The following is a 115343-nucleotide window of genomic DNA, read 5'->3' on the forward strand; positions in this document are numbered from 1 at the left end:
TTAAAAAATTTAAAGGCTTCTTCTAATCTTTTAGATTGAACAAGATAATAAATTGCGTCCATTCCGCTGAATTTATGATAAATTGAATCCCCGACATTTATTGCAAAAAGAAGCGATTGTTTTTTGATATTGTAAGATTTAACTAAATCTTTAGCCGCCCATAAATGCTCTTTAAATCCATCGTCAAAACTTAAGCAAAAATATTTATTTGGATTTTCTATACATTCTTTAATATTTCCAAATTCAAATCCTTTTCCCAAATAAAATTCTATAATACTTTTTAACTTTTCATAAGTTATAATCATATTTCTATCAAAATATAAAGGATTTATTTTTTGTTCCTCATTATATAAAATTCTATGTATCATTAAAATATTAGTATTTTCTTCTTCTCGAATTCTTTTATTTGAACGCAAAACCTCTTCTAAAAATTCGGGTTTATATCCGTTTTTTGTAGAATGCTTAACAATTCCAGACAAATCTTTAGGCAAACATTTACCGCCAAAACATAAATTATCGTCTTTATTATATATAGCCGTATGAGTTTTAGTAATTCTTGGGTCTTTAAGCCAAAGTTCTCTAACGGAATTATAATCCGCTCCAAAAGTTTCGCATATTTTATAAAACTCGTTACAAAATATTATTTTAGTAGCGAAAAAAGAATTTTCCATATATTTGCATATTTCGGCATTTAAACTTGTCGTTTGTATATATTCCTTTACCGGTCCCGCAATTTTAGAAAATATATCGACAATTTCGGCGGTATCTTTTATATCGCCTCCAAAAATAAAATACGGAGTTTTAATAACTTCTTTATTGAAATCGTAAGGATATGGCAAATCATAAGTCGATTCGCCGATATATTCTGGACTAAACACAATTCGTAAATGAAGATATTTTTTTGATAAAATATTTGTAGTGTTTGGCGGAATAGTGGATTTTATTAACACGAGAGTTTGTTTTCTAATATTTGCCAATACATTTTCTACAAAACTAATATCTACGCTTCCATCGTCTTTACTTGGAGTTGGCACGCAAACCACAACCAAATCCGCGCTATTTAAAATATTGCAATCTCTTTTTACAAAATCATATCGCTCTTGAATCTCTTTAGAATTGTCATATACGAATACTTGATAATGTTCGTAAGTTTTAAAAAATTCATAAAACGCCTTTCCTACATATCCATAACCAGCTATACAAATTTTCATTTTTACTACTCCTTAGAATAGAATATTATTTATTTTTTACCAAATCGAATATCATAAAATCCGAATTTATTATTTTATAATGATTGGCTTTAAAATCTCCGCTTTGAATTATATTTTTTATTTTCAAATTATATCTTTTAAATAAATCTTCATAAAATCCCAAAGGTCTATGAATATCCTCTCTTTTTCTACCGCTACTAAATATTTGTTTATTAAACGAACGAGCGGAACTATAATAAAATTTTTTATCGTCTATTAAACGATTTTGTATATTTGAAACGGAGTTATTAAATAACGGATTGCATATAACTATCAGTATATGTTCTTTACTCAAACCGCATAAATCTTGCATAATTCCGTCTATTATTTTTAATCTTTCTTTTTCATTTTTAGCCAAAGGATGACATAACACAAGAGAACAAAGAACGGAATCGAACTTTTTATTTTCATTTATTAACTTTTCTATATCCTTATGATTACTGCTACAATATTCTATCTTGTTATAATTTTCTTTATATTTTTTAACGATATTGTCGTCAATATCATAAGCATAAACTTTTCTTTTCAATATTTTTTGTATATTGGCGGATATTTTTCCCGCTCCGCTTCCATAGTCAAATATAGTTTTAATATCTTTTCGATTTTTATAAAATTCTATTATTAGATTTCTTTGAACGACAAATTTTCCAATATTATTCTTAAAAGAACGGAATTCTTCTTTAAGCGAACGGACATTTAAAAAATTCTCTAACGGTTCAAAATTTTCCTTATCTTTTAGAGGAGTTAAATATTCTCTAGTATCGGCTATTTCATTCAAATGATATTGTAATTTATATATGGCGAATATTTTTCTACACATGCTCTCAAAATTTTCATCAGTAAATGGCATCATACTAGAACCTATATCGCATATAAACAATTTGCCATCGCTATTGCATAATAAATTTTTAGGATGCATATTCGTATGAACTACTCCAGCAAAATAATATTGAGTAAGCAATTCTTGATAATCTTCTTTTGTAAAATTATATATTTTCACGGCATCTACAAAATCTATGCTACGGTCATATTTATAATGTAAAATTAAATCTTCATTTTCATAAATTACATCAAAAGGATACGGAATATAAGGCATATCTTTTAATCTTTCGGATACATATTTACAGATAAAAAATAATTTTATCTTAATTTTTTTGATGAAAATTTTATAAACTCTTTTATAATCCGTAAATACAAATCCTTCGTTTCCTCTACCTAAAAACCTTAAAGAATTTTTATTTATACCGCAATACGAAGAAATTTTTTCTAAAGCGTCATTTTGAGACATAACATTTGAAATTCCTTTAAATTTATTTTTATCGTAATACGCTATTTTTGATTCTAAAATATTTAACGCTTCTTTAACCGAATTCGCTTTATATATTTTATCCTCTCTTCTATCGTCAAGCGAAGTATTAGCTAATTTTCCTCCCCATCCAAAATCTCCCAAAGCTATTATAAGTTTATTCATTTGCCAAGCGAGAGAAATTTCATTTAGAGTCCCAGCTCCTCCGCCTATTACTATCACGGCATCCGATACGCTAATTAAAGATATATTTCTTCCGACATCAAAACCTATCGGCAAAGCTATATCTATATAATCATTTGCTATGTTTTTATCATAATTTGGAATGATGCCTATTATAGAACATTCTTTATAATTAGCGGAATCTCTAGCGCCTTTTGAAACGGCTTCCATTATTCCGCCAAGTCCTCCGTTGGCGAGAATATAACCAGAATCGATTATGGATTTTCCCAATTTGTAAGCGAGGTTATATGTTTCTTTCGGCGCTTTATCCGAATTTGCATATCCTACGACTGATATTATATACATAATTCCATATTTCTATTGTGGTTTTGGAGGCTTTGTGTGTCTTGCGGATTTTGTGGCATTTTTGTTCCTTTTTATAATTTTTTTGGCTTTGCGATACGCCTAAATCACAAAATCTATCTACTCTATTTTTTAAATAGCGATTCTATCGCGTCTTTGCCGACTTTTTGAGGCTCTTCTTCGTTTGGATTTTGCTCATTTTGCGTATTTTGCGTATTTTGGGATTCGTTATTTTCGGGGGTGGATTGTGCTTTGGGGGTAGATTGTGTAGATTTTGCCTCGTTAGATTCTGCGTCTTGTGTTTGTGTCGATTCTTGCGGGGCGTTTTGTGAGGCTTCTTTGGTGATTTCTTCTAGCTCTATGTCATAGCCTGTTAGCATACACGCTAGGCGGATATTTATCCCGCTTTTGCCGATAGCTTTGCTTTTTTGGTCTGTGGCGATTAGGACTTTTGCTTTTGGGCGTTTTTCTTTATTTTCTTGCGTAGGGGCTTCATCGCTAGGTTCTTGCTTTGCCTCGCTTGGCGATATTTTCACGCCCAAAATCTGCGCAGGCGACAACGCCCTAGCGATAAACATTTCAGGCACTTCGCTATACTCTATGCAGTCGATATTTTCGCCATTTAGCTCCCTGCTTACAGCGTTTATACGCACGCCTTTTGTGCCGACAGTCGCACCTATGGGGTCGATTCTAGGGTTTGTGGTAAAAAGGGCTACTTTCGCCCTATCGCCCGGGATTCTAGCACTTTTGTGGATTAGCACTTCGCCATCTTTGATTTCTGGGACTTCGTTTTCTAGCAATGCTTCTAGCATCTTGGGCGTGGTGCGCGAAATCTCTAGCGCAACGCCGTCTTTTTGAAACTTCACACTTCGCAAAATCCCGCTTACCGTGTCATTTACATTAAATTTCTCGCCTTTTATGCGATTTTTTAGAGGCAAAATAGCGCGCACTTCGCTAGCGGATTCTCTTATCTCGATATGCGTATTTTGAGCATCATCTATGGCGATGACTTGCCCGCGCACGATTTTGCCCTGCATAGCCTTTAGCGTGGTGTAGAGTTGGTTATCAATCGTTTTTTGGATATTAAACCCCAAATCCGCAAAAAGCGCATTTACCGCATTTCTGCTCATATTTTCTAGGCTTATTTCATAGTGGATTTCATCATTTAGAGATATATCTGGTGCGCTTTGTCTAGCTTTTGATATGGTGATAAAATTTTGAGAATCTTTATCTGCCCTCTCATCATCATCATCGCACACCACCACTGCGTGGATTAGCTTAAAATCGCGCTCTTTTTCGTCCTCTTCGATTATGTAGTTTAGCTCCTCGCCAAATTGCTTTTTTGCAGTTTTTATAATCGTGTCTTTTACGACTTGAGAGACGCTCGCAGGCTCAAGCCCCCGCTCGTGCGCAATAAGCTCGATAATGTCTAAAATCTTTTCCATTTTTGCTTCCTTTGATGTGTCTTTTTGATTTTCTTAAAGATTCTAAGAAGTTGTAGCCAAATCTTATAAAGATTTATAAGTCTGTGAAGTAAGTCCTGTTAGGAAATTTTGTGATTATAACAAAAATTTAAGGCAAATTCGTTACAATAGCGCAAAAATTCCACCACAAAAGGAGCTACAAATGGAGCTAAAACTTGCAGCAATGGACTTAGAATCAAAAGAGGGCAAACCCCTAACACAAATCAAAAATGAGATAAAAAGCGAAGTCAAAAACCAAAAAATCATCGTAGAGGATTTGATAAAAGAGCTAGAATCAACAGAGGGAATGCGGGTTTTGTATTTTGATAAAAGTTGCAAAGACAAGGACTTAAAAAAGGCAAAATCCCTCATAGAAGCCAAAGGAAAATCCGTCTATATGGGCGAAGTGCGATATGGGCTAGATAGCGCGGATATGATTTATGAGTTTCGCATAGTGTGAGATTTTATCCTTAGCGCGTTTGCATTGCTACTTGCACGCTAGAAATGCAAAATCTACTTTGAAGCACAAAAATATCGCAAAACCACCAAAGAACACAACCAAAGAACACAAATGAAACTTTTTATCCAAACGCTTGGCTGTGCGATGAATGAGCGCGATAGCGAGCATATCATAGCCGAGCTAGAATCAAAAGAGGGCTACACACTCACAAATGAGCCAAAAGAAGCGGATTTGATTTTGATAAATACCTGCTCTGTGCGCGAAAAGCCAGAACGCAGGCTTTTTTCTGAAATCGGGCAATACACCCAAATAAAGAAAAAAAACGCCAAAATAGGAATCTGTGGTTGCACGGCAAGCCATTTAGGGGAGCAAATCATCAAAAAAGCCCCGAGTGTGAATTTTGTGCTAGGGGCGCGAAATATCTCTAAAATCACGCAGGTTATCCACCAAGACAAAGCCGTAGAAGTCGCGCTTGATTATGATGATAGTTTGTATGCGTTTGAGAGTGTGAGAAAAAGTCGCATAAAAGCCTTGCTAAATATTTCTATCGGCTGTGATAAATCCTGCGCATATTGCATAGTCCCACACACGCGGGGTAAAGAGATTTCTATCCCGCCAGATTTGCTGCTAAAAGAGGCACAAAAGCTAGCCCAAAATGGCGTAAAAGAGATTTTATTACTGGGGCAAAATGTCAATAATTATGGCGTTAGATTTTCTAGCGAGCTAAAATCCGCATACAAAGATATAAATTTCCCCAAACTTTTGCGACTGCTTAGCGAGGTAGATGGGATAGAGCGTATTAGATTTACTTCGCCTCACCCGTTGCATTTTGATGATGAGTTTATAGATGAGTTTGCAAACAACAAAAAAATCTGCAAATCTATCCATATCCCCCTGCAAAGTGGCTCTAGCGCGGTGCTAAAAAAAATGCGGCGAGGCTACACAAAAGAATGGTATCTAAAACGCACCCTAAAAATGCGCGCCCTTTTGCCAGAGCTAACCATTAGCACGGATATTATCGTGGGATTTCCAAGTGAGAGTGAGGAGGATTTCGCTAGCACACTAGAGGTGCTAGAACAAGTGCGATTTGATACGATGTATAGCTTTATCTACTCGCCTCGCCCGCATACGCTAGCGCATTCGTGGGGGGCAAAAGATGCCGTGCCAAAAGAGGTGGCGCAAAATCGTTTAAGCAGGTTGCAAAATCGCCATAGAGAGATTTTGCACGAAATCGCCCAAAATGAAGTAGGCAAAATCTATGAAGTGCTAGTCGAAAACACTTATGCCGATGAAAAGCAGGTATTTAGCGAGGGTAGAAGCGATAATAATCGGCTTTTGCATTTGCAAGGTGCGAAGCTAAATATCGGGGATTTTGTGCGCGTGCGTGTCTGCAAAAATGAGGGCGGAAGCCTATATGGAGAGGTTTTGGGATAGATTTTGTGTGGATTTTGCGTTTGTGTGGGTTTTGCGTTGGGTAGATTTTATAAAAACTACATTGTATTTTTATGTATTTTTTATGATTTTGCGCGACATAAAATCCATTTTCATTATGTCGCTACCTTGACTTATTAGCTACGAAGTTTTCTTAAACAAAATCATATAAATTTATGTTAAAATTGCCACTTTGTTTGCTTGCGTAAGATTTTACAAATCTAATCAAAATCCAAAATCTAAAAAAAGGAGTGTGCTATGAGCACGGTTTTTGTTGTTATTGAGATTATTTTATCTATCGTGATTGTGGGCGTAGTCCTACTTCAAAAATCCTCAAATCTCGGACTTGGCGTATATAGCGGGAGCAATGAATCATTATTTGGCGCAAAAGGTCCTGCGGGATTTTTGGCAAAATTTACAATGTTTTTGGGGTTGTTATTTCTAGCAAATACGATATTTTTGGGCTATCAGTTTAACGCCCAGCAAGAAAAATCCGTCTTTGACAAAGAAAAAGAATCCACTGCCAAAACCACCACACCTCTAAATGCTCCACTTAATGCACCTCTAAATTCCCCGCTAAACTCGCCTCTTAGCCCATCTCTAAACGCACCACTAGAATCTAGCACTCCAAATAAATCTACAAATAATCCCTCAAATAATTCCACAAATAATTCTCCACAAAATAACGCGCAAGGAGGCAAGTAATGACACAGGAGATTTTAGCCCACACACGCGAATATATGGAAAAATCGCTAGAATCTTTGCGACGAGATTTTGCCACGCTTCGTAGCGGTAGGGTATCTGTAAATATTTTGGATAATATTCGCATAGATTATTATGACACGCCAACCCCGCTAAATCAAGTAGGCTCTGTCATCGCCCAAGACGCCACCACAATCGTAATAACCCCGTGGGAAAAAACACTGCTAAAAGACATAGAAAAAGCTATCCAAGAGGCAAATATCGGTGTAAATCCAAATAGTGATAGCGATAGTGTGAAGCTATTTTTCCCGCCGATGACGCAAGAGCAGAGAAAAGCCATCGCCAAAGAGGCAAAAGCTATGGGCGAAAAAGCAAAAGTCGCAGTGCGAAATATCCGCCAAGATAGCAACAACCACATAAAAAAACTAGAAAAAGACAAGCAAATCACCGAAGATGAAAGCAAAAAAGCGCAAGATAGTATCCAAAAAATCACCGATGAAATGACAAAAAAAATCGATGAAATGGTATCTCACAAAGAAGAAGAGGTAATGAAAGTATAAAATCTTACGCCACTTTTTTGACTACTCAAACATAAATCACGCCCAAATCAGCGATAAATAAAGCGCGAAACGGAAAAAAACAAAAAAAACTAAGGATAAATCTATGTCGCTAAATATCCCACAAATCTACAAAGACGCAAAAGCATTATTGCAAGGGCATTTTTTGCTTAGCAGTGGCAACCACTCCACGCACTACCTCCAATCCGCCCGTGTGCTAGAAAATCCACAAAACGCACAGATTTTGGCAAACGCCCTAGCCACGCAAATCAAAGAAGCAAATATCATAGTCGATAGTGTCTGCTCTCCTGCGTTGGGTGGGATTTTAGCAGGATATGAGCTAGCGCGTGCGCTTGGTGTGCGGTTTATTTTTACCGAGCGTGTAGATGGGGAGATGCAGCTCCGCAGGGGGTTTGAAGTGGCAAAGGGAGAGAGATTTATTATTTGTGAAGATATTATTACCACAGGGGGTTCTGCGCTAGAATCTGCTAGGTGCATAGAATTTCTAGGCGGTAAAATCCTAGCGTATGCAGGGCTAGCAAATCGCGGATATTGCGTCCGTGTGGGCTCTAGCTTGCACAAAAAGCCAGAGTGTCGCTTGCCAGATAATATCCCGCTTTTTGCGCTAGAGGATTTTGTGTTTGATATGTATGAGCCAAAATCTTGCCCAATGTGTGCGCAAAATCTAGGCAAGGCAATCAAACCGGGTTCGCGTGGCAACTAGCAAAATCCACATACAAAATCTAACACAAAAATCTATATGCCAGCCCATAAAACCTCCAAATCCACGCAAGCCACGCAAAAAAAGCTTGCTAAAAATCGCGCTTCAAGCCCGCTATCTAGGCTTATCTCCACACCAAATCAAACCTCTAATCAAAATTTAACCACAAAATCAAATATGGATTCTAGTAAAGATAGTAGCAAAGATAGTAGCCAAAATCCTAGCCCTGCTTTGATAAAATCAAAGCTAGATTTTCTCTCTTTGCTTGCCAAAAATCTTTTTATTACGCGCAGGCTAAAAGCATTTATCACGGATATGTTTATGCTTTATACGCCGATTTTATACATTGCCACTTATGCTGTGCTAGGCAGTGCGGAGGCGTTTCGCGCTAGTCAGTTTAGCATTTTTGTGTGTTTTATGATTTATGCGATGATTTATGCGATATTTATCGCTATTTGCGGGCAAACCCCCGGACTAAAATACGCCAATCTAAAACTAATCTACTTGCCAACAAATAATCAAAAATCTACAAAATCTAAAAATCTAGATTCTAAAAATTTGTTAGATTCTACTAAGTCAAATCCTACTCCAAATTTTATTACGCGCTTTTTTATTGCATTTGTGCGCGTGGTGTTATGGGCTTTGGGAGTGGCATTTGTGTTTGGGATTTTATCCCCACTTTTTACGCGCTCGCGCGATTTTTTTTATGATTCACTCACTTCCACGCAAATCATTAGCATAAACCCGCACCATATCAAAATCTAAAATCCGCCCTAGATTTTAAAAAATCAAAACCTAACGCTAAAATCTAGCGATAAAAATGGATATTTTATCGTTGCTTAACGATTTTCTAAGTTTGATTATCGTATCATTCTTGCTTTATTTTGGCTTAAAAATACAAATTTTACACACCACTTTTCGTAACCCATAGGCATTGTATCTCACAAAATCATAACCAAGCTAAAACTAGCTTAGAAAAAAGGAGTATAAATGGAGCATTTTGAGGACAAAATCCAAAAAACAAAAGAGATTTTAAACAAGCTAAATGCGGAGGATTTGAGCCTAAAACAAAGCCTAGAGCTATACAAAATAGGAATGCAAGAAATAAAACAAGCCCAAGAAATGCTAGAAAAAGCACAAATGCAATATGAAGAGATAAAAAACGCCCTAGAATCTAAGCAAGAACAAAGCTAGACAAAATCTAATCACGCAAGACTTTGCAACGCTAGCAAGACACAAAGATTTTAGCACAAAAGGAGTTTTATGAAAGTAACGATTTTCCAGCAAGATACGCTAGGGCTAAATGACGCACGATTTGCGCTATTTTGCTACAAACTAGAAAAAGACACGCTCGTGCTTTTGCCCGAATACACGCTAAATCCGTTTTTTTTGGAACTAAAATCGATGAAAATAAAGCAAGTCATCGCCCAGACAAACGCCCAAGTGCGATTCCTCTCTGCCCTCTCTATGCGATATAATATCCACTTTGTAGCCCCTATCGTGCGGTGCGTAAATCGCAAATTTTACAAAGAGATTATCTACATTAGCCCGCAAAATGCAAAAATTTTTCACAATTCCCTGCAAGAAAAACTAGGCATAAAAGCACCAACTAGCATAAACATAGCAGAATCAAACACGCTAGAATCTAATGCAACCATAAATATCGATGCTTGCTTAAAAATATACCCCATATATCGCCAACAACGGCTTATTGATTATAGGCATTGGAATGAAGCGAAATTTTTTCGCAACCACAACACCAAAATGCTAAAAAAGCCCTTTATTTTTGAATACAAGGGGTTTAATATCGCCGTGCTGTTTGGCTTTGAAGTGCATTTTGATGAAATGTGGCTAAGTATGAAAAAAAGCGGCGTAGATATGGTGCTACTACCTTGCGCAAATACTTTTGATTCTATCGCTAGGTGGCGCGAGCTATGCAAAGTGCGGGCTTTTCTAAATGGCTGTGTAGTCATTCGGGCAAATCGCGTGGGCAAAGCTGTGGCAAATGACAATGAATGGATATTTTATGGCGATAGTTTTATCGCTATGCCAAATGGCGAAATAATCGATAATTTGCGCGACAAAGAAGCAATGCTATCCCTAGAAATCCAAAAAAGCAAGATTTTAGAAATGGCTCGCGAATGGGGATTTAGAAAGAATTTTTAATGTAGTTTTTAGGCAAAAATTTTAAGCAAATATGCAAACTTGCTTTTGCTAGTTATCTATTGCTTTGCCTCTTTTCTATTGCAATTCTATTGCAATGTAGCAAATCCCAAAATCTTTTTAGATACTTAAATCTTATCCCTAAGTCTTACGATAAGTCATTATCACAGGCTTTATTACAGGCTAGAGGCAAGCAAGGCAATAAAAACATAGCACAAAATATACATTCCAACAAAGATTTTCCACAGATTCTCGCAGATTGCCACAAATTATCACAGATTACACAGATTCTCGCGCAAAATCTTTTGCGAACACTCTTTTTACTCGCAATGATGGCAACTTTTTCCGTCATTGCGAGCGTTGCAACGCAACGCGTGGCAATCTATAATTCCACCACTTCCGTCATTGCCAAGAATCTGCAACTTTGTCAAAAAGCCTAGATTCGTGGCAATCCGATAAAAAATCCATCGTCATTGCAAGCAAAAAGAGCGTAAGCGAATTTTTGCGTGGCAATCTATATCACCAAAATCACAAAATATGTTTTTTTGAATTTGTAAAGTGTAGATTGCCACGCAAGTCTTGCAACTTGCTCGCAATGACGATTTGCTTAAGCAGTGGAGTTGTGCCACGCAAGTCTTGTGTTTTGCTCGCAATGACGGAAGCAAAATCCTTGTCCGCAATGTCGGCGATGGAATCTAAAGACACCCATCCCCTAGCCCCCTCCGCAAAGGGAGGGGGTTTTAGATTGCCGCGCAAAATGTTACTTTTTACAAAATCGCATTTGCTCGCAATACTCGCAATGACGGATACAAAAACTTTGCTTGTAATATAAAATCTTTGCTTGCAATGAAAGATAAAAATATGCTAAAAATATTATTTCTTTTTAATGTGTAAAAAGGCATTGCTAATCAAGCCAAAACCTTTGTCATTTTTGTCTTTAATGGTTTTTGCGGTGCTGTCTTCATCGTCATTTTGTGCGTGTGAATGGTGCGAATCGCGTGTGAAATTTTTATGGTGCGCATTTTGATTAGCGTGATTTGGGTTGGATTCGCGTGGTGTGGGGTGTGGATTTTGCGAATTATTGCTTTGTAAAAAATCTTGCTTTTTGCTTACTTTGCGTAAATCATTTATGCGCGAATCTAACTCAAAATCCGTTTTTGCCAAAAGATTTTTATATGCCTCTATGCACTCGCGCTGTAAAGATTCGCTAATACCATTTAGTTTGATTTGCGTATCGCCGTAGCCGTAGAATTTCGCCCCGCCAAATTTGTAATATTTGCCTTTGTCGCTATCAAGCGCACTCAAGCAGAGCAAGACTAAGCCTAGTTCTGCTTTGGTTAGATTAAAATAGCGCAATTTGCCGACAAACTCCGTGCCTGCGCCTAGTGGGGAGATAATAGAGCTATGTTCATCTTTGTTTTTTACATTTTCCTTGCTAATATTTTTCAAGGGCGTGTAAAATTTAAAACCATTTTCCTTGCAAAATTCAGGCAAAGGTTTATTCTCTTTCCTTGCTTCTTTTACAGGGTCTAATATTTTGTAGATAGGATTACCATAAAGTGCTTTGCGTGGATTTGTAGTGATAAAATGCGAAAAACTAATGCGCGATTTTAGCGCGAAATGCTTGTCCTTATTTGCGATAATATGTCCAAAGATTCGTTCTGTCATATCTAATCTAGTTTCTTTGCCTTTGTCAAAATTATGTCTAGTATGCTTTGTAACTTTGCCATTTTTATCTATATATTTTTCTGGCGTTTCTGTTTGAAATTTGCCAAAGCTAAGCACTTGTGAAATAGTGCGAATCACGCCACGCACGCTAGAACCGCTTAGGGCGTATTTATCGCCGATTTTAAAAAACGCTTTTGGGGTTTTGTTGTCGGCATTTTTGCCCTCAAATCCACCTGTGAAAATATCGCTTTTTGCGATGATTGCAACCTCTAAAATCCCGCTTTGAGAATCGCTAAATGGCTTTTCAAAGCTGATTTTATCATCTGCGACTTCGCCAAAATCTTGGGGATAAAAAACTTTATCATTGGGCGGGATAAAATCATAAGGCGGTGGATTTTTGCGCCCTTTTGGCTTTGCGTTTTGTTTGCTTTGATTGCCGTAATTTCCATAATTTCTACCCATTTTCGCCCCCTTTTGTAGAATCTATATTTTTCTCAAATCCCGCAAATACGCTAAATTTGTGTGTCAAAACAGGCAGATTTTCACACACTTCATCGCACACTTCCTCCCAAATCTGCGCAATTCTTGCTGCCTTGCCATTTATGGCTATGAAATTTTCAAAATCTATGTGCGGATAGTCATTTAGGCAAAATCGCTTAAATAAAAAGCCGTTGTTTATGTGGCGAATGCAAATGCACTCATTTGTCCCCGCGCAAAATAGCCCAGCTTCTACGATAAAATTTCGCTCATTGTGAAGCAAATCAAAGCTAGGCAAGATTTGGGGCGAATCTATCAAACACTCTTTAATCTCTTTGTCGCTCATTAAAATATAGCCCTCAAATTTGTTGTTTTCACTTTGCAACGCGCTAAATTGCGCTTTTAGTTCATCAAAATTTTTCATATTTTTTCTCCATTTTGTGCGTTTAAACACACGCCATTTTTTTCTAAGTCTCCGCTAAAAAATCCGTGTCCTTTGCTACTTGCCGCACCAAGTGGCAAAAGGCTAGTGCAAATGTCTTTTAGGGCGCATTCAAATGATTGTATCGCTTTGTCAAAAAAATCCTTTTGATTTGAAACTTGAAAATCCGCGCTATGATTTGGCGTATTTGCCACAAAAATATCTAATTTAAACGCGGGGCTTGTGTTTGCCCTCTCTTGAAACAACGCCCCATCAATCGTCCCACCTGTAAATCTATCTATGCTATTGTGTGCAAAAAGGTGCGAATCTTTGTTTTCATCAAAATCCAAATACATATCACTTATTAGGATTTTGCCCTTTGTGGCTTGGGATTTGGTGGATTTATCGCTAGATTCTGCACTGCCAAAAAGTGTAGCGTGGATTTGTGTGGCTTTGTTGTTTAGTTCGCTATTTTGGTTAGATTCTGCGGCTATAAAATTCCCTAAATCTTTGTTGATATAAAAGCGCGTTCTTTGGGACAGCGCACCTTTTATGCTACTAGCGGGGATTAGTAGTTTGCGCTCACTTAAATCGCCCTTGTCATAATCGATGATTTTTTCGCTCACACCGATACTATCAGCTTCTTTGTCGCCAAATCCAGCACCAAACAAAAATACGCTTTCAGCTCTTAGATTTAGCGTGTAATGCGTGAAATTTTTTGTAGATAACGCACTAGAATCGGGCGTGAAAGTTTTGGATAGAGTTTCATTTAGCGAAGCGGATTTGCTAAATGGCGTTTGCAAAAACTCATAAGTGATTTTGTGCGCTTTGATTTTGCCAAAGCCCTTTGTGCTACCTGCTCCAAAGCGGATATTTGGCGAATAAAAAAGGCTTAAAATCTTAAAAAACGCTTCTTTGTCGCTATTGTTTTGGCTGCCCTCACTTTGACAATCCATAGAAACAGCGCATTTAAAGCGTGTGCCTTTAAAAATGACTTCTTCATCAAACTTTGCGCCATCCTTGCAAGAACCATTATAATCTATTGCGTTGTGTTGCCTTTGTGGGAGATTAAGAAAATGCGATAAAAATTTGGATTTTGTAAGTTTGCTAAATGGGATTAGATTTTCACTCACGCACATTTTTTCGTCCAAAAGCAAAGCATTTGAAAAGATAAGTCGTGAATTTTGATTATCATCTTTCTTTGCACAGCCAAAGAGCGAATCCAACTCATTTTTATTAAAAATCCCTTTTGCATTTGCTTTAATCACGCCACAAATGCTAGTGCCCAAAATAATAGGCAATCCATTAAAGTCTCGCTGAATAGGGCTATCATAAAGCATATCAAAATCCCCACTGCCAAAGTGAAGCGCAGAATCTGCCTCCAAAATGATATGTGCTAAAATTGTCTTTTTACTCATTTTTCACCCCCTTTATTTTTGTGTTGATTCTGCATTTTGTGCTTTATTGTTTGCTTTTGGCATACGCGTAGCAAGCAAAGCAAAGGCATCTTTGTCGTGCTTACTTACAAAATTTTCTAACACCTCTCGCCCATCGCTCCATTTTTCTTTTAATCGCTCTTCATTTATGTATTCTTTGATATGTTCTGCTAATTTATCCTCATCTACCATTTGCGTAAATGCTCGAATGCTTCCCCATTGTGCGTTTGTAACCTTAATAAATTTATCTTTGTTATCTGCAATAAAATTATCTACGGCGTTTGCGTTCTCAACTTCGTGTGTTTGCAAGTCGCGCAAATCGCTTAAATACGCGATTAAATCGCTATCTTTTTGCAAATCTTGTGCGATAAAATCTTGCGTAGCAAAATCACTAACAAAATCGATTTTGCCATCTTGCAACGCAAATGATTTTGCACCCTGCCCGTGCATTAAAAAGTTAGGATTTATTAGCATTTCGCCATAACCCTCGCTTAAAAATCCACCTGCGAAAAATCTACCATTTTTTAGCTTTGCTTTATCGCTCTCACTTAGATTTGTAAGCGTGATAACGCTACCTTGCGAAATGCTTAGCCTTGCGCTATCTTTTGCTTTGCGTTTTTGATTGTAGGGCGTGTGGATTTGGGTTTGCAAATGTGTTTTGTGCCATAAGATTTGTGCGGATTCTAGCCCTAAATTCTGCGCATTTAGGCTAAAAGTAGGCATTGCAGTATCATTATCAAAAAGTGCCAAAGGGGAAGCGACATAGAGAAAAACTTCGTTTGAATCGCTATGTGAATCTGTATTTAGAACGCTATGCGAATCTGCGGGAATCTCGCTAAAATCCTCCATAACTTCGATTTTTACCTCGCCGTATTCAGCATTTTTAGATTTGCCGATAAAGTGCAATCCTTGCAAAATCTGTGTGATTTTATCGATTGTATCTTTTTCTACGCTACTATCAAATCTCACGCAAAAGCCAAACTCCGCGCCTTTTGTGATGGATTCATAGCCAAACATTGAATTATTTCCGTCATTATCCTTTGCGTGGAGATTGACTTTTTGTGTGTAGTTTGTCGCTAAATTAGCTATTTGCAAATCCGCATTTATGTAGCTAACGCGAATCTGTTTTAGCTGCTTTTTTTGCAACGCTTCACTGCCTAAATCACAAAATAGCGCGTTATAAACTTCGCTAGAATTTTTTTGCGTAGTTTTTTGCATTGCTTCTTTTGGGCGAAAAAAGCAAAGTGGGGTTTTGTATGCGATTTTGCCATTGATAAATGGCTTTGCCTCACCAAATCGCACTGCACCGCTATGAAAAATATCAAAAGGCTTTGCAAAATCATCATAATGCTTTGCTACGATGCCCAAAAACACCGCACCACTGATACAATCTCTACTTTGATTTTTGCCCTGCGTGTTTGCACTTTTTTGTAAAACAATGTCGCTTAAAAGTGTGAGTTTAAAAAATCTCATTTTTATCCCCCTTTAATGCGTAGAATCCGCGCTAGGATTTGCGCTTACAATCTCTAGCCGTCCTAATCCCCTATTGCGATTTAGCCCCATTGATTTTAGGGATTTGAGTAGATTTTGCATAGATTCTACATAGTTTGATGGGACATTGTGGATTGTTCCATAAAGGCTTATAGGTTTTACTACTTCGATTTCACGCAGTGAGCCCTCTTTTGCACTGCCGTAACGCTCATCAATCGCAGTGGAGGCGATTTTGGCATATAAAAAATGCGTTAGATTTTGTGCTTTTAGCTCTTTTTTGGTGGATTGGCTTAAAATCGCATTGCTAAAATGACAAGCCCCAGCATTTGGTGCGCGATTTTTTTGCACTTCCTCACCAAAGCAAGATTCTACAAAATCGCTTAAAAAATGCTCTTTGTTTGCAACTGCAACCTCCCTCAAAACGCCTTTTAGGCTTTTAGCAGGGACAAAGGGGAATCCATCACTATCTTTTATCGCGCTATTGTCAAATCGCACCCCACCGCTTAGACCACTGCTTAAATGCCAAAAATCTAAAAATGTGATTTTGTAGTGGATAACTTCACTATTTTTGCTCATTTTGCTCCCCCTTGTGTGCTTTGCGTGTTTGAAATAATGCTGATAATGTCAAAAATTGGCGTTTTTTCTATGCCGTCTTTTTGCACTATAAGATTTTTTAGGCACAAATCTTTATGCAGGGCTTGAAATTTTGCTAGATTTTGCTCGCTAAAATCCGCGTAGATTTTAGCGATTTGTTGCAGTTCGTTGTTAGCTAAATTGCGATTAGATTCTAATATGCTTAGCCATTGCCTAAGTCGCGTAGTAGGCGCGTCTTTTTTAGATTCTTGGGAGCGAAAAATCTCTACTAAATTTAGCAGATTTTCTATTGTTGGAGTAGAGTCGTTGATTTGTCGCAAAAAATACGCACCAAAATCTAAACGCACAGGCTTAGAATCCATTTGATTTGCACCCAAAGTTAGCTCATTTTTGACAAACGCACTAAAACTTCGCACCGCAGAGCTTTGGATATTGTGAAACATTATCGAAGAGGGCGGATTTTTGACATTTATGGTTTTTGAATCGCTTTTAGCACGGGCGCACAAATCTTTGGCAAGTTTTAGGGCGTAGTGGATAGGATATTTGTGGTTAAAAAATGCGATTCCTGCGCAAGCGGTTAGATTTTTGCCCTCATAAATATCTTGCGTGGCGTTTTCAAAATGCGCTAAAAAGTTTTTGGCAAAATCTAGCGCAATATCCGCATTGCAAACCACTACCAAATCATCGCCACCGCAAATCACTTCGCGGATTTTGAAGCTATCGTTGTTGGCTAGATTTTGTTTTATGGATTCACAGGCTTTTTTAAGCGCGTCTTTTGTGGCAGAATCTAGCTTATATGAAAAATCTTTCATTTCATCTTTGCCTAAATTTCGCACGATTGCGCCTAGTGCGTTGCCATCGGCATAAAGCAGAGCGATTTTGTTTTTGGCATTTTTTAGTTGGGCTAGTTCGTTTATAGAATTTGGGTGTTCTTTGTTAAATGTTTCAAAACTTTGTAGTTTTTGTAGCGTGGATTTATCGCTATCACTGCTTACAAGTGGCAAAGCGGTTTTTGGATTGTGCTTTAAAATGCAGTGCGAAAAATCAAGCGGAAATGTGATTTTATTTCGTGCGATTTTTAGGCGCGATTCTAGAGTGGCATTTGCGCTTTTATAATCGCTGTCATATTTTACTACCGCTTGTGCGATTTGAAGTCCATAGGATTGTTTTGTGATTAGTTTTGGCAAATATTTGATGACATTTTGCAAATCTGCTTCATTATCAAAAATAGAGCGAAAATTCCCCGCATTTGATAAAATCACTTCGGGGTTTTTGGATAGATTTACGCCATTTTCTTGCAAAAAATTCTGTAAATTCTGTCCTAAACTATCAATTTTCTTTATCAGCTCACTTGCTCCGATAATCTCACGCAATGCGTTTGTGCGAAAGATAAAATCCTGCAACCCAATCGCGCTAAATCCATAAAGATACGCCACTTTTTCACTCCTTTAAGTTTTTGTTTTAAGCAAGACACGATATTACAAAAAAAAAAAAATCAATAGCCAACAAGCGTTTTTGCGCTTCTAATACGAAATCAAAGCAAAGTCTATTTAATCGTTTCGATTCTAAGTCGCTTTGCGTAAAAAAATCCACGCCATTTGTCATTTTTTCTTATCGATTCTTGCCCTTTTTTCTTTTTGAGCTTTTAGCATTTGTTTAAACTCGCTTATGTCTTCTTGCGTAGCGATAAAATCCCCTTTAAAATCAATAATCTCGCTAGATTTTTTCTCTTTTAGCCCTGTTTGGTTGTTTGCTTTATTGTTAGATTCTTTATTGCCATCAAAAAGCGTTTCGATTTTGGCTTTTTTTGTCGCTTCTTTTGGCTCGTTTGCGCTCATTCCCTCTAGCACTAGCTCGGCATAAAAATCGCGCAATTCAATACTTAATCGTTTGTTTTCTAGCTCTAGCTCGGTAAGCTGCATTTTTAAGATATGGTTTTCTTTTAGCTCTACGCGATATTTTTTGTATATGTCTTCGCCAAATAGTTTTTGGGCTGGTTTTGCTTTTGCCACAGAGCCGTCTTTTAGGTAGATTTGCACGCTTTTTAGGGCGGCGGGGAGTAGCTTTTGGCGTGAGTTTAGGACTTCTTTTTGCTCGGCTTTGACTTCGCTTTTTGCTTGCTCGACTTTTAGCTCTTGGGTTAGCTGTTTTATGTCCTCTTCTAATCGTTGTTTTTTAGATTCTAAATCCTCTATGGTATGTTTGCCATCTGCTAGCTCTTTTCGCAAATCTTTTAACTCATCTTGATAAGTCAAAATCTCTTGTTTATAGCTTTTGATTTCCTCTGCTAGCTCATCTTTTTTGCGCCCGATAAAGCCACGCATATCCCAGCTGTCTTTTATATCTTGTAGATTTTCATTTTCCGCACGCCTTAGGACTTCTTTTATGATTTCTTTTTCTAGCTCCATTTATGCTCCTTTAAGTTTTTTGATTTTCTAGCATATTTAGTCGTATGAGCATTATATCACGGCCTTTTATGATTTCTACTTGCGTGCTAGAGCAGTGATGGCACTTGCTGTATTGCATCTGTTTTGCGCTTGTTTGTTTGCCACATTTGGCACATTCTAGGACTACTTCTTGCCTCTCTATGATGAGTTTTGCACCGCTACATATTATGCTTTCCATCGCAAATGTATCAAACGCGTTTTTTAATAGCGTCATTTCTACGCCACTTCGTTCCCCCACGCTGATAGTGATTTCATCGATTTTGTAGGCTCTATTTTGGATAGCGATTTCTTCGCATTGCTCTATGAGCGCGGATATGATGGAGTATTCGTGCATTTGTCCTCTTTTTTAATTTTTGGTAGTTGGCTTTTTAAGCAAAAATAAAATCTGCTTAAAAAAATGCTAGATTTTAGCACATTTTCGCATAATTTCACATTTATAGATTTTGGCTACAATGCAAGGTTTATTTTAACCAAGTTTGATTTTAGCAAGTTTGATTTTCGTAGAATTATTTGCAAAATCTAAAAAAGGAAACACCAATGCCAACAAAATCTAAAACAACCTCTAGCACAAAAAATAGCCTAGCAAAAAATCCTGCCACCACTTCTGCCACTACTTCTAGCACCTTGCCTGCTCGCTATCCCACAAAGCAGATTTTTGTGGGGAAAGTAGCCATAGGAGGAGGCGCGCCAATCTCTGTGCAAAGTATGACTTTCTCAAAAACCAAAGACATAAAATCCACCAAAGAGCAGCTTGATAGACTAGCCCTAGCGGGTGCGGACATCGTGCGCGTAGCGGTGCACGACCTAAAAGACGCAAACGCCCTAAAAGAGCTAAAATCTATCTCGCCACTGCCACTTATCGCTGATATTCATTTCCGCTATGAATACGCGCTTATCGCCGCTCAAAGCGTGGATTGCATACGCATAAATCCGGGAAATATCGGTAGCAAAGAAAAAATACAAGCCGTAGCCAAAGCCTGCAATGAAGCGCAAATCCCCATAAGAATCGGCGTAAATGGCGGGAGCTTGGAGAAAGAATTTGACATAAAATACGGCGCGACCCCCAAAGGAATGGTAGAATCCGCGCTTTATAATATTAAATTGCTAGAGGATTTTGGGTTTAGCAATATCAAAATCTCTCTAAAAGCAAGCGATGTGGAGCGCACGATGAGCGCGTATAGAATGCTCCGTCCGCTTGTGGAGTATCCCTTTCATTTGGGCGTTACCGAAGCTGGGACGATGTTTCACTCCACGATAAAATCCTCTATGGCATTAGGGGGGCTACTTATGGAGGGCATAGGCGATACGATGCGCTGCTCTATCACAGGCGAGCTAGAAAACGAAATCGCCCTAGCGCGCGCTATCTTGCGATATAGCGGGCGACAAAAGCAAGGAATCACTATCATTTCTTGCCCGACTTGTGGGCGGATAGAAGCAAATCTAGTGGATATGATAAAAGCCGTAGAATCTCGCATAAGCCATATCAAAACCCCTATGCAAGTAAGCGTGATGGGCTGTGCGGTAAATGCGCTAGGGGAGGCAAAGCACGCTGATATTGCCATAGCGTTTGGCAACAAAAGCGGAATGATAATCAAAAAAGGGGAGATTCTAAAAAAACTCCCCGAATCGCAGTTGCTAGAGGAATTTGTAGCAGAAGTGGAGAATCTAGCACAAGAAATGCAGTCGCAAGAAGTCTAAATTGTAAGGAAGTCTAAATTGTAAGAAGTCTAAAATTTGATTGCCAAAATCTACGAAAACAAAATCTAAAATAAGCGCAAAAAAGCACTTTTGCAAAAAACCTTAAATTTTGCATAATTTAAGCATTACTTAAGCAAAAAAAGCTATAATTCTGCCTTTGTAACTTTTGAAGTCATAAAGGACATTGCAATGGCAAATAAAACCAACAAAACAGACAAAATGACAAAATCGCTAAAATCAAGCGAAGTAAAAGCAGAGTGGCATTTGCTTGACGCAAAAGACAAGACTTTTGGGCGACTTATCACACAAATCGCCACACTTTTGCGTGGCAAGCACAAGCCATCATTTACGCCAAATGTGGATTGTGGGGATTTCGTAGTAGTGGTAAATGCCACAAAAGTCGCATTTTCTGGGCTAAAACTCCAAGATAAAGAGTATTTTACGCATTCTGGTTATTTTGGTAGCACTAAGTCTAAAACCTTGCAAGAAATGCTAGAAAAAAGCCCACAAAAGCTATACTACCTAGCCGTGCGAGGTATGCTCCCTAAGACAAAATTAGGACGAGCAATGATAAAAAAACTAAAAGTCTATGCGGGGGAAGACCACCCACACACAGCCCAAATCGCTAGCACAAAAAGCGCAAATAAAAGCAAGTAGAAAGGAAAAAAATGGCAACAAAAAAAATCTATGCAACAGGCAAAAGAAAAACCGCAATCGCTAAAGTATGGCTAAAATCTGGTAGTGGCAAGCTAAAAGTCAATGGAATAACGCTAGATATGTGGCTAGGCGGACACGAAGCGATAAAGAAAAAAGTCCTCCAACCCCTAGTGCTAACCAAGCAAGAAAAATCAGTAGATATTGAGGCAAATACCTTTGGTGGTGGCTACTCTGCGCAAGCAGAAGCCCTAAGGCACGGGATTTCTAAGGCGTTAAATTCCTATGATATTGCATTTAGAGCGGTTTTGAAGCCAAAAGGCTTGCTTACACGCGATTCACGCGTAGTCGAGCGCAAAAAATACGGCAAACGCAAAGCACGCAGAAGCCCACAATTCTCTAAGAGATAATATTTTTTGGAGGGGGTTTTAGTTTTTGGTGCTTTATTTGGTTTTTTAAATAATGTTTTGAGAGGGGGATTTAGAAATACGCTAAAAAGCTGATTTGGTCGCTAAAAAGCTGATTTAAGGGGTTAAAATTTAAGGGCTAATTCTAAGGGAGTATAAATGTCGATTTTAGACAAATCGTTTTTAGACAAGATTCAAAGATCTAAATCATTGCAAGAGTTAGAAAAACTACGCGTAGAGATTCTTGGCAAAAAAGGTATTTTGACAGCGCAATTTGCGCTATTGCGTGAGCTAAGCCAAGAGGAAAAAAAACAAAAAGCAAAAGAGCTAAACGAGCTAAAAGACACATTTGAATCGCTATATCTAGCAAAAAAATCCACCCTAGAATCCGCCAAACTACACTCTGCGCTAGAAAAAGAAAAAATCGATGTAAGCCTTTTTAACGCGACTAAACACAGAAGTGTAGGACACCCCATAAACTACACAAAAGACAAAATTATCCATTATTTCGTAAGTATGGGATATGAGCTATGCGAGGGACCATTAGTAGAAGATGATTTTCATAATTTTACCGCGCTAAACTTGCCAAAATACCACCCCGCAAGGGAAATGCAAGATACTTTTTATTTCAACGATTCTAAGCTACTTCGCACACATACTTCTCCCGTGCAAGTCCGCACTATGCTAGCCCAAAAGCCACCTATCAAAATGATTTGTCCGGGCGCGACTTTTAGGCGGGATTATGATTTGACACATTCGCCTATGTTTCATCAAGTAGAGGGGCTTTTAGTCGATGAGGTAGGCAAAGTGAGTTTTGCGCATCTTAAATATGTGCTAGAAAACTTTTTGAAATTTATGTTTGGCGAAGTGAGAGTGCGATTTCGCTCATCATTTTTTCCATTTACAGAGCCTAGCGCAGAAGTGGATATTTCGTGTGTGTTTTGCGGTGGGGAGGGCTGTCGCGTATGCTCGCATAGTGGCTGGCTAGAAGTGCTTGGTTGCGGGCTTGTAAATGACAATGTATTCAAAGCCGTAGGATATGAAAATGTGAGTGGATATGCCTTTGGTATGGGGATTGAGAGGCTTTGTATGCTAAGTCTTGGGATTAGCGATATGCGAAGTTTGTATGAAAATGATTTGGCATTGTTAGAGCAGTTTTAGGGGTTTGTAATGATTATTTCTACCTATCTTTTATCGCAATTTATCGATTTAGAGGGGCGTGATATTGAGCAAATTGCTAAGATTTTAAATGACATTGGAATCGAAGTAGAAAAAATATGGCGTTTGCAAGTATCAAAGCGCGTAGTCGTAGGCAAAGTAGTCGCCAAATCCCCTCACCCAAACGCCGATAAACTAAGCGTATGTCAAGTCGATATAGGTAACCAAACTCTCCAAATCGTATGTGGTGCGAAAAATGTAGAGCAAAATCAGTTTGTAGCCCTTGCCTTAGAGGGCGCAAAACTCCCTCCAAAAGATGAAAAAAGCGCGTTTTTTGAAATCAAACAAAGCAATCTTAGAGGCGTAACTAGCTATGGTATGATTTGCTCATCTAGCGAGCTTGGACTATGCAAGGTAAATGATGGGATTATGGTGCTAGATTCTAGCGTGGGCGAGCTAGAATTAGGCAGGGAGCTAAGCGATTATCCGTTTTTTAATCAATATTTTTTAGAAATCTCTCTAACCCCAAATCGTGGCGATTGCTTGTCCGTGCTAGGTGTGGCAAGAGAGCTAGCAAGCGTATTTGATAGCTATGTATCATTGCCAAAAGAGAGGGAAAACGCCATAGCACTAGGGCTAGGCAGGGTGCTAAACACCACTGCAAAATGCAATATCGATTCTATCTTGCTTTACAAAGTCGCCAAAATCGAGCATATTTACCCCTCCATCATCGAAGAAATCGCCCTAGCTTATAATGGCTTACTTACCAAAAATACCCTAGAAAATCACAAACTTTTCACTACCTTTATGACAGGCGTGCTACTTGATATTTATGCGATTCCTTGCGATAGCGCATTGCCCGCGATGCTAAAGGTGCAAAAAGATGAAAAAGGCTTTGAGTGCGTATATGACAGAGATGACAACAAACTCTTCGTCATAGGCGTAAAAAGCTATGCCAAAACAGATGATTTTAAAAAAATACAATCCCAAGAGTCAAATAAAGAATCAAACAAACAATCTAATGAAAAATCTACCCAAAATCCTAACGACCTCAACCAATCTACCCAAAACCTACCCACACAATCTACCCCAAACGCTAGCCAAGATATTAGCCAAGAAGCTAGCAAGATTGCAAACCAAGATTTTGCTAGCAAAAAATATCAGCGCGAGGAATATGAGATAGATTCTAGCGATGAGGGGGAATTTTTTGAAGACGATTTAGAATCTAGTCAAAAAGAAGCTGATGATTCACTGCTTGTGGTGATACAGGCTAGTTTTTTATCCCCCCATATCATTTCCCAAAATCTTTTCTCACACAAAATCGCCCAAGACAAAGCCACCACCTATCGCTCCACGCGTGGGGCAAATCCACAGCTATTTGTCGGTATGAATTTCTTTTGTGAGATTTTGCATACCCGCGCAGATTGTCTCATCTACTCGGGCTACCAAGAGCTAGAAATGCAAGAGGTAAAAGATAGGATTGTCATTAGCGCGTCATTTGAAGCCATCAGCCAAGCCATAGGCAAATCTGTCTCAAAAGAGCAAATCGCACAGATTCTAAAACAGCTAGATTTTCGGCTTGAGGCAAATGGTGAGGCGGATATTTTTCGTATCATTCCTCCAGCTTATCGCCACGATATTCACACCCAGCAAGACATCACAGAGGAATTTTTGCGCGTCTATGGTATCAAAAACATCGAGCCAAAACCCTACACAGGTATCCAGCCAAAAGCCTACACGCCAACGCTCCATTGCTATCTAAACAAGCGCGATTTGGCTAAAAGAGCTTTAGCAAATGGATTTTATGAATGTATCCATTTTTTGTTCGCCCAAAAAAGTGTCTTGCAAGAGTGGGGCTATGAAGTGCTAGATTCTGCCCTAGAGCTTAGCAATCCCATAACCACCGAGCTAGACACGCTTAGAAGTAGCCTTATCCCATCGCTTTTTGAGAGCATCAAGCGCAACCAAAATCTAGGCTACAAAAATATGAGATTGTTTGAAATCGGCGCAGTTTATGACGCAAAAAGGGAGCAAAAAGAGCATTTTGGGATTGTGGCAAGTGGGCTAGAGCGGGGAGAATCCTACCCCAACCCCAAAGGAAAAAAATGGGATTTTTATAGTTTTTGTGAAGTGTTATCCCATATTTTAGGGGATTTTAGGCTAGAAAAGCCAAGTGAGATTCCGCCTCAAGCACACCCGCATATTTGCGCAGAGATTTTTATCCCAACGCAAAATGTTAGTGGGCAAGATTTTGATACGCAAGATTCTAGCGATATTGCAAACTCCCAAAATCAAGCCCAACAAAAATGGCAAAAAATCGGCATAGTCGCAAAGCTAAACCCAGCACTTCAAGCAAGACTAGAAATCGCTGATAGCTTTTTTGCCGAAATCTATGAAATCCCATATCTAAATCCAGCCAAAGCCATTCCCACTTCGCGCTTGCACGAAAATGAGCGCGACATAACGGTGCTAATCAACAAAGACATTCCTTTTAGCAAAATCCAAAATGCGATTTTAAGCGCGGGCATAGAGCATCTTAGCAGGGCTTATCCGCTAGATATTTACGAAAAAGATGGCTTTGCGCTTACTATTCGCCTAGTTTTCACGCCCACAGATTCTAGCCTTAGCGAAGATGAGCTAGGCAAAAGGGTGCAAGCGGTGCTAGAAGTGCTAGATTCTAGCTTTGGTGCGAAGCTAAAACAATAGCTACAAAATCTAAAATCACAAATTATGATACGCATTTCCCCTCAAAAATCATCATTTTGTTTGGAGCTAGATTCTATCGCGCCAGATAAATCCATCTCGCATAGAAGTGCGATGTTTGCCCTGCTTTGTGATAAACCAAGCATAGTTTATAATTATTTGCAAGCCCAAGATACGCTAGATACGCTAAATATCGCTAAGATATTAGGATTAAGCGTAAAATCTAGCATAGATTCTAATGGCAAAATAATGCTAAAACTAACCCCGCCAAAAGAGTTTATAGAGCCAAATTGCGTGCTTGATTGTGGCAATGCAGGGACTGCTATGAGGCTATATATCGGGCTTTTAGCAGGGCTTGCAGGGAGTCAAAAATATCATCACAGCCAAAAAAGCAACAAAAAAAATGGCAAAAATATAAACGATTTTGGCACAAATAGCGCAGAATCTGTGATTAGTCAAAATTCAAGCGGATTTTACTCCGTGCTAAGCGGGGATAGATACCTATGCGCTCGCCCGATGAATCGCGTGATAAAGCCACTGCAAAACATAGGCGCGACTATTTTTAGCCGAAGCGGTGGGCTAGCCCCGCTTAGCATTATTTCAAAGCAGCTAGATGGCTTTAGCTACACTAGCGAAGTGGCAAGTGCGCAGGTAAAATCCGCGATGATTCTCTCCGCCCTACACGCAAAAAGTAGTAGCACATATATCGAGCCAAGTCTAACGCGCGCGCACACAGAGAGTATGCTACTAGGAATGAACGCCCCCATAAAAATAGAAAATCTAAACGACACAAATGCCAACAAAAATCCAAACAAACAAAATCTAACAACGCAAAATCTAGGCAAACAAAGTCTAGCCAAACAAAACCCAGCCACACAAAGCGTAGAAACGCAAAATCTAAGCGGACGCAAAATCCACATTTCCCCGCTTGAGAGGGCTTTAGAGCCACTAGATTTTAGTGTGCCTTGCGACCCATCAAGTGCGTTTTATTTCGCCCTAGCCACTGCTATCACGCCAAATAGCGAAATCTTGCTAAAAAATGTCGCGCTAAATCCCACGCGCATAGAAGCCTACAAAGTGCTAGAAAAAATGGGCGCAAAAGTGCGCTATGAAAATGTAAAAACCAAGTATGAGGAAGTAGGCGATATATATGTCGCTAGCGGGAATCTAGCGGGGGTAAAAGTAGAGGAAAATATCGCGTGGCTTATCGATGAATTGCCAGCCCTTAGCATCGCTATGGCATTAGCAAATGGGGTAAGCGAGGTAAAAAACGCAAAAGAATTGCGTGTGAAAGAAAGCGATAGAATCAAAGCAGTTTTGTCTAATCTAAATGCGCTTGGCGTAGAATATGAAGAAAAAGACGATGGCTATGTAATCTATGGCGGAGGATTTTTTCGCCACGCAAAGAAGCTAGAATCTAGTAGCGATTTTGCCCTAGATTCTAGCAGGATAAAATCTAATAATAAAAAATCTAGCCAAACAAACAAAATCCCACAAATACACTCTTTTGGCGACCACAGAATCGCTATGAGCTTTGCGATTGCGGGGATTATCACGCCATTGCAAATCGATGATGAATCCTGCATCAATATTTCTTTCCCAAATTTTTTGCAGATTTTATCCCAAATCGCAAATATCACAACGACTTAAAAAGGCTTGCATAATGGAAGTGCTACTTGCCAAAAAACACGGATTTTGCTTTGGGGTGCGCCGAGCGATAAAAATCGCAGAAAAAAACAAAGGCGCACACACTCTAGGACCGCTTATCCACAACTACCAAGAAATCAACCGCTTAAAACGCGATTTTGGTGTGGGACTGCACGAGGATTTTAAAGAAGCGATAAACAACCAAAAAGACGGAAGCACGCTTATTATCCGCACACACGGGATTCCAAAAAATGATTTAGAAAATCTACAACAAAAAGATTTTAACATTGTCGATGCGACTTGCCCATTTGTAACCAAACCTCAACAAATCGCCCAAGAAATGAGCGAGCAAGGCTATAAAATCGTAATTTTTGGCGATATAGAGCACCCCGAAATCAAAGGCGTGATGAGCTATGCGAGCAATGAAGCCATAGTCATCTCTAGCGCAAACGAGCTAGAATCTATCAAACTACCCCGTAAAATAGCCCTAATCTCCCAAACCACGAAGCAAATCCAAGCTTTTAGCCAAGTGGCTACATTTCTCATCGCCAAATGCCAAGAAGTGCGCATCTTTAATACGATTTGCAATGCTACTTTTGACAACCAAAACGCCGCTAGAGAGCTAAGCAAAAAGGTGGATATTATGATAGTGGTAGGGGGGAAAACCTCATCAAACACAAAGCAACTGTTACATATCGCCAAACAAAACTGCAAAAATAGCTACCTTGTCGAAGATGAAAACGAAATCCAAAAAGAATGGTTTAATGGCAAAAAAACTTGCGGGATTACAGCGGGGGCTAGCACGCCTGATTGGATTGTCCAAAAAGTGCGCGAATATATCGAGGGGATTTGACTTTGGCTTTTGATTTTTGATTTTTGTTTGATTTGGTTTTGGTGTGATTTTATTTTTGTTTTATTTTTATTTTGATTTTATTTTGATTTGACTCCATTTGACTTAAAATAGCTAGCACAAATTTTTATGATTTTATTAAAATTTGGCGTTGGCAACTCAAACCCTAATCACTGATAATGAGAGAACAAAAGGAAAGAATAAGGCAAAATAACAGCTCCACACTAAATCTTTCTAATACCATTGCAAGCAAATACAACTTTGTAAAAAGTTGCAAATTCGTGTCAATCTATAAAATCCCCCCTCCCTTGCAGAGGGGGCTAGGGGGGTGGGTAAATGTTGAGTTTTTTAGGCTTAGGCTTATTTAGGATTAGGTTTATGAGGGAATCCGTCATTGCGAGCGTGGCTACGCCACGCGTGGCAATCTATATCCACAAAGCGCAAAACACGCTTTTTACAAACCTAATAAAGTGGATTGCCACGCTCGTTTCACTCGCTCGCAATGACTAAAGCAGAATCATTGCTTACAATGACGGCGGGGTGGATTGCCACGCGTTGCATTTTGATAAAACGCAACGCTCGCAATGACGAATCGTAATCATAGATTACCACGCAAGCCTTGTGTTTTGCTAGCAATGACGAAAGTAGGGAAAATTGGATTGCCACGCGGATTTTGACTTGCCAAAATCCGCTCGCAATGACGGCATTTTCTTTGCCATATTGAGCGTTTAGCAAAATATCTCTATTTGTGTTTTTTATATTGTTAAGATATTTTGCCCCATAAACTTGCCTAATCTATGCTTTGCATACCCCTCTGTTTTTGCAGTTGTAAATTTGCAGTTGTAAGTTTATAGTTGCAAGTCTGTAGTTGCAAGTTTGCAGTTGTAAGCAAAACAAAACAAAACAAAGCAAAACAAAGCAAAGCAACGCTTATAAACCTTAGTTTTGCGATTTTAATGTAAAAATTCCCCCACATTCTTTTTGCGATTCAAAATCTAATTCAAAATCTAATATTTTGTAAAATCCCCTTAATAATGCAACCTCTTAATATGCGTGATTTTTGCAATTTTAGTGTCTTGCATACCAAAGCAAAAATATTTATCTATTCATCGTTTTGTAGTTTTGGCAGCCTTTGTTGCAGGCGTATTTGCAGGCTTTGCCATATAGCTCGATTGCCTTGCCTAGATTTTGTGTAGTCCCGTAGCCATTTGCATACAGCACGCCTAGATTGTTGCACGCATAGCCGTAGTTTAAATCACACGCTATTTTGTAGTATTTATATGCTTGTTGGTAGTCGTTTTTTACCCCCTCGCCATTGTCATACATCACGGCTAGATTATGGCAGGCTATCATTTTTGCTTCTGCGCTCCCTTGAGTGCAGGCGATTTCAAAATGTTTTAGGGCATTGCTAAAATCTTTTTGCTCGTAATAAAGCGTGCCTAGATTTAGCCTTGCCCCGAATTGATTTTTACTAATGGCTAGTTCGTAGTATTTTTTTGCTTGAGGGATATTTCCCATCTCTTTATATAGCAGTGCTAGGTTGTGATAGCTACGCGTATCGCCCAAATCGATTGCTTTTTTAAAATACCCAATCGCTTTGTTTTGAAATCCTGCGTTTTGGTAGATTAGCCCCATATCATTGCAGGTGGATTTGGTGCATTCTTCTATGGTTTGTGCGCTGTTGTTGATTAGCTTTTGGCAAGCGTTATCATCTTTTTTGATTACGCAGGAGTTAAATGCCTGTGTTGATTCTGCTTCGCTTAGCGGGGCTTTTTTTAGCGGATTTGCGACTAGATTTATATCTATGCTAAATGCTAGAATAGATAGAGTGATGGAGAGTTTTTGCAATGCAAAAAGTGAAGTTCGTTGTGTCATTTTTTTCCTTTCATTATTTTGGATTTGTGATTATTTGGATTTGTGAGGCGAAATTATATATCGTTTTTTTTTTTTTTGTCAAAAATTTTATGCCCCTATGTCCCTTGCAAGCGTGATATATGCGATTTTTATGCGCATTTGTGATGAGTGGCAAAATCCTCACATATCACAAATACCGATAAAAGCAAAAATAGTAAATATGTCGTTTAAAAAATAAATTTTTCACGCTCATTTTATATTGTTTGTTTAGAATTTCGCTGTTTTATGATTTGTTTATGTGGGGCTAAAATCTAGTTTGGCTACAAACATAGACAACATAGACGACAAATTTTCTCAAAACAAAGGAGTTCCTATGAGAAGTAGTTTTTTTGGGCGAGCATTTTTGCTTGCAAGTTTTTTTGGTGTTTTTGGGCTTTTTGGTGGCGTAGCTTTTGGCGCGGATTTTTCTAGCAAAAGCGATAATGAGCTGATAAACCTTGCAGGAAATGTCGCTCCAAATGATGAGCCAGACTTGATAATCGAAATAAAAAAGCGGACAAATGCCAAGCCATATCAAGAGGCAAAAGCGTTTAAACACGCTATCAAACAATCGCGCCACAAAGCCTTTGCTAAGCTAAATGATGAGCAGGCACAAAAACGCGCAATAGATTCTTGCAAGGCATTGCAAGCAAGGACAGATTCTATGACAGGCGCGCAAATCAGGGCATCAGGGTTAAAAGTCATCTACAAAGATTGCGCTCAAATTGGCACAAAAGATGGACACAAACAACACAAAGGCAAATTTAAGGGCAAATTTAGGGGCTTTGATTTTGATGACTAGGATTTTGGCTTAGGCAAAATTGACTTGCAAAAATAGATTTTGGTAGATTTTGGCATTTATAAGATTTTGCAAAAAGTTGTAAAATGCCATTGCCAAAATCGCTCTTTTTTATCATCATCGTGGCTTGCCTAAGATGATGATAAAAAGCAATGACAAAACCCACAAACAAGGAATCAAATGGCAAAAAAAGGTGTAAAAATCTTGCTTTTAGAAGATGATTTGCTACTAGGGGAAATGCTATGCGATGAGCTATCTCAAAAAGGCTATGCAATCACGCTATGTGAGGACGCACAAAGTGCTCTAGATACGGCGTATGAGCAAAACTTTGATTTGTGGATATTTGATGTCAAAGTCCCTCTAGGCAATGGCTTTGAAGTGCTAAAAGAGCTACGAAGTCTTGGCAAAAATACCCCTAGCATTTTTCTTACCTCGCTTTCGATGATAGAGGATTTGAAGCAGGGGTTTTTGGCGGGCTGTGATGATTATTTGCGAAAACCTTTTGATATAGATGAGTTGCTTTTGCGGGTGGATTCTTTGCTAAAACGCTCTTTTGCGCATCAAAATAGCGAGATTTTGGAGCTAGAAAATGGATTTTGCTTTGATATTTTGCAAAAAAGCCTTTTTGATAAAACAAGCAAAAAAGAAATCTCTCTTACTAATAAAGAGCGAGAATTGCTATGTCTGCTACTGCAAAATAAAGGAAATTTTGTCAGCCAAGATGAGATTTTTGAGCGTGTGTGGGGATATGATGAAAATCCTACAAATATGGCTTTGCGCGTGTATATCAAAAACTTGCGAAAAGTGCTAGGGAGCGAGAGTATCGCCACGCAAAGACATAGGGGATATTGCTATGTGGGGTAAGATTTTGGGAGCATTGAGCGAAAAAATCTGCACGATTTTTTGTGCGATAAAAGGGGTATTTTTAGATTTTGTAGCAAAGTTTTTGAAATTTTTATCCAAAATTTTTGCTATAAAATCTAATGTCAAATCCACAAAATCTAGCGACACTTTCACAAGCACGACTTACAAGATTTTGCTTTTGTATTTGGGGACTTCGGTTTGCTTTTTGGGAATCATATTTTTGATGATGTATAAGCGTGAATTGCATAATTTACGCGCACAGCAATCCATACAAATGCGAAATGATTTTATCCAAATCGCAACGCAAATGGCAAAGAGGGATTTTAAAACCACTAAGGGCAAACGGCGAGAAACGCACAAAAAAGAGGAAAAAAGACATAAAAATTTGCAAAGGCATAATCCTGCGTTTGCGCAAAAACTATATGAAGAAACCAAGCAAAAAGAAGAGCTAGAAAAGCTAAAAGACAAAGATAGGCAGAGGGAAATTTTGGAGTTTTTATCCAAACTAAAAACGCAAAATCAAACCACAAATCAAGCAACAAATCAAAATCTACAAACCTTGCAAAAAAGCCAAAATCAAACCCAAAATTTAGAAAATCCACAGACAAAACAGCACGCACAAAATGCAAATATGACAACGCGTGATGAAAAAATTTTTAAACCAAGCGATGAGATTTCGCCATCATTATTAGAATTTTTGCACGAAATAAAAAGTGAGATAAACTCTCCATTTGCCCTGCTAGATGAGAATCTAGGTGTGGTGTATAGCGATTTGGGTGTGGGGCTAGAATTTATCCCAGAGATTTTTCTAAACCGCGATGGATTTTTGCATTTAAAACCATATATTTTTGTAAATTTTTCGCGCAATAAAAATTTGGATATGCTATTTCGCCACCCGCTTGGGGCAAGCAAACTTCCCAAAGAAGTCTCAAAATACCTTGATAGGCAGGGCTGGATTTTTATCTTGCAGGGCGAGGCGGTGGAGATTGGCAGTGATTTTTTTAGCAATGGTTTTGGTAATACAAAATTTAGCGAGCCAAAAGAGATAGAATCTATCCAAAAAGAGATTTTATCTATCCGCTTAGAGTTGATAGGGCTTATGCTACTATCCCTAAGCTTTATGGCTATCGTGGCTTACGCGCTTGTGAGGCTATCTTTGCGCCCGATAAAATCCCAAATCAAACACCTAGAGCGATTTATCAAAGACACTACCCACGAGGTAAATACCCCCCTAAGTGTAATCCTTATGAGCGTGCAAAAATTTGACACGCAACATCTTAGCGAAGCAAACAAAAAGCGACTACACCACATCAAACTATCTGCCAAAAATTTGCACCAAATGTATCAAAATCTAATTTTTCTAAATTTTTATGAGGGCAAAAACGCGCTAGAATCTATCGATATGGCAATGCTTATAAATGAGCGCGTGGAGTATTTTTCCGCCCTTTTGGCTCAAAAACATATCACGCTAGAATCTAATCTAAAATCTAATGCAAAATCTAGCGTAAAATCTAATATGGATAAAGGGGCGTTAAAAGAGGGCAAAATCTATGCAAACAAAGATGAAATCACCATAATGCTAGATAACCTACTATCAAACGCCATAAAATACAATCACAAAGGTGGCAAAATCTACATAAATCTACGCACAACAGCGCAAAATGACGCCCCTTATGCCACGCTAGAAATCACAGATAGTGGCTATGGGATAGAATCTAAGGATTTAGATGTGATATTTCAGCGGTATAAGCGGTTTAATGATGATAAGGGTGGATTTGGTATCGGGCTATCTTTGGTAGGGGAAATTGCCAAAAAATACGACATAGACATAGAAGTGCAAAGCGAAGTTGGCAGGGGTAGCACATTTACATTATCGTGGAAAATGTAGCGCGTGGGATTTGTAGCGGAGGATAGATGGGCGGGGTTTGCAAGTGGATTTTGGCAGGTGGTTTTTAAATTGTAGATTTTAGAATGCAAAATTTAGCAAAATTCTAATTAGCAAAATCTTAGAATGTAGAATTTTGATTTTTAGATTTTTGTAGCCATAAGATTTTGCATTATGAAGCTAAAAACAACTATGAAATCTAAAAAAATCTATAAAAATCTATAAAAAAGCAAAACCCCCTCCAAATCAAAATCTATTTTATAAGCCAACAAAAGATTTTAGCCATCAATAAAAATCACTTTAAATACGATAAATACAAACCCGCCAAGCACCGCAGAAGCAGGCACGGTGATAATCCACGAAGCGATGATTCGGTTTATCTCACTGCGTTTGACTAGCTCGTGTTTGTAGAATTTTTTGAGTTCCTTTTTTTCTTTGCTTGTTAGCTCAAAATTTGTGCTTTTTGTTTTTAGGCTTTCAAGCATTTGCGCTTTGATTTTGACGCTTGCTTTGGCAAAAGTTTTTAGAAACTCTTCTGCTGTTTTTTGGTCTTTGCCCTTGTGTGCTTTGATGATTTGCTCACACATTTCAAAATACCGCCCCTTAATGTATTCGCGTAAAAATCCCACGCCTATAACCGCGCCAATCGCGATATGTGTGGAGCTAACAGGCAATCCCAATGCACTAGCTAAAAGCACTGTCAAAGCCGCGCTCATAGCGATACAAAACGCACGCATTCTATCTAGCTCGGTGATTTCACTGCCTACGGTTTTGATTAGCCGTGGTCCATATAGGGCTAGCCCTAGCGAAATCCCAAGCCCACCTACAAACATAATCCAAAATGGCACGCTAGCCTTGCTACCTATGCCGCCACCGCTTAGTGCTTCATTTATCGCTGCTAGCGGTCCTATGGCGTTTGCGACATCGTTTGCGCCATGCGCAAAGCTAAGCAATCCAGCTGAAAAAATCAACGGAATGGTAAAAAGCGTATTTATGGATTCTTTGGTGTTTTGGAGTGTGGCGGCTTTTTTGCGGATAAAAGGCGTGGTAACAAAATACACCACAATCGCCACGATAAGCGAAATAATCACCGCTTCAACCGCGCTAAACGAATATAACTTAGAAAATCCTTTTAGCAAAAGATACGCACCAAATGCCCAGCTCATCGCAAAAACCAAGATAGGCACAACCTTTTTTGCCGCTTCTTTTTTGTCCTCTTTGTAAGTGATAGTTCGTTTGATAAATACCAAAAAAGCCACCGCGATAAGCCCGCCTAGCACAGGCGAAATAATCCAACTAAGTGCTATGCCCCCTAGCACCCACCAATTTGCCGCAGCTACGCCACCTGCGACTACGCCAGCCCCTAGCACGCCACCTACGATAGCGTGTGTGGTGGATACAGGTGCGCGCAAAATCGTGGCTAAATGCACCCAAATCGCGCCCGATAAAAGCGCGGCAAGCATCACAAACAAAAAGATTTCAGTCGTTTCTATTTTGTCAGGGGAGATGATTTCGGATTTTATCGTGCTTACGACATCGCCACCTGCGAGTATCGCCCCGCTCGCCTCACAAATCGCAGCGATGATAATCGCTCCTGTGAGGGTAATCGCTTTTGAGCCAACGGCTGGTCCTACATTGTTTGCGACATCATTTGCGCCGATATTCATCGCCATATACGCGCCCACAAGGGCTGCAAACGCAAGCAAAAGCGGCTGTGTAGAATACCCCAAAAGCGCGATAATCACAACTCCAAGCATAAAAAAACATACAATGCCGATTTTGATACGCTCGACTTGATTCTCGTTGCTACTTATGCTTTTTTGAATGGTTTTGATGTCTTTTATGTCCATTTGACACGCTCCCCGTTTTTGTAGTATTTGAAGTATCGGTTAAGAAAACTTTTTTTGCAACTTTGCTTAAATCAAAATTTTGTCTAATCCAAAATCTTGTCCAAATCCAAAATTTTGTCCAAATCAAAGTGCGCTATAAATGCGCTTTCTTAAAAACCGAACAAGCTTTAAATAAGCGTAAAAAAGTATCTACTTTTTGTTAAGAATGCAAAAACAAAAAAAAAAAAACGGCAAAAATTTCTATATTTCCCATATTTTTTATGATTTTTAGGTTTTGGGGAGTGCAACATTTGAGAGAAAATACGATAAATTTCAAGCAAAACTAGATAAATTATTTGCTATAATTTGCGTTTTTGTTTATCTAAAATCTTAATTTATCTTAAGGAGCAACAATGGCAACGGTCATACGACTAACGCGAATGGGACGCAAGAAAAAGCCTTTTTATCGTGTGGTGGTAACGGATTCTCGCAAGAGACGCGATGGTGGCTGGATAGAATCTATCGGGTATTATAATCCACTCTCAAAGCCAGCAGTTATCAAAATCGACTCTGATAGATTGGCGTATTGGAAAGGCGTGGGTGCGAAAATGAGTGAGCGGGTAGAGAAGCTATCAAGTGCAAAAAGCTAACATAGATTTTGTATTTGGATTTTGTATTTGGGGGGTCGCATTTGGGGGGAGGTTTTAGATTTTGGAGTAGCGGAGTTTGCAGAGGGTTTGTGAAGTAGTTTTTGTTTGAATTTTTTAAAAATTTGGATTTTGCAAAAACTAAACAAGCAAAAACTTAAAAAAATAAAACGGGGTTTTTAAAATCAATCTAAGCTACTAAATCACTTCGCAAAATCATAAAAATACTACAAATAAAGAGCAGAAAAATGATAGAAAAATTCCTAGAAAGTTATGTAAAAAAAATCGTCTCATACCCCGAGCAAGTAGCGGTAGAGAGCCGTTTGGTAAAAGATGAAAATCTAAGATTGCTTGATGTTTTTGTGGGCGTGCAAGATATGGGGCGCGTAATAGGCAAAGAGGGTAAAATGATTGCCGCGTTAAAGACATTTGTATCTGGGTGCAAAGCAAAAGATGGGCTCACTTATAAAATCACCGTCCACCCAAACAACGAACATTAAGCCAATATTTTTAAAAAATTGATACAGATACAAGAGCTAGTCCAAGTCGGCAAAGTAGGGCGAGTAGTCGGGCTAAAAGGCAGGCTTTGTTTTTGGCTTAGCAGTGATTTTGCGGAGTTTTTACTGCATTGCGCAAAATCTAGCGAGGAAGTGTGCGTAAAAAGAGCTAGCTTGCTAGAATCTAGCGAGATAAAATCAAGTGATTTTGATAAAAAAATAGATTCTAATAAAAACGATTTTAGCCGTTTGGATTCTAAATTTGAAAATCTAAAAATCAAAGCATTTATAAAGCAAAAAGATAAATATTTCATCGAGTTTGTCGGCATCGACAATGCTAGCAAAGCCAAAATCTATGTCAATGCAGAGCTATACGCCACAAAAGCGCAAAGCAGGGCGCATTGCACGCTAAAAAAAGATGAGTTTTTTTATTTTGACATTGTTGGGCTAGATATTATGCAAGATAGCGAAAATCTAGGGGTGGTGCGCGATATTGAGCGCATTGGGAATATCGATTATTTGGTGGTGGAGGCTAGGGAGGATATTTTAGAATCTTTTATCAAAAATCCTATTAAAAAATCTAAAAAAACTTCGCAAATAAAAACTAGCGATGTCGCCCAAAATCCTACAAAATCTAAACCCCCAAAATCTAAACTCCCAAAATCTAAAAAAACCACAAAAACTAAAAAACCAAAAACCTTTCTTGTGCCTTACATTGATAGATTTGTTTTGGAAGTTTCTTTGAAAAAAGGGGCGATTTTTACCCAAAATGCCAAAGAGATTTTGGAGCAAAGTTAGCAAAATCTTGCGACCAAAAACTTGCTACCAAAATTTTGCGACTAAAATCCTGCGACATTAGAAAATGATGAGAAAACCTGCACAATTTATGATAAAGGCTTATTATGCAACTTAGTTTTTTGACACTTTTTCCTAAAATGATTGAGGGGTATTTTTGCGATTCTATCCTAAAAAACGCGCTAGAAAAAGGGCTAATTAGCGTTCAAACCATACAAATACGCGATTTTGCGAGCAATGCTTATAAAAGTGTGGATATGCCTCAAATAGGCGGTGGAGCAGGGCAGGTGCTAAGCTATGAGGTGCTAAGCAGGGCGATTAAGTCATTGCAGCAAAATGTGCTAGATTTTGGCGAGTGCGATGAGTATTTGCGTTTAGAATCGTGCCAAAATGTGAGCCAAAATCCGCCACAAGAAGCAATCCAAGATATGCGACAAAACACTCATCAAAATGAGCGACAAAATGCGCACAATATCGGCACGCTAGAATCTAAAAATCCAAATCTACAAAACACACAAAACCTACAAAATTTACAAAATTCACATTTTATAACTCCCAACTTAAAATCTAATTTGCAACCCAATTCACAATTTAATTCGCAAGATTTTAGCCCACATTTTGCAAAGCAAGTTAGCCCACAAACGCAAAATCTAGCCCAATCTAGCCCGCCAAAATCTAGCCCAAAAACCCCCGCCCCACATATTATTTTTCTTTCCCCCTGTGCCAAATTATTTACCCAAAATGACGCAAAAAGGCTAGCGCAAAAATCTCACATTGCCTTTGTTTGTGGGCGTTATGAGGGGATTGATGAGCGCGCGATTGAGATGTATGCTGATGAGGTTTTTTGCATAGGGGATTTTATCCTTACAGGTGGCGAGCTAGCGGCACTTTGTATGTGTGATAGTATCGCTAGGCATATCAAAGGCGTGCTTGGAAATAGTGAGTCTTTGCAGGGCGAGAGCTTTGAAAATCACTTGCTTGAAGCCCCCGTTTTTGCGCGCGCTATCAAAGAGGCAAAATCCACAAAGCAAAATCTAAAAATCCAAACCACGCATTTAGATTCCACTTTTTTGCCACAAAACCATCAAAAAAATCAAAATTTTACAAATTTTTGTGCGCCTTCAGTGTATTCAAAGGGAAATCATAGTAAAATCAGCGTTTTAAAAAATGATTTGGCAGTGTGCAAGACGCGATATTTTCGCCCAAATCTATTTGAAAAGTGGAAAATCCACACAAAAAACACAACCAAAAAGAAAGGATAGTCAATGAAAAATCGATATATCGAGAGTTTTGAAAAAGCCCAAATCGGCGACAAAAAAGTCCCACAATTTAAAGCAGGCGACACCATAAAGCTAGGCATTCGCATCGTAGAGGGCGAAAAAAGCAGAATCCAAAATTTTGAGGGCGTGTGCATTTGCATTCGCGGAAATGGCGTAGATAGCACATTTACCGTGCGCAAAATCGGCGCAAACAATGTCGGCGTAGAAAAAACTTTTCCACTTTATAGCGAGAGTTTGGAGAGCATACAAGTGCTTCGTGTGGGGAAAGTCCGCAGGGCTAGGCTATATTATTTGCGCAATAGAAAAGGCAAAGCAGCTAGAATCAAAGAGGAACGCTAGGACTTAGCGTTTTTGGTTTATGGTTTTTGCAAAATCATAGCAACGCCAAACAACCAAAATCAACCAAAATCCACTTAAAAATCCAAATGAGGATACGAATTTATTATGAGGACACCGATTGTGGTGGTATCCTCTATCATACAAACTACATAAAATACTGCGAGAGGGCGCGAAGCGAGCTGTTTTTCTCACGCGCTATGTTGCCACAAGAAGCAAGTGCGGGCTTTGTGGTGAGCGAGTTGCAAGCGAAGTTTTTGGGCTTTGCAAGGCTTGGCGATATGTGCGAGGTGCGCTCTCAAATCCTAAAAATCGGCAAAGTGCAGATTTTGCTACTTCAAGAGATTTATAAACTTCCACATTTTAGCGTGCTAGATTTTGCAAAACACAGCCTAAAATCTAGTGATAAAACAGAAGCTAGCGACAAAGTAAGCGCAAATGCTAGCCAAAAACAAATATTTGATAAAACGCTAGAAAAAACTGCTGATGAAGAAAAAATATTTAGTGCGCAAGTGCGTCTAGGCTATGTCGATGTGGCAAGCCAAAAGCCTGTGGCGATTCCCAAACATTTAGAAAAAATCTTTTTGGAGCTAGGCTATGGCAGGCTCTAACCACACAAAAATAGATTTCACAAAAACGCCAAATGTGCTAGAAGGCAAGCCAGAGATTAGCTACCCTTGCGCGTGGGAATACCGCATAATCGCGGAGAGCGAAGCCAAAATAAAAGAAGTCGTAAGCCAAATCCTAAAAACCCCATATCGCCTAGAATCTAAAAACAAATCATCAAAGGGGCGATTTGTGTCTATGTGCCTAAGCACGAGCGTAGATAGCGAAGTATATCGAAACGAAATCTATTCTTATTTGACCTCCCACCCTGATATAAAAATGGTGATTTAGATTTTGGAGATGTTTTGGGTTGTGCAAAATCTAAAAAATGGCACAAAATCTTGTCTCCAAAAAATCATCAAAATCCCAAAATCCTAGCGTGAAAACAATCGCTTGAAAAAATCTTTGATAGGATAGCGAATCTTACGCGTTGCAATGCGCAATTTAGCCATTTTTTTATTTGCATAAAATAGTGCAAAACCACTAAAATGCTCTAACTTTTTTAATTTTTCAAATTTTTCTAATGCTTCTAATACTCCATTATAAAAATCAGGCTCTCTAAAACTTATCCTCTGTATGAAAAAATCTATACCAAATCTATAATTTATAGGAATAACAATAAAATCGACATTAGAAACTATGGTGCCAACATATCCTGCCCCATAAACTGGTGTTCTACCTTCATTTGGAAGAGCCACAAAAGGCAATGGATTAAAATTGCCAAACCATAGCAAATCCGCTTCGCAAATATATCTAGGGTCAGCCACAGGCATTCTACCAAAAATATTATGCGCTGTAAAAATGTGTTTTGGTGGTAAAGGCGCAACTGTTGCTATTCTCTTATCTTTATACCATTCAATGTAAGTATTTAATCTCAAAGGATTTTTAAAATACAAATCAGGGCGCAAAATCAGCGTATAATCATAGTTTAGATTTTGTTCTTTTGCATAATCCCTTGCAAGTTCTTGTGTTTTAGACAAAGAAATGTCCATACCTCTCTCTTGGTGTAAGGTTTCTATTAAAAACTTTTTAGGTTCATAAATCCTCAACACTTGATTTATATCATCTTGCGTAACCTTTTTGCCATCAAGCGAAGCTAAGTAATTATGCCACGCAAATCCAGCTTTTTCAAATTCGTCCCAAGTGTGCATAAAAATATCGATTTGCCACTCATCATTACGATTCACTTCTACGATATTTTTGAAAAACGATTCGCAAGTTTGATTAAAAGTCCTTAAATGCCCAAAAAAGCAAATTGCAAGGCGTTTTTGTGGTTTTTTATCGTTCATTTTCTCTCCTTTGATTTTAGATTTTCATATTCTTGTGGTGTGCCACAAAATATGATTTGATTTGGGTTTATTTCATAGTAGCGAATGTCCTTGCCTTGCGCGATTAGCGCGTTATACATTGGAGCTATGTAGTATTCGCCTTTGGTTGTCGCGCACTTTTTTAGCATTGATTCAAATGTGGCTTTGAAATCCGCAACGCGCCTAAAATAATAAAGCCCACTGCTACAAAAAGGTGAGATTCGCGTCTTTTCGGTGGTTTGTGCGACTTTATGCGAAATCTCATCTTTTGGCAGGACAAAGCTCCACTGCTCCCCATCGCTACGAAAAACCTCCAAATATCCATCGATTTGCTCCAAATCAAAGCAATTAGGCAAAACAAAATCCACCCTAAAAGTATCTATGTTAAAAATCAACATACTTTCATCATCGCTAATTTTTAGCGCACAAAGTGCGTTATACACGCTTTGTGCCTGTCCTTGCGTGAGGGATTGTAGCTCCACGGCGCGAAAATCCTCCAAACCTAACTTTTTGCATTCTGTGCAAATAAAATCCTTTGTGCCACACAAATCCCTATACACAAAGATAAATTCATACATATTAAAATACCGCGCAAAGCCACTCACTGCGTGAAAAAACACACTTTTATTTTGCAGTGGCAACATATATTTTGGGACTTTGTATCCCGCGTGTGTGAATCTAGAACTAGCCCCAGCCATAGCAAAGATGATTTTCATTTGCCACCACCATTTAAAAAATCAAAATAGATTCTATACGCATTTGCCAAAAGCGCGTTTTGACGGGCTTTATCATCGCAATGCAGGGGCAACATTGACAAAAACAAATGACACATAATCGCTAAAATCTCATCTTTATTTTGCGCTATATCAGCAAAGCAATCCAAAAATATATCCCAAATCGCCTTTATATCTTTGCTAATCTCCACGCGAAATTGCACTTCATAAAACTCGCTAGATTTGCCAAAATCGCATTCATAAAATCCAAAGACGATAAAATCATAAAGCCCTAAAACACTATGAGAGAGTTTTGCAAAATCATAGCGTTTGTCGCCATAGACGCTTGGATTGCCACTAAAATCTAGCCCGCGTGGGTCAAAGATTTTGGGGCGCAGTGAGCGAAAATCAAAGCAGATATTGCTAAAACAAAAATCCCCGTGAATAAAGCAGGGCGCAAAATCCGCGCTTATAAAATGCTCTAATTTATCTAGCAAGGTATTCAAACTTGGCGCGATTTTGTCATTAAATCTAAAAGGCTTATTTAGATTAAAATGTCGCTCTTTGGCAAATGCGCTTAAACGCTCCGCACTTTTTTGGGCGTAGTTGAAATTTGGCGACATAAAATTGTCATTGCAAGACCTGCCAAAGGCTCGGCGTGGCAATCTAACAGGTTTTTGTGCGTGAATCTTGCCTAAAACTTGCGCGATTTTTTCAAAGATAGTTTTGTAAGCATAGCTACTTAATCGCCCAAAGACAAAGATTTCAGCCAAAGTGTTTAGGTAGAGATATTCGCATTTATAGGATTTTTTGTTTTGATTTGGGTAGATTTTGGGGGCAAAAAGTCGCAAATCATTTGGTAAAGATTCAAACCATTCTATTTCAGCGCGGATTTTATCCGTGTGGTGAGAAGTTTTGTGGATAAAGTGTTTGTGCGAATCGATTTCCATACTATTAAAATGCCTATGTGAAAAAATCACGCTTTTGCCGTGAAAATACGAGCTAATGAGCCCAAAATCTAGCCAAAAATCATTGCGCAAAAGATGAAACGCAAAATCTTGCGAGTAAAATTTTAGCGCGGTGATAAAATCATAATTTGCGCGAATCAAGGCTTCAATGAATCGATATGGATTTACAATGCAAAAATAGCCATTTAGCACAAAATCTTGTGTGTTTGTGATTTTGTCTTTTAGTGCGAATTTGTGCGAATCTAACTTTGCGTATTCATAGCCGTATAATGCCTTTGAGATGCCAAGTGTGTTTTTGGGCTCATCAGTGGGATTTTGTGGCGCAAATCGCGTGAAATAAGTATCGCCGTGCAAAATCTGCAAAGGCTCATTTAAGGGCAAATTCATATTTAAGCAATAGGTTATGGATTGCCCAAGTGAGAGATTTTCAGGGACAAAAAGTGGCGTTATGCCTAGTTTGGCGATTTTTGCTTTTTCAAAATCGCTTATCGCAAAGCTTTGTGGCAGGGATAAAATGATTTTTTGTGGATTTTTGGTAAAATCGCTAAAAAGTCCCGCTTGATATTCGTATAATCGCCTTGCTCCAAGTGGCAAAAAGCTAGGTGGGATTTTGCCAAATTCGCTTTGAAATTCGCTAGATAGGTAGTTTGCCGAAGTGATTAGAATCATTTGGATTCCTTGTGGCGTTTGGTGGAGTTTGTGTGCGAATCTTGCGTGGATTTTGTGGGGTGCGTAGTTGGCGTTGATTTTTTAGAAGGCTTTGATTGTGTAGAGCGCGTGGGCGGTGTGGATTTTGCTAGATTCGCTTCTTTTTCTTTCTCCAAAAGTTGCGTGATTTTGGCAAGGCTTAGATTTTCAAACTCACTAGGACGAATCGCCCTATCATCGACATAAAATCCGCGCTCCCCGCACCAAGCCTTGCCGATGATGACTTCATCATAAGGGATTTTGTGCTTTTCTAGCCATTTTAAAATCTCAGGCAGGGTATTTGCTTTTATTTGCTCCAAATCGCCATTGTAAGTCCGCATAGCGCGACTTGTGAAAATCACTATTTTGAAACCGCGCTTTTTGTAGAATTTTAGCTTGTTTATAAGTGGTGTATTTGGGCGTTTGTCGGGGTATGGCAAGTTGTCATCAATGGTAATCGTGCCATCAAGGTCGATGATTAGGGTTTGATTATTGTGCTTCATTTAGGATACTTTTGGCACAATTTGGCACAAAATGAAGTGATAAAAAGTAAAATGAGAAAAAACAGCGATATTTGTATATTTGATAAGAAGTGTAGGCAAAATGTAGCGATAAAAAAAGCCAAAAAGAAGTGTGAAAAATGTTGTTTTAGATTTTAGATAGGGTTTATTGCCCCCCCCCCGTAGATATTTATGCTAAAAACTTTCATTTTGTATTTCCTTATAAAAATTTGTAAAAAATCAATTTTAGCCAAAAATTTTTCATTTTTTTTTTTTTTTTTGCAAAATCCAGCGAATTTTAGCGCGATTCTTAGCTTTTGGCATTGCCCAAATCCGAGACTTTGCCCCACATTAGTTTGTATTTTCGCTTCATAAATTCTAGCTCTTCTCTAGCGTGGCTTAGCTCTTCGCGCATCACTTCTATGGTTTTTTTGTCATCATCATAGACTTCCTGCATAGAGATAAGTGCGTCTTTTAGGAAGCTATTTTCACTTTTAAAAGCAGCTATGGTTTCATCTTTCGCGCTTATGACTTTGTCGTGTAGCCCCATAATCGTGTGAATCGTGCGCTCCACAAACACAGGGTCATACGAGCCACCATTTGCTTCAGCGGAAGTAAGCCCTGTTTGCACGCGCTGCACGAGCGCGTTTGAGCTACTCTCCGCTTCGATTAGCTTTTGTCCGTTTTCCTCTTTGCTTGCGATTAGTCCATTTTCTATCATTTCGAGCACTTTTTGTTCTTCTAAGCCAGAGAGTTTGAGAAATTCGCTAAATTCTATCCACGCTTTTTGGGGTGCTTTGGATTCCATTATGTTGCCTTTATTGGATTTTAGGTGTTAGATTTTAGGCATTATCTTTAGCAAAAATCATTCCCCACGATTTTGCCCAGATTTAGCAAAACGATTTTGATTTTAGCAAAACGATTTTGCCCCCGTTTTCGCAAATCCTAAGATAGCCTAACTTCGATTGACGCAGAATCTTTAACGACTTTTTCTTGTTTTTCCTGTCTATCTTGGCGGAGTTTTTGGGCTAGATTTTCATCATTTAGGCTTAGGATTTGTATGGCTAGATATGCCGCATTTATCGCGCCTGCCTTGCCTACCGCCATCGTTGCCACAGGCATAGATGATGGCATTTGCAATGTGGATAATAGCGCATCAAGTCCATCTAGGATTCCACCTTTTAGGGGGACGCCGATTACGGGTTTTGTGGTTTGGGAGATGATAGCACCTGCTAGGTGGGCAGCCATACCTGCCGCACCGATAAAAACTTGCGCTCCCCTAGATTCTGCGTCTTTGATATATTCGTGCGTGCGTCTTGGGCTTCTGTGTGCAGATGAGATTATCACCTCGTATTTCACGCCAAAAGATTCTAGCACCTTTAGACATTCGCTCATCACTTCATAATCACTCTTGCTTCCCATTATGACACTTACAAATTTCATAAACACTCCGTTATGTCGCTGTTTGTAGAATCGATTTTGCCTTATTGGCAACTTGTGCACTCTAAGCCTCTGTCGATGATTTCAGGGCTTTTGGTGCGGAGGTAGTATGTGGATTTTAGTCCTAGTTTCCACGCTAGCATATATATGTCATTTAGCTGTTTTCCGCTCGCTGTGCCAGAGGGCAAAAATATATTTAGGCTTTGCCCTTGGTCTATCCATTTTTGTCGCACGGCAGCGGCTTTGACTAGCAGGCTTTGCTCCAAACTATACGCGGTTGGGTAGTAGTTTACCGTATCAAGGGTTAGATTTGGCACGACTACGGGAATCAAACCGCTTAGATTTTCCTCAAGCCATCTTTTTTGATACACAGGCTCGATAGTCTGTGTCGTCCCTGCAAGGATAGAAATAGAGCTTGTCGGGGCAATCGCCATAAGATAGCCATTTCGCATACCTTGAGATTTTACCTTTGATTTTAGTTCTTGCCAGCTGTATCCCGTATCAAAAAGCGTTTTATCCGTTAGGCTAAGCGCGTTTTTGTTTGCCACATCGATAGGGAAAATCCCCTTGCTCCAATTACTTCCATCAAACTGCTCATAGCTTCCGCGCTCTTTTGCTAGATTTGAGCTAGATAAAATCGCGTTGTAGCTTATCATTTCCATTATGCTATCGATTAGATTTAGGTGGTCTTGACTACCCCATTTCACTTGCTTGGTGGCTAGCATTTCAGCCTCCCCCATCAGTCCTAGCCCTATGGCGCGATTTTGCATATTTGTGGCTTTGACTTTGCGATTTGGGTAGAAATTTAAATCTATCACATTATCAAGCATTCTAATAGCGATGGGTAGCACACGCTCGATGTCCTCTTTTGTGTGGATTTTGCTTAAGTTTATGCTTGCTAGGTTGCATACGGCGGTATTTCCACCCTCTTTGATTTTGGTAGAAATATAGATTTTTTTGCCCTTGATAGAATCTAGCGAAGTTAGTTTATTTGCTTTCTTTTTTATGCCATCATCGGTAGTGATTTCATCATTTTCTTCATAAGTTACTTTTTTGCCATCTTCAAATTCGATTTCTACTTTGTAGTGGCTAGGGTTCGTGTTTTGGAAAATCTCGGTGCAGAGGTTTGAGCTTCGTATGATTCCCGCGTGGGCGTTTGGATTGGCACGATTTGCATTATCTTTGAAGCACAAAAATGGCATTCCCGTTTCAAAATAATTAGTGAGAATCTTTTTCCACAGCTCTTTTGCTTTTATGTGTTTTTTGATAATTTCAGGGTTATTTTCTAGCTCAATATATTTTGTCTCAAATTTCTCTCCATAGCTATCGGTGAGCTCTTGGCATTGATAAGGGTCAAAAAGCGTCCAAAGCGCGTCTTCTTCCACGCGCTTCATAAACAAATCACAAATCCAAAGCGCAGGAAACAAATCGTGCGTCCTGCGTCTCTCTTCCCCGCTATTTTTTCGCAAGTCAATAAATTCCTCCACATCATTGTGCCACACTTCCAAATAAGTAGCGATTGCACCTTTGCGCGTGCCTAGTTGGTCAACTGCGATGGCGACATCATTTGTGATTTTTAGAAACGGCACGACTCCGCCACCGACATTTTTATGCCCATCGATAAAACTCCCAAGCCCGCGCACCTTAGAATAATCCCAGCCGATTCCCCCGCCATACTTGCTAAGCAGTGCCATTTCTTTGTAGGCATCAAAGATTCCCTCGATATTATCAGGCGTGCTACCGATATAGCAAGAGCTTAGCTGATGACGCGGTGTGCGTGCGTTTGCAAGCGTGGGCGTGGCACAAATCACCTCAAATTTAGAAATCATATCATAGAATTTGATTGCCCATTCATTTTTGTCTTTTTCGTTTTGGGCTAAAAACATCGCGATTGCCATAAACATATGTTGGGGCAATTCGATTGGGGTATTATCGCTAGATTTGATTAGATACCTATCATAAAGCGTTTTTATTCCAAGATAATTAAACTGCAAATCCCGCTCTGGCACGATTTTAGAATCTAGCAATTCTAAGTCAAATTTTTCTTTTAATCCACGCACGATTTTGCCTTGAGATTCTGCGTTGGTAAAGTAGTCTTTTAAATGTTTGTAGCCTGTGAAGCCATTTACCCTATGGTATAAATCATAAAGAAACAATCTTGCTGCGACAAAAGTCCAATTTGGTGCTTCCATTTGGATTTTATCTACGGCGGTTTTGATTAGGGTTTGTTGGATTTCCTCTGTGGTGATTTTGTCGCGGAAATGTAGCTTAGCGTCCATTTCCAAATCGCTTTGGCTAACGCCGCTTAACCCCTCCACCGCGCTTGAAGTGTATTTTTTGATTTTGTTTATATCTAAGACTTCGCTTCTGCCGTTTCGTTTGATGACTGTAAAGTGTGGTTTTGACATTTTCTTTTCCTTTGAAATTTTTATAGTATGGTTGCAAATTCGTTAAATGCGATTCTAGGGGCTTTGTGCTTGGGAGGTGAGATTCTATATCCAAAGCAAATTAGCAATGCGACTTGCTCTTTTGCCCTATCAAGCCCTAAAAATGCTTCGACATCATCTTTGTCAAAGCCCTCAATCGCGCAAGAATCTATGCCCAAATACGCAGCACAATTCATCATAGAGCTTGCCATCAAATACGCCTGCTTCGCGCTCCAATGATAAATAGAGCTAGAATCTACATAGCCATTTTTGGCTAAAAATCCTGCATATCGCTCATCTTTATACGCTTTTAGCTTTGCTCGCACTTCCTCTGGTTTGCTTCCTCCCACTTTGCGTTCAAACATTTGCGTGGCGTAGTTTGAAGTGTGCGACATATCTGCGATTTTGCTTAGATAGATTACGACTTCGCTACAATCTGTGATTTGTGCTTGGTCCCAGCATAGTGGCTTTAGATTTTGCCGTATGTCATTATTTCGCAATATAAGCAGTCGCGTAGGCTCTAGCCCAAATGAGCTAGGCGTTAGCCTGCCTGATTCTATGATTATGTCTAGGTGGTCTTGTGGGATTTTTTTGTGCGCATCAAACACCTTGCAAGCGTGGCGAAATCTCATCGCTTCCAAAAATTCATTACATTCTAGCGCGTGTGTATTTGGCTCTAAAATAGATTTTGGGGTTGTTTTTATACTCATCGTATCTCCTTAAATGATGATTTTAGGTTGTCTAAAAGGCAATGCAAGCAAGACGCTTGCAGATAATACAAATTTAACGCAACATAAAAATACAAAATCAAAACGCAAAATCCTTACTTGCTGTTTGATTTTGTGATTTTTATGTTGTATGTTTGATTTGGCATAAATGCCAAATATGCAGATTTTACTCCTTAGATTTTCACTCCTTTATGTCTAGATTTTTGTTAAATTTTGATTTTATGTTTGATTTTGCGCGTTAGATTTTGTGGTGTTATTTCTTAGCATTTGCGCGTTTTCTAGCATTTGGCTCTAAAATCTTTTTGCGGATTCTAAGATTTTGCGGTGTGATTTCTAAAATCTCATCTTCTTCTATCCACTCTAAAGCCCTCTCCAGCGTCAAATCTCGTGGTGGCACAAGTTTGATTGCCTCATCTGCCCCGCTTGAGCGCATATTAGTGAGGTGCTTTGCTTTGATGGGATTGACATCTAAGTCATTGTCCCTGCTGTGCTCACCTATCACCATTCCCACATAGACTTTTGCCTGTGGCGCGATAAATAGCACCCCTCGCTCTTGAATGTTAAAAAGCGAAAATCCTGTCGCCTCGCCTGCCTCCATAGAGATGAGCGCGCCATTTTTGCGCGACTCCACGCTCCCGCTAAATGCGCGAAACTCTAAAAAGCTGTGATTCATCACCCCCTCGCCCTTTGTATCAGTCAAAAACTCGCTTCGATAGCCGATGAGCCCTCGCGCAGGGATTTCAAACTCCAATCGCGTAAATCCATCGCCCATAGGATTCATCGCCTTCATCTCTGCCTTTCTGCGTCCAAGTCGCTCGATAATCGTCCCGCTAAAGTCCTGTGGCGTGTCGATTACTAAATGCTCAAATGGCTCTTTTTTCACGCCACCCTCATCTTTGATTATGACTTCTGGGCGTGAAATGCTAAACTCAAAGCCCTCGCGCCGTAGATTCTCTGCTAGGATTGTGATTTGGAGCTCGCCTCTCCCGCTCACGCGGAATTTGCCCTCGCCCATTTCCTCGCACCGCATTGCGATATTTGTCTGCATTTCTTTGAGCAATCTATCTTTGATTTTGTTTGCGGTGATATGTTTGCCCTCCGTGCCAGCTAGCGGGCTATCATTCACCGCGAAATACACGCTCATCGTGGGCTCTTCTAAGTGCATAGGGTCTAGGGGCATAGGATTGTCCTTATCCACAATCGAATCGCCCACATCTACGGCGTTAAACCCTGCAATAGCGACAATGTCCCCCGCTCCCGCGCTCTCAATCTCGGTGCGGGCAAGTCCCATAAAGCCTATCAGCTTAGTGATTTTGCCTACCTCTTTTGTGCCATCCCCTTTGGCAAGCATTACGGATTCGCCCTTTTTGACAACGCCATTAAACACCCGCGCAATGCCGATTTTGCCGACATAGTTGTCATAATCTAGCGTGAAAACCTGCATTTGGAGCGGATTTTCGCTACTGCCACTAGGCGCGGCGACAGATTGTAAAATCGCTTCAAAGAGTGGCTCTAAATTCTTTTTTTCGTCCTCTAGATTCTTGATTGCGTATCCGTCCCGCGCTGCTGCATAAATCACGGGGAAATCTAATTGCTCATCACTCGCGCCCATCGCTACGAACAAATCAAAGACTTCATCTACCACTCTATCGGGCTCGGCGGCGGGTTTGTCGATTTTATTTACCACGACAATGGGGCGGATTCCAAAGCCTAGTGCCTTTTTTACGACAAATTTGGTTTGTGGCATTACGCCTTCTTGCGCATCGACAAGCAATAGCACGCCATCGACCATTTTTAGCACGCGCTCGACTTCGCCGCCAAAGTCTGCGTGTCCGGGCGTGTCGATAATGTTGATTTTCGTGCCTTTGTAGTTTATGGCGGTGTTTTTGGAGAGGATTGTGATACCGCGCTCTTTTTCTAAGTCGTTGCTATCCATTACGCGCTCATCGACTTTTTCGCGCTCGCTAAATGTGCCTGATTGGCTTAAAAGCCCATCTACTAATGTCGTCTTGCCGTGGTCTACGTGAGCGATAACGGCGATATTGCGGATATTTTGTGTGTCTTGCATTGTGTGGTTACCTTTGATTTTGTGAGATAAAAAGCGGTGTAAAATGGGTGTAAAACAAGTGCAAAATGAAGTTAGAATTATAGGTTTTTATTCCTTTAGCAAAACTATAAAACAACTTAATCTTTATTAAAAAGTTTGCTACACAAAGAAACAAAAAAAAAAAAAAACGCCAAAAAATAGGGCTTTTGGCACATTGTGGTTCATTTTTTTATACATTTTTCATCGATTTTGTCAAACTAGATTTTGTCTAAATCTCCCACTAAAATCTAGCAAAATCAAATCTAGCAAGATAAATCTAGCCAAAACGCGCTACAAATACGCCTCATAGATAAAAACCCCCCACACAAGCCCAAAAAATAGTAGGCTTAAAGTTTGCGTAGCAGAGCCCATATCTTTTGCTTTTTTGGCAAAGGGGTGAGGTTTTAGGCTTGTGTGGTCGATTGCGTTTTCTATCGCGGTGTTAAAAAGCTCCACTAGCACGCAAAGCACGCCACTAAAACATAGCAAAATCTTTTGCGCAAATCCTTGTCCAAGCCATAGTCCAAATCCTAGCGATAGCACGCAAAGCACGCTAACTTGGCGAAATCCCTCTTCCTCCCTCCACGCGCTTATAAAACCATCGCGTGAATATTTACTCGCGTTTAGTAGCCGTTTTAGTCCTGTGCGTCCTTTTTTGTGGTTTCGTTTTTGTAGTTTTTTGTCTTTTTTGGATTTGTGCATTTTGCTTCCTTGTTTTGTTGTTTTTTTGTGGTGCGTTATTTGCGGGGTTTGCCGTGTTTTTTTAGCGTTTGCCGTTTTTTGCGGTGTTTATAAAAATTGCAAATTTTGCAAAATCAATTTTCTAAAATCAACACATTTTTTTTGATTCTACTATTTGTCCTCTTTTTTAGATTTTGCGCTAGATTCCACACTAGATTCTATGCTAGATTTGGCACTTGGTTTTGTGCTAGATTCTGCGGATTTTGTAGAATCATCGCTTGGCGTTTGGCTTTGTTTGACTTTTAGGCTAAAATTTGCGAGATTTAGCACCGCACTTGGCGCACTTACTATGTCGCTTAGGCGAAAATATCGCGTATGTTTTGGCAAAAATTCATAGCTTGCTTGCGTGCTTTTCCCTTGCAAAAGATTGCTAAAACTATTTACCCCCTCCATTATCGCTTTGCGCGTATCTTTGCTATTGCTGACAAATGAAAAAGTATAAGTAGCGATATTTGCGCTCTCTGTGATTGCATTATCAAATCGCTCTTTTAGGGTTTTTTCCTGCGCGTTTATGGATTCTTGCATTGCTATATTTTGTGCTTCCTGTGATTTTTTAGAATTATTTGGTGTTTGTTGCGTGGGATTTTGCGCGATGATTGGATTTTGCTTTTTTAGCCATTTTATAATGGCAGAATCTAGTCCGCTTGGTTTTAGCGTTAGATTTATGCTATCTATCCATATCCTAGATTCCTCCATAAAGGCATTTGGCGTTTTTAGGTAGGATTTATAAATATGCGTGAGAATGTCTTTTATGTGTTGGGATTCGTGTGGGATTTGCAAACTTTGCTGGGCTTGTGCTTTGAAGTGGTAGTGCATATTTTGTGCTTTTAGATTGCATTTGGCAGTGTGGGAAATATGCGTGCGAGAATCTTTGCTTGCAAAATCTAGATTTTGTGCTTCTTGCGTATCTTTTGGAGAATGCGCGATTTGTGATGGCGCATTTTGCAAAATATTTTGAGGGGCATTTTGTGGTGCATTTTGTGATACATTTTGCGAGATATTTTGTAAAGCAGTCAAGCTAGAATCTAGCAACACATTTTCTAGTTCACAATTTATATAAGTAGGGAACAAAATATCACTCAAATCCACCTTTGGCAGTGCAAAAAACACCCGCAAAAGCGAATGCGCGCTAGTGTCTTTTAAAAATTCTATTTCTTTGATTTCTACCCACGCATTTAGCTTATTTTTATCCCCCATTTTGCCAAATCCTAGTGAGATGTCCCGCGCTTCTAGCGTATCTATTAGGGCGATATATGGCGAAGCACACGAGATACTTGCCACCCCAGAGCAATCAAAAGGCGCATATTGTAGCGTAGGCATATCCTCTCTTACTTGCTCTAAATACGCATTTATCGAGGTTTTTAGGGTGGATTTTAGCTGATAGCTTGCATAAAAAAGCACTCCCAAAAGCACGATAATCAGCACCGCGCCAAATCCCAAAAAGATTATGGCAAATCGTTGTTTTTTGTCCGTTGGCAGAGTGATTTTTGGCAGACAAAATCGTTGCAAAAAGGTAAATTTTGGTAGTTTCATTGTCTTTCTTTGTCGTTTGGTTTTTCGCTTTGCTATTATTTGCTAGTAGTGGTTAGCGCACTCTAGCGCGAAAAAAGGATTTTATGATAAGTCTTTGCTTTTGTGTGTCGCAGATACACGATATTATGCGTATATGGGCATAGCAGGATTGCCCCCCTTTTTTCGTGCTTTTTAGCCTTTGTCTTGTTATCTTTGTCGAGCTGATTTTGGCTATTTGCTTGCCACATTTCATAGCAAGCAGAGAGGCTAAAATCTATGCTAGCGATTTTTGCCCTATCTGCGAAAATCTCATAGCTAAAATCCTCTTTTGATTCTTTGTCGTTTGGTGTTTGATTGCTTATTTTTGCATTTTGCATTTTTGCTAGTAAGATTTTGTGAGGTAGGACGCTAGCGATGCGCAAATCTGCGTTTGTGCTTAGCATAGAATACGCACTTCCAAAGATTGAGCCAAGTAGCCCAAGCCCAGAATTTACCTGTTCTAAACCTTTGCTAAGTCCTAGTTGCGTGGCGACTTTTAGGCTAGCGGAGACAAATGCGCGCGCAATGATAGTTTTTAGCTGTTTTTCAAACTCTGTGGCGATGATATTATCCGTATTTGCTAGCTCATCAAATGCGATAGATTCTGTGTTTGTGTGGGTAGATTTTGGGCTAGATTCTATGCCGTAGCTATTTGCAAAGCTTACCCCCTCGACAAATTGAGGCAATGCGATACCAAAATGATACAAGCCATTTGAAGTGATGATGGGGAGTGAAAATTTAAACTCTTTTTTGTGTGCTTGCCTGCCCTCTTCTAGCAATATCCAAGTATAAAACGCCATAGAATCTAGCTTTTCTAGCTCATCTTTATGCGCTTCATAGATTTTGCTAGATTCATTATTTGCGTCATTTTCGCTCTCTGCCAAATCATTATTTATAGCATTTACAACCATAGCGCGAAATGCCCTGCTAGATTCTGCATTTGCCCTAAAATCCGCGCTATTTAGATAGAGTATGTCTTGTGCGATAGATTCATTTTGCGTGATTCCATAGGATTCTTTTAGGTAGTCTATGCCCTTATTGTCGCCATTTAGCGCAAAAAATAGCCCTGAAATATAGCTTACCGCAGGGTTTATAAACCCATCAAATGCCCGAAATTTCGCCAAATTTGAATAAGTGGATTCTAGCTCCCTGTTTGCTTGGAGTTGGGAGCTATCTTTATTTACCACGCCTTTTGCCTTGCTTTTGGCGTATCGTTCATTTTCTTCTTCTAGGGCTTTATTGATTTGCTTGGCGTAGTAGTCTTTTGTCCGCCTTTGCCTATCGTTTGCGCGGTTTAGCTCTACGCGTGTCGCACTCATATCGCCGTTTTCATTAGCTTTTTCCATCTGGGCTAATGCCTTATAATAGTTTAAAAACACCCCCTCATACATATTGCCCCTATACGCCATCGCATTGTCATTTACGATAGCTGCGCCCACTTGTGCGCCACCTTTTGCTAGCAGTCCCTCCCCCTCATACTTGCTAAATAGATTTTCGCTTTTTTCTAGTAGCTCTATGGCGTTTTCACTCCCCGCACTAAACGCACTAACGCCCGCTTGACTAAGCCATAATAAATCCTTATCATCACTCTTTTTTAGCGCAAAATCACTTGCTTGCTTTGCGTCTTGATAGTAGTAAGTGTGGGCAAATTTTTCTAGGCTTTTTATATCTGTGGCACAGCCACTAAAAAGCGTGATAATCCCTAGCACGCAAGATAAAAATCCAATATGTTTCAAGGTTTGATTTTTCTTTGGCATTTGTTTTTCCTTTTATTTTATTTTTTTTGTCATTGCGATTGCAGTGGCAAATCCACCACAAAGCAATCCATAAAAAAATCTTGCCACGATTTTGCTTATACAAAATCTTACGCAAAATCTTGCCAAAATCTAGCAACGACAAGATTTCCCCTTCCATTGCAAGAGTTACAATGCCTCTTAAAACCCCTCCCTTGCGGAGCTTGCGGAGTGGGTTTGGGGGTGGGTAAAGTCATTGCCAAAAATACGACTTTGCTAAAAATCACATTTTTTGGCAATCCAAAACGCTACTTTTTGTCATTGCGAGATTTTGCGCAAGCAAAATCGTGGCAATCCACACCACAACATTGCCAATATCGCAGTATCCGCAATATCGTAGTATAGATTGCCAAGCGGATTTTGACAAATCCGCTCGCCAAATCCGCTCTCCAATGACAAAATCTAAGACAACATTGTAGTATTTCATACATTAAAATCTATTAAATTCTCACATAAATCAACGCAAAATCTAATCAATCCCGTGTCAATTTGTGCTAAATCTCGTAAAATCCTAAAATTTACCCAATTTTTTGGCTTGTTTGGCATTCTTTTTGTTTGGATTTGATATAATTTGCTTGAAAATATCCCTTACTTTAAGAGGTTTGCTATGAAATATACTACTAAACTTCACACAAAAATTAACGCAAAATTTAACACAAACAAATACACCAAAAATCTCGCTATCTCGCTAGCCATAGCCTTTGTTAGTATGGAGGGTGCAAATGCGCTAGAATTTGGCGGGATGGGCAATGTCTCTGCGGGTATGGGTGGCGCAGGTGTAGCACTCAAGCAATCCCAATGGGCGTTGTATTATAACCCTGCATTGCTAGGCGTGGTAAATAAATCTAGCTTTGCATATAGCTTTGGCGCGGGGTATAAAGAGACAAATTTGCTAGGGGCAGCGGGGATAGATACTGATAATATCGAAAAAATGGGGAATCAGCTAAGTAGCTTATTTAGTGGCAATGGCACGGGAGTTACCACTTCCACACAAAGCGTGCAAGGCAGAAATGCTTCACAACCCAATACCCAAAATACTCAAATAAGTGGGCTTAGCTCATCTTTTGAAGCGGTGCTAAAAGATTTTACAGGTAACACAAGTGGCAATCCAACTACGGAAGATTTGGCAAAAACGCTATCCAAACTAGCAGGTGGCACAGGAACTGAAACTGATGTGTCTAAGGCTTGGGCAGAGGTGCAAAAAAATGGCAAAATCGATGAAGTCAAAAAATCCCTACAAGATTCCATAAAAAAACAAAATGACACAGATGGCTCTCTAGGGCTACTTAGTGGGCTTATAGATTCTCTAGATGAGAGCAGTATCGGCAGTGTGATTAACACACTAGGCAAAGGTGAGAAAATCGACTTAACCAAAATGCTTGGCAGTGGTGGAATCACGCTAAAAGCTAGCTCAAATGATGTGATAAAAAAGTTTTTGCGTGATATGGAATCCCTCTTTAATATGCTAAATCAAAATGATTTTAGCGTATCTAGCCAAAATGGGCTTATCATCACTTATAGTGGCAAAAACAATAATTGGGGGATTTCGCTAGGATTGCTAGCAAGCGCGTATGCAAACGCAAATGCCAAAATCGATGAAAATCATAAACGGCTAATCATCACGCAAGATAGCACGCATATAGAAGTGAGCGCAGGCAAAGATAGCGTAACCGTAAAGCAAGTAAATGGCAACACCAACTCCGCGCTAAGCAAAGATGCAAATCACCAAATAAGTGCTAGCACGCTAGCAGTAGCTGAAGTCCCGCTAGGCTATGGCTATGCGTTTCATACGAGATTTGGGACATTTGGGCTAGGAATCGCGGGCAAATATATCCACGCAGGCGGGTATGTGCTAGAATCAAGCGGTGGCTATGATACAATCGCTAAAAATATCAGCTTTAGCACCAAAGACATTGTGCAGACTTCTACTTGGGGCGTGGATGCGGGGCTGCTATATATGCCTAGTTTTTCAAAAAATCTAATCTTTGGCGTGGTCGGCAAAAATCTAAACGCACCCAAAATCAAAACCAACAAAAAAACTATCGAGCTAAACACACAGGTGAGGGCGGGGGTAAGCTACTCTTTGTGGAAAGAGCGCGTAGTTTTCGCGCTAGATGCGGATTTGCTAGCAAATGAGACGCTATCTAGCACGCGTCCTTATTCGCAAATGATAGGCGGGGGCGTGATGTTTGATTTTAAATATGTGGATTTTAGGTTTGGCAGTATGTATGATTTCCGCGACACGACAAAAGAGGGCGTGATTTTGACAGGCGGGATAAATATTTTAGGATTTTTAGACATCGCCGTGCAAAGCAACCTAAATCTAACGCCTATGCCAATGGTGTCTAATAGCCTAAAATTGCCAAGCTATCTAAATGTCAAAATCGGCGGCGGTTTTAGCTGGTAGGTTTTTTGGTAGATTTTTGGTGGATTTTGACTTTTTTTGATTTTTTATTTTGCTTTTTTTGCGTTGTTTCGCGCTGTGTTTTTAATTTTTTTTGATTTTTGATTTTGTTTTGTTTATTTTGTTTTTGACTTTTGTTTTGTTGCCTTATCTTGCCCTGCTTTTTTGTTTTTATTTTTGTTTTTGATTTTTCTTTTGTTGTGCTTTGTCGCTTGTTTGTTTGATTTTTGTTTGTTGATTGTTTTTTTATTGTTTGTGTCTTTGTTTTTTAGATTTTATATTTGTTTTTGCGATGGGATTTATTTTTGTAGTGGGTTTTGTTTTGTAACGGATTTTGGGATTTTCGTTATTTTTAGCTAAACAAGCAAGACGCAGTTTTTCTAAAACGCAGTTTATTTTAGAAATGCGTTAGATTTTGCGTGGCAATGGTGGCACAATGGTGGCGCAATGGTAGCAATGTATGTTGAGATACTTTGGACTCTTGCGAAACCTTAGCATTATGATTTATGACTTGTGGATTGCCACGATTTTGCAATTTTTTGACAAAATCGCAGATTCTCGCAATGACAAAATAATGGCAATCTATCGGTATAAAACACCAAAAAATAAGATTTTGACAAAACTAATAAAATAGATTGCTACGCAAATGCTACTTTTGACAAAGTCGCATTTGCTCGCAATGACGGAATGTTTGTCGTATGACAAGCGGATAGATTGCCACGCGTTGCGTTGCAACGCTCGCAATGACGGAAGCAGAGTCATTATCCGCAATGGCAGAAGTGGAATCATTGCTTACAATGACGGAATGTTTGCCGTCATACTGCGATTTTGTAGAAATCGAAGCTTCTCTCTTATTGTCATATTGAGCGTGTAATCGCGAAATATCTCTACTTACATTTTTAGATTTTGAGATATTTCGGGCTACGCCCTCAGTATGACAAGGATTAGGATTTTGGATACTTCGCTTATGCGCATTAGGATAAAATACCCACCCCCTAACCCCCTCCGCAAGGGAGGGGGGACAAGAAGTGTGCAAATCCGCAAGAGAGTAGGAAATCCTGTCATTGTGAGATTTTGCAATGGTATCGCAAGTTTTTTGCATTGCCGTTGTGAAATTTTGCATTGCCGTCATTGCGAGCACAACTTGTTGTGCGTGGCAATCCAAAATAAACCCACTCCCTTGCGGAGAGGGTTTTTGCTTCGGCTAACGCCTCGCAACCCGTTGGGTGGGGGTGGGTAGATTTGTCATTGTGAAATTCTTCGACTTTGTCATTGAGAGTTGCGTTGTCGTCATTGCGAGATTCTGCGCGTAGCGTAGAATCGTGGCAATCTATCGATACAAAATACCGAAAAACACGATTTTTACACAACTAATAAAATAGATTGCCACGCGGATTTTTTCAAATCCGCTCGCAATGACGGAATGTTTGTCGTATGACAAGCGGATAGATTGCCACGCGTTGCGTTGCAACGCTCGCAATGACGGAAGCAGAGTCATTATCCGCAATGACGAAATGCTTGCTTTCATACTGCGATTTTGCAGAAACCTAAGCATTTCTCTTGTTGTCATATTGAGCGCGTGAGCGCGAAATATCTCTATTTGCATTTTGAAGTTTTGAGATACTTCGGTTTCTACGAAACCTCAGTATGACAAGGATTTTCGTCATTGCGAGAATTTAGGCTTTTGTCAAAAAGGCTAAATTCGTGGCAATCCACACTTTACAAATTCAAAAAAAAAAAAAAAAAAACATATTTTGTAATTTTGATGATATGGATTGCCACGCAAGTCTTGTGTTTTGCTCGCAATGACGGCAACACCGCCTATACTACCGACTTTTGCTATACTGCAAACATTTGCCATACTTAAGCATAAGAGAAATATCTAAAAACACTAAATACTTAATCCACAAATGCCTAATCTGCCCACAAAATCTAGCCACCGCAAAACACCATATTTACGCCATAAAAGCTAGCACCGCAAAACACCACATTTTGCCCCATAAAATCACTTAATCATTTCTCTTAGCTCGCCTTCACTTATGATTTTCACGCCCAATTCGCGTGCTTTTTGCTCTTTGCTCCCCGCATTTTCGCCACATAGGACAAAATCCGTTTTCGCGCTCACACTCCCGCTTACCCGCGCTCCTAGCGATTCTAGTTCGTCTTTTATCTCATCTCTACTGCGTGAGAGCGTGCCTGTGATGACGAAAGTTTTGCCACTAAAAATCTGCCCTCCAAAATCCTGTCCTATAAAATCCTGCCCCCCAAAATCCCCATTTACTCCCAAATCAAAGCCCTTATCATCGCTAGATTTTACACTAGAATCTAGCGATTTTTTAGGGGGGATTTTTGGGTTTATGATTGCTAAAATCTTAGATATGATTTCCGCATTTATCTTGCCAAATTCTAAAATCGATTCTGCCATTTCCTCTCCAAAGCCATTTATACTCAAAATCTCATCTTTAGATTTTGTGAAAAACTCCGCTCCAAACGCATTTGCAAGCTGTTTGCTAGCCCACTCGCCGATATTTGGCACGCCTAGTGCGTTTATCACGCGCCATAGCTCAACCCCTTTGCTTTTTTCTATCGCTTCTAGCAAATTGCTGATTTTCTTGTCTTTAAATCCCTCCAAATCCTCCAAATCCTCGCGCTTTAACGCATAAATATCTAAAATCGAAGTGATTTTGCCCGCATCATAAAGCAAGTAGATGATTTTTTCGCCTAAGCCATCGATATTTAGGGCTTTTTTGCTCGCAAAATGCACGATAGATTCTTTGACTCTTGCTTCGCAGGCTAGATTTGCACAGCGGATAAAAATATCCTCTTTGATTAGTTCGCCATCACAAATCGGGCAATGCGTGGGGGGCGTTATGGGCGTTTGTGTGCCATCTCGTCTTGCGGGGATTGATTTTATGATTTTGGGGATTACATCGCCACTGCGGATTAAAATCACAAAGTCATTTATTTGTATGTCTTTTTTGGCGATTTCTGCGTAGTTGTGCAAGGTGGCACGCGCGATTTTTGCGCCCTCGATTTCTACGGGCTCTAGCTCTGCTACGGGCGTGATGACCCCTGTGCGCCCGACTTGATGCGTGATGGATAGAAGTTTGGTGATTTTTTCTAGCGCGGGAAACTTATACGCGCACGCAAAGCGCGGGGATTTTGTCGTCCAGCCTAGCTCTTTTTGGGATTCAAAACTATCTAGCATTATTACCATTCCATCTAAAAGCATTTCAAAGCTATCTCGTTTGGATTTTAGCTTTTCATAGTGCGCTTGGATTTCTTGCGCGTTTTTGGCTACTTTTAAATCCCCCAAAAATTGCGCAAACCCAAAATCTTGGATTTTGCGCAATGCCCCAAAAAAGCTAGAATCTAGCGGGGTTTGCGACTCTGCGCTACTGCCTATGCCCCACGGGATAAATAGCAGTTTGCGCCTAGCTGTAATGCTACTATCTAGCTGGCGCAGTGAGCCTGCAGCGGCGTTTCTAGGGTTTGCAAAAAGGGCTTCTCCACTTTGCAATCGCTCGTTATTTATGCGCTCAAAATCCTCTTTTTTGATTACGACTTCGCCACGAATCTCTATCAAATCTTTATGCAAAATCTGCAAAGGGATAGAGCGAATCGTCTTTGCATTGTGCAAGACTTCCTCGCCTACTAGCCCATCGCCACGCGTTGCCGCGCTGATTAGATGTCCATTGTCATAGCGTAGATTTAGCGAAGCCCCGTCAAATTTGGGAGAGCATACAAAAGAGGCATTTGGATAGATTTTTAGGATTTTATCTATCCATTGAGCCATTTCCTCATAGCTAAACACATCATCTAAACTCCACATTCTGCTTAAATGCGTGGCTTTGCTAAAAGACTCTAGCACCTCGCCTCCTACGCGCTGTGTGGGGGAGTATGGCAAGATAGAATCCTTATGCAAATCCTCATAAGATTTTACTTTATGATAGAGTATGTCATACTCGTCATCGCTAGCGATAGGGTCATCTAGGACATAGTAAGCGTGGGCATATTTGCGTAGTTTTTCAACAGCTTGTTGGTATTGTTCAAAAGAAGTAAGCATTTTTTGCCTTTTATAAGAGTTTGTAAAGAAAAAATGAAGTAAAATTGTATAATTTTTTGCATAAGTTTTGGCATACAACTATCCCAAAAACTTGCCCAAAACCTGCCTAATAGAATCTAATCTACGCAAAACCACTTAAAAAGGAGTTCGCTTGATACAAGATATAGACCAAAAAACAAGCCTGCATCTAAACAACGAAACGCAATTTTTGTGCTTTACCCTTGATGATAGCAATCCTTTGGCACTTTTCCCAAGCAATCAAAACGGCACAAATCCACAAAATCTAGCAAGCCCAAATGCGCAAAATCTAGCAAATACCGCAGGCAAGACAAACGCTACAAACGCGCAAAATGGACAAAACAATGGACAAAATCCGCAAGCAAGCCACGCAAATATTGCAAATATCGCAAATATCACAGACGCAAATAATCCAAACGCCACGACAATCTGTCCGCATTGTGGCGGGGCTGTGTGCCCGCATTGTGGCAATGTGGTGGATTCTGCGGAGAGTGGCGATGTGGCACAAAATCCACATTTGCAAAATCTTGCACAAAATCCTGCGCAAGATTTTGCACCACAAGAAAATGTAGAAAATCTAGCCCCAAATCCGCAAGATTCGATATATTCTGGTGCTTCTAATAGCACAAACGCCACAAGCACCACGCACAATAAAGCGCAAAATTCACTTATCACAAATCTAACCGCCCATAATCCACCAAATGCCCAAAACACGCAAAATCTACCAACCGCAAAAACTCACACCCAAAGCGAAATGGGCGAGAAAAAAAGCCACACTCACCCATTGCTAGAAAACCTAGAATCAAGCGTGTTTAGCCCCGTTTCTGGTGAAAAAATGGGCGAGCAACTTTATGCGATAAATGTATTTAAAGTGCGCGAAATCATTTATTATGATGGGGAAATCACAGAGACTGCGGGCGAAAAAGATGGACTTGTGCTTGGGTTTTTAACGGTTAGGGGGGAATCTATGCCGCTTATTGATATGCGCAGGTGGCTTTATTTTAGCGCAAATGACCCGCATAGAGATTTGCGCCCTTTTTCGATAAATTCTCAAAAAAGCCTTGTGGTGATTTGTCATTTTTCTAGCCAAAATATCGGGCTTAAGATTTTGGGAGTGAAGCGAATCATCAACAAAAGTTGGGGCGAAATCACAGCAGGCGGGGAGTTTGGGTTTGATGGGGAAAGCAAGGTGGTGGCTACGACAAAATATGATGATGGCTCGGTTATCCAAATTTTAGATGTTGAGCGAATGGTAGCAGATGCGTTCCCTGATATGACGGACTCAAATAGACTTGAAATCAGCAATTTGCAAGCCATTCATAGCAACAAACTTATCCTTGTCGCAGAGGATTCAAAATCCGCTAGCAAGGCGTTGGGATTGATTTTGGAGCATTTGCATTTGCATTATATGAGTTTTGCAAATGGCGAGGGGTTGCTTGATTATTTGTATTCTGAAGGTGTGGCAAGTCAAGTGGGGGCTGTGATTACGGATTTGGAGATGCCAAAAATATCGGGCTTTGAAGTGCTAAAAAGAATCAAAAACAACCCAGAATCTAGAGGGATTCCTGTGATTGTAAATTCATCGATGAGCAGCGATTCTAATGTCGAAATGGCGCAAAAACTAGGCGCAGATGCCTTTATCTCAAAATCAAATCCCGCAGAAGTCGAAGAGCATTTACGCAGATTTTTAATCTAAAATCGCGCTTGCAAAAAGTCGTATAAAAAAATCGTAGCAAAAAAGGCGTGGCAAAAAAAAATCGTATTTCAAAAAAAATGTGGCAAAGAGGCGTGATTTAAGATTTTGGATACATAAATCAATCTTTTTGCAAATAATCTTTTTGCAAGGCATTTTGCAAACCAAAATAACAAACCAACTTAAAAAGGAAATCTATGCAAAGAACGCATTTATGCGCTAAAGTCAAAGAAAATCTAATCGGGCAAGAAGTGGAAGTATGCGGGTGGTGCAATTCTTATAGAGACCACGGGGGCGTGGTGTTTATCGATTTGCGTGATAGTAGCGGGCTAGTCCAGCTTGTGTGTGATTCTACCTCCACGCCTAAGGCTTATGAGATAGCACAAAGCGTGCGCGATGAGTTTGTCCTGCTAGCAAAAGGAAAGGTGCGAGCGCGAGGCGAAGGGCTAGAAAATCCAAAGCTAGAAACGGGCAAGATTGAGATTTTAATCGACACGCTAATCATCGAAAACAAAGCAAAAACTCCGCCAATCCTTGTAAATGACGAAAACATAAGCGATGAGCTAAAGCTAAAATATCGCTACTTAGATTTGCGTAGCCCAAAGGCTTTGAGTGTATTTAAAACTCGTAGCAATATCACAATGAGTGCTAGAAATAGCCTGCAAAAAATGGGATTTTTGGAAGTGGAAACACCGATTTTGACAAAGCAAACGCCAGAGGGGGCTAGGGATTATCTAGTCCCTAGCAGGATTCACGATGGGGAGTTTTATGCCTTGCCACAAAGCCCGCAGCTTTTCAAACAGCTTCTTATGATAAGCGGATTTGATAGATATTTCCAAATCGCAAAATGCTTTAGAGATGAGGATTTGCGCTCAGATAGACAGCCAGAATTTACCCAAATCGATGTGGAGATGAGCTTTTGTGATGAAAATGATGTGATGGGTGTGTGCGAAAATCTACTAGCAGATATTTTTGGCGCGCTAAATCTCCCCATAAAGACGCCATTTGTGAGAATCCCATATAAAGAGGCGATGGAAAAATACGGCAGCGATAAGCCAGATTTGCGTTTTGGTTTGCCACTTGTGGAGGTTGGGGATTTGTTTGTGGATTCTAGTAATGAGATTTTTGCCTCTATCGCTAAAGATTCGCAAAAAAATCGCTTCAAAGCCCTATGCGTAAAAGGCGGGGATAATTTCTATTCGCGCAAAATGCTAGGCGAGGCAGAAGAGTTTGTGCGAAAATTTGGCGCAAAAGGGCTAGCATATATCCAAATCAAAGACGAGCCAAAAGGACCGCTAGTCAAATTTATCAGCCAAGAGAATTTAGGCAAGCTCTTAGAGCGCGTGGGAGCGGAGCAGGGGGATATTATCTTTTTTGGTGCGGGGGATAAAAAAAGCATTTGGGATTATATGGGGCGACTTCGCGTGAAAATCGCCCAAGATATGGGGCTAATCAACAAAGGGGAATACAATTTTGCGTGGGTGGTTGATTTTCCAATGTTTGAGAGAAATGAAGAGGGCGTAGTTTCTGCCTTGCACCACCCTTTCACTATGCCAAAAAATCTAGCAGAATACAAGGCGGATTCTACCGACATAGAATCGATAGAATCTATCGCCTATGATGTCGTGCTAAATGGCGTAGAGCTAGGCGGAGGAAGCCTAAGAATCCACAAAATGCAAACCCAACAAGCCGTATTTGATTTGCTAGGGATTAGCAAGCAAGAGGCACAAGAAAAGTTTGGATTCTTGCTTGATGCTTTGCAGTATGGTGCGCCACCGCACGGGGGGTTTGCTATCGGGCTAGATAGGCTTGTTATGCTTGTTACAGATTCTGCGAGTATCCGCGATGTCATCGCATTTCCCAAAACCCAAAAAGCCACTTGCCCGCTTACCTCCGCACCAAGCGCGGTGGGCGAGGAGCTATTGCGTGAGTTGCACATTCGCTTACGCAATCCACAAAAAAATTCGCTACAATAATGCGTCTTGCAAAAAAATCGTAGCGCATTTATGAAGCCTTTTTACACCAAAATCAAACATAAGGAGAAGCAAATGAAAAAGCTTTTTTTAATCATCGGAGCACCGGGCAGTGGCAAAACCACAGACGCAGAGCTAATCGCTAAGAAAAATCCAAAATCAATCGTGCATTACTCCACAGGGGATTTGCTCCGCGAGGAAGTAAAGCGCGGTAGCGAGCAGGGCAAAATCATAGGCGAAATCATCGCCAAAGGAAATCTAGTGCCTTTAGAAATAGTCGTAAGCACGATAATATCGGCTATGCAAAACGCCCCAAAAGACATAATCATAATCGATGGCTACCCGCGCAGTGTCGAGCAGATGCAGGCATTGCACGAAAAGCTACAATCCCAAAATCTAGTCAAACTTGCAAGCGTCATAGAAGTCTCTGTAAGCGAAGCAGTGGCAAGAGAGCGCGTGCTAGGCAGGGCTAGGGGGGCTGATGATAATATCGAGGTGTTTAACAACCGAATGAGAGTGTTTTTGGACCCGCTAAAAAGTATTGAAAACTTTTATGGGGCAAGGAAACTGCTACATAAGATTGACGGGGAGCGCACCATAGAAGAAATCGTAGCCGAGATGAATGACTTTGTCATACAAACAGCGAAAAATCTAAAATAGATTTTGTTGTGAAAAAGTCATAAATCTAGCCAAAAAATCCAAAATCAATAAAAGGAACAAAAATGGACATCTCAAAAATAGAAGTAGGCAAAATACCAAGTAGCATAAACGCCATAATCGAAATCCCCTATGGCTCAAATATCAAATACGAAGTGGATAAAGACTCGGGTGCGGTGGTAGTCGATAGGGTGATGTATAGTGCTATGTTTTATCCAGCCAATTATGGTTTCGTGCCAAATACTTTGGCAGATGATGGCGACCCTGCGGACATTCTCGTGCTAAATGAATACCCTTTGCAAGCGGGCAGCGTGATAAAAACTCGGCTAATAGGCGTGCTAATAATGGAAGATGAAAGCGGAATGGACGAAAAGCTACTAGCCGTGCCGATTAGCAAAATCGACCCACGATATGACAATATCAAAAGCCTGCAAGATTTGCCACAAATCACCCTTGATAGAATCAAAAACTTTTTTGAAACTTACAAAACATTAGAGCCAAACAAATGGGTAAAAGTCAAGGACTACCTAGACACAAACGAAGCTGAAAAAATTCTAAAAAAAGCGGTGGAAAATTATCAAAAATAGTAAAAAATAAGCGAAATAGGCAACTTTGTTTTTGCTTGTTTTTTGTTTGTGCGCTATTGCGTTTTTGTGTGCCATCGTTTGCGCGCTAAAATCCAAAAAAGCAAATCTAAAAACGCTAGCGGTATGATTTGCTATATTTTTTGCCATACTTTGCCACATTTACAACACTTTGCCACACTTGAAGTTTTTGAATGTTTTTTAAGGTTTTTGCAAAAACGCGAAGTGTCAAAAATCAAAATCCTTCAAAAAATCACCACGATTTGCATTATTTGCGTTATTCTCGCAATGATTGATTGTGTTTTTTAGATTTTTTCTTAGATTTTGCTTATTTTTCTTAGATTGTGTTGGATTTTGTTAGATTTTATGATGTGCGATATTTTTATGCAAGTTTAAGACATATAAAACGCCTTTTGTTGCGATATTTATCCAACCTTTAAAAATTTAAAACTTCGTATTTTGTCCGCTTGTATGAATGTTTAAGCGGGGAACATATAGTAAGCGATATTAAACATTGCGTTTTCTCGCGTTTTTTTATAAAAACTAGTTTTGTAAAAAATTTGAAAATTTTTATTTTGCGTATTTGGCTTCTAATTGTTTTAGATAGTTTTCCCATTCTCTAAAATTGGACTCTCGTTGCTCAAAATTAGCTTCAAAATCTTTCAAGTTAGCTTCAATATCCCTAAAATTAGCTTCAAACTCTCTAGAAGTTTTTTCAATATTGTTTTTATCAACCAACATTTTGAGTTGATTATTTAATACTTCGCCCTTATCAATTAATGCTCTGTTGTTGTCAGCTAACATTTCAAGTTCATCATCTAACGCCTTGTGTTTATTTTTGAATGTATTGATTTTGTGTGATTCAGAATCTGTTAAATTAAAATATATTACTAAATTGTTGTGCTTATCACATATCGCATTGAATTTATCACCTAACACTTTGGACTTATCTCGTAACGCATTGTTTTTATCTTGCAAAGCATTTAATCCTGCTTCTAAGATTCTTTTTAAGCCTTTTAATTCTGGCATTTGTAGTCCTTTCAAAAAAGAAATAAAAAGCGGATTATATCTTAATTTTGTTTTGTTCTCTCTCCGCTTTTTAGTATTTTTAATTTTTAGCTTAAAATTTTACAAAATCCCCTTTAAAAAATTATTTTTATGCTTTTTGCTAGCGTGATATTTTGCGTAGCGTTTGTCAAAATCCACTCGCAATAACCCCCACCCAACTTCATTACAAACCATTAGCCAAATCAAAAATCCCCTCCGCAATGTAAGCTAGAATCCACACCTTGCCACGCATTGCATAAAAGTAGAGCATAATGATTTGTGATTTTTAATATTTTTTTGCTTTGCTTTTTTTAAAAAATGTTGATTTTTTGTGATTTTTTTGTGTTTTAGATTTTGATTTACTTTGTTTTACTTTGTGCGATTTTGGCAAAATCCACAAAAAAACCGCAAAACAAAAAATCCACAAACAAAAAACCACAAAATAGATAGGCACGATATTACAAACAAATGCTACAATGTGGCTTTGCAAATGTCCTTGCAAGACTTCGTAGCAAAACTTCAACGCGATGCGCAAAAATCTTATGCGCACAAAATCTTACAAACTAAGGAATCTAATGCAATCCCTAAGCAGAAATACCAAAGAAACGCAAATCACCGCAAAGCTAGACATTTATGGCAGTGGCAAATCCAAAATCCACACAAATATAGGCTTTTTTAACCATATGTTAGAAGCGTTTAGCAAGCACGCGCTGTTTGATTTGGAGCTAGAGTGCAAGGGGGATTTGGAAGTGGATTTTCATCATAGCGTGGAGGATTGCGGGATAGTCATTGGCAAACTTTTGGCACAAAGCATTTACCCTGTGCAAAATATCGAGCGATTTGGCAATGGTGCAGTGGCGATGGATGAAGCCTGCGTGGAATGTGATTTAGACATTAGCAATCGCGCGTTTTTGGTGTTTGACACAAGTGCTTGTGAGTATAGGGGCAGGATTTTAGATTTTGATATTGAGCTAGTGGAGGAGTGGCTTAGGGCTGTGTGTTTTAACGCAAATATCACAGCACATATCACAATCAAGCGCGGGAAAAATCTACACCATATCACAGAGGCGATTTTTAAAGCCTTTGCATTGTCGCTTCGCAGGGCATTGGCACAAAATCCACGCGTGCAGATTCCTAGCACAAAAGGCTGTTTATAACCAAAATCTACAAACGCAAAATCTACAAAATCAAACAAAATCAAAAGGCTAAAAATGATAAAACTACTACTACTTGATGTCGATGGCACGCTAACTGATGGCAAAATCACGCTTATTGAAAATGGAAAAAGCATAATGGAAGCAAAAAGTTTCAACATAAAAGATGGGCTAGGAATCGTAGCGTGGCTAAAAATGGGCAAAGAAGTAGCAATAATCTCGGGCAGAGAATCCGCTAGCACGCGCACACGCGCAGAGGAGCTGGGTATCACGCGGGTATTTTTGGGCGTAGAGGACAAAGCAAGCACGGCACAAAAAATCATATCTGGGCTAAATGTGCAAAAAAATGAAGTCGCTTGCATAGGCGATGATGTCAATGATTTGGGGTTGTTTGCTCAAAGTGGAATGTCCTTTGCGCCTTCTAATGCAAATGCGTATATCAAAAAAAAAGCTGATATTGTGCTAAATGCACGCGGTGGCGAAGGCGCAGTGCGCGAAATGATAGATTTTATCATCTCGCGTGATGAAAAAGAGCAGGCGGAATTTTTGGCGATGTATCAAAAAAGTGCGAAATAATGTCTAAAAAATCCGCACAAAAATCTACAAAAATAGAATTTGCAAAATAAAATCCGCAAGCATAAAATCTACAAAGAAATTTGCAAAAAAGAAAATCTGCGAACATAAAATCCGCAAAAAAAAAAAGAATCTAAAAAGAAAAGAGAGAATCTAAAATGAATCGATTTTTTAGCTATATGCGTATTAGATTTTCTAGGGCATTGCTCTTGCGCAAAAGAGAGGAAATAGCCCTAAGCTACGAATACACAGAGGGAATGCTTAGCCCAAAGCAAATCGCTAGATTTTACTTTCTTAGATTTTTAAATCTTATCGTTTCGTATTTTTCATCATCGTTTTTGATTCATTGGTTTTTTTGGGGATTGTTAGTCGCTATGCTTGTGTTTATCAAAATCTCCGCGACAGATACGCAAGAAATCCTAAGGCAACGCGCACAAATGCCAATCCTTGAGCTATATGATTATCACATTTATGACGCAGACAAAGACTACATAAAAGCGAGTTTGCAGGGGCAAAAAGCGTTGCGATTTGCCGAGTATGAAATCGGCTATGAAACTATCGTAACCACCAAAAGCGATAAAAACTCAAAATCTATCGCCTACATATACGGCGAGGAAGTTCGTAGGGTAGATGATGAATACATATTTGACAAAGGCGGTGTGTATGCAAAAGATAGTGGGGAGAGCTTTTGGAGCAAGAGGGGAATCTATGATTTGAAAAAAGGGATTTTTAGGGGGATTGGGGAGTTTTGGGCAGTGTCGCTAAGTGGCGATTTTGAAGGGGAAAATATCATCTACAAACAAAAAGAAGGCACAATGACAGCAGAAAATATCAAAGCTAAAATCTTTTTGGATAAAGATTTTGACAAAACAAAACATAATTAAAGGAAAATCACAAATGAAAAAATGCTTTTTGGTGGGTTTTGTGGCGATTTTTGGGCTAGGGTGCTTTGGGTTTGGCGATGAGCTGCTAATCGATGCAAAGCGCGTATTTGCCGATGAGAAAAAAGGCGTAACAAGCGCGGAGGGGAGCGTGCATATCACAAAAGAGCGCGACAAACTAAACGCTGATAAAGTCAATGTCTATATGAATAAAGAGCGCAAGCCATTTAAATTTGAAGCGATTGGCAATGTGGATTTTCATATTTTCACGCAAGATGGGCGAGAGCTAAAAGGCAAAAGCGATACGCTAATCTACCTCATAGAGCAAAGCGAATATCAGCTAATCGGGCGGGCAGAGGCAAAAGAGATAGGCAAGCCAAACTATCTCAAAGGTGAAAAAATCATTTTCAATAATAAAGAAAATTTTGCAAATGTCCAAAGCGAGGGAGATGCGCCTGTGCGGGTGATTATTGATTTGAACGATATAAATAAAGACAAAAATAGCAAACCTTAGATTATGTCTTGGAGTATGTTTTGGATTATGATTTTAGTCGCATTTGCTAAAATCTATTTTTCGCAAAAATTTGAGTAAAATCTTGGCAAAAATTTGCAAAATCTAAGTAAAAAAACTAACCTAAAAAAGAAGCCAAAATCTAACGCAGTGAAAAAACCACGATGATAAAAACAAAATATAGTAATTTTCTAACCTCTGCTAGCTCTGTGAAAAATGCCCCACCGCCTCTGCATAGCGAAGTGGCGATTTTAGGCAGAAGCAATGTCGGCAAAAGCACCCTTATCAATGAAATACTAGAATCAAATCTAGCCAAAAGCTCCTCTACGCCGGGCAAAACAAAGCTAATCAATTTTTTTGCCACACAATGGATAAAAACAGATTCTAGCCTAAAATCTAGCGACAAACAAGAAGAGATTTTTTCATCTAGCGTTGAGGTGGATTCTAAAAAATTGGATTCTAAAGAGGTTGATTCTAAAGAAGCAGATTCTAAAAAAGTGGATTTTAAAAAAGGGGATTCTAAAGAGGTGGATTCTCAAATTTCACTTGAATTTTTGCTTATTGATTTGCCCGGGATTGGCTATGCAAAGGTATCAAAAGAGGAACTAAAAGCGTGGCAAAAAAATCTATGGGATTTTATCTCCACGCGCAAAAGTATCAAACTTTTTTTGCATTTGATTGATTCTAGGCATACTGCTTTAGCGATAGATTCTATGCTTGAAAAGAGTATAAAATCCCTGCTAAAAGGCGACCAAAAATATTTGCAAGTTTTTACCAAAGCGGATAAATTAAGCAAAAATGATTTGGCAAAATTGCACCAAAAAAATAGCCAAAATAACGCTATAATTATGGCTTATAACAATAAAATCCCGCAAAAATATGGTGGCAAATCCCTGCTAAAAGAAGCTATTTTTAATGGAATTTTGGGATTAGATTTTGCAAAATCTAATCCCAAAATCTAGCGATAAAAAAAAGATTTTGTTAAAAAAGAGAAAATTTGACAAAATTTGCCAAATAAAAAAATCGCTTTTTGCCACCCCCAAAAAACATAAAATCCGCAAACACAAAAAGCCCAAAAAACTAAAACTCTAAAATCTAAAATCCAAAATCAAAAGAGTCCCTAAATGCAACTTCTATCCAAACCAGACCCCGATAAAAGCCTAAAAAAAATCGCTCTAGCCACCCTTGCTTGCATAGCGTTTTTTGTTTGGACTTTGCTTGGGAGTATATTTTTATTTTTGCCACCTATGCTAGGGGTGCTTTTTGTGCTTTTTATGGATTCGTATGCCAAAAAAAACACCACTGCCATCGTTACTATCGTGCTTTGCCTTATCATCTATGAGAGTGAAAAACAACTCCCGCTTGGGACTTTGCCCATCGTTTTTTTGGTGGTAAATTATCTTATTAGCGAGCGGTTTAATATCATTTTTGGGCATAATTCATTTTTTGTTTTTTGGTATATCATCGTGGTTTATGGCGTGTATTTTTTGGCACTTTATATCATCAAAATGTTTGGTGCGGGGGTAAATTTTTCGCTAAATGCGATTTTTATTTATTATTTTATCATCGAGTCATCTTTCGCCCTAGTCTATGAGCATCTAAAATGGAAGCGCAAAAAATGGTAATCCAAATATCCCACAACGCCAAATCCACACAAACAACGCGCAATCAACACGCGCAACACTAAGGTAGCATAATGAAAAATATCCCCATTCCATTTAGAATCACACTTTTAATCTTTGGTTTAGTGTGGATTTTGCTACTTTTAAAGCTATCAATCATAACGATTGCTAGATATGACCATTACGAAGAAATCGCTAGGCGAAATATGTTTAAACAAGAAGTGCTAGTGCCTGCAAGAGGGCTTATTTTGGATAGGCAGGGCGCACCTTTGGCGGTAAATGATTTGTTTTTTGGCGTGTTTTTAAAGCCATTGCTAAAAGAAAATGAACTAAAAACAGCCCTCCAAAAAATACAAGACAATATTCAAGGCGTAGATATTGAATCATTAAGAGAATCGTATGTCAAGCAAAATTCTGCGTATAATCACGAGCCTATACAAGTGGTGGATTATGTAAGCTATGATGATATGCAGGTGGTGTATTCTGTGCTAAATCAGCACGAAAACATTATCGTAAAGCCCATTTTTAAGCGGTATTATCCAAACGGCGAGCTAGCTTCACATATCATCGGCTATGTGGGTGCGGCGGATAAAAACGATGTGTTTTCAGACCCTATGAGCAAACACACAGGAATCATCGGCAAAGAGGGCATAGAGCGACAATATAACTCTATTTTGCAAGGACAGCTAGGCTACCGCGCTAGCATTGTCAATGCGTTTAACCAAAAAGTATCCCAAGCCGAAGAAGTGCGCCCACAAGTGCAAAATGATATTACGCTAACGATTGATGCGAGATTGCAAAAGGCGATTGATGAGGAGTATGGATTTGGCGAAAAAAACGGCTCTGCAATCGTTATGGATGTGCATAATGGCGAGATTTTGGCAGCGGGTAGCTACCCTGAATATGATTTAAATGATTTTGTAGGGGGCATAAGTATCCCAAAATGGAATGCCCTGCGCGATAATCCACATAAACCGCTTATAAATCGCTTTATAAACGGGCAATATCCCCCGGGCTCTGTTATCAAAATGGGCATTGCGATGTCGATTTTGGAGTTTGGAAATATCGATGAAAATACCAAAGTTGTTACGCCTTATTCGATTGTGATTGGCAATCACCATTTTCGCGATTGGAAAGCGGGGGGGCACGGAAGTGCTGATGCGTTTAAAGCGATTAGAGAATCTGTTGATGTGTATTTTTATAAAATGTCGCAAGTTGTGGGCGTAGAGCGAATGACGCAAGTGCTACACCAAATGGGATTTGGGCAAAAAAGTGGGCTAGATTTTCCGGGAGAATCTAATGGGATTTTGCCAACTCCGCATTGGAAAGCGCAGCGATATGGCGCGCCGTGGTTTGCAGGGGATACGGTGCAGACTTCTATCGGGCAGGGGTATTTCCTCACAACCCCTATGCAAATCGCTAGATATACCGCGCTTATCGCTTCTGGCAAGCTACCCACACCGCATTTTATCAAGCAGCAAAACACAGAGAGTATTACTTTTGAGTCAAAAGATGTGCTAAATGATTTTCAAAAATCTAAACTTTGGGTTTTGCAAAAAGGAATGGTAGAAGCCTGCAACGCCCCCGGTGGCACAGGCACAAGACGGCTAATGGCAGCAAAAGTAAAAGTAGGCTGCAAGACAGGGACAGCACAAGTATCCTCCATCGCACAAGATATAAAAGTGCGGATAAAAGAAAGTGAGCTAGAGTATTTCAAACGCTCTCACGGGTGGATGACGGCATTTGTGCCATCTGAAAATCCGCAATATGCCATTACGATTTTGATAGAGCACGGGCAAAGCGGAGGAAATGCAGGACCTATCGTAGTGCGAATCGTAAATGAGCTACATAAACTAGGCTATATCAAATAGATTTGCGACACGCTTTGTGGCACATTTGGAGGCACGCGCATAGTTTTATACGCAACTATCACAGGGCAAATATCGCTATTTTTCTTTTTGCCTAAATATTGTTGCATAACTTTTTTGTGCTAAAATCTGCTTTTTCCAAATCGCAATTTTTTACAAAAAGGCAAATGATATGCAGACTTACCAAAATCCAATAAACACTTGTGATTTTTACAATTTAGATTCCCATAATCGTGTGGGGGGGGGGGGGCGATATAAATTTCGCACACTTATCTTAGCGCAAGCATTGCTTACACTTGCGTTTTTATTCCTTTTAGCTTCTTGTGCTTATAAGCCACAATACATAAACGATTCTAGCGATTACACTTCATTTGGCATTGATTACCACGATATAGAAATGATGATAGATGACATTGTAGCGTCATTTTTAAGCTCTGATTTTGTCAAAAATTTGGAGGGCAAAAAAGTTCTTGTGATTTCAGATATAGAAAATCTCACAGATGAGGACATAGACATAGAATTATTAAGTCGCAAACTTATCCGCCAAATCCGCAATAGCAAAAAATTTACCCTCACAAACGCTATCGCAGGCAGTGGAAGCAAGACAGATAAAATGATAAGAGAATCGCGAAAACTGCGCAACGATGAGGAATACAACCAATACACCACCAAAGAAAAAGGCAATTTAGTCGCCCCTGATTATTCTCTAAGCGGCAAGATTACCCAGCGCACAAAATCTATTGGCAAAAAAGTGCGTGTAGATTATCAGTTTTTGCTTGTTTTGAGTGATTTAAAGAAGGGAGTCGTGCTATGGGATAATGAAGAAATCATCTCAAAAGTCATCGCAAAAGAAAAACTACAAGAATATAAAGATGAAGATTCTAGTATCGCGCATAATCAAAGCTACTACACCCCAAACAACGCGTATGCAAAATCTTATTCACCTACAAAAGAAAAAATAAAAGACTTTTTTAGAAACACAAAAGATAATGCAAAAGGATTTTTTAGCTTTGGACCAAATGGCAAAAATCATATCGTGTTTGGAGCTGATATAGGTGTTATAAATTATGCTCTTTATCGTGTAAGTATTACAACAGATTCGGGATTAGGTCTTGGTTTTCCAATTACTGTAAGGGCAGGATATGAGCGTGATATTGGTGAAAAATGGGCTTTGGGTGCTAATTTTGTTTATATTATAAACTCTATCTTTCCAATATCAGACGGTTCCTCAATGTCGGATTATGGCAGTGAGCGTTTAGGGTTTGAGATGGTAGGTGGTTATAAAATAGGCAACAATAAGACATTATATACAGGTTTTGGACTAAGTAAAGATATTAACTCTTATGTAACAAGTTTTAATGGGGGGTATTATAAACTCAACACGCTTTATCCATTGTTGAAACTTGGGGTAATGTGGTATGCAAAACCTGCGGTTGGCTTATCTTGGGAATTAAATTATGGATGGGCAATAGATAAACAAAACTATATAAACACAGGCATTGGCTTGATGGTGCTTGGAATCCAATTTAGAATCTAAATGCTGTATTGATTAAAATTTGCGTAGTTTTTTATGTATATTTTTACAACTTACATTTGAAAATCTTGTTTATTTGGCTTTTTTTGATTTGATTTTATTTTATGGATTTTATTAAAAATGCAAGTAATGTCAAAAAGCAAGAATGGTAGAAAAAAAGTAAAATGGTGGAGTGTAGGGGGTTCGAACCCCTGACCTCAACGCTGCCAGCGTTGCGCTCTCCCAACTGAGCTAACACCCCCTTAATTATTGTATTTTTTTGTATGTCAATCCATCATAAAATCGCACAAAAAAAGCAAAAATCAACAACTTCACAAAAATCTAAGCAGAATCTAAAAAAGTAAAATCCTACCAAAAAATCTTTAAAAAATCTCTTAAAAATCATTATAAAGCTATCGTAAATATTGCGAAATAACGACTAATCAAACCCCATAAATCAAAACTACACAAACAAATCTTTGCTAAAAATATTTGACTATTAAAACAATAAAATTTTCTTATTCAATAAGCATTTTAAGACTTTTATGAGAATTACGCGCATTTTTACTTTTTTGTATTATAATCCCCGCGTTTTATCAAAGCAAAATAAAAATCGCTTTTGATAATACATAAATCTATCCCGTAAAGGAACATAAAATGTGTGTAAATATTGCAAAAATAGCAAACAAAAATAAGGCGAATGTGTCGCTAAAAATTTCGGCGATTTGTTTTTCATTGCTTTGCCAAAGTCTATCTGCTAATGCGATTTTGGCTAATAACGAGAGAGAGTAACCACCACGCAAAATCTTTCTAGCTTTCAAACAGCAAATCATCAGACTGACAAATCAACTTCTGTCATCGCAAACAATGATTCCGCTTTCGTTATTGTGAGCAGTTTGGATTCTTTAGATTCCAAACTGCGTGGCACAAGCCCACAGCTACGAAGTGGCGATTTAGCGCACAAGCGCGGGTGGGCGCAGCTATGCAAGCAAAATCTATTATTTACGCATTGCAGTGTGGATTGCCACGAATCTAGGCTTTTTAACAAAAGCCTAGATTCTCGCAATGACGATGGAAGGGTGGATTGCTACAAATCTGCTAACGCAGATTCTCGCAATGACGAAAATACTTGTCATACTGAGGGCGTAGCCCGAAGTATCTCAAAATCTAAAAATGTAAGTAGAGATATTTCGCGCTCACGCGCTCAATATGACAAAGAAAATTCCGTCATTGCGAGCGGATTTTGTATAAAATCCGTGTGGCAATCTTTTATTAGTTTTTACAAAAAGCGGGGGTTTTTAGATTTTTCACAATTTTAAAACACCGATTTAAAACTCTCTAGGGTATGTTTTATGCAATATTTCACTTCTTTTTTGCTCATCGCTTGATGCAGCGGGAGGGAGATTTCAGCGTCATACCATTTTTTTGCATTGCTTCCATTATCACGCACACAATTTTTATAAACCGCGTAATCAAAAATGGGCTTATAATGCACCTGCACGCCTAGCCCGCGTGCTTGCAACTCCCTAAAAATCGCTTCTTTTTTTGGCACAAACTTCGATTTTAGCAAAATGGGGTAGAGATGGTTTGTGGTTTTGTGATTTGGCAAAATCTGCGCGTGAGTGGGCGTGAAATACGGATTTTCACAAAACGCTTCATCATAGATTTTGGCGATTTTTTCTCTTTTGGCTAAAAACTCATCAATTTTTTCTAGCTGGGATAATCCTAGCGCGGCTTGTAGCTCGTTTAAGCGGAAATTAAACCCAAAATCTTGCACCTCACTATCCCATAACAAAATCTTGCTAAGCCCGTGTGAGCGCAATGATTTTGCTATTTCATAGATTTTCTTATCATTTGTGGTAATCGCTCCGCCCTCCGCTGTGGTGATAGGCTTTATCGCGTGAAAGCTAAAAATGCTAACATCTGCAAAAGAGCCGATTTTGCGTCCATTTACTTCGCCACCAAAAGCGTGAGAGCTATCCGAGACAAAGGCTAGATTATACGCTTTGGCAAGGGATTTTATGGTTTTTGTATCTACGCTATTTCCTGCAAAATCCACGCTAATTATTCCGCTGATTTTGCGTTGATTTTTGGGATTGATTTTGCATTGTGTGCCGTTGTTGATTTTGCGCTGATTTTGGGGGGTATTTTTGCCCGCTTTATTTTCTAATATAGATTTTATAGATTCTACGCTGATATTTCCATTTGGCAAAATATCTGCAAAGATTGGCTCTGCCCCGCACGCAAGAAGCATATTTGCTGTGGCGACAAAGCTATTTGGCGTGGTGATGACTAGCTCGCCCTGCTTAAAAAGCGCGCGATAAGCGCAATATAGCGCGGAGGTGGCGGAGTTAAAACATAGGGCGTATTTTGTGCCTACATATTGCGCGATTTTGCGCTCAAACTCTTCGCATAGCTCGCCTTGCGTTAAAAGGGGGGATTTTAGGGCTAGCTTTACGCGCTTTATGTCGCGCTTGTCGATAGACTGCGTGCTGTAAGGCAAAAAGATTTGATTTTTGCAAACCTTTTTGCAAGCGTTTTGGCAAGTGTTTTTTGTGCTAGATTTTGGGGTGGGGTTTTTTGTAGTTTGCTTTGTGGATTTTGCTATTTTGGTGGATTTTTTTGTGCGTGCTTGAGTTGTCATATTTTTTGTCATAAGGATTTTTCCTTTTTGGATTTTAGATTTTTGGCATTTCGCCATTTTGTCGCAAGGCTTCATAGAGGGCTATGCCTACGCTTGTGGCTAGATTTAGGCTTCTTGCTTTGTGCGAAATGGGGATTTTTAGCATTTGTGTCTCGTTTGCTTGCAATATCTGCGCATCAATCCCCGCGTCCTCTCTACCGAAATACAAAAAGCATTCCTTTTTAAAAGTTGCGTCATATAAAATCTTTGTAGCCTTTGTGCTGAAAAAATAGTGATTAGAATCTATGGGGTAGCATTTCCAAAAATCCTCCGCACAGTCCCATTCTTTTTTGTCCAAATCCTGCCAATAGTCCATTCCTGCGCGTTTTAGGGATTTGTCATCGAGGTGAAAACCTAGCGGGTGGATAAGGTGCAATGTCGCTTCTGCTGCGACACAAAGCCTGCCGATATTGCCTGTGTTTTGCGGGATTCTAGGCTGAAGTAGGATAATGTGTATCATAACAAACGCTTAAAAAAGAGATAAGAAAGAATCTAAAATGCCAAAAAATAAACATAAAAAAAGCATTCAAGCTAGAATCCTAACTTGAATGCTTAAAAAATGCTAAAAAAACCAAATGCTAAAACGCAACTACAAAAAAAAACTAACCACAAAATCTAAAGTTTTTACGCCTTAGATTTTGTGTGATTTTTGCATTTATTGAGCGTTTTCTGCTTTTGGCTTTTCGCCATCGATTAGCTCATCGATAGTTTGGGCTAGCTTTTTAGCAGCGGCTTGATTTACGCCTTTTGCCCTCTGCAAGTTTTCTTCTAGTAGTCTTGTGTCGAGTTTATCGATTTTGACTAGCACCCAGAGGTTTCCTGTCTTGCTTACCCATTTATTTACCACGCGAGAGCCAGCTAGAGACTCACTTACGCTTTGTCGTATCGCTTGGACAGCTTCTTGATTTACGCTATCTTCGCCACTTGTGGTAAGCTCTCTATACTTGCTTTCTACTTGAGTGTTGAGTTGCCCAGCAAGTTTTGTGCGAGCTGCTGCCTCTGCTTGTGTGGTAGCAAAACCAAAATTGTTGTTTTTGATTTTGGCACTACCCGTGGCAGCTAGCAAACCAGAATCGCTAGTAACCCAATCAGGCGCGCCATCAAATTCTGCTGCTACGCCGGGGTCGTTTTTTGCGCCTTGTAGTCCGTCTTTCTTACCTAAACAGCCACTAAAACCAGCCAAAGCAATAAAGCCAAAAGCTAGCGCAAACACTACGCTAGAGAGTGTCTTTGTTTCGTTCCTCATTGTGAATCCTTTGTTTTGGAATAAGCACGCATTGTATTCTAAAATGATTAACGAGTTTTAATAAAAGCGATATAATGCGCTTAAAAGTTTTTAGATTTTTACTTTTTTTACAAATCAACATACAAAAAAGACGCTCACAAAAAGGCACAAAAAAGCACTCAAAAGCACTCAAAGGACACAAATGCTTCAAAACACAAAATCCCCTACAAATCCACCCACAAAAGCAAAATCCCCCACAAATCAAACAAACAAAAAACGCGTGATTTCAGGTATCCAGCCCACAGGCAAAATCCATTTAGGCAATTATTTAGGCGCGGTGAAAAATTGGGTAGATTCTCAAAATATCTATGAAAATATATTTTTTATCGCAAATTCCCATTCCATCACGATGCCACAAAACCCAAAAGAGCTAGAATCTAGCACTTATGCCATAGCCGCGATGCTCCTAGCCTGCGGGATAGATACGGATAAATCCACTCTTTTTATCCAAAGCCAGATTGATTATCACCCTGCGCTAGCGTGGATTTTGGATTGCAATATTTCGATGGGCGATATGGGGCGAATGACGCAGTTTAAAGACAAAAGCGCGAAGCAAAGCGCGCAAAAAGCAAGCGTGGGGCTATTTAACTACCCCGCACTTATGGCAGCAGATATTTTGCTTTATGATGTGGATTTTGTCCCTGTGGGGCAAGACCAAAAACAGCACCTAGAGCTTACGCGCAATGTTGCGATGAAATTTAACCGCGACTATGGAGAATGCTTTAAAATCCCAGAGCCACTTATCCAAAAAGTCGGCGCAAAAATAATGGGGCTAGATAATCCACAAATAAAAATGAGTAAATCCCAAAAAGGCGAAAATCACGCGATATTTTTGCTAGATACGCCAGAAATCATCACGCGCAAAATCAAAAAAGCCACGACAGATTCTATGGGCTTAATCGCTTTTGATGAATCGCGTGCAGGGCTTTATAACCTGCTTTGTATGTATGAGATTTTTAGCAATCAAAGCAGGGAGGCGATAGAATCGGAGTTTGCAGGCAAGGGCTATGGAGAGCTAAAATCTAGGCTAAGCGATTTGCTAGTAGAATCTCTGCGCCCTATAAGAGAAAAATACGAAAAACTAATGCTTGAGCAAGGCTACATAAAGCAGATTTTAGAATCTAGCGCAGACAAAGTCCGCCCCATAGCCAAAGCCACTTATGAGAGGGCAAAAAGCCTAGTGGGGCTTGCATAAGATTTTGCATAGATTTTGTTTATTTTTATTTACAGTGGCGTTTTATTGGCGTTTTATGACATTTTAGAGCGTTTTTAGGGTGTTTTATGATTTTTTATTGCATTTTATGGTGTTTTATTGCTTGTTATGGCTAAAACTCATATTTAAGCGTCAAATAATAGTTTCTCCCCTCGCCCGCTAGATAAGTCCTCGTATTTCCTATAGTAGAGCTTGCTTGATACGCCACATAAAAGCTATCATATAGATTTCTAACCCCCGCACTTACGCTAAACCCACCATAGCCATAAGTTAGCCCAATATCCCCTAGCACATATCCGCCTTTATTCATCACTGCGTAGTTATTATCCACTGATTGCCCATAATAGCTGTTGTTATAAAATACATTTAGCCTATGTTTGCCAACTTTTATAGCTTGCAAATTGGCTAGAATGCTTACTTTTGTAAGAGGCACATAAGGGATTTGCTTGCCCTCTTGGCTTGCATCGCTTGCAGCTATGGTATTGTGAAAATTAGCGGTATTGTCCCTGCCTTTTAGCACATTAGAATAATTCACATTGATAGATTCTTGCAATGTCAAAATCTCACCAAATAATCTTTGCCTGCCGACAAACTCAAATCCAAATCGTTGCGTCTCGCCTAGATTGTAAAAATTTCGCACGGCGGTTTGGTAGATATAGCGGATTTCATTGAAACTATGCGTATAATACGCACTCATCATAATGCTAGAAAATCTAAACTCATCTCTCCACCCTATCTCACCTGTGAAATACTGCTCTGGCTTTATATTTGCATTGGCAAGCTCTTTTGTGTTTGTGCTTTGGCTAACCGCATTTACGATTTGGGCGACACTAGGGCTGATAAAACCTACTTCGCCTTTGGCATAGACGCTACCACTCTCGCCATAATGAAACGCTGGGGTTAGCTCAAATGCGTAGTTTGCTTTGGTGTCTTTTTGCGTGGCGGTTTGCGTGATAAAACTAAAATTTTGCGAAAAATCCGTAACTGCCGTGCGACTCACATCATAATGCACCACTTCGCCCCTAGCCCCGCCTGTGAGTGAGAAATATTTACTCGGCATAAAAGAATCTAGCACATATAGCGCGCCACTATACCTAACCCCGCCTCTTTTATCGCTACTTCCGCTATTTGCTTGGCTGATTTCGACATTATTATCTAGCCCTACAAATAGCTTATTAGATTTTGTGCTATGCTTGATTTTGGCAAAAAGCCCCGTATTGTGCGTGCTATTTGTCCCTGTGATATTTGCACCCGCACTAGATGGGTCCCCTGCAATATCGGGAAACAAAAAATCGCTAAACGAATAAAAAGCAAGCGCGCTAAATTGCAATGATTCTCTAAAATCTGCGATATATTTTAGCGATGCGTTTCCTAAATCCTGCTCCACCATTCCATTTGAAGTGGCTTGCGTGGGCGTGGCATATCGCTCTGCTTTCATTTGGGATATGGATTTTTCTTGCGTGCCTGTGCTAAATTTATTATTATATCCTGCAAAAAATTGATAGGATTTTGAATAATTCGCACTAAAATCTAGCCTATGTTTATTGTTGATTTGATAGTAGGTTTGCAAAGAAGCGTAGGCATTTTTGGTGTATTCACTTGGACGCAAGCCGTTTTTGTAGGCATAGCTAGCATTTGCGCTCAAAAACACTTTGTCTTTGATTTTTGCCCCTCCGCCCACGCTTGCTTTGCCACTCAAGGCATTTTTTGCCTCATAGGCAATGCCCTCCAAACTAACCCTAGCATAATCTTTACTCGGCTTTTTAGTAACGATATTTACCACGCCCCCACGCGTGCCACTGCCATATAGCACAGCCCCTCCACCGGGCAAAACCTCGATAGATTCTATGTCGTTAATATCCACAAGATTAAAAGGATTTGTCCCATTTAGCGCAAAGCCATTTCGGCTCGCACCATAGCCTGTGTCATTTGGATTGATTGGCGCACCGTTGATAAAGATTTTTATAGATTTTGAAGCATCTAGTCCCTGTCCGCGAATATCGATTTGACTTTGTCCATTTGCAGCGGGGGTAAGCGTGATGGAGGGCTGGTGCTGCAAGGCTTGCTCTAAATTTGTGTAGCCCTTTTGTTGCAAATCGTTTTTGTCTATGATGATGACATTTTTTGATTCTGTGTCTAGGATATTATCGCGTGGCTGGATTTTTGGCGCACTTGCCGTTACTTTGCCTAAATCTTTTGCTTGCAGTTGCTCATACTCTTGGTTAGAATGTGTTTGGGTAGAATCAATTTGTATAGATTCTGCTGCGGTTTTTGTAAAATCTATTTGCACAAAATCCGTGCGGATAGAATCTATTTGGGCTAGTTTTATGTATTTTTGTGGGTTTGTGTTGTTGCTAGACGCTGTGGGTTTTATATTGTATATTCCCTCCATTGTTGCCTTATCATTTTTTATTTCCCCCTCCCTTGCGGAGGGGGCTAGGGGGTGGGTAGATTTGTCATTGCAAGAATTTGTGAAATATTTAACCCAATAAGGATTTCCGTCATCGCGAGAATCTGCGTTAGCGGATTTGTAGCAATCCACCCTCCCATCGTCATTGCGAGATTCTGCGCGTAGCGTAGAATCGTGGCAATCTATTTTATTAGATTTGTCAAAAGTGTGTTTTGCACATTGTGGATATAGATTTTGCTTGCATAGCTGCGCCCACTCGCGCTTGTGCGCTAAATCGCCACTTCGTAGCTGTGGGCTTGTGCCACGCTCACTGCGTTCGCTCGCAATGACAGAAATAGAGTCATTGTCTGTAATGACGGAGTTTTTGTCATATTGAGCGCGTGAGCGCGAAATATCTCTATTTACCTTTTTAGATTTTGAGATACTTCGGGCTACGCCCTCAGTATGACAAGGATTTTTAGCGTAAGAAAAGTTGCCGTCATTAAAAGAATTTACATTGTCGTCATTGCGAGATTCTGCAACTTTGTTAAAAGTTGCAGAATCGTGGCAATCTATTTTTTCTGTCGCGTTTTTTGTCGTGGATTGCCACGCGTTGCGTTGCAATGGTCGCAATGATGATTTGTAGCTAGAAAGATTTTGTGCGGGAGTTACTCTCTCTCTCTCTCTCTCTCTCGTTATTAGCCAAAATCGCATTAGCAGATAGATTTTGGCAAAGCAATGAAAAACAAATCGCTGAAATTTTTAGCGACACATTCGCCTTATTTTTGTTTGCTATTTTTGCAATATTTACACACATTTTATGTTCCTCTGACAGATAGATTTATGTATTATCAAAAGCGATTTTTATTTTGCTTTGATAAAACGCGGGGGATTATAATACAAAAAAGTAAAAATGCGCGTAATTCTCATAAAAGTCTTAAAATGCTTGTTTAATAAGAAAATTTTATTGTTTTATTGTGGGGGTTATTTTGGATTTTGCAGGTTTTTACAGATTTGTAGATTTTGCAGGTTTCAAAAATAATTTGTTATTGCGATAATTTGTGCAATATTTAGCCCAATAAGGATTAGAATCTAGGTTTTTTATCAAAAAGACTAAAATCGTGGCAATCTATCCCTATAAAATGCCAAAAAACACGCTTTTGGCAAAAACTAATAATAGATTGCCACGCAAGTCTTACGACTTGCTCGCAATGACGGAATTTTCTTTGTCATATTGAGGCTTTGTTTTTGGCTTGTCATATTGAGCGCGTTAGCGCGAAATATCTCTACTTACATTTTTAGATTTTGAGATACTTCGGGCTACGCCCTCAGTATGACAAGAGTTTTTAGCGTAAGAAAAGTTGCCGTCATTGAAAAAATTTACATTGTCATCATTGTGAGAATTTGCGCTAGCAGATTCGTGGCAATCTATGTTTTTCTGTTGCATTTTTTGTCGTGGATTGCCACGCGTTGCGTTGCAACGGTCGTAATGACGGGATATTTCGGCTAAAACCCTTAGTATGACAAGAGGATAGATTGCCACGCATTAGATTTTGCAAAAATGCAGAATCTAATTGCTCGCAATGACGGAGGCGGAATCATTGTTTGCAATGACAAGATATTGAGGCTTTAAAAAGCCAAAGTATGAGAATTTTTTTTGCTTGTGATTTTCCACGCAAATGCTAATGTATTTGCTTGCAATGACGATGCGGGGGAATAACGCAAAAATTCACAAAAAATAAAAAAATCACAAAATATAAAAACACTCCGCAAAATACCACAAAACCTTACAAAATATAAACAACTCCGCAAAACAACGCAAAAACTCACAAATAAAAAACTCTGCAAAATAATGCAAAAATTCACAAAAAGTATAAAAAATTATAAAAAATAAAAAAAATTCACAACATAAAAAACCTCACAAAATATAAAACGCTCCGCAAAATACCACAAAACTTCACAAAATCTCAAAAACTATGCAAAAACTACACAAAAACTCACAAATAAACAACTCCGCAAAACAACGCAAAATACCACAAAACAAAATTTTGCCACCTAAAGTAAAACCACCCAAATTCAACCAAATTCACCCAAAACCAACTAAAACCACCAAATCTAACTAAAATCTATCTAAATCTACCCAAATCTACCCAAATTCAAAACCACCAAATCCACCTAAATTCGCCTAAAGCCAACTCAAAGCCACCTAAAAGCTACCCAAATCCAACTAAAATCCATCTAAAACCAATGCGAAAAGCGTAGAGAAAATGCCGTGCTTACGCCATTGCTAGCCTTAGGGCTAAATCCTGCAAAAAATACCCCCGTGTAGTTTAGGCTTAGCTCGCTATTTTTCTTTATCACCCATATCGCGCTCAAATCCACATTTGCATACAGCGGGGGTAGGGCGATAACTTGTGTGTCGGGATTGCTCGCGTAAGAGAAGCTAGCTTTGTTTAGATTGTGGAAAATATTATATTTCGCGCCGATTGTCGCACTTGTCTTAAAGCTATTTTTCCAGCTTTTATAGTATTTCACGCTCGCACTTACCATAGGGAAATGCCAAAAATGCGTCTTGTAGATTTCATTTGTAGGCTCTATCTCAAATCCATTTAGGCTTAGCATATCATAGCTTAGCCCGATTTCAGGGGATATGTATGAGTTTTTCTTTGGGAAAAATGCCGTGATTCCACCGCGTATATCTACCCCTGCGGAGTAGGCAAGTGGTCTAAATTGTTGCGTAGAGCCAAGTGCTACAAAGGATAGATTTGGTGATTCTATGCTTCCGTGCAGGCTAGATTTTATGTAGTATTCGGCGGGCTTTTGGCTAAAAGAATAGGTTTTAAATAGATTTATCCCTGCTTGGAGGCTGTTTGTTTGGATTGTGATATTTGTGGTGGGGAGTTTTGTATCTAGGTTTGCGTATTCATAGCCTAGATAGCCACCTAGCACGCCTTTGCCTTGCAGGTTTTTTTGGATTCCCACGATTGCGCCTCCTGCCCACTCTGTCGTGCTAGAGGTGCTAGCTCCTAGCGTGGTGCTATGTGCACCATAAGGCAGGATAAACGCTCGCTTGTTTCGCTCGCTTTCATAGGATATAAACATTTTATCAAGCTGGTCGATTAGCTCGTAGTTGTTATAGCCTTTTTGTAGGTTTATCCCCTTGCTTTGTCGCAGGGTGTTTTTGGCTAGTTTATCACGCACTTTGTCTAGCTGCTTTTGGTCGCGCTTTTTTTGCTTGGCGTATTTGGAGCTACGACTTGTTAGACGAGTCATATCATCTTTTAGGATTTTATATTCGGCTTCTTGCTCTAGCTTGTAGCTCGCGCGAAAGCTCTTTGTCGTCATAGAATCCAATATATTTTGTGTCATTATGTAGCGGCGCATATATTGCAAAGTGATACTGCGCAGTATGCTAGCACCATAGCTTGTGCTGACATCGGGAGATAGGGAAAATCCTTGTTTGGCTGGTTTATCTTTTTCGTCTTCATTTTCTGTTGTGCTTCTATTGTGCCGTATGTGTAGCCCCGGTGCGGCTACTACATTTGTATCGTTAAACTTATTATCTCCCTTGTCATTTGTAACGATAGAATTATACGCATAGACTTTATCTCTTTGTCCATTTTGCGCTAGGCTTACGGTTACTTTGCCTGTTATGTTGGTTATGGTGGGTCCTTGCGCGCTTATATATAGGTGCTCTTTGTTGTTGTATTTGGTAGTGTCGTTGTCTTTATTCCAATTTTCTGCCGTGCTAGCTAGGCGGATAGAAAAATTATTTAGATTTAGGCTATTTATCGTGCCTGCGCCTGATATTTGTCCTAGTGAACCACCATTTAGATTTAGGTTGCCTAATGTGCCTCCATCTACTTTTAGAGTGATAAGGCTAGAATCCACATCTATATTGATATTACCTATATTACCTATACTTCCATTTTTACCTAATGTTAATGTATTTATCCTGCCACCTCTACTTAGGCTTATTGTGGTTATATCTCCGCCATCATTAGCGATAGTCCCCACATATCCACTTACGCTTATGCTACCTATTGTTCCGCCATTTTTTTTAAGTTTGTTTAGTGTCCCACCACTATTTATGTTAAAAGTGTTGATATACGCTCCATTATTCATTGTTATAGTATCGATTTTACCACCATTATTTATGCTTAGTAGATTGATAAGTCCGCCATTCATCGTAAAAGTATTGATTCTGCCACCTTGCTCTACTCGTAAATCATTGATATTTCCTGTATTTGTTAGTGTGTTTATTGTGCCATAGATTAGCGTATGCGTCCTAATCCAACCGTTATTTGTAAGATTTATTATCGTTGCAGGTGATTGGACGATTAAAGAAGCTCCGCTTTCAAAGCCTTGAGATAGCCCACCACCGCCTGCAAAACCCGCATTTAGCTCGCCATCTTGCTCTATGGTAAAATTTTGTGTAGTGCCTGAGCGAAAATTAAATCCACCAAATTTGCCCGTAAAGTATTGGATAGTATTTGGGCGATTTTGTCTTTTTAGCGTGATTGATTGCATATTGCTATCTACTACGACAAACTCTGCCCAATTATTTGACACGGCACTTATATATGAAGCATTGTTAGGTTTAGTAACCCAAGTGGTAGAACCTGTGAGTCTATAATATAGCGCATTGCCTGTTAGCTGTATGCGATATGGACTATTTAGTAGTTGATTTCCGCTAACATTTGGTTGTTGCCATTCTGTGATAAGTCCTGCAAACGCAAAATGCGCAAAACTCGCGGGGAATAGCAAAAGTAAGATATATTTTGAGAAGTTGCTAGATTTTGTTGTGCTAGGTTTTGTGTTGGCGTTATTTGTTTTTGGGGTTATTTTTTGTGTGGGATTTGAGGTAGGTTTTGAAGTAAATCTTGCAAAAGAGAATCTATTTGCAAAAAGTGGCGTTATTTGAAAAAAATATGCAAATCTAGCTAGATTTGCATATTTTTTATGTGGTTGCCCCCCCCCCCTTAAGATTTTTGTAGTATTTATGGTATTTGTAGCGTTTGTCATTTGTCGTCCTTTTTTATGTGGCGTTGTGCCTATCATAGCGATGCCTACAAAGCGGCAATGCGTATCCAAAATCAAATCCTAGTAAAAAAGTAAATGTATTATAAATAATTTTAGATTAAAAAAGTTTTAAGCCACAAAAAAATTTTTTGGGAATGTTAGAAAATGTGGATTTTGAATAAAACGCTTTGTATCGCACACGATAAAAAACTACGCAAAGCAAACATAAAAAAAGCAAAAATAAGCAACGCAAAATAAACTACAAAAAAAGCAAAAAATAAAATCCCCTGCAAAAAAACTACAAAATCCTTTGCAAAAGATTTTGTAGTTTTTTTGCGTGTGGCGTTTTGCCGTGTTGATTACGCTTGGCGCAAAAATACCAAAATACTCTCTAGCACATCATCATCATCTTTGCTTGGGGATTTTAGCGAAATCTTGCGACTAGATTGCGATAAATCTGCGCTAGAATCCATAGATTTGGTAGAATCACTAGATTTTATAGATTCTCTAAACTCCACTTGGATATTTTGCTCATAGTGCAAAATCTTTGCCACGCCCTTATTTTTTGCCAAAATCTTTATCACAATGAGTTGCAAAAAAGCCCTACTCATCTCATCTAGCCTGCCAAATCTATCCTCTATCTCACGCTCAATCTCTGCCACCTCGCCTACTTCCTCGCATAGCGATAGCCTGCGATATATTTCTAGTCGCAATCTATCGCTAGGGATTAGCTCGGGGTTTAGATACGCGCTGACATTTAGTCGCAGCTCCACGCCTTTTTTCTCGTCCTCATCGATTTTGCCTCCGCTTAGCGCGTTTATGGCTTCTTCTAGCATTTTTAGATAGAGACTAAGCCCGATATTTTTGATATGTCCGCTTTGGGATTCTCCAAGTAGATTCCCACCACCGCGAATCTCCAAATCGTGGTAAGCGATACTTGCCCCACTGCCTAAGTAAGAGTTGCGTTCTAGGGCTAGAAGTCGCTTTGTGGCTTCTTTAGTTATGGATTCTATGCCTTCTATCAAAAAATAGCAAAATCCCTCTTTGTCCCCTCGCCCCACTCGTCCTCGTAGCTGGTGCAAATCCGCTAGCCCAAATCTATCCGCACCATCGATTATGATTGTGTTTGCGTTGGGGAGGTGGATACCTGACTCGACAATGGCGGTGCAAAGCAAAATGTGGTATTTTTTTAGCAAAAAATCGCGCATTATTTCTTCTGTGTCATTTGCGCTGATTTGTGAGTGCAAAACCGCTATGGCTAAATGCGGGAAAATCCCCTCTAGCTCGGATTTTAGAGATGGGATTTGTGCGATATTGTTATGCACATAAAAGACTTGCCCACCGCGTCTTATTTCGCGGTTTATGATTTCTTTTAGCAGGGCATCGCTTTTGGTTTTGATAAATGTGCGCGAATCTTTGCGCTCTTTTGGGGGGATTTCTAAGCGGGATAGTCCTTTGATTTTAGAGAGTGCCATATTTAGCGTGCGCGGGATTGGCGTGGCTGACATACTTAGGATATGCGCGTTTTTGCAGATTTTTTTTAGCCCCTCTTTTTGCTTTACGCCAAATTTATGCTCTTCATCAATCACCACAAGCCCCAGCCTCTCAAACTCCGCGCCAAACGCGCTATGCGTGCCGATAAGCACATCGATTTGCCCATTTTTGCACGCGCTTAAAACCTCGCGCTTTTGCTTTGTGCTGCAAAATCTATCAAGCCTAGCGACTTTTATCCCAAGCGGACTAAGCCTAGAATCTAGCGAGGCAAAATGCTGGGAAGCAAGCAAGGTCGTAGGCACGATAAATGCGGACTGAAAGCCACTTTTTTGCACGGCAAAAATCGCATTCATCGCTACTTCTGTCTTGCCAAACCCCACATCACCGCTTAAAAGCCTATCCATCACTACGCCACTTGCCAAATCTTTGTAGATTTCATCTATGGCGTTTTCTTGGTCTAGGGTTAGCGTAAAACCGCTTGAATGTCTAAAAAGGGCTAATTCTGGGTTTTTGGTATCGATGGCTATGCCTTTGGTAAGATTGCGCGTAGCGGCTAGTTTGATGATAGAATCTGCTAGTTCAAAAAGTTTGATTCTAGCTTTTTGCTTGAGTTTGGCAAAGCTACCTTTGCCCAGCCTATCGACAATGGGAAGTGAGCCACTAGAGGCGATATATCGCTCTATCAAATGCAGATTTTCCACAGGCAAAAATAATTTATCCTCGCCTTGATAATCAATCGCTATAAAATCTCGCACCGCACCTAAAATCCTATCTTGCACGATTCCGCGAAAAATCCCTATGCCATACTCGCTATGCACGACATATTCGCCGATATTTAGCTCATCTAGTTGGAGTTTGGGCTTTTTGCGGGTCTTGGTATGGGTTTGGGCGGGATTTAGGCTTAGGATTATTTCACTTGGCGTGGCACAATGCACGGTCGCATTTATAGGTAAAATCTCTATATGTTGATTTATGCTTTTTAGCTCATCGATATTTAGCGCGCTTAGTATCGCCTCGCTATCGCAAAGAAGCGTGATTTTTTTATGCGCATTATGCGTGATGATGGGGGCTAAAGAGGCTGGATAAAAATCTATATCCGTGTAGTCATTGGCATATTTTAGGCAGGGCAGAGTAGATTTTGCGCTATGCCAAAAGTTATCCAAATCTTTTCGCACGCTCAATATTTCAGCTAGCTCATTTAGGGCATTTGGCGTGAAAATGGAGCTAAATTTTTGTGGCAGGATAAAAGAATCTAATCCCGCTTTGCCTAAAAACCAAAGTCCGCAAGATAAAATGTCTTTACTAAAAATACTACTAAAATTATCGCTAGAATCATTTGGCGTATCGTTTGCCACTGCTTCATCTATGCTCTCTTGCAGTGCGCTAAACTCGCTAGAATCTAGCGCAAAAAGTGCGGGAGGAATATTGATAGATTTTAGGTTTGTGTCTTTTTCGCTTAGCTGTGTAGCACAATCAAATACGCGAATATCCTCGCACTCATCATCAAAAAAACTAATGCGATAAGGACGCGCTAAAGGCGGATAAATATCAATAATATCGCCTCTAAAGCTAGCCTCCCCCTCCATTTCGATTACTTCTACCGCCTCATAGCCATAGCAAACTAGCCTAGATTTTAGCTCTTCTAAATCATAGCGTTGCCCGACTTCTATGGCAAAGTGTTGCAAATATTTATGTGCAGGCAGGGCATAAAGTAGCGAATAAATCGGCGCAATAAGTAGCGTATCCTTCCTCTCATAAAAATCACGCAACACCGCTAAAATCTGCAAAAACTCCGTATAAAAACTGCGCAAATCCTCGTTTTTGCCAAATCTAGCTTCAGGCAAAAGCAGTGGCACAGGTGGCAAGATAGTGGCAAAATCTTGTTTAAGATTTTGGGATTTTAGATTTTGCGTGGGGGGTGCAAGTGGATTTTGGGTTAGATTTTGGGATTTGCTTGTTTGATTTTGAAGTGGGTTTTGAAGTGGATTTTGGGTTGGATTTTGCGTGGGATTAGGATTTTTGGAGGTGGATTTTGTGGTGGTTGTCGCGCTAGTGTGTGCTAGATTTTGGCAAGCGTTGTTTGGCTTGTCTTGGCTAGATTTGTGCTGTGCGTTTGCGTGCGCAAATCTAGCTAGCTCAAAAGCCTGCCTTGCCTCTTTTTCATCAGCGACAAGGAGGATTCTATACGCGAAAGGGTTTTTTAAGTGTTTATACAGATTTGCTTGTAGCATTTTTTGTAGCTGTTTGCATACCTTTTAGTTTGCTCTCTCCTATAAACACGCCTTTTTTCTCAATGACTAATTCAGTGGAGGTTATCACCCCTTCAAATCGCCCTTGAGATAAAATCTCTACCGTGTCGCTCTCAGTTAGCCCTTTTAGTTTGCCACTTACGACAAGTTTGTTTGCATAAATCTCGCCATCTACTTGTCCGCTTTTGCCTATCATCACGGTGTTTTTAGAATCGATTTTGCCCTCAAACTCGCCATCAATATGCAAATGGCAATCTGTGGTAATATTGCCTTTTATGCGTGTGCCTTGCGCTATGATGGTAGCTGCGCCAGCTTTTTGGGCTGCTATTCCATTAGATTGTTTATCGTCGCTAGTAAAGATTGCCATTCGATGCTCCTTTCTTTGGTAAAGATAAAATCAAAGTTTTTCATATCCCACTGCACGAAATTCATCGGCTGTATGGGATTGTCCAAAAACCTGACTTCATAATGCAAATGCGGTCCTGTGCTCACACCTGTGTTGCCTGTTTTGGCGATGAGTTGTCCTTTTTTGACAAAAGTGCCTGCCTCAATCAGCACAGAGCTTAAATGTGCATAATATGTTTTAAACCCAAATGAATGGGTAATTTTGACTAATTTTCCATATCCGCCATTGTATCCACTATCTGCAAAATCTACCACGCCATCAGCCGTAGCATATACTGCAGTCCCAATCGGTGCGGCTAAATCTAGCCCTGTGTGTTGCTTCCACTCGCCAATCAAAGGGTGAAATCTAGGTCCAAAAGCCCCCGCAAGTCCAAAAAAATTGCCACCTAAAGGATTGCCATTTGGGATAAATTTCATAAAAAATGCTTTTTGCGCTCCTGTGATACTTGCGACATTTATGCGCTCTAAAAGCTCTTCATTAGGCACATTATTTACGCCGATTTGCTCCTCTAGGTTGCCTACTTTGTCGCTTGCTATGGTGATTTCTTCCATTCGTTGGTTTATTTCTTCATAAAGTGCTGCATTTCCTAAAAGCATTGTTTCATTGCGCTCTTTTATGAGTGAAGTTTTTTCGTCAATATTGCGAACTTCAGCGCGAAAAACCCCCAAAGAAATAGCGATAAAAAACGCCCCACTTAAAAAAAAGAGTAGCACATATAGGGATAATTGACGGAAAAATATGCTGACATTGATAAATTTTGAGCCGTCCTTGCTCGTTATCATTAGCACAAGTCGTTCATCAAAATTCATTGTTTATCTTTTTTTGTTGGTCGCTAGATTTTGGTATTTTATTGCGGGGTTTATGGATTTTGTAGCGGAAAGTTATTGATGAGTGCGCTTCGTAGAATCTATCTTTTGAGTGGCGGAGCTTATGCGAAATTTTTGCAATTTAGCGATGTCTTCCATAGCCCATACTAAGTTTTTCCAATCGATTCCGTCTTTTTTGTGAAACACGACTTCAAAATTATCTATACTCCATTCGGCATACGCGCTAGGATTTAAGCGATTGCTTAAAAAGCTAATCTCATAGTATAGTTTGTCGCCATTGCTTCTACCGCTAGAGCCACTATATCCGATTAGTTGTCCTTTTTGGACAAAATCGCCCTTTTTGATTACGACAGAATCTAAATGCGCATAAAGAGAGCTAAACCCAAAAGAATGCGTAAGCCTAATCACATTACCAAAACTCGTTACCCCGTGCTCTTGCACAAGCACGACTACGCCATCAGCTGTGGCATATACGGGGGTTTTTTTCTCAGCCATATAGTCCATTCCCCCCTCTGCACCGCCTATATCGCCTAGTGGGTGGTATTTATTGTTGGTAGTTGGGATTTTTGAGCGGAAATTTTTAATAGGGTCGCCATTTGGGATAAGGCTTAAAAGAAGTTGTTTTTGCGTATCGCTAAGATTTTCTAAATCTACTTTTGTGATTTGTGCTACTTGCTGTGGTTTTGCGCTATGAGATTTTTGCAAACTCATAATATCTTCTAATTTGCCGATTTTAGAATTTACCGCGCTTAGCTCATCGGTTTTTTTGCGTATGAGGTTTTTTAGCACGGCATTTTTTTGGTAGATGGAGTGATATTCGGCTATGGCAGAATCTTTTTGTTTAGCGATACTATTGATTTGGTGCATAAGTAAATTCATCGCTAAAAAGCTAACCAAAAACAGCACCGCCACCACGCACAAAGCTATCAAAATGAGTTTTTTGACATTGCGAGGCAGGGCAAACTGCCTAGAGCCTTTTTCATCGACAATAGAAACCACTAATTTATCTTGCAACATTATAAAACTCCATAAATTTTTTTACCACGCTAAATGAGCCAAACACGACACATAGCATATTTGGATTTTCCTTTATTTTTTCTATGTTTTTTATAAAATCTGATTCTGCAAAATCCGCATATTTTATGCCAAGACTTTGGAGAATCTCTATGAGTTTATCTTTGGGGAGGATTCTACTATGGCACACTTCCAAAATCAAAAGCCTATCAATGACAGGTTTTAATATCCCCAAAATCGTTCTTGCATCTTTGTCAAAGAATGTATTATACACCAAAATAACGCGTTTTTGTTTAACAATTTGTAAAATAGAGTGCGCACAATGGGCATTATGCCCGACATCTACTAAAATATTTGGCGTGATATATTGCGCCCTAAAAGGCAAATCAAACTTGCCTAAAGTGCCAAAATCAACGCTTATGCCGATAGATTCTAATGCCTTGTATGCGACAAAAAGATTTTGTTTTAAAAATGGGGCTAGATTTTTAGCATAGTGGCTAAAATGCGGTGGAAAATCTAAATTTTTTGCAAAACTTTTTGCAAAATCTACATTGTTTTCTAAATGATTTTTTGCATTTTGTTCTGCAATATTTTTTACGCAAAGTAGCGTTGCACCTTTTTGTGTGGCGATTTTTTGTGCGATGGTTTTGACTTCTTTGTAGGCTTGCGGGGCTAATATTACGCGCTTGCTCATCGCTTTTAGCTTTGTGGTAGCGATGGCTTTGATACTGCTTCCAAGCATATCTTGATGGTCAAAAGAAATAGGCGTAAAAATGCTTAAATCCGCACTTAGCACACTCGTGCTATCAAACTCCCCGCCAAGCCCCGCTTCACAGACAAAAAAATCACAATCCTTTGCCAAATACAATGCCAAAAATGTCGCGTATTCAAAATAGCTAGATTCTTGCACGATAGGGAATCTCTGCAACCACAAATGCGCGTTTTCTAGCTCGCTATGAGTGGCGATTCTGTGTTGGTTAGAATCTCGCGCGCTAGATTTTGCAAATGTTGCCTTCGCGCTAGATTTTGCACCACAATCCTTAAAATTCTCAAAATCCTTAAAATCCGCGCAAGATTGCATATTTGCCATATAAAATCGCTCATTAAAATCAAATAAATGTGGCGAGGTAAAATGCAGGACTTTATAGCCATTTTGCGCTAGCCCAAGCGTGATAAATCGCCCCGTGCTACCCTTGCCATTTGTCCCTAAAATGTGGATAATAAAGGGCTTGTCTTTTTTTGCGTGGGCTAATGCCAAGCAAGCCTTTGGGTGGCTAAAATTATGGGCTTTTTTAGCTTGATTTGGTGGCAAATCTGCCTGCTTAGATTGTTGTTTGGATTCTCTACTTTGCTTGTATAGATTCTCTAAATGAGGCTGTAAGAGCGCGTAGATTCTATGCACTCTTTGCGTGTCAAATGGCGCGTATTCCGCCCCCTTTTTTGCCAAAAAAGTATCCAAATCCTCCATAATCTATTTCATCTGCCCCTCATACGCCATCATCGCTACAAACGCATCAATCGTCTGCAAAAACGCCTGATTTATCGCATAATATCGATTATTGTAAGTTGTGAGAGGGTTATCTAGCGAGATATTGTAGTCAAAATATCCGCTATTTTTTACGCTCCGTTTGTTGCCTTTTTTGTCATCATAAGTGTAGGTGGTAAATACGCTCACGCGGTAATAAGTCGCAAAAGCATCGCTACTTACGGCTATATGCGTATCGGTGATTTTGTCTATGTCTATGATGATGGTGCTATCGCTATCATCTGCGTTTGCGATTTTGTTTTGGAAGCGTGAGATTATGACTTTGTTAAACTCATCTTTTAAATCCACCGAATTTTCGGGGTTTGGCAAATTGATATTGAGCTTGACAAATACGCTATTTCCCAATGCTTTTTGGGCAAAAACGCTTGAAGGCACATAGCCACAGCCACTTAGCAAAAACACCGCACAAACCAAAGACACACAAAAACATAGTGAATATTTGCTAGTCATTTGATACTCTTTTTGCTTTTTAGATTTTACTTTTTTGCTTGATTGCGCTATTTTACACCCATTTTTCTAGCCAACTACAAAATTTACTAGCTTATTTGGCACAAGGATTTCTTTTTTGATTGTGGCATTTTCTAGCCATTTTTGCGTAGCCTGCTTTGCAAGGGACAAAATCTCTTCCTTGCTAGATTCTGCATTTATGGTAATCTCTGCGCGTTTTTTGCCATTTATGGTGATTGCAAGAGTGATTTGGCTAACCTCCAACGCCGTTTTGTCAATGGCAATGGGCGCGAAATTTTTGCGATTAAAGAGTTCCTCGCTAAGCTCCCACGCGATATGCGGGATAATCGGCTCTAAAATATTGAGTAAAATAAAATACCCCTCCGTCCAAATATCTCGCCAAATATCTTGCCAAATATCGCTATTTTGCGCATTTTGCTCGCTTTGTGCGTCTTTGCTCGCTTTGTTTTTCTCACTAGATTGCGCGCTAGATTCTGCTACGCTTAGGGCGTTTAGTGCTTCCATACACGCTGCGATGACCGTGTTAAAGGCATAGCCATTTGCGCGTTTTTCAAAGAGCGCGTTGCTTTTTTGCAACGCCTCATAGACTTTTTTTCGCGCATTTTTTTGCGCTTCATTAAGCTTAGTAGAATCAATGTTTGGCAACGCATTGCATTTTTTTGCGTATTTTGCCCGCTCATAGAGCCTGCGGATAAAGCGATATGAGCCCTCCACCGCGCTATCATTCCACTCTAGCTCTCGCACAGGCGGTGCGGCAAATAGCACAAAAAGCCTCGCACTATCCGCGCCATATTGCTGTATAAGCGCGTTTGGGTCGACCACATTGCCTTTAGATTTACTCATTTTCGCGCCATCTTTTAGCACCATACCTTGCGTGAGTAAGTTTGCAAAAGGCTCATCAATCTCCACATAGCCCAAATCGCGCAACACTTTGGTGAAAAATCGCGCATACAGCAAGTGCAAAATCGCGTGCTCGATACCGCCGATATACTCATCGACATTGAGCCAATATTTGAGCGATTTCTCATCAAACGCGGACTTTTCCCATAGCTCGCGTGGCGTGGTGTAGCGCAAAAAATACCAGCTAGATTCCACAAAAGTATCCATCGTATCGCTCTCTCTCAACGCCTTTGCACCGCATTTGGGGCAGGTGCAATGCTTCCATAAATCGTGCTTATCAAGCGGATTGCCCTCGCCATCGATTATAATATCATCGGGCAGGGTTATGGGGAGATTTTCTATCTTTTCAGGCACGATTCCGCATTTTTCGCAATGCACCATAGGGATAGGCGCACCCCAATACCGCTGACGCGACACGCCCCAATCGCGCAGTTTATAGTTGGTTACGCCCTTGCCTAGATTTTGCGCTTCAAAATGCGCGATGATTTTGGCGCGTGCTTGCTCGCTACTAAGCCCGCTAAACTCGCCAGAATCTAGCAAAATCCCATCATTTACAAAGGCTTGCGTTATATCGCTTGTTTTGTCCGCGCTATCGCTAAAATCTGCTTTAAATTCTGAATCTTTGCCATTGCTTTGCGCCACCACGCGTTTTATAGGCAGGGCATATTTTTTAGCAAACTCAAAATCCCTCTCATCGTGCGCGGGCACAGCCATCACCGCACCGCTTCCATATTCGATTAGCACATAGTTTGCCACCCATAAAGGCAGTCTTTGCCCTGTGAGTGGGTGGAGTAGCTCTAATCCCAAGTCAAAGCCGATTTTCTCCGCACTTGCGCGCGCTCGCTCGCTTGTGTTTTGCATCGCTTTGATTGCCTCGCAAATCTTAGAATCAAGCAATCCTAGCTCTAGTACACGCTTGACTATGGCGTGCTCGGGGGCAAGCGCGCAATAAGTAACGCCATAAATGGTATCAGGACGCGTGGTAAAGACGCTAATTTTAGAATCTAGAGCACTAGATTCTAGCCCTAATCGCGCTAATGAAGCACTATCTAGCGCGAAATCAAACTCCAACCCGCGCGATTTGCCTATCCAATTTTTTTGCATTGTAATGACTTGATTTGCCCAATGCCCCTCTAAGCCCTCCAAATCGCGCAACAATTCCTCCGCATACGCCGTGATTTTCATATAGTATTGACTCATTTCTTTTTGCACCACAGGCGTATCGCACCGCCAGCATTTGCCGTCAATGACTTGCTCATTTGCAAGCACGGTTTTATCATTAGGACACCAATTCAAAAACGCTTCTTTGCGATAGATAAGCCCCTTTTGCCACATTTGGATAAAAAATTCCTGCTCAAAGCGCGTATAAATGGGGTCGCTTGTGGCAAACTCACGCTCACGCGAAAAGCTAAGCCCCAAAGATTCTAGCTCGGCTCTCATCGTATCGATATTTTCATAAGTCCATTTTTTGGGGTGGATTTTGTGCTTGATAGCGGCGTTTTCCGCAGGCATACCAAAGCTATCCCAGCCCATAGGGTGCAGCACATTGTAGCCCATTTTGCGATAGTGGCGAGCCAGAGCGTCCCCTATGCAGTAGTTTCGCACATGCCCCATATGGATTCTCCCGCTTGGGTAGGGGAGCATTGAGAGGATATATTTTTTGGGTAGAGTGAAATTAACTTTAGGTTGGGCGTTATTAGAATCTGTGCTAGATTGCGTGTGGATTGGCTCAAAGCAGGCATTTTTTTGCCAAAACTCCTGCCATTTTTTTTCGATAATTTTGGGATTATAATCTTGCATTATGTTGCCTTATGTAGATTTTGCTAGTAGTCATTGTCTTGCTTTTGCGCGCTTTCTATAAATAGCAGGATTAGCGAAAAGATATTTGCCATCATCGCGCCGATGACAAAGACATAGGCAAGTTTTTCATTGTGCAAGACTTGGAGTATGCCAAAAGCGGGCAAAAGATGAAAATCCGCCACAATCGAGCTAGCAAACAGCTCAGATGATAATCGCTTGCGAACGCCGATTTTTAGCGTGGTGGCGATGAGGTTTAGCGCGACTGCTACAAAGAGTATCGCCACATCGGGCGCAAATAAAAATCCAGCTGTCGAAGTGGCACTGCTTAGGGTGAAGAATATGAAAATGATTTTGCCCCAGTCCATTGTTGCTCCTTTTTTGTGTTTATATGGGATTTAGGAAATTCGCCTTTTGGTAGTCATTTTTGTGAAATACCCCAAATGCTAGAATTTAGATTTTAGAAACGCTACGATTTTTTAAACAAAATCCAAATTCTAGCATTTGTGGTATTGCTTGTGTAGTTTTTTGCATTTTGATACAAGGTTAGCGCGTCTAAAGCGTGCCTGCCTTGTGGCAAAATGCAAAATCTATGCAATGACTACCCAAAGGCGAATTTCATAAAAAAGCTATACGCGTCCTCCTTCATATTGCGCCCGCATTCTAGCCCTCTCCTGCGCCCTTTTTGCTTTCATCATTTCTTTTTTATGATAATCCTCAATATTAAACCCTAGCAAAATCGCTAGTTTTGGTGCGACATACATCGAGCTATAAGTCCCAACGATGACCCCCACAAGCATAGGCAAAGAAAATCCCACAATAATCCCGCCACCAAAAAGATACAAAGTCAGCACCACAAAAAACACCGTGAGCGAAGTCAAAAGCGTGCGCGATAGCGTGTGTGAAATGGCTTCATTGATGACTAGCTTAATATCATTTGTTTTGTCTGTTAGCATTTTTTCGCGGATTCTATCAAAGATAATGATAGTGTCATTTATAGAGTAGCCAATGAGCGTGAGAAGCGCGGCTACCACTTCTAAATTTAAATCAATCTCAAATACAATCACGCTTGCCGCAGTCAAAATCACATCGTGGATAAGGGCTAGTATCCCAGCAAGCGCAAATCTCCACTCATAGCGAAAACTCACATACACCATCATCGCTACAAATGCCATAAGCAACGATATGATGCCTTTTTGGCGCAGTTCATCTCCTACTTGCGCTCCCACAGAATCTAGCTTGCGTATCTCAAACTCCCCTCCACTCTCTTTGCTAGGGGCTAGCAGAGTCTCTAAAATCGGGGCGATATTTGCACCCTCTAATGCGTCATTATGCGGGATTTTGATAGAAATCTCTTGGGCAGAATCAAACTCACTAACGCGAACCCCCTTGAAGCGAGAATCTGCCTCAAGCAAGGTGCGCACCTGCTCTATGGTCGCGACTTTTTCATAGCGCACCTGTCCTGCGCTCCCCCCTGCAAAATCAATCCCTGCATTAAAGCCTTTGAAAAACAGCAGGGCAAATGCCGCTAATAGCAAAAATGTGCTTGCGATAATGCCGTAGTTTGAATATTTGACAAAATCATAAACTTTGATTTTTTTAAACATTTCCATTTTTATGCCTTTTTGCTTATTTTCTATGTTTTATTTTGTGTGATTATGTCGCGCTAGATTTTGGGTTTTCGTGTTTTTTGTTTTCGTTTCTTGTGTTTTTGCAATCTCTGCTTTGAGAGGTTGCATTTTTGTAGGATAGCTTACCCCAAACCAAAATCCCATTTTTGCACTTTTGCTAAGTCGCGGGAGTAATGCTTGATAAACGCCCTGTGTGCCGATAATCGCCGTGATAATAGAGGCTAAAATCCCTATCCCTGTGGTAATTGCAAAGCCTTTTATCGCGCCCGTGCCATAGGCATAGAGTAGCACGGAGGCGATAAGTGAGGTAATGTTTGAGTCAAAAATCGCCCTAGAGGCATTTACATAGCCGATTTGTATCGCTCGGGCTATGCCCTCACCTGCGCGAAGCCCCTCTCTTATGCGCTCATTTATGATGATATTTGCATCGACTGCGACACCCACGGTTAGCACGATACCAGCCATACCGGGCAAAGTCAAAGTCGCTTCAAAAATCGCCATTACAGCGATGATTAACGCTAGATTTACAATCAATGCGACTGAAGCTATCACGCCAGCCATACTATAATACACTATCATAAATCCAACCACCAGCACAAACCCCCCTATAAGCGCAATCATAGATGAGCGAATCGAATCCGCACCAAGACTTGGTCCCACGCTCCGTTTTTCTAGCACGGCTAGCGGGGCAGGGAGAGCGCCAGAGCGAAGCGTGATAGCCAAATCTGTGGCTTCTTCAGGGGTAAAGCTACCTGTGATTTGCCCGCTAGAGCTTATGCGCGCTTGTATGGTGGGGGCGGAGTAGATTTTATTATCTAGCACGATTGCCATTCGTTTGCCGATACTTGCACCAGAAAAATCCGCAAACCGCTTTGCCCCCGCAGAATTTAGCTCAAACGCTACGGCTGGGCGATTGTTTTCATCATAGGCTACGCGCGCATTGCTTATCATCGAGCCATCTAAAATCGGCACGGCTTTTAGCAGTAGTTTTGGTAGGGAATTTGGATTTACTTTTTGATAAGATTGCGCTTCTTTGGTGCTTTCTGCATATTCCAAAATCACATCTCCCAAACCTTGCGCCTCTACTTCGCTCATAGATTCTACGCGTGAGTTGCTACCCTCATCAACAGCCATTAGTTGCAAAAATGACGCCTTTGAGATGAGGTTTCGCACGCGCTCTTCTTGGGCGATATTTTCTTGTCCGGGGATTTCTACCAAAATATTATCCCTGCCTTGACGCGTTACGCTTGGCTCGGCTAGTCCAAATTCATTCAAACGATTGCGAATCGTGGCGATGGCTTGCTCTAAGGCTTGATTTCGCACTTCTTGCTGCTCTTCAGGGCTCATCGCTATGGTATAGTGCAAATCGCTAGAATCCACCTTTATCCCGCGCATCGAGCCTAAAATATCATTTAGCCCGCTTACATCATCGCTATCGATTAAATCAAATTCCACGCTAGAATCTAATGCTTGAAGGGAGTTTAGCAAAATATCTTTTTGCCCAGCTTCATATTCTATGCCAGAGGCTAGAGAGGCATAGCGCGATTTGATAGCCTCATCTGTATCTACGCCCAAAAGTAGATTTAGCCCCCCTTGCAAATCAAGCCCAAGCGTAATCTTTGGTCCCTTTGTATCAAAAAAGCTAGGCACACAAAACACCACGCCAAACACAATAGCAACGATAAAAACCAAAAGTCTAGGATTGTTGATTTTCATAATGTGTGCTTAAAACTATGCTTTTGCTGTGTTTTTGCTAGAATCATTTTGCAGAGTTTCATCGACTTTGAAAGAAACAAAATCTTTTGAAAGCCTAGCCGTGCTATCATCGCTTAGTCGCACGGTAAAAAATGTATCCTCCACTTTTATCACTTCGCAGACAAAGCCACCTGTGGATACGATTTTATCGCCTTTTTTGAGGGATTCTATCATTTCTTTGTGTCGCTTTGCCTGCGTCCTTTGCGGGCGAATCAGCAAAAAATAAAACACCGCAAAAAGCACGATAAATGGAATCAACGCCTGAAAAATCTCACCAAAATTACTACCCATTTTTTATCCTTTATGTTATTTGTATGTTTGCTTAAACGCAACTACGCGCTACAAACAAAGTCGTTATTTTACACTTGTTTTATGGATTTTTCTTTACTTTTGATACCAAAATCAAAAAAACCGCCCCCACAATCCCAGATAAAATCGAGCCACTAAGAATAGCGACTTTTGAAATATTTGTCGCCACTTCAAAATGCTCTGTGCCTTTGAATGCCAAATCTGAAACAAACATAGACATCGTAAAACCTATCCCGCCTAGCATACCAGCACCCAAAATCTGCGCCCAAGAGATTCCGCTAGGGCGAGCGGCTATGCCTAGTTTTTCGCTTGCAAAAGTGATGGCAAATATGCCTAAAGGCTTGCCAATAAGTAGCCCTAGCACCACGCCTAAAAATACCTTATCCACGCTTAAAATATGGCTAAAATCCATATCCGCTCCGCTTAGGCTAACCCCCGCATTTGCAAACCCAAAAAGAGGCATTATCACAAACGCAGCCCACGGCTGAAGCCCTCTCTCTAGCCGTCCTAGAGGACTTTGGACAGATTTTAGGCTATCTTTGATTGCCCTTAGGCTTGCGATTTGAGAATCGCTTAGAAATTTTTGTGTGCCTTTATTGTCCTTATCTTCGTCAAATTTATCCGCAGTATCTTTGACTAATGGCGCAAATTCTGCAAACGAAATCTTAGGACGCACAGGGATACAAAACGCCACCGCCACCGCTGCGATAGTGGCGTGAATCCCGCTATAATGCACCGCAAACCACAGCAAAAGTCCCACGCAAAGATATGGGGTTAGGGATTTTATACCAAATTTATTTAGCCCGATGAGGACGCATAGTAGCAAAATCGCTAAAAATAGCCAGCCTAAATGCAAACCATTTGCATAAAAAATCGCAATCACCACAATCGCCCCCAAATCATCAACCACCGCAAGCGTAACCAAAAATACTTTCAACGCCATAGGCACGCGACTTTTAAGTAGCATTATCACCCCTAGCGCAAAGGCAATATCAGTCGCCATAGGAATCCCAAATCCGTGCGCACTAGGCGTGCCAACATTTAGCGAAAAATAAATAATCCCGGGCACAATCATACCTCCAAGCGCAGCCAATGCAGGGAAAATCGCCTTTTTAAAGCTAGCTAGCTCGCCTGCGACTACTTCGCGCTTGATTTCTAGCCCCACCATAAGAAAAAAGATAGACATAAGCACATCGCTAATCCACTGATGAATGCTAAATCCCACAAAAAAACTACCATCTTCTGCGCTAAACCCAAGCGAATGCGCGCTTAGGGATTCTAGCCACTCTGCATTTGGAAAAGCGTGGATAAGTCCTTGTGCTTCTACTCCTAGCTTTATGTGCCAAAAATTGAAATAATGCTCGCTTAAAGGTGAGTTTGCCACTATCATCGCTAAAAGTGCCGCAAAAAATAGCACTATCCCGCCCATCGCTTCGTTTTTGAGGAAGCTAGCAAATACCTCACGCAATCCGTGTGCTTCTATTTTTTCGCTTCGGCTACCTAGTCGCTCCATTTATGCTCCTTATTTTTTGATATTTTGTTTTTATTTTGTGATTTTTGGTTATTAGGCACGCAAAAGCAAAATTGTATCAAAATCAAATCCAAAATCAGTTTAAAACTTTATAACCGTGCGAAATAAGCGCGTGAATTTTGCATAACGCTAAAATCTAGCGAGATAATAAAAACAAACGCTACTTAAAGTGTCGTTTGAATGGATTGTTGATTAGCGATTTTTGAAAGATTTTGTATTTTTTTTTTTTTTGATTTTTTTTTCTTTATTCTTTTTGATTCTTTTTGTTCCCCCCTCCCTTGCGGAGGGGTGAGTGAGTGGGTGTTTTTATTTAGAAAAAGACATTTTGTCATTGCGAGCGGATTTGTCAAAATCCGCGTGGCAATCTATTTTGTCTATATTGTAGTGTGGATTGCCACGACTTGACTTCGTCAAGTCTCGCAATGACAGAATCTAAAATCTAAAACAAAGGACAAAAAATGAAAATACAACTACAAAACATCAAAATCAAAGATTTGATTGAGGGTCACAAAAGAGATGAGGAAAGTGGCGAAATCATAGGCTATGCCGATAAAAATGGCAACAATAGGCTAAATATCCGCCCCGCATATCAACGCGAATATGTCTATAAAGACAAGCAGCGCGATGAAGTCATTCGCACCATTTTTAAAGGATTTCCGCTAAATTCTATTTATTGGGTGAAATTACCCACCCCCTCCGCAGAGGGAGGGGGGATAATAGAAAAAACCTCAAAAGATGGATTTTACGAAGTGCTTGATGGACAACAACGCACAATTAGCATTTGTGATTATGCCAAAGGGGGTTTTAGCGTAGATTTGCAATATTTTCATAACTTGCCACAGGATAAAAAAGAAGCGTTTTTGGAATATGAGCTTATGGTGTATGTGTGCGAGGGGGAGGATAGCGAAAAGCTAGAGTGGTTTAAAATAATCAATATCGCGGGAGAGACGCTTACCGAGCAAGAGTTGCGAAATGCCGTGTATGTGAGTGCTTGGCTAAGCGATGCAAAAAGGCGATTTAGCAAACGCAATTCATTAGCCAAACAAAAAGCTGGGCGATATTTAGATGGCGATAGTTTGAAACAAGTATATTTGGAAACTGCGATTGCTTGGATAGCAAATAAACGCGATGATAGCGCGATATGTCAATATATGGCAAAAAATGCCAAAGATAGCAAAAATGCTGATGAACTGTGGTTTTATTTTAATGGTGTGATTGATTGGGTGGAGGCGAAATTCCCCAAATATCGCAAAGAAATGAAAGGGCTAGAATGGGGGTTAATCTATAATAAATACAAAGATAAGCCTTTGGACGCAAAAGAGCTAGAATCTAAAATCGCGGAGTTAATGCAAGATAGCGAGATTCAGCGCAAAAGCGGAATTTATGAATATGTGTTAAGTGGCGATGAAAAGCACCTAAATCTACGCGCCTTTGATGAAAATATAAAGCGCGAAGTTTATGAAAGGCAGGGGGGAATGTGCGCAAATTCAAATGCTAAAATAAAAGGCGTAAAATGTCCGCACGAAAACGAAGTGCTAAAAATAGAGCAAATGGAAGCCGACCATATAGTCGCGTGGAGTAAGGGCGGGAAAACGACAAGTGAAAATTGTCAAATACTATGCCGTGAGTGCAACCGCGCAAAAGGCGCGAAGTAAAAAGTGGATTTTGCGCTACAAATCATTACAACCGCATACATTTGGCAAAAAGCCGTTTCCATAAGGGGAGTTTTTTAGGATTATAGCTAAGCAAAAGGGCTAAAATCTCTTTGCGTCCAAACATTATCGCCGTATTGATAGGGCTTAAAATCGCGCTTTTTGATTTGGGATTTTCTGTGCCATTTGGGCTTGCACCAGATTCTAAAAGTAGCTTTGCTATTTTTACATAGCCTTTGAAGCAAACGCCAGCAAGTGGCGTATGCCCCCTATCATTTGGCTTATCGACACTTGCACCAAAATCTAGCAATAGCCTCGCGCATTCATACGCATTATGATAGCTTGCAAGCATTAGCAAAGTGTCGCCTTTGTGGTTTGAGAGATTTGGATTTAGCCCATTTTCTAGCATTATTTTTAGATTCTGCGCTTCGTTATTTCGCGCAAAATCAAAGGACATTTTTACAAATTCCTCCATTTTGGCGTATTCATCTTGCGTAAGATTCTGCGAAGTCGCCACATTTGGCACAAAATCTTGCGATTTTGCTAGATTTTGCGGATTTTTAGAATCTAAATTCACAGAATCTAATAAAGATTTTTTCATTATTTTAGCAACTCCGCGATTTGCGCCCCATAGTTTGCATCAGCTTTGTTGAAATGCTCTAACTGCGTTTTGATGATTTTTTCATTTATGCCCTTCATCGTGCCTGCTATTGTTTGGCAAAGTCGCTCTTTTTCCTCCGCGCTCATTAGCCGATACAAATCCCCTGCCTGCGTGAAATAGTCATCATCTTCTGCGCGATAATCCCACTGCGCAAGTCTTGTTTCACTTTCAAAACAAAGCGGGTCTAAAATCGGCTCTTTTAGATTCCAATCATCTTTATACCCATCTAAAATGCTAGGCTCATAGTTGCGCATCGCACCATAAGCACCATTTGTCATATAGCCATCACGGGCGGTAGAATGCACGGGCGATTTTGGTGCGTTTATGGGGAGCTGATTATGATTTGCCCCAAGTCTATATCGCTGTGTATCACCATAGGCAAATAGCCTCCCTTGCAACAATCTATCAGGGCTAAACCCGATGCCCGGCACAATATTTGCGGGATTAAACGCTGCTTGCTCCACTTCGGCAAAATAGTTTTGCGGATTTTTATTTAGCGTCATTATGCCAACTTCAATCAATGGATAATCTTTATGACTCCAAATTTTTGTAACATCAAATGGGTGAAATTTGTAAGTTTTGGCATCAGATTCTGGCATTACTTGGATTGAGAGTTTCCATTGTGGATATTGGCCGCGCTCGATTGACTCAAACAAATCCCTTTGATGAGAATCCATATCTTTTGCCCTCAATGCCTCTGCTTCCTCATTTGTAAGATTTTTTATCCCTTGCATTGTGTGGAAGTGAAATTTGACCCAAAATCGCTGATTTTTATCGTTTATAAGGCTAAAAGTGTGGCTTCCATAGCCATTCATATTGCGATAACTAGCAGGAATGCCTCTATCACCCATAAGGTAAGTGATTTGGTGCAAAGATTCTGGTGTCTGACACCAAAAATCCCACCACCGCTCGCTATTTTGGATATGCGTTTTAGAATCGCGCTTTTGAGAATGGATAAAATCAGGGAATTTATACGGGTCGCGGATAAAAAAAATGGGCGTATTATTGCCCACCAAATCCCAATTCCCCTGCGTAGTGTAGAATTTCACCGCAAATCCGCGTGGGTCGCGCACCGCATCTGCTGAACCGCTCTCTGGTGCGACGGTAGAAAATCTAATAAACATTGGCGTTTTTGTGCCTTTTTTAAACACTTCTGCTTTGGAATACGCGCTAATGTCATTTGTGATTTCTAGCACTCCGTGCGCCCCGCTACCACGGGCGTGCACCACTCGCTCTGGGATTCTCTCCCTATCAAATGACGCTAGTTTTTCCAAAAACCACGAATCTTGCAAAAGAAGCGGTCCTCTAGGTCCCACGCTCATCACATTTTGATTATCGCCCACAGGGCGTCCGCTTGAAGTTGTTAATTGTCTAAAATCTGCCATTTTTTCTCCTTTAGTTGTGGTAATTTTGGGGTTGGTTTTGCAAAAATTCTTGCAAAATCCAAAAACCCTGATAAACATAATAAATAAAAATTATTAACTACTAAATAATTTCTAATAATTTTATTTTGCTATTTTTAGATATTGTCAAATATTTACTAAGAATTTGTTAGCATTTTGCTTTTTTATTTTCTACAAAAAAGGAGCAAAAATGACTTTTGAAGAATCCTTGCAAGCGCGACACGCGTGCAAAAAATTTAATGACAAAGTAATTGCAAAGAGCGATTTAGATGCGATTTTGGAAGCGGGGCGATTAGCACCTAGTGGCTATGGATTTGAGCCGTGGAAGTTTGTCGTGGTGGGCAAAGAGTATAGCGCGGAGCTAGCAAAATCCTGCTACAACCAAGAAAATGTCGCCACCGCAAGCCATAATATTGTGATTTTGGGGCGAATGGACTTAAAAAGCAAAGATGAGTTTGCGCGCAAACAGGTTCGGCGATTTGCCACAGATGAGGCGCATTTTGAGCAAATTTTGGGAATCTACACAGGCTGGGCAGATGCGTTAAGCGATGAGCAAATCTTTGATTTTAGCCAAACCCAATGCCACCTCCCGCTAATGCAAATGATGAATGCCGCGATATTTAAGGGCATTGATTCGTGTGCGATTGGCGGGTTTTTGCGCGATGAAGTGGAGGCATTTTTGGGCGTGAAAAAGCCCTTTGGCGTGGCAGTAATCCTCTCGCTTGGCTATGGTGCAAACCCGCCAAAGCACAGCAAAAAGCGACAAGAAAAAAGCGAAGTGGTGGAGTTTTTTACAAAGTAGCTTAAAAACAGCGTTTAGTAGTTTTTCTAGTTTTTTTTTCTGGCGTTTTTTATGTTTTTCTAGCTAGTGTTTATTCTTGCATAAGCCATATTATCATCGCCCAAAAGCACAGATTTTATGGCTAGCACTCTAAACGCTACAAAAAGCAAAAACTAAAATCTATCCTCTATTTTAGCCCATTTTGCCTATTTTTTCTGCCACTACCTGTGCGATGTCGCCCTCGCTAAAAATTTCCCCACTAAATCTATCCACTCCATTTGCGTAGCACCGCACTTCCCAAGCGTTGCCTTTTTGCTTTATCGGTATCCAAAAATGATATGGCAATTTTTTAGAAATCGCTTTATACACTTTTGCTAGTTCAGCGATTTTGCGCCCATATTCGCTACCACCAAACGCGCTAGATTCGCCCAAGCCACCAAAATCGCCAAAGCTAGAATCCACACTCTTTACTTCAAAAATATGGATTCTATCACTAGAATCTTTTAGCACAAAATCAGGGTAAGAAAAATGTCGCCCATTTAGATAATACTCAAATTTTATGCCAGAGCTATAGGGATAGTTTTTGCCAAATAGCGCGACTTTTTCGCCATTTATCACTATGCTTTTGATAAGTTCTTTTTTGCATATTTCTCTTATGATTTTTATCCATTCTTTTTCAGCCTTGCTATCAAAGGCAAATCGCTCGCCATCACATAGCCAAATCCAATGTTCTAACGCCTCTTTATCAAATCCATATTCCCTCTCATTAAAAAAACTCTCCAACGCCAAATTCCCGCTAATCTCGCTAATCTCCACGCTTTTATCATAATCCAACACTTCTTTTTCGTATTCATTTTTTAGCAATACAAAATTATTTGCAAACGCATACCATTTTTTAGCATCTTGCCCCGCATACGCCTTGCACTCCGCTTCTAACGCGCTATTAGATTCTATCTCTCTATAAAGCGTAAAAATATCCTTTTTACCACGCATTTCATTAAAATCCGCGCCCAAATTTGCCAAAATTTTCTCTGCGCTAAAATCTAATTTTTCGCCACTTTTTAGCGTAGTTACTTTTATGGCAAATTCTTTGATAATCTCATTTTCTACTAATCCATCGTGAATCTGCCCTTTTAGCCACACTTTTATCGCATTTGATTCCTTTGGTTTCACACCATAAATATACGCCCTGCTTATCAAATCCCTTTGCGCCTCATTTAGATTTTCAAAATCTAGTAGTCGCGGATTGCGCCGCACTCGCCCTATGACTTGCTCATCAAGCTGTTTGCTTTTGGAGTCGCGCATTTGGTAGAGCATACACGCGCGGGGTATATCCCAGCCCTCACTTATCACCATTTTAAATACGATTATGTCAATCGTGCTGTTATTTCCCTTTGCGTATTCTTTCCATTTTTTTACGGGGAGTTTATTTTTGCCTTGCGCGATTTTGTCGTTGCTCTCGCATTTATTTGAGTTTTTGTCATCTACGATTATCATATATTTTAGCTCACTATGCAAAGCCAAAGCCTCTTTTATAGTTTCTATTTCTTTGTCCGCTTTGTCTTTGTTTGAGATTTGGATAATCATACACGGATTTAGCCCCACGCCGTCTTGCTCATCTAAATACGCCTTTTTTAGATTCACATATTCGCCTATCGCGTTTTGTAGTTCCTCTACATTGCTTTCATCATCGATATTTTTTAGATTCACGGCTTTTATTAGATTTGCATTTACTGCTTGTTCCTCTGTGATTTCGACATCTGAGAATTGTTTGCGCTCCAACTTTGGCGTAGCTGAAATATTTATGACTTTCTCAAAATATCCATTGCCTTTATTGTCCATTATCAAACTATCCAAATTTTTTGTAGCGATATGACATTCATCTTTGATTAGATAAATCTTTTTGCCCTGCGATTCGCGCTCCAAATCCGCGCTTAGTGATTTTAGAAAATTCACCAACGCGCCTTGTTTGAGTTTGGATTTTTCTTTATACAAATCGCGTGGCAACACATAGACATTATAATCGCTAGGGATATGCAACGCTTCCTCCCCGCTATCATTTGAGTCAATCAAAAAAGGTTTTAGATTGCCAAATCGCTCCCGTGCAAAGCGACAAAACGCCTTAAAATTCTGCTCCCCTAATCCGCCCTTTGATAAAGTGCTAACGACAAAGACGACATTGCTATCACACGCGATTACGCGACTCATAAAATCGCTCATCATATAGGTTTTGCCACTGCCTGTGGGGGCTTTGAGCGTTACTTCGCTTTTAGATTTTACATACGCAAAAAGTTTGCTAACCGCTTCATTTTGTAAATCAATGACTTCTTGTAGCATTATTCGCCCTTTTTGCGTTTGATATATTCTGCGTTAGATTCAATCGTATTTAGCGTGATTCCAAAATTTTGCGCTATCCATTTTGCTTTGTTATGAATCGATTCAAAGCGGGGCAGATTGTAAGCGCATTCATCGATTAAATCAAGCGGATTGCCACTAGATTCCCCATCCCTTGCGTGTGGCGATTCCATAGAATCCCCCTCCCTTGCAAGAGAATCTGCATTTTGTTCCCCCTCCCTTGCGGAGGGGGCTAGGGGGTGGGTATCGTCATTGCGAGAATCTGTGTTAGCGGATTCGTGGCAATCCACATTGTCATATTGAGCCATAGGCGAAATATCTCTAGATTTAAGATTTGAGATACTTCGGGCTTCGCCCTCAGTATGACAATTATCCCCTTGCGCATATTTGCTAATCTTTGCGATTTGATAAACTTCTAAATTATCTTTGTATGGTTCGTTTTTCTCACGCCATTTAAAGTCTTTGTTGCCATCGTAGCATTCTCCGCTCATTATGCGTTTAAGGCGTTTTGTGGTTACATCTATGGCTATGCCGTTTGGGTTTATATCGGTTATTTCGTTGTTGGTTACCAAAATGCACTTGCGATTGCCATTATCTGCGCGATTTAGCTCCATTACCGCGTGTGCTGTTGTCCCACTTCCTGCGAAAAAGTCTAAAACTATATCGTGGTTATCATTTGTTGCGTGTTGCAATATTTTTTGCATAAAAATTATGCCTTTTGGATAAGCAAAATTTTCAACCATATCAAGTTCTTTTAACTCTTTTGTCGCATTTTGATTCATAAATTCATTTGAATCAAAGCAAAGACTATCAAAAGTCGTTAAATCCGTCTTTAAATCTTTCAAATATCGTTTATAAATGAATCCTCTCTCATCGTCTTTATGCTCTTTTTTAAAGCAAATGCGCCCTTCGTCAATATGTTTTTGTATAGTATTTTGCGAAAAAAGCCAAAATCTACCTTCTGGCGGATAATCTTCTTTGCCTGTGTATGGATTTTTTACCGCAAAATATCCCGTTTCTGCTTTTCCACTTTTTGCCGATGGGTCAGTGCTTATCCAATCACCATTTGGGTCGTTATCTGGGTTTTTATATCCGCTTAAATCTTTTTGTCCGCCTAGCAAATTCACTTCATCTTTATTTTTGGCATAACAAAGTAAAAATTCGTGTTGATAATTTACCCCCGTTTTTGCGTCATTTGTCGTAGATTTTGTTTTACGGATAAAATCTGCTACAAAATTCCTCTCCCCAAAAATATCATCAAAAAGGCATTTTAAATACGCTTGATTCCTATCATCGATAGAGCAAAATATCACGCCATCATCGCGCAAAAGCATTTTTGCCAACTCTAATCGTGGTTTTAGCATTGAGAGTAAATTATCGCGCGTGATTGCATTGTCATAGTTTGTTTGCGCAAACTCGCCTAAATTGTCCTTGCCATAGGGCGGGTCGATATAAATCACTTTGATTTTTTCGCGGTATGCGATAAGTAGATTTAAAAGCGCGGGGTAATTATCACCGATTATAAGCGTATGTGTGGGCTTATTTTTGTCATTTTCAAAGCTTAGTTTGTTATCTTTGGCTAAAAAATGTATATCGTTGCTAGGATTTTCTAATCTAATATCAAAGTGAAATCCTGTCTTTTTATAAGTCGTGCCAAGTGCTGAAATCGCCTGTGCTTCGGCGATATTTTCCGCCTTTTTTACTAGCTTTTTTAGTAGCTCATAATTATTTTGCTCTAAAATCTTATCCTCTACACGCGCTTTTAGTTCGCTCAAAATATCGCGCTTGACTTGCTCTAAATTACTCTGCATTGCTTTGCCTTTGATTTGTGGGATTTTAAAAATGCAATTTTAGCAAAACCTAATCAAAATTTGTGTTTTTAGATTTGGTTTTAGATTTTGTTGTTTTTGCATTAGATTTGTAAAATCTATATGCCTAGCCATAGCCCCGCACACGCAAAAAGTAGCGTAAATGGGGTGAAAATAAGCGCGTATTTGCAATAACGCCAAAAGCCAAAATTTATGCCCCTTTGGCTTAAGAGCGAGTTTTTGGCGATTAAAGAGAGCCATAGCAAAGTGCAGAGCGAACCTATGGGGGTTAGCTTTGAGCCGATATTGCACCCTAGCAAATGCGCATACACAAGGTTTTGTTTGATGTCTTTATCCACGAACGCATCGAGACTTGCAAAGCCCAAAAAATCCGCCGGTGTCCCAAAATAGTATGCAAAAGGAAAAGGTGCAAACATTCCGTGTATCGTTAAATTGCCAAAAAGCACCATAGGCAAATTATTAAAAATGCTTGCACCAATCGCGCTTGTCGCGCTCACGCCAAAAATGTTGCTAACCTTATCGTGCGTGAGTCCGCTTAAAAACACCTTAAATGCGAGCCCAAACTCTCCCTTTGTAAGTGCAAACATCACCACAAAGAGCCCAAAGACAAACACTATAATGCCAAAAGGCGCGTTTTTAAGCGTGGATTTTGCCTTGCTATGCGACTTGCGCCATAGCACAAAAAGCAAAATCCCCGCATAGATTCCACAATTCACACTCAAAGGCAGGGCAAAATGCGTGGAGAGGAAAAAACTCGCCACAAACACGCAAATACACGCGCAATGCAGGGCAAAAAGTTTGTTTGAGAGTTTGGGTTTGAGCGGAGCGCGAAAGAGCAGTGGCGCAGATAGCGGAGCGCGAAAAACCGCTAAAAACAGCGCGATTGCGCCAATAGAGGCAAATGCGTTTGGGACAAACATAGTCCTCGCAAAGTCGCCAAAGCCTATGTGGTAGAAGTTCGCGGTGATAATGTTGGTAAGGTTTGAGATGATGAGCGGATTTGAGCTAATGTCGCACATAAAGGCGGTGGCGAACAAAAAGGCGATGATTTGGGGGTTTGTGGCGTTGCGAGCGCGCAAAAATAGCCCTAGCACAAGTGGGGTAAAAATCAAAATCGCCCCGTCATTTGCCAAAACCGCGCTTGTAATGGCACAACAAAGCGTGAGTAAGATAAAGGCTTTGCGCGTGTTTATGGCGATATTTGTATGTGAATCTAGCTGTGAATCAAAAGTGGATTCGTGGCTTTGTGGGGTTGAATCTGCGCTAAATTTTTGGCTTTTTATGTGTGAGATTTTAAAATCTGCATTAGATTTTGCCTTTTTTACGGGATATTTTACGGAGCAGATTTTTAGCACCCAAAAAATCAGCCATTCAAAAAAGCCCAAAGACTGCAAAGCATAGCTAATCACAATAAGCGCGATGAGGGTAAGCGCAGAGTCCCAAATAAGCGCAAATATAAAGCTTAAATCGCGTAGCTCCACAAGCCCAAGTGCGAGTGTCGCCACCGCGCCAATGCTAGAATACACCCAAATCCTAAACCCAAACGGACGCACCAAAATCCCAAAAAGCGTAATGGCGAAAATGACTAGGGGTAGCATTTAAAAATTTAAACCACAAATCATAGTTTTGCGACTTTTTGCCTAAACGCTTTTGCAGAAAGTCATTTCACTAAATTTTGGTGGCGTGTTTGTGAGTAGCCATTTGAAATGATTTTGCTCGATATTAAACACGCTTTGTCCCTCCATTTGTTGCCTTGTAATCCAATGAATGTCATTATCCGCAATGTGTGAAATATCCACAAATGCCACTTGTCCATTGAAAATATCAAAGTGAATGACAAGCGTTTGGATTCGTGAATCTTGATATACTGCCTTTGCTTCGCGGACTTTATGTTCTTTTATGTCATTTATGCCTTGAAATCCACTTTGCACTTCTATGCGCCACGCTGTGTTAGAATGCAAAATCTCCAAATCTGCCTTTGGTGTGCGCTTAAATGTGTCAAGCGATGAAAAATCATCTTCGCCTATGCTTTGTATCAAATCTTGCGAAACGCTAAAAATATCCGCTATCGCACTTTTGAAATACTCTAAAATCAAATATCCACGCACCCAGCTAAAATATACTTCCTCTTTTCGCCTACCTTGATTGTTGAGTTTGTTTAGAATTTGGTTATTTTTTAGCAAATTATAAGCGTTAAAAAGTTTATCTTGCAAAAATGCCTCTATATCGCAAGGCTTATAATACACGCTATTTAGCCTACTAAAAATCTCACAAAGTCTAGTATTTAGCAAATCAATATAGTTAAAATCGATATTTGCCACAATATCTTTCGCGCTCAAAAATTCTCTAAATTTCGCCTGTGAGCCAAAGCCCAAAGCGTTGCGGTAGTCCTTAAAATCATTTGCGCTAAACATTTTCAAATCCTTGTAAAATACTCTTGCACTGCCTTTGCCAACGCTATACTTACAAGAGGTGGCACGGCATTGCCGATTTGTAATCTTTTTGCACTTTCACTCCCCGCAAATACATAATCATCAGGGAAACTCTGCAATCTCGCACCCTCTCTAATGCTTAATGCCCTTGAATCGCGCGGGTGAATACAGCGCGAACTGCTCGGCGTAGAAAAATTGCGCGTAATCGTGGGTGCGGGTTGTCGCCACCACATTTTTGCATAGGTGTTTGTATAGCCAGATTTGGGGCGAATCTCTTGGGGCAAATCGTCTTTGCACTGCCCGTCTTTAAGCGTTTGCATTATTTTGATTAAATTGGGGTTGTTTTTGGGGCTACAATGTTCGCTTAATTTTTTATCATTTCGCACAAAGCGCAAAAACTCATTGTTTGGTTTACACAAAAAGCCTTTTTTATCGCCATTTTCGCCACTTATGATGGGTGGCAAATCACAAAGCGCGTTTTCAAGCGTAGTAAAATCCTTGTGCGTGGGATTTGGAAACAAAAAATCTTTTTTACAAAATTCACGCA

The 115343-nt window shown here is 39.9% G+C and carries 109 protein-coding genes, 1 tRNA gene and 1 pseudogene (2 of these 111 cut by a window edge); 49 read left to right on the forward strand and 62 right to left on the reverse strand.

Annotation, left to right across the window (positions count from 1 at the left end; translation table 11 throughout):
• The 3 genes from ACWIUO_RS00270 to nusA all read right to left on the reverse strand — a co-directional run.
• Nucleotides 1-1211, reverse strand: partial view of a polysaccharide deacetylase family protein gene (locus tag ACWIUO_RS00270; protein ID WP_454175949.1) — the 5' portion only. It extends 442 nt beyond the left edge of the window; only the first 1211 of its 1653 coding nucleotides appear in the window; its start codon is at nt 1209-1211; its stop codon lies off the left edge, out of view.
• Nucleotides 1212-1236: 25 nt separating this feature from the next.
• A complete protein-coding gene (locus ACWIUO_RS00275) occupies nt 1237-3084 on the reverse strand; it encodes a TIGR00725 family protein (RefSeq protein WP_454175950.1) in 1848 nt (615 codons plus the stop codon).
• A gap of 122 nt (nt 3085-3206) precedes the next feature.
• On the reverse strand, nt 3207-4526 hold the full coding sequence (nusA, locus tag ACWIUO_RS00280) for a transcription termination factor NusA (RefSeq protein WP_454175951.1): 1320 nt from the start codon (nt 4524-4526) through the stop codon (nt 3207-3209).
• Nucleotides 4527-4707: 181 nt separating this feature from the next.
• On the opposite strand from nusA, the gene ACWIUO_RS00285 reads away from it, so the two are divergent.
• The 9 genes from ACWIUO_RS00285 (at nt 4708) to ACWIUO_RS00325 (ending at nt 11018) form a co-directional block, all read left to right on the forward strand.
• Nucleotides 4708-5004 carry an HP0268 family nuclease gene (locus ACWIUO_RS00285; protein ID WP_454175952.1) on the forward strand — a complete coding sequence of 99 codons (297 nt, stop codon included), beginning with the start codon at nt 4708-4710 and terminating at the stop codon, nt 5002-5004.
• A gap of 111 nt (nt 5005-5115) precedes the next feature.
• A complete protein-coding gene (gene miaB, locus ACWIUO_RS00290; RefSeq protein ID WP_454175953.1) occupies nt 5116-6438 on the forward strand; it encodes a tRNA (N6-isopentenyl adenosine(37)-C2)-methylthiotransferase MiaB in 1323 nt (440 codons plus the stop codon).
• A gap of 255 nt (nt 6439-6693) precedes the next feature.
• Nucleotides 6694-7140: a preprotein translocase subunit SecG gene (secG, locus tag ACWIUO_RS00295; RefSeq protein WP_454175954.1), complete on the forward strand. Its 447-nt coding sequence runs from the start codon at nt 6694-6696 to the stop codon at nt 7138-7140.
• On the forward strand, nt 7140-7697 hold the full coding sequence (gene frr / locus ACWIUO_RS00300; protein ID WP_454175955.1) for a ribosome recycling factor: 558 nt from the start codon (nt 7140-7142) through the stop codon (nt 7695-7697). The genes secG and frr overlap by 1 nt, the downstream gene beginning before the upstream one ends.
• A 103-nt stretch (nt 7698-7800) precedes the next feature.
• A complete protein-coding gene (gene pyrE, locus ACWIUO_RS00305) occupies nt 7801-8418 on the forward strand; it encodes an orotate phosphoribosyltransferase (protein ID WP_454175956.1) in 618 nt (205 codons plus the stop codon).
• Between the two features lie 36 nt (nt 8419-8454).
• Nucleotides 8455-9180: a hypothetical protein gene (locus tag ACWIUO_RS00310; RefSeq protein WP_454175957.1), complete on the forward strand. Its 726-nt coding sequence runs from the start codon at nt 8455-8457 to the stop codon at nt 9178-9180.
• A gap of 225 nt (nt 9181-9405) precedes the next feature.
• A complete protein-coding gene (gene xseB / locus ACWIUO_RS00315; RefSeq protein ID WP_454175958.1) occupies nt 9406-9609 on the forward strand; it encodes an exodeoxyribonuclease VII small subunit in 204 nt (67 codons plus the stop codon).
• A 69-nt stretch (nt 9610-9678) separates the two neighbouring features.
• Nucleotides 9679-10581, forward strand: coding sequence for a carbon-nitrogen hydrolase family protein (locus ACWIUO_RS00320; RefSeq protein WP_454175959.1), 903 nt, complete (start codon nt 9679-9681; stop codon nt 10579-10581).
• 89 nt (nt 10582-10670) lie between these two features.
• Nucleotides 10671-11018: a hypothetical protein gene (locus ACWIUO_RS00325; protein ID WP_454175960.1), complete on the forward strand. Its 348-nt coding sequence runs from the start codon at nt 10671-10673 to the stop codon at nt 11016-11018.
• Nucleotides 11019-11106: 88 nt separating this feature from the next.
• Here ACWIUO_RS00325 and ACWIUO_RS00330 read toward each other — a convergent pair whose 3' ends face one another.
• The 9 genes from ACWIUO_RS00330 to hypA form a co-directional block, all read right to left on the reverse strand.
• Entirely contained in the window at nt 11107-11334 is a 228-nt protein-coding gene (locus ACWIUO_RS00330; protein ID WP_454175961.1) for a hypothetical protein, read from the reverse strand.
• 117 nt (nt 11335-11451) lie between these two features.
• Nucleotides 11452-12708, reverse strand: coding sequence for an RAMP superfamily CRISPR-associated protein (locus tag ACWIUO_RS00335; RefSeq protein WP_454175962.1), 1257 nt, complete (start codon nt 12706-12708; stop codon nt 11452-11454).
• Nucleotides 12701-13147, reverse strand: a complete 447-nt coding sequence (locus ACWIUO_RS00340; RefSeq protein WP_454175963.1) for a TIGR04423 family type III CRISPR-associated protein — start codon at nt 13145-13147, stop codon at nt 12701-12703. Before ACWIUO_RS00340 ends, ACWIUO_RS00335 begins: the two co-directional genes overlap by 8 nt.
• Nucleotides 13144-14562 (reverse strand): RAMP superfamily CRISPR-associated protein, encoded by a 1419-nt coding sequence (locus ACWIUO_RS00345; protein WP_454175964.1) that lies wholly within the window; start codon nt 14560-14562, stop codon nt 13144-13146. Before ACWIUO_RS00345 ends, ACWIUO_RS00340 begins: the two co-directional genes overlap by 4 nt.
• Nucleotides 14563-14574: 12 nt before the next feature.
• A complete protein-coding gene (locus tag ACWIUO_RS00350; RefSeq protein WP_454175965.1) occupies nt 14575-16053 on the reverse strand; it encodes a hypothetical protein in 1479 nt (492 codons plus the stop codon).
• 12 nt (nt 16054-16065) lie between these two features.
• A complete protein-coding gene (locus tag ACWIUO_RS00355) occupies nt 16066-16647 on the reverse strand; it encodes an RAMP superfamily CRISPR-associated protein (protein WP_454175966.1) in 582 nt (193 codons plus the stop codon).
• On the reverse strand, nt 16644-18101 hold the full coding sequence (locus ACWIUO_RS00360) for a Cas10/Cmr2 second palm domain-containing protein (RefSeq protein WP_454175967.1): 1458 nt from the start codon (nt 18099-18101) through the stop codon (nt 16644-16646). The genes ACWIUO_RS00355 and ACWIUO_RS00360 overlap by 4 nt, the downstream gene beginning before the upstream one ends.
• Nucleotides 18102-18266: 165 nt before the next feature.
• Nucleotides 18267-19073 (reverse strand): nickel-binding protein Mua, encoded by an 807-nt coding sequence (mua, locus tag ACWIUO_RS00365; protein ID WP_454175968.1) that lies wholly within the window; start codon nt 19071-19073, stop codon nt 18267-18269.
• Nucleotides 19074-19083: 10 nt separating this feature from the next.
• A complete protein-coding gene (gene hypA, locus ACWIUO_RS00370) occupies nt 19084-19446 on the reverse strand; it encodes a hydrogenase/urease nickel incorporation protein HypA (protein ID WP_454175969.1) in 363 nt (120 codons plus the stop codon).
• Nucleotides 19447-19649: 203 nt separating this feature from the next.
• On the opposite strand from hypA, the gene ispG reads away from it, so the two are divergent.
• From ispG to ACWIUO_RS00410, 8 genes are all read left to right on the forward strand, one after another.
• Complete coding sequence (ispG, locus tag ACWIUO_RS00375; protein ID WP_454175970.1) at nt 19650-20810, forward strand: flavodoxin-dependent (E)-4-hydroxy-3-methylbut-2-enyl-diphosphate synthase; 1161 nt, start codon at nt 19650-19652, stop codon at nt 20808-20810.
• A 219-nt stretch (nt 20811-21029) separates the two neighbouring features.
• Nucleotides 21030-21467, forward strand: coding sequence for a 50S ribosomal protein L13 (rplM, locus tag ACWIUO_RS00380; RefSeq protein WP_454176105.1), 438 nt, complete (start codon nt 21030-21032; stop codon nt 21465-21467).
• Nucleotides 21468-21478: 11 nt separating this feature from the next.
• Nucleotides 21479-21874 (forward strand): 30S ribosomal protein S9, encoded by a 396-nt coding sequence (gene rpsI, locus ACWIUO_RS00385; protein WP_454173103.1) that lies wholly within the window; start codon nt 21479-21481, stop codon nt 21872-21874.
• A gap of 156 nt (nt 21875-22030) precedes the next feature.
• Nucleotides 22031-23032, forward strand: coding sequence for a phenylalanine--tRNA ligase subunit alpha (gene pheS / locus ACWIUO_RS00390; protein ID WP_454175971.1), 1002 nt, complete (start codon nt 22031-22033; stop codon nt 23030-23032).
• Nucleotides 23033-23041: 9 nt separating this feature from the next.
• Complete coding sequence (gene ytpR, locus ACWIUO_RS00395) at nt 23042-25735, forward strand: YtpR family tRNA-binding protein (protein ID WP_454175972.1); 2694 nt, start codon at nt 23042-23044, stop codon at nt 25733-25735.
• A gap of 24 nt (nt 25736-25759) precedes the next feature.
• Nucleotides 25760-27382, forward strand: coding sequence for a 3-phosphoshikimate 1-carboxyvinyltransferase (locus tag ACWIUO_RS00400; protein WP_454175973.1), 1623 nt, complete (start codon nt 25760-25762; stop codon nt 27380-27382).
• Between the two features lie 13 nt (nt 27383-27395).
• Nucleotides 27396-28232, forward strand: a complete 837-nt coding sequence (locus tag ACWIUO_RS00405; protein ID WP_454175974.1) for a 4-hydroxy-3-methylbut-2-enyl diphosphate reductase — start codon at nt 27396-27398, stop codon at nt 28230-28232.
• 333 nt (nt 28233-28565) lie between these two features.
• Complete coding sequence (locus tag ACWIUO_RS00410; protein ID WP_454175975.1) at nt 28566-28739, forward strand: hypothetical protein; 174 nt, start codon at nt 28566-28568, stop codon at nt 28737-28739.
• On the opposite strand, the gene ACWIUO_RS00415 is transcribed toward ACWIUO_RS00410, so the two are convergent.
• Together ACWIUO_RS00415 and ACWIUO_RS00420 are read right to left on the reverse strand one after the other, a co-directional pair.
• Complete coding sequence (locus ACWIUO_RS00415; RefSeq protein ID WP_454175976.1) at nt 28719-28964, reverse strand: hypothetical protein; 246 nt, start codon at nt 28962-28964, stop codon at nt 28719-28721. The two genes, ACWIUO_RS00410 and ACWIUO_RS00415, sit on opposite strands and share 21 nt — an antisense overlap.
• 363 nt (nt 28965-29327) lie before the next feature.
• Nucleotides 29328-30104, reverse strand: a complete 777-nt coding sequence (locus tag ACWIUO_RS00420; RefSeq protein ID WP_454175977.1) for a tetratricopeptide repeat protein — start codon at nt 30102-30104, stop codon at nt 29328-29330.
• 352 nt (nt 30105-30456) lie between these two features.
• On the opposite strand from ACWIUO_RS00420, the gene ACWIUO_RS00425 reads away from it, so the two are divergent.
• Nucleotides 30457-30924: a DUF1104 domain-containing protein gene (locus tag ACWIUO_RS00425; protein WP_454175978.1), complete on the forward strand. Its 468-nt coding sequence runs from the start codon at nt 30457-30459 to the stop codon at nt 30922-30924.
• Here the strand turns inward: ACWIUO_RS00425 and ACWIUO_RS00430 are convergent.
• Nucleotides 30899-31042, reverse strand: a complete 144-nt coding sequence (locus ACWIUO_RS00430; protein ID WP_454175979.1) for a hypothetical protein — start codon at nt 31040-31042, stop codon at nt 30899-30901. The genes ACWIUO_RS00425 and ACWIUO_RS00430 overlap by 26 nt on opposite strands.
• Before the next feature lie 59 nt (nt 31043-31101).
• Here ACWIUO_RS00430 and ACWIUO_RS00435 point away from each other — a divergent pair, with 59 nt between their 5' ends.
• Both ACWIUO_RS00435 and ACWIUO_RS00440 read left to right on the forward strand, forming a co-directional pair.
• Entirely contained in the window at nt 31102-31785 is a 684-nt protein-coding gene (locus ACWIUO_RS00435) for a response regulator transcription factor (RefSeq protein WP_454175980.1), read from the forward strand.
• Nucleotides 31775-33673 carry a sensor histidine kinase gene (locus ACWIUO_RS00440; protein WP_454175981.1) on the forward strand — a complete coding sequence of 633 codons (1899 nt, stop codon included), beginning with the start codon at nt 31775-31777 and terminating at the stop codon, nt 33671-33673. Before ACWIUO_RS00435 ends, ACWIUO_RS00440 begins: the two co-directional genes overlap by 11 nt.
• Nucleotides 33674-33948: 275 nt before the next feature.
• On the opposite strand, the gene ACWIUO_RS00445 is transcribed toward ACWIUO_RS00440, so the two are convergent.
• Entirely contained in the window at nt 33949-35520 is a 1572-nt protein-coding gene (locus tag ACWIUO_RS00445; protein ID WP_454175982.1) for an inorganic phosphate transporter, read from the reverse strand.
• A gap of 392 nt (nt 35521-35912) precedes the next feature.
• Here ACWIUO_RS00445 and rpsP point away from each other — a divergent pair, with 392 nt between their 5' ends.
• The 7 genes and pseudogenes from rpsP to ACWIUO_RS00480 all read left to right on the forward strand — a co-directional run bounded on the left by rpsP (nt 35913) and on the right by ACWIUO_RS00480 (nt 39951).
• Nucleotides 35913-36149: a 30S ribosomal protein S16 gene (gene rpsP / locus ACWIUO_RS00450; protein WP_454175983.1), complete on the forward strand. Its 237-nt coding sequence runs from the start codon at nt 35913-35915 to the stop codon at nt 36147-36149.
• A 245-nt stretch (nt 36150-36394) separates the two neighbouring features.
• Entirely contained in the window at nt 36395-36646 is a 252-nt protein-coding gene (locus ACWIUO_RS00455) for a KH domain-containing protein (protein ID WP_454175984.1), read from the forward strand.
• 18 nt (nt 36647-36664) lie between these two features.
• Nucleotides 36665-37441, forward strand: coding sequence for a hypothetical protein (locus ACWIUO_RS00460; RefSeq protein WP_454175985.1), 777 nt, complete (start codon nt 36665-36667; stop codon nt 37439-37441).
• Between the two features lie 626 nt (nt 37442-38067).
• Nucleotides 38068-38700, forward strand: a pseudogene (locus ACWIUO_RS00465) (hypothetical protein); the annotation flags it as partial.
• A 3-nt stretch (nt 38701-38703) separates the two neighbouring features.
• Nucleotides 38704-39057, forward strand: a complete 354-nt coding sequence (gene rplS / locus ACWIUO_RS00470) for a 50S ribosomal protein L19 (protein WP_454172126.1) — start codon at nt 38704-38706, stop codon at nt 39055-39057.
• A 26-nt stretch (nt 39058-39083) separates the two neighbouring features.
• Nucleotides 39084-39665: a YbgC/FadM family acyl-CoA thioesterase gene (locus ACWIUO_RS00475; RefSeq protein ID WP_454175986.1), complete on the forward strand. Its 582-nt coding sequence runs from the start codon at nt 39084-39086 to the stop codon at nt 39663-39665.
• Entirely contained in the window at nt 39652-39951 is a 300-nt protein-coding gene (locus tag ACWIUO_RS00480) for an HP0495 family protein (protein ID WP_454175987.1), read from the forward strand. The genes ACWIUO_RS00475 and ACWIUO_RS00480 overlap by 14 nt, the downstream gene beginning before the upstream one ends.
• A gap of 83 nt (nt 39952-40034) precedes the next feature.
• Here ACWIUO_RS00480 and ACWIUO_RS00485 read toward each other — a convergent pair whose 3' ends face one another.
• The 12 genes from ACWIUO_RS00485 to ACWIUO_RS00540 form a co-directional block, all read right to left on the reverse strand.
• The gene (locus ACWIUO_RS00485; protein ID WP_454175988.1) at nt 40035-40949 is read right to left on the reverse strand and encodes a hypothetical protein; all 915 of its coding nucleotides are present in this window, start codon (nt 40947-40949) and stop codon (nt 40035-40037) included.
• Nucleotides 40946-41683: a glycosyltransferase family 2 protein gene (locus ACWIUO_RS00490; RefSeq protein ID WP_454175989.1), complete on the reverse strand. Its 738-nt coding sequence runs from the start codon at nt 41681-41683 to the stop codon at nt 40946-40948. The genes ACWIUO_RS00485 and ACWIUO_RS00490 overlap by 4 nt, the downstream gene beginning before the upstream one ends.
• Entirely contained in the window at nt 41680-43317 is a 1638-nt protein-coding gene (locus ACWIUO_RS00495) for a phosphotransferase (RefSeq protein ID WP_454175990.1), read from the reverse strand. Before ACWIUO_RS00495 ends, ACWIUO_RS00490 begins: the two co-directional genes overlap by 4 nt.
• Nucleotides 43314-43838 (reverse strand): capsular biosynthesis protein, encoded by a 525-nt coding sequence (locus ACWIUO_RS00500; RefSeq protein WP_454175991.1) that lies wholly within the window; start codon nt 43836-43838, stop codon nt 43314-43316. The genes ACWIUO_RS00495 and ACWIUO_RS00500 overlap by 4 nt, the downstream gene beginning before the upstream one ends.
• A 307-nt stretch (nt 43839-44145) precedes the next feature.
• On the reverse strand, nt 44146-44643 hold the full coding sequence (locus ACWIUO_RS00505; protein ID WP_454175992.1) for a DUF3972 domain-containing protein: 498 nt from the start codon (nt 44641-44643) through the stop codon (nt 44146-44148).
• A 137-nt stretch (nt 44644-44780) separates the two neighbouring features.
• Nucleotides 44781-45278, reverse strand: a complete 498-nt coding sequence (purE, locus tag ACWIUO_RS00510) for a 5-(carboxyamino)imidazole ribonucleotide mutase (RefSeq protein WP_454175993.1) — start codon at nt 45276-45278, stop codon at nt 44781-44783.
• Nucleotides 45279-45319: 41 nt separating this feature from the next.
• On the reverse strand, nt 45320-47683 hold the full coding sequence (locus ACWIUO_RS00515) for a ribonucleoside-diphosphate reductase subunit alpha (RefSeq protein ID WP_454175994.1): 2364 nt from the start codon (nt 47681-47683) through the stop codon (nt 45320-45322).
• A gap of 20 nt (nt 47684-47703) precedes the next feature.
• On the reverse strand, nt 47704-48411 hold the full coding sequence (locus tag ACWIUO_RS00520) for an NAD(P)H-dependent oxidoreductase (RefSeq protein WP_454175995.1): 708 nt from the start codon (nt 48409-48411) through the stop codon (nt 47704-47706).
• A 271-nt stretch (nt 48412-48682) separates the two neighbouring features.
• Complete coding sequence (gene typA, locus ACWIUO_RS00525) at nt 48683-50497, reverse strand: translational GTPase TypA (protein ID WP_454175996.1); 1815 nt, start codon at nt 50495-50497, stop codon at nt 48683-48685.
• 309 nt (nt 50498-50806) lie between these two features.
• Nucleotides 50807-51217, reverse strand: a complete 411-nt coding sequence (locus ACWIUO_RS00530) for a diacylglycerol kinase (RefSeq protein WP_454175997.1) — start codon at nt 51215-51217, stop codon at nt 50807-50809.
• Nucleotides 51218-51367: 150 nt separating this feature from the next.
• Nucleotides 51368-52789, reverse strand: coding sequence for a hypothetical protein (locus ACWIUO_RS00535; RefSeq protein WP_454175998.1), 1422 nt, complete (start codon nt 52787-52789; stop codon nt 51368-51370).
• A 62-nt stretch (nt 52790-52851) separates the two neighbouring features.
• Entirely contained in the window at nt 52852-54564 is a 1713-nt protein-coding gene (locus ACWIUO_RS00540; RefSeq protein WP_454175999.1) for a hypothetical protein, read from the reverse strand.
• Between ACWIUO_RS00540 and ACWIUO_RS00545 the strand changes: the two genes are divergently transcribed.
• From ACWIUO_RS00545 to ACWIUO_RS00555, 3 genes are all read left to right on the forward strand, one after another.
• Nucleotides 54565-54945, forward strand: coding sequence for a hypothetical protein (locus tag ACWIUO_RS00545; protein WP_454176000.1), 381 nt, complete (start codon nt 54565-54567; stop codon nt 54943-54945).
• Nucleotides 54946-55207: 262 nt separating this feature from the next.
• Nucleotides 55208-57007 carry a conjugal transfer protein TraF gene (traF, locus tag ACWIUO_RS00550; RefSeq protein ID WP_454176001.1) on the forward strand — a complete coding sequence of 600 codons (1800 nt, stop codon included), beginning with the start codon at nt 55208-55210 and terminating at the stop codon, nt 57005-57007.
• Nucleotides 57008-57464: 457 nt separating this feature from the next.
• Nucleotides 57465-57638, forward strand: coding sequence for a hypothetical protein (locus tag ACWIUO_RS00555; RefSeq protein WP_454176002.1), 174 nt, complete (start codon nt 57465-57467; stop codon nt 57636-57638).
• A gap of 15 nt (nt 57639-57653) precedes the next feature.
• On the opposite strand, the gene ACWIUO_RS00560 is transcribed toward ACWIUO_RS00555, so the two are convergent.
• The 3 genes from ACWIUO_RS00560 to ACWIUO_RS00570 are packed head-to-tail and all read right to left on the reverse strand — an operon-like array spanning nt 57654 to nt 58574.
• Nucleotides 57654-58127 (reverse strand): hypothetical protein, encoded by a 474-nt coding sequence (locus ACWIUO_RS00560; protein WP_454176003.1) that lies wholly within the window; start codon nt 58125-58127, stop codon nt 57654-57656.
• Nucleotides 58066-58374 (reverse strand): hypothetical protein, encoded by a 309-nt coding sequence (locus ACWIUO_RS00565; protein ID WP_454176004.1) that lies wholly within the window; start codon nt 58372-58374, stop codon nt 58066-58068. The genes ACWIUO_RS00560 and ACWIUO_RS00565 overlap by 62 nt, the downstream gene beginning before the upstream one ends.
• Nucleotides 58335-58574: a hypothetical protein gene (locus ACWIUO_RS00570; protein ID WP_454176005.1), complete on the reverse strand. Its 240-nt coding sequence runs from the start codon at nt 58572-58574 to the stop codon at nt 58335-58337. Before ACWIUO_RS00570 ends, ACWIUO_RS00565 begins: the two co-directional genes overlap by 40 nt.
• A 96-nt stretch (nt 58575-58670) precedes the next feature.
• Here ACWIUO_RS00570 and ACWIUO_RS00575 point away from each other — a divergent pair, with 96 nt between their 5' ends.
• Together ACWIUO_RS00575 and ACWIUO_RS00580 are read left to right on the forward strand one after the other, a co-directional pair.
• Nucleotides 58671-58871: a hypothetical protein gene (locus tag ACWIUO_RS00575; protein WP_454176006.1), complete on the forward strand. Its 201-nt coding sequence runs from the start codon at nt 58671-58673 to the stop codon at nt 58869-58871.
• Nucleotides 58859-59017, forward strand: a complete 159-nt coding sequence (locus tag ACWIUO_RS00580) for a hypothetical protein (RefSeq protein ID WP_454176007.1) — start codon at nt 58859-58861, stop codon at nt 59015-59017. Before ACWIUO_RS00575 ends, ACWIUO_RS00580 begins: the two co-directional genes overlap by 13 nt.
• Here the strand turns inward: ACWIUO_RS00580 and ligA are convergent.
• The gene (ligA, locus tag ACWIUO_RS00585; protein ID WP_454176008.1) at nt 59010-61070 is read right to left on the reverse strand and encodes an NAD-dependent DNA ligase LigA; all 2061 of its coding nucleotides are present in this window, start codon (nt 61068-61070) and stop codon (nt 59010-59012) included. The two genes, ACWIUO_RS00580 and ligA, sit on opposite strands and share 8 nt — an antisense overlap.
• 151 nt (nt 61071-61221) lie before the next feature.
• Here ligA and ACWIUO_RS00590 point away from each other — a divergent pair, with 151 nt between their 5' ends.
• The 4 genes from ACWIUO_RS00590 (at nt 61222) to ppa (ending at nt 65998) form a co-directional block, all read left to right on the forward strand.
• A complete protein-coding gene (locus ACWIUO_RS00590) occupies nt 61222-62784 on the forward strand; it encodes a chemotaxis protein CheW (protein ID WP_454176009.1) in 1563 nt (520 codons plus the stop codon).
• Nucleotides 62785-62978: 194 nt separating this feature from the next.
• Nucleotides 62979-64757, forward strand: a complete 1779-nt coding sequence (aspS, locus tag ACWIUO_RS00595; RefSeq protein ID WP_454176010.1) for an aspartate--tRNA ligase — start codon at nt 62979-62981, stop codon at nt 64755-64757.
• Between the two features lie 72 nt (nt 64758-64829).
• Nucleotides 64830-65414: an adenylate kinase gene (locus ACWIUO_RS00600; RefSeq protein ID WP_454176011.1), complete on the forward strand. Its 585-nt coding sequence runs from the start codon at nt 64830-64832 to the stop codon at nt 65412-65414.
• A 62-nt stretch (nt 65415-65476) separates the two neighbouring features.
• Nucleotides 65477-65998: an inorganic diphosphatase gene (gene ppa, locus ACWIUO_RS00605; protein WP_454176012.1), complete on the forward strand. Its 522-nt coding sequence runs from the start codon at nt 65477-65479 to the stop codon at nt 65996-65998.
• A gap of 567 nt (nt 65999-66565) precedes the next feature.
• Here ppa and ACWIUO_RS00610 read toward each other — a convergent pair.
• Nucleotides 66566-67024 (reverse strand): hypothetical protein, encoded by a 459-nt coding sequence (locus tag ACWIUO_RS00610; protein WP_454176013.1) that lies wholly within the window; start codon nt 67022-67024, stop codon nt 66566-66568.
• 99 nt (nt 67025-67123) lie between these two features.
• A complete protein-coding gene (locus tag ACWIUO_RS00615; RefSeq protein WP_454176014.1) occupies nt 67124-67249 on the reverse strand; it encodes a hypothetical protein in 126 nt (41 codons plus the stop codon).
• Between the two features lie 368 nt (nt 67250-67617).
• Here ACWIUO_RS00615 and hisB point away from each other — a divergent pair, with 368 nt between their 5' ends.
• From hisB to lpoB, 8 genes are all read left to right on the forward strand, one after another.
• On the forward strand, nt 67618-68199 hold the full coding sequence (gene hisB / locus ACWIUO_RS00620) for an imidazoleglycerol-phosphate dehydratase HisB (RefSeq protein WP_454176015.1): 582 nt from the start codon (nt 67618-67620) through the stop codon (nt 68197-68199).
• Nucleotides 68200-68253: 54 nt separating this feature from the next.
• Nucleotides 68254-68772 (forward strand): KdsC family phosphatase, encoded by a 519-nt coding sequence (locus ACWIUO_RS00625; protein WP_454176016.1) that lies wholly within the window; start codon nt 68254-68256, stop codon nt 68770-68772.
• Between the two features lie 155 nt (nt 68773-68927).
• Nucleotides 68928-69653 carry a hypothetical protein gene (locus ACWIUO_RS00630; protein ID WP_454176017.1) on the forward strand — a complete coding sequence of 242 codons (726 nt, stop codon included), beginning with the start codon at nt 68928-68930 and terminating at the stop codon, nt 69651-69653.
• A 13-nt stretch (nt 69654-69666) separates the two neighbouring features.
• The gene (gene lptA, locus ACWIUO_RS00635; RefSeq protein ID WP_454176018.1) at nt 69667-70164 is read left to right on the forward strand and encodes a lipopolysaccharide transport periplasmic protein LptA; all 498 of its coding nucleotides are present in this window, start codon (nt 69667-69669) and stop codon (nt 70162-70164) included.
• Between the two features lie 161 nt (nt 70165-70325).
• The gene (locus tag ACWIUO_RS00640) at nt 70326-71123 is read left to right on the forward strand and encodes a GTP-binding protein (protein WP_454176019.1); all 798 of its coding nucleotides are present in this window, start codon (nt 70326-70328) and stop codon (nt 71121-71123) included.
• 162 nt (nt 71124-71285) lie between these two features.
• The gene (locus tag ACWIUO_RS00645) at nt 71286-71786 is read left to right on the forward strand and encodes a hypothetical protein (protein ID WP_454176020.1); all 501 of its coding nucleotides are present in this window, start codon (nt 71286-71288) and stop codon (nt 71784-71786) included.
• A 71-nt stretch (nt 71787-71857) separates the two neighbouring features.
• Nucleotides 71858-73654, forward strand: a complete 1797-nt coding sequence (gene mrdA, locus ACWIUO_RS00650; RefSeq protein WP_454176021.1) for a penicillin-binding protein 2 — start codon at nt 71858-71860, stop codon at nt 73652-73654.
• 169 nt (nt 73655-73823) lie between these two features.
• On the forward strand, nt 73824-75188 hold the full coding sequence (gene lpoB, locus ACWIUO_RS00655) for a penicillin-binding protein activator LpoB (RefSeq protein ID WP_454176022.1): 1365 nt from the start codon (nt 73824-73826) through the stop codon (nt 75186-75188).
• 162 nt (nt 75189-75350) lie between these two features.
• Here lpoB and ACWIUO_RS00660 read toward each other — a convergent pair.
• Nucleotides 75351-75426 (reverse strand) — tRNA-Ala (locus tag ACWIUO_RS00660).
• A gap of 395 nt (nt 75427-75821) precedes the next feature.
• On the opposite strand from ACWIUO_RS00660, the gene ACWIUO_RS00665 reads away from it, so the two are divergent.
• Nucleotides 75822-75956, forward strand: coding sequence for a hypothetical protein (locus ACWIUO_RS00665; protein ID WP_454176023.1), 135 nt, complete (start codon nt 75822-75824; stop codon nt 75954-75956).
• Nucleotides 75957-76060: 104 nt separating this feature from the next.
• Complete coding sequence (locus tag ACWIUO_RS00670) at nt 76061-76483, forward strand: hypothetical protein (protein ID WP_454176024.1); 423 nt, start codon at nt 76061-76063, stop codon at nt 76481-76483.
• On the opposite strand, the gene ACWIUO_RS00675 is transcribed toward ACWIUO_RS00670, so the two are convergent.
• The 3 genes from ACWIUO_RS00675 to ACWIUO_RS00685 form a co-directional block, all read right to left on the reverse strand.
• The gene (locus ACWIUO_RS00675) at nt 76480-77820 is read right to left on the reverse strand and encodes a DegT/DnrJ/EryC1/StrS family aminotransferase (RefSeq protein ID WP_454176025.1); all 1341 of its coding nucleotides are present in this window, start codon (nt 77818-77820) and stop codon (nt 76480-76482) included. The genes ACWIUO_RS00670 and ACWIUO_RS00675 overlap by 4 nt on opposite strands.
• Before the next feature lie 22 nt (nt 77821-77842).
• A complete protein-coding gene (locus ACWIUO_RS00680; protein ID WP_454176026.1) occupies nt 77843-78307 on the reverse strand; it encodes a tRNA (cytidine(34)-2'-O)-methyltransferase in 465 nt (154 codons plus the stop codon).
• Between the two features lie 195 nt (nt 78308-78502).
• Nucleotides 78503-79093, reverse strand: a complete 591-nt coding sequence (locus ACWIUO_RS00685) for an LPP20 family lipoprotein (RefSeq protein WP_454176027.1) — start codon at nt 79091-79093, stop codon at nt 78503-78505.
• Between the two features lie 181 nt (nt 79094-79274).
• Here ACWIUO_RS00685 and trpS point away from each other — a divergent pair, with 181 nt between their 5' ends.
• Nucleotides 79275-80327: a tryptophan--tRNA ligase gene (gene trpS / locus ACWIUO_RS00690; RefSeq protein WP_454176028.1), complete on the forward strand. Its 1053-nt coding sequence runs from the start codon at nt 79275-79277 to the stop codon at nt 80325-80327.
• Nucleotides 80328-80457: 130 nt separating this feature from the next.
• Here the strand turns inward: trpS and ACWIUO_RS00695 are convergent, their stop codons facing one another.
• The 17 genes from ACWIUO_RS00695 to nhaA all read right to left on the reverse strand — a co-directional run bounded on the left by ACWIUO_RS00695 (nt 80458) and on the right by nhaA (nt 103665).
• Nucleotides 80458-83448, reverse strand: coding sequence for a TonB-dependent receptor (locus ACWIUO_RS00695; protein WP_454176029.1), 2991 nt, complete (start codon nt 83446-83448; stop codon nt 80458-80460).
• Entirely contained in the window at nt 83381-83551 is a 171-nt protein-coding gene (locus ACWIUO_RS00700; RefSeq protein WP_454176030.1) for a hypothetical protein, read from the reverse strand. Before ACWIUO_RS00700 ends, ACWIUO_RS00695 begins: the two co-directional genes overlap by 68 nt.
• A gap of 453 nt (nt 83552-84004) precedes the next feature.
• Complete coding sequence (locus tag ACWIUO_RS00705) at nt 84005-84181, reverse strand: hypothetical protein (protein ID WP_454176031.1); 177 nt, start codon at nt 84179-84181, stop codon at nt 84005-84007.
• A complete protein-coding gene (locus ACWIUO_RS00710) occupies nt 84144-84281 on the reverse strand; it encodes a hypothetical protein (protein WP_454176032.1) in 138 nt (45 codons plus the stop codon). Before ACWIUO_RS00710 ends, ACWIUO_RS00705 begins: the two co-directional genes overlap by 38 nt.
• A gap of 691 nt (nt 84282-84972) precedes the next feature.
• Complete coding sequence (locus ACWIUO_RS00715) at nt 84973-87828, reverse strand: hypothetical protein (protein WP_454176033.1); 2856 nt, start codon at nt 87826-87828, stop codon at nt 84973-84975.
• A gap of 287 nt (nt 87829-88115) precedes the next feature.
• Nucleotides 88116-91481 (reverse strand): transcription-repair coupling factor, encoded by a 3366-nt coding sequence (gene mfd / locus ACWIUO_RS00720; protein WP_454176034.1) that lies wholly within the window; start codon nt 91479-91481, stop codon nt 88116-88118.
• Nucleotides 91459-91866 (reverse strand): bactofilin family protein, encoded by a 408-nt coding sequence (locus tag ACWIUO_RS00725; protein ID WP_454176035.1) that lies wholly within the window; start codon nt 91864-91866, stop codon nt 91459-91461. The genes mfd and ACWIUO_RS00725 overlap by 23 nt, the downstream gene beginning before the upstream one ends.
• The gene (locus ACWIUO_RS00730; RefSeq protein WP_454176036.1) at nt 91824-92714 is read right to left on the reverse strand and encodes a M23 family metallopeptidase; all 891 of its coding nucleotides are present in this window, start codon (nt 92712-92714) and stop codon (nt 91824-91826) included. The genes ACWIUO_RS00725 and ACWIUO_RS00730 overlap by 43 nt, the downstream gene beginning before the upstream one ends.
• Before the next feature lie 72 nt (nt 92715-92786).
• The gene (locus ACWIUO_RS00735) at nt 92787-93749 is read right to left on the reverse strand and encodes a M23 family metallopeptidase (protein WP_454176037.1); all 963 of its coding nucleotides are present in this window, start codon (nt 93747-93749) and stop codon (nt 92787-92789) included.
• Nucleotides 93736-95214: a hypothetical protein gene (locus ACWIUO_RS00740; RefSeq protein ID WP_454176038.1), complete on the reverse strand. Its 1479-nt coding sequence runs from the start codon at nt 95212-95214 to the stop codon at nt 93736-93738. The genes ACWIUO_RS00735 and ACWIUO_RS00740 overlap by 14 nt, the downstream gene beginning before the upstream one ends.
• A gap of 3 nt (nt 95215-95217) precedes the next feature.
• On the reverse strand, nt 95218-95742 hold the full coding sequence (gene lptE / locus ACWIUO_RS00745; protein ID WP_454176039.1) for an LPS assembly lipoprotein LptE: 525 nt from the start codon (nt 95740-95742) through the stop codon (nt 95218-95220).
• 66 nt (nt 95743-95808) lie between these two features.
• The gene (leuS, locus tag ACWIUO_RS00750; RefSeq protein ID WP_454176040.1) at nt 95809-98460 is read right to left on the reverse strand and encodes a leucine--tRNA ligase; all 2652 of its coding nucleotides are present in this window, start codon (nt 98458-98460) and stop codon (nt 95809-95811) included.
• Nucleotides 98461-98483: 23 nt separating this feature from the next.
• Nucleotides 98484-98825, reverse strand: coding sequence for a DUF6394 family protein (locus ACWIUO_RS00755; RefSeq protein ID WP_454173251.1), 342 nt, complete (start codon nt 98823-98825; stop codon nt 98484-98486).
• A gap of 261 nt (nt 98826-99086) precedes the next feature.
• Complete coding sequence (gene secF, locus ACWIUO_RS00760) at nt 99087-100070, reverse strand: protein translocase subunit SecF (protein WP_454176041.1); 984 nt, start codon at nt 100068-100070, stop codon at nt 99087-99089.
• 30 nt (nt 100071-100100) lie between these two features.
• Complete coding sequence (secD, locus tag ACWIUO_RS00765; RefSeq protein ID WP_454176042.1) at nt 100101-101804, reverse strand: protein translocase subunit SecD; 1704 nt, start codon at nt 101802-101804, stop codon at nt 100101-100103.
• A 15-nt stretch (nt 101805-101819) separates the two neighbouring features.
• On the reverse strand, nt 101820-102134 hold the full coding sequence (gene yajC, locus ACWIUO_RS00770; RefSeq protein ID WP_454176043.1) for a preprotein translocase subunit YajC: 315 nt from the start codon (nt 102132-102134) through the stop codon (nt 101820-101822).
• A 79-nt stretch (nt 102135-102213) separates the two neighbouring features.
• Nucleotides 102214-103665 carry a Na+/H+ antiporter NhaA gene (gene nhaA / locus ACWIUO_RS00775; protein WP_454176044.1) on the reverse strand — a complete coding sequence of 484 codons (1452 nt, stop codon included), beginning with the start codon at nt 103663-103665 and terminating at the stop codon, nt 102214-102216.
• A gap of 476 nt (nt 103666-104141) precedes the next feature.
• Between nhaA and ACWIUO_RS00780 the strand changes: the two genes are divergently transcribed.
• Entirely contained in the window at nt 104142-105338 is a 1197-nt protein-coding gene (locus tag ACWIUO_RS00780) for an HNH endonuclease family protein (RefSeq protein ID WP_454176045.1), read from the forward strand.
• 25 nt (nt 105339-105363) lie between these two features.
• Here ACWIUO_RS00780 and ACWIUO_RS00785 read toward each other — a convergent pair whose 3' ends face one another.
• On the reverse strand, nt 105364-105810 hold the full coding sequence (locus ACWIUO_RS00785) for an ankyrin repeat domain-containing protein (RefSeq protein WP_454176106.1): 447 nt from the start codon (nt 105808-105810) through the stop codon (nt 105364-105366).
• Nucleotides 105811-105935: 125 nt separating this feature from the next.
• Nucleotides 105936-107381 carry a catalase gene (locus ACWIUO_RS00790; RefSeq protein WP_454176046.1) on the reverse strand — a complete coding sequence of 482 codons (1446 nt, stop codon included), beginning with the start codon at nt 107379-107381 and terminating at the stop codon, nt 105936-105938.
• Nucleotides 107382-107589: 208 nt separating this feature from the next.
• On the opposite strand from ACWIUO_RS00790, the gene ACWIUO_RS00795 reads away from it, so the two are divergent.
• Nucleotides 107590-108201 carry a nitroreductase family protein gene (locus ACWIUO_RS00795; protein ID WP_454176047.1) on the forward strand — a complete coding sequence of 204 codons (612 nt, stop codon included), beginning with the start codon at nt 107590-107592 and terminating at the stop codon, nt 108199-108201.
• 171 nt (nt 108202-108372) lie between these two features.
• On the opposite strand, the gene ACWIUO_RS00800 is transcribed toward ACWIUO_RS00795, so the two are convergent.
• The 5 genes from ACWIUO_RS00800 to ACWIUO_RS00820 form a co-directional block, all read right to left on the reverse strand.
• On the reverse strand, nt 108373-110517 hold the full coding sequence (locus ACWIUO_RS00800; protein WP_454176048.1) for a DEAD/DEAH box helicase: 2145 nt from the start codon (nt 110515-110517) through the stop codon (nt 108373-108375).
• The gene (locus ACWIUO_RS00805; RefSeq protein WP_454176049.1) at nt 110517-112346 is read right to left on the reverse strand and encodes a site-specific DNA-methyltransferase; all 1830 of its coding nucleotides are present in this window, start codon (nt 112344-112346) and stop codon (nt 110517-110519) included. Before ACWIUO_RS00805 ends, ACWIUO_RS00800 begins: the two co-directional genes overlap by 1 nt.
• A gap of 116 nt (nt 112347-112462) precedes the next feature.
• On the reverse strand, nt 112463-113962 hold the full coding sequence (locus ACWIUO_RS00810) for an ArsB/NhaD family transporter (RefSeq protein WP_454176050.1): 1500 nt from the start codon (nt 113960-113962) through the stop codon (nt 112463-112465).
• A 42-nt stretch (nt 113963-114004) separates the two neighbouring features.
• Nucleotides 114005-114778: a restriction endonuclease gene (locus ACWIUO_RS00815; protein ID WP_454176051.1), complete on the reverse strand. Its 774-nt coding sequence runs from the start codon at nt 114776-114778 to the stop codon at nt 114005-114007.
• A 2-nt stretch (nt 114779-114780) separates the two neighbouring features.
• Nucleotides 114781-115343, reverse strand: partial view of a DNA cytosine methyltransferase gene (locus ACWIUO_RS00820; RefSeq protein WP_454176107.1) — the 3' portion only. 532 nt of this gene lie beyond the right edge of the window; the window shows 563 of its 1095 coding nt (coding positions 533-1095); its start codon lies off the right edge, out of view — the gene reads right to left on this strand; its stop codon occupies nt 114781-114783.

It is taken from the genome of Helicobacter sp. T3_23-1056 (genome assembly GCF_053654535.1).

Excerpts from the sequence above, each read along its gene's own strand:
- secG (WP_454175954.1), top strand. The coding sequence starts at position 6,694 with ATGAGCACGGTTTTTGTTGTTATTGAGATTATTTTATCTATCGTGATT.
- ACWIUO_RS00410 (WP_454175975.1), top strand. The coding sequence starts at position 28,566 with ATGTTGAGTTTTTTAGGCTTAGGCTTATTTAGGATTAGGTTTATGAGG.
- ACWIUO_RS00730 (WP_454176036.1), bottom strand. The coding sequence starts at position 92,714 with ATGAATTTTGATGAACGACTTGTGCTAATGATAACGAGCAAGGACGGC.
- hypA (WP_454175969.1), bottom strand. The coding sequence starts at position 19,446 with ATGCACGAATACTCCATCATATCCGCGCTCATAGAGCAATGCGAAGAA.
- ACWIUO_RS00790 (WP_454176046.1), bottom strand. The coding sequence starts at position 107,381 with ATGGCAGATTTTAGACAATTAACAACTTCAAGCGGACGCCCTGTGGGC.
- ACWIUO_RS00675 (WP_454176025.1), bottom strand. The coding sequence starts at position 77,820 with ATGACAAAAAATATGACAACTCAAGCACGCACAAAAAAATCCACCAAA.
- ACWIUO_RS00515 (WP_454175994.1), bottom strand. The coding sequence starts at position 47,683 with ATGTCAAAACCACACTTTACAGTCATCAAACGAAACGGCAGAAGCGAA.
- ACWIUO_RS00500 (WP_454175991.1), bottom strand. The coding sequence starts at position 43,838 with ATGAAGCACAATAATCAAACCCTAATCATCGACCTTGATGGCACGATT.
- ACWIUO_RS00445 (WP_454175982.1), bottom strand. The coding sequence starts at position 35,520 with ATGGACATAAAAGACATCAAAACCATTCAAAAAAGCATAAGTAGCAAC.
- ACWIUO_RS00420 (WP_454175977.1), bottom strand. The coding sequence starts at position 30,104 with ATGACACAACGAACTTCACTTTTTGCATTGCAAAAACTCTCCATCACT.
- ACWIUO_RS00430 (WP_454175979.1), bottom strand. The coding sequence starts at position 31,042 with ATGATGATAAAAAAGAGCGATTTTGGCAATGGCATTTTACAACTTTTT.
- xseB (WP_454175958.1), top strand. The coding sequence starts at position 9,406 with ATGGAGCATTTTGAGGACAAAATCCAAAAAACAAAAGAGATTTTAAAC.
- ACWIUO_RS00490 (WP_454175989.1), bottom strand. The coding sequence starts at position 41,683 with ATGAAAATCATCTTTGCTATGGCTGGGGCTAGTTCTAGATTCACACAC.
- ACWIUO_RS00705 (WP_454176031.1), bottom strand. The coding sequence starts at position 84,181 with ATGCAACAGAAAAACATAGATTGCCACGAATCTGCTAGCGCAAATTCT.
- lpoB (WP_454176022.1), top strand. The coding sequence starts at position 73,824 with ATGCAGACTTACCAAAATCCAATAAACACTTGTGATTTTTACAATTTA.
- lptE (WP_454176039.1), bottom strand. The coding sequence starts at position 95,742 with ATGACTAGCAAATATTCACTATGTTTTTGTGTGTCTTTGGTTTGTGCG.
- yajC (WP_454176043.1), bottom strand. The coding sequence starts at position 102,134 with ATGGGTAGTAATTTTGGTGAGATTTTTCAGGCGTTGATTCCATTTATC.
- ACWIUO_RS00505 (WP_454175992.1), bottom strand. The coding sequence starts at position 44,643 with ATGGAATCCAAAGCACCCCAAAAAGCGTGGATAGAATTTAGCGAATTT.
- ACWIUO_RS00435 (WP_454175980.1), top strand. The coding sequence starts at position 31,102 with ATGGCAAAAAAAGGTGTAAAAATCTTGCTTTTAGAAGATGATTTGCTA.
- ACWIUO_RS00530 (WP_454175997.1), bottom strand. The coding sequence starts at position 51,217 with ATGCACAAATCCAAAAAAGACAAAAAACTACAAAAACGAAACCACAAA.
- ACWIUO_RS00800 (WP_454176048.1), bottom strand. The coding sequence starts at position 110,517 with ATGCTACAAGAAGTCATTGATTTACAAAATGAAGCGGTTAGCAAACTT.
- typA (WP_454175996.1), bottom strand. The coding sequence starts at position 50,497 with ATGCAAGACACACAAAATATCCGCAATATCGCCGTTATCGCTCACGTA.
- ACWIUO_RS00600 (WP_454176011.1), top strand. The coding sequence starts at position 64,830 with ATGAAAAAGCTTTTTTTAATCATCGGAGCACCGGGCAGTGGCAAAACC.
- ACWIUO_RS00640 (WP_454176019.1), top strand. The coding sequence starts at position 70,326 with ATGATAAAAACAAAATATAGTAATTTTCTAACCTCTGCTAGCTCTGTG.
- ACWIUO_RS00555 (WP_454176002.1), top strand. The coding sequence starts at position 57,465 with ATGTTGAGATACTTTGGACTCTTGCGAAACCTTAGCATTATGATTTAT.
- ACWIUO_RS00285 (WP_454175952.1), top strand. The coding sequence starts at position 4,708 with ATGGAGCTAAAACTTGCAGCAATGGACTTAGAATCAAAAGAGGGCAAA.
- ACWIUO_RS00695 (WP_454176029.1), bottom strand. The coding sequence starts at position 83,448 with ATGCGATTTTGGCTAATAACGAGAGAGAGAGAGAGAGAGAGAGTAACT.
- ligA (WP_454176008.1), bottom strand. The coding sequence starts at position 61,070 with ATGCTTACTTCTTTTGAACAATACCAACAAGCTGTTGAAAAACTACGC.
- pheS (WP_454175971.1), top strand. The coding sequence starts at position 22,031 with ATGTCGATTTTAGACAAATCGTTTTTAGACAAGATTCAAAGATCTAAA.
- rpsP (WP_454175983.1), top strand. The coding sequence starts at position 35,913 with ATGGCAACGGTCATACGACTAACGCGAATGGGACGCAAGAAAAAGCCT.
- rpsI (WP_454173103.1), top strand. The coding sequence starts at position 21,479 with ATGGCAACAAAAAAAATCTATGCAACAGGCAAAAGAAAAACCGCAATC.
- frr (WP_454175955.1), top strand. The coding sequence starts at position 7,140 with ATGACACAGGAGATTTTAGCCCACACACGCGAATATATGGAAAAATCG.
- ACWIUO_RS00755 (WP_454173251.1), bottom strand. The coding sequence starts at position 98,825 with ATGGACTGGGGCAAAATCATTTTCATATTCTTCACCCTAAGCAGTGCC.
- ytpR (WP_454175972.1), top strand. The coding sequence starts at position 23,042 with ATGATTATTTCTACCTATCTTTTATCGCAATTTATCGATTTAGAGGGG.
- ACWIUO_RS00810 (WP_454176050.1), bottom strand. The coding sequence starts at position 113,962 with ATGCTACCCCTAGTCATTTTCGCCATTACGCTTTTTGGGATTTTGGTG.
- mrdA (WP_454176021.1), top strand. The coding sequence starts at position 71,858 with ATGAAAAATATCCCCATTCCATTTAGAATCACACTTTTAATCTTTGGT.
- ACWIUO_RS00485 (WP_454175988.1), bottom strand. The coding sequence starts at position 40,949 with ATGAACGATAAAAAACCACAAAAACGCCTTGCAATTTGCTTTTTTGGG.
- ACWIUO_RS00535 (WP_454175998.1), bottom strand. The coding sequence starts at position 52,789 with ATGAAACTACCAAAATTTACCTTTTTGCAACGATTTTGTCTGCCAAAA.
- mfd (WP_454176034.1), bottom strand. The coding sequence starts at position 91,481 with ATGCTACAAGCAAATCTGTATAAACACTTAAAAAACCCTTTCGCGTAT.
- ACWIUO_RS00560 (WP_454176003.1), bottom strand. The coding sequence starts at position 58,127 with ATGCAAAATTTCACAACGGCAATGCAAAAAACTTGCGATACCATTGCA.
- ACWIUO_RS00310 (WP_454175957.1), top strand. The coding sequence starts at position 8,455 with ATGCCAGCCCATAAAACCTCCAAATCCACGCAAGCCACGCAAAAAAAG.
- secF (WP_454176041.1), bottom strand. The coding sequence starts at position 100,070 with ATGGAAATGTTTAAAAAAATCAAAGTTTATGATTTTGTCAAATATTCA.
- ACWIUO_RS00355 (WP_454175966.1), bottom strand. The coding sequence starts at position 16,647 with ATGAGCAAAAATAGTGAAGTTATCCACTACAAAATCACATTTTTAGAT.
- lptA (WP_454176018.1), top strand. The coding sequence starts at position 69,667 with ATGAAAAAATGCTTTTTGGTGGGTTTTGTGGCGATTTTTGGGCTAGGG.
- nhaA (WP_454176044.1), bottom strand. The coding sequence starts at position 103,665 with ATGGAGCGACTAGGTAGCCGAAGCGAAAAAATAGAAGCACACGGATTG.
- ACWIUO_RS00665 (WP_454176023.1), top strand. The coding sequence starts at position 75,822 with ATGTGTGTAAATATTGCAAAAATAGCAAACAAAAATAAGGCGAATGTG.
- purE (WP_454175993.1), bottom strand. The coding sequence starts at position 45,278 with ATGAAATTTGTAAGTGTCATAATGGGAAGCAAGAGTGATTATGAAGTG.
- ACWIUO_RS00625 (WP_454176016.1), top strand. The coding sequence starts at position 68,254 with ATGATAAAACTACTACTACTTGATGTCGATGGCACGCTAACTGATGGC.
- hisB (WP_454176015.1), top strand. The coding sequence starts at position 67,618 with ATGCAATCCCTAAGCAGAAATACCAAAGAAACGCAAATCACCGCAAAG.
- ACWIUO_RS00540 (WP_454175999.1), bottom strand. The coding sequence starts at position 54,564 with ATGCCAAAGAAAAATCAAACCTTGAAACATATTGGATTTTTATCTTGC.
- ACWIUO_RS00455 (WP_454175984.1), top strand. The coding sequence starts at position 36,395 with ATGATAGAAAAATTCCTAGAAAGTTATGTAAAAAAAATCGTCTCATAC.
- ACWIUO_RS00725 (WP_454176035.1), bottom strand. The coding sequence starts at position 91,866 with ATGGCAATCTTTACTAGCGACGATAAACAATCTAATGGAATAGCAGCC.
- ACWIUO_RS00795 (WP_454176047.1), top strand. The coding sequence starts at position 107,590 with ATGACTTTTGAAGAATCCTTGCAAGCGCGACACGCGTGCAAAAAATTT.
- rplS (WP_454172126.1), top strand. The coding sequence starts at position 38,704 with ATGAAAAATCGATATATCGAGAGTTTTGAAAAAGCCCAAATCGGCGAC.
- secD (WP_454176042.1), bottom strand. The coding sequence starts at position 101,804 with ATGAAAATCAACAATCCTAGACTTTTGGTTTTTATCGTTGCTATTGTG.
- ACWIUO_RS00735 (WP_454176037.1), bottom strand. The coding sequence starts at position 93,749 with ATGTTGCAAGATAAATTAGTGGTTTCTATTGTCGATGAAAAAGGCTCT.
- ACWIUO_RS00495 (WP_454175990.1), bottom strand. The coding sequence starts at position 43,317 with ATGATTCTAATCACTTCGGCAAACTACCTATCTAGCGAATTTCAAAGC.
- mua (WP_454175968.1), bottom strand. The coding sequence starts at position 19,073 with ATGGAGCTAGAAAAAGAAATCATAAAAGAAGTCCTAAGGCGTGCGGAA.
- miaB (WP_454175953.1), top strand. The coding sequence starts at position 5,116 with ATGAAACTTTTTATCCAAACGCTTGGCTGTGCGATGAATGAGCGCGAT.
- rplM (WP_454176105.1), top strand. The coding sequence starts at position 21,030 with ATGACAAAATCGCTAAAATCAAGCGAAGTAAAAGCAGAGTGGCATTTG.
- aspS (WP_454176010.1), top strand. The coding sequence starts at position 62,979 with ATGCAAAGAACGCATTTATGCGCTAAAGTCAAAGAAAATCTAATCGGG.
- ACWIUO_RS00350 (WP_454175965.1), bottom strand. The coding sequence starts at position 16,053 with ATGAGATTTTTTAAACTCACACTTTTAAGCGACATTGTTTTACAAAAA.
- ACWIUO_RS00275 (WP_454175950.1), bottom strand. The coding sequence starts at position 3,084 with ATGTATATAATATCAGTCGTAGGATATGCAAATTCGGATAAAGCGCCG.
- pyrE (WP_454175956.1), top strand. The coding sequence starts at position 7,801 with ATGTCGCTAAATATCCCACAAATCTACAAAGACGCAAAAGCATTATTG.
- ACWIUO_RS00645 (WP_454176020.1), top strand. The coding sequence starts at position 71,286 with ATGCAACTTCTATCCAAACCAGACCCCGATAAAAGCCTAAAAAAAATC.
- ACWIUO_RS00320 (WP_454175959.1), top strand. The coding sequence starts at position 9,679 with ATGAAAGTAACGATTTTCCAGCAAGATACGCTAGGGCTAAATGACGCA.
- ACWIUO_RS00710 (WP_454176032.1), bottom strand. The coding sequence starts at position 84,281 with ATGCGTGGCAATCTATCCTCTTGTCATACTAAGGGTTTTAGCCGAAAT.
- ACWIUO_RS00405 (WP_454175974.1), top strand. The coding sequence starts at position 27,396 with ATGGAAGTGCTACTTGCCAAAAAACACGGATTTTGCTTTGGGGTGCGC.
- leuS (WP_454176040.1), bottom strand. The coding sequence starts at position 98,460 with ATGCAAGATTATAATCCCAAAATTATCGAAAAAAAATGGCAGGAGTTT.
- ACWIUO_RS00785 (WP_454176106.1), bottom strand. The coding sequence starts at position 105,810 with ATGGAGGAATTTGTAAAAATGTCCTTTGATTTTGCGCGAAATAACGAA.
- ACWIUO_RS00340 (WP_454175963.1), bottom strand. The coding sequence starts at position 13,147 with ATGAAAAATTTTGATGAACTAAAAGCGCAATTTAGCGCGTTGCAAAGT.
- ispG (WP_454175970.1), top strand. The coding sequence starts at position 19,650 with ATGCCAACAAAATCTAAAACAACCTCTAGCACAAAAAATAGCCTAGCA.
- traF (WP_454176001.1), top strand. The coding sequence starts at position 55,208 with ATGAAATATACTACTAAACTTCACACAAAAATTAACGCAAAATTTAAC.
- ACWIUO_RS00780 (WP_454176045.1), top strand. The coding sequence starts at position 104,142 with ATGAAAATACAACTACAAAACATCAAAATCAAAGATTTGATTGAGGGT.
- ACWIUO_RS00570 (WP_454176005.1), bottom strand. The coding sequence starts at position 58,574 with ATGACAACAAGAGAAATGCTTAGGTTTCTGCAAAATCGCAGTATGAAA.
- ACWIUO_RS00440 (WP_454175981.1), top strand. The coding sequence starts at position 31,775 with ATGTGGGGTAAGATTTTGGGAGCATTGAGCGAAAAAATCTGCACGATT.
- ACWIUO_RS00805 (WP_454176049.1), bottom strand. The coding sequence starts at position 112,346 with ATGCAGAGTAATTTAGAGCAAGTCAAGCGCGATATTTTGAGCGAACTA.
- ACWIUO_RS00685 (WP_454176027.1), bottom strand. The coding sequence starts at position 79,093 with ATGAGGAACGAAACAAAGACACTCTCTAGCGTAGTGTTTGCGCTAGCT.
- ACWIUO_RS00345 (WP_454175964.1), bottom strand. The coding sequence starts at position 14,562 with ATGAGTAAAAAGACAATTTTAGCACATATCATTTTGGAGGCAGATTCT.
- nusA (WP_454175951.1), bottom strand. The coding sequence starts at position 4,526 with ATGGAAAAGATTTTAGACATTATCGAGCTTATTGCGCACGAGCGGGGG.
- ACWIUO_RS00480 (WP_454175987.1), top strand. The coding sequence starts at position 39,652 with ATGGCAGGCTCTAACCACACAAAAATAGATTTCACAAAAACGCCAAAT.
- ACWIUO_RS00400 (WP_454175973.1), top strand. The coding sequence starts at position 25,760 with ATGATACGCATTTCCCCTCAAAAATCATCATTTTGTTTGGAGCTAGAT.
- ACWIUO_RS00425 (WP_454175978.1), top strand. The coding sequence starts at position 30,457 with ATGAGAAGTAGTTTTTTTGGGCGAGCATTTTTGCTTGCAAGTTTTTTT.
- trpS (WP_454176028.1), top strand. The coding sequence starts at position 79,275 with ATGCTTCAAAACACAAAATCCCCTACAAATCCACCCACAAAAGCAAAA.
- ACWIUO_RS00815 (WP_454176051.1), bottom strand. The coding sequence starts at position 114,778 with ATGTTTAGCGCAAATGATTTTAAGGACTACCGCAACGCTTTGGGCTTT.
- ACWIUO_RS00630 (WP_454176017.1), top strand. The coding sequence starts at position 68,928 with ATGAATCGATTTTTTAGCTATATGCGTATTAGATTTTCTAGGGCATTG.
- ACWIUO_RS00680 (WP_454176026.1), bottom strand. The coding sequence starts at position 78,307 with ATGATACACATTATCCTACTTCAGCCTAGAATCCCGCAAAACACAGGC.
- ACWIUO_RS00520 (WP_454175995.1), bottom strand. The coding sequence starts at position 48,411 with ATGAGTATAAAAACAACCCCAAAATCTATTTTAGAGCCAAATACACAC.
- ACWIUO_RS00700 (WP_454176030.1), bottom strand. The coding sequence starts at position 83,551 with ATGTGTGTAAATATTGCAAAAATAGCAAACAAAAATAAGGCGAATGTG.
- ACWIUO_RS00610 (WP_454176013.1), bottom strand. The coding sequence starts at position 67,024 with ATGCCAGAATTAAAAGGCTTAAAAAGAATCTTAGAAGCAGGATTAAAT.
- ppa (WP_454176012.1), top strand. The coding sequence starts at position 65,477 with ATGGACATCTCAAAAATAGAAGTAGGCAAAATACCAAGTAGCATAAAC.
- ACWIUO_RS00740 (WP_454176038.1), bottom strand. The coding sequence starts at position 95,214 with ATGGAGGATTTGGATACTTTTTTGGCAAAAAAGGGGGCGGAATACGCG.
- ACWIUO_RS00335 (WP_454175962.1), bottom strand. The coding sequence starts at position 12,708 with ATGGGTAGAAATTATGGAAATTACGGCAATCAAAGCAAACAAAACGCA.